Origin of the sequence: Brevibacillus sp. TJ4, assembly GCF_044627595.2 — a bacterium.
GTDB lineage: Bacteria > Bacillota > Bacilli > Brevibacillales > Brevibacillaceae > Brevibacillus.
Genome location: NZ_CP185865.1, coordinates 1,220,001 through 1,331,350 on the forward strand (window position 1 = coordinate 1,220,001; position 111,350 = coordinate 1,331,350).

General features: G+C 53.4%; 114 protein-coding genes, 17 tRNA genes, 1 rRNA gene and 5 pseudogenes (2 of these 137 cut by a window edge). 90 read left to right on the forward strand and 47 right to left on the reverse strand.

Annotation, left to right across the window (positions count from 1 at the left end):
- The 16 genes from ACAF76_RS05675 to ACAF76_RS05750 form a co-directional block, all read left to right on the forward strand.
- Positions 1–1,526 (forward strand): 23S ribosomal RNA (locus tag ACAF76_RS05675) (it extends 1,445 nt beyond the left edge of the window).
- Positions 1,527–1,592: 66 nt separating this feature from the next.
- Positions 1,593–1,668 (forward strand) — tRNA-Asn (locus tag ACAF76_RS05680).
- A 1-nt stretch (position 1,669) separates the two neighbouring features.
- Positions 1,670–1,745: transfer RNA gene (locus ACAF76_RS05685), tRNA-Thr, on the forward strand.
- Positions 1,746–1,769: 24 nt separating this feature from the next.
- Positions 1,770–1,846 (forward strand) — tRNA-Glu (locus tag ACAF76_RS05690).
- A gap of 83 nt (positions 1,847–1,929) precedes the next feature.
- Positions 1,930–2,005, forward strand: a tRNA-Val gene (locus tag ACAF76_RS05695).
- Positions 2,006–2,050: 45 nt separating this feature from the next.
- Positions 2,051–2,127, forward strand: a tRNA-Met gene (locus ACAF76_RS05700).
- A gap of 128 nt (positions 2,128–2,255) precedes the next feature.
- Positions 2,256–2,332: transfer RNA gene (locus ACAF76_RS05705), tRNA-Asp, on the forward strand.
- A gap of 97 nt (positions 2,333–2,429) precedes the next feature.
- Positions 2,430–2,505: transfer RNA gene (locus ACAF76_RS05710), tRNA-Thr, on the forward strand.
- A gap of 8 nt (positions 2,506–2,513) precedes the next feature.
- Positions 2,514–2,598, forward strand: a tRNA-Tyr gene (locus ACAF76_RS05715).
- Between the two features lie 7 nt (positions 2,599–2,605).
- Positions 2,606–2,681 (forward strand) — tRNA-Lys (locus ACAF76_RS05720).
- Between the two features lie 37 nt (positions 2,682–2,718).
- A tRNA-Leu gene (locus tag ACAF76_RS05725) sits at positions 2,719–2,805 on the forward strand.
- Positions 2,806–2,825: 20 nt separating this feature from the next.
- Positions 2,826–2,901, forward strand: a tRNA-Gly gene (locus ACAF76_RS05730).
- Positions 2,902–3,056: 155 nt separating this feature from the next.
- A tRNA-Arg gene (locus tag ACAF76_RS05735) sits at positions 3,057–3,133 on the forward strand.
- Positions 3,134–3,189: 56 nt separating this feature from the next.
- Positions 3,190–3,266: transfer RNA gene (locus tag ACAF76_RS05740), tRNA-Pro, on the forward strand.
- Between the two features lie 28 nt (positions 3,267–3,294).
- Positions 3,295–3,382, forward strand: a tRNA-Leu gene (locus ACAF76_RS05745).
- 13 nt (positions 3,383–3,395) lie between these two features.
- Positions 3,396–3,469 (forward strand) — tRNA-Gly (locus ACAF76_RS05750).
- 348 nt (positions 3,470–3,817) lie between these two features.
- Here ACAF76_RS05750 and ACAF76_RS05755 read toward each other — a convergent pair.
- Positions 3,818–4,954 carry a sensor histidine kinase gene (locus ACAF76_RS05755; protein WP_400164764.1) on the reverse strand — a complete coding sequence of 379 codons (1,137 nt, stop codon included), beginning with the start codon at positions 4,952–4,954 and terminating at the stop codon, positions 3,818–3,820.
- Between the two features lie 214 nt (positions 4,955–5,168).
- Between ACAF76_RS05755 and ACAF76_RS05760 the strand changes: the two genes are divergently transcribed.
- The 9 genes from ACAF76_RS05760 to ytfJ all read left to right on the forward strand — a co-directional run bounded on the left by ACAF76_RS05760 (position 5,169) and on the right by ytfJ (position 11,943).
- Positions 5,169–5,819, forward strand: coding sequence for a TerC family protein (locus ACAF76_RS05760; RefSeq protein ID WP_400164765.1), 651 nt, complete (start codon positions 5,169–5,171; stop codon positions 5,817–5,819).
- 57 nt (positions 5,820–5,876) lie between these two features.
- Positions 5,877–6,464: a YkoP family protein gene (locus tag ACAF76_RS05765; protein ID WP_400164766.1), complete on the forward strand. Its 588-nt coding sequence runs from the start codon at positions 5,877–5,879 to the stop codon at positions 6,462–6,464.
- Complete coding sequence (locus ACAF76_RS05770; protein ID WP_400164767.1) at positions 6,464–7,585, forward strand: MGDG synthase family glycosyltransferase; 1,122 nt, start codon at positions 6,464–6,466, stop codon at positions 7,583–7,585. The genes ACAF76_RS05765 and ACAF76_RS05770 overlap by 1 nt, the downstream gene beginning before the upstream one ends.
- A 97-nt stretch (positions 7,586–7,682) precedes the next feature.
- Positions 7,683–7,889 (forward strand): small, acid-soluble spore protein, alpha/beta type, encoded by a 207-nt coding sequence (locus ACAF76_RS05775; protein WP_400164768.1) that lies wholly within the window; start codon positions 7,683–7,685, stop codon positions 7,887–7,889.
- A gap of 168 nt (positions 7,890–8,057) precedes the next feature.
- Positions 8,058–8,708, forward strand: coding sequence for a spore cortex-lytic enzyme (sleB, locus tag ACAF76_RS05780; protein ID WP_400164769.1), 651 nt, complete (start codon positions 8,058–8,060; stop codon positions 8,706–8,708).
- A 153-nt stretch (positions 8,709–8,861) separates the two neighbouring features.
- Positions 8,862–9,839: an S-layer homology domain-containing protein gene (locus ACAF76_RS05785; protein WP_400164770.1), complete on the forward strand. Its 978-nt coding sequence runs from the start codon at positions 8,862–8,864 to the stop codon at positions 9,837–9,839.
- A 76-nt stretch (positions 9,840–9,915) separates the two neighbouring features.
- Positions 9,916–10,587: a DUF2953 domain-containing protein gene (locus ACAF76_RS05790; protein ID WP_400164771.1), complete on the forward strand. Its 672-nt coding sequence runs from the start codon at positions 9,916–9,918 to the stop codon at positions 10,585–10,587.
- Positions 10,588–10,712: 125 nt separating this feature from the next.
- Positions 10,713–11,345, forward strand: coding sequence for a nitroreductase family protein (locus ACAF76_RS05795; protein ID WP_400164772.1), 633 nt, complete (start codon positions 10,713–10,715; stop codon positions 11,343–11,345).
- A 145-nt stretch (positions 11,346–11,490) separates the two neighbouring features.
- On the forward strand, positions 11,491–11,943 hold the full coding sequence (gene ytfJ, locus ACAF76_RS05800; protein ID WP_400164773.1) for a GerW family sporulation protein: 453 nt from the start codon (positions 11,491–11,493) through the stop codon (positions 11,941–11,943).
- Positions 11,944–12,035: 92 nt separating this feature from the next.
- On the opposite strand, the gene ACAF76_RS05805 is transcribed toward ytfJ, so the two are convergent.
- On the reverse strand, positions 12,036–12,752 hold the full coding sequence (locus ACAF76_RS05805; RefSeq protein ID WP_400164774.1) for a hypothetical protein: 717 nt from the start codon (positions 12,750–12,752) through the stop codon (positions 12,036–12,038).
- A gap of 42 nt (positions 12,753–12,794) precedes the next feature.
- The gene (gene pyc / locus ACAF76_RS05810) at positions 12,795–16,241 is read right to left on the reverse strand and encodes a pyruvate carboxylase (protein ID WP_400164775.1); all 3,447 of its coding nucleotides are present in this window, start codon (positions 16,239–16,241) and stop codon (positions 12,795–12,797) included.
- Between the two features lie 112 nt (positions 16,242–16,353).
- Here pyc and ACAF76_RS05815 point away from each other — a divergent pair, with 112 nt between their 5' ends.
- From ACAF76_RS05815 to ACAF76_RS05865, 11 genes are all read left to right on the forward strand, one after another.
- On the forward strand, positions 16,354–16,782 hold the full coding sequence (locus tag ACAF76_RS05815) for a gamma-glutamylcyclotransferase family protein (protein ID WP_400164776.1): 429 nt from the start codon (positions 16,354–16,356) through the stop codon (positions 16,780–16,782).
- Between the two features lie 49 nt (positions 16,783–16,831).
- Positions 16,832–17,362 (forward strand): hypothetical protein, encoded by a 531-nt coding sequence (locus ACAF76_RS05820; RefSeq protein ID WP_400164777.1) that lies wholly within the window; start codon positions 16,832–16,834, stop codon positions 17,360–17,362.
- An 86-nt stretch (positions 17,363–17,448) separates the two neighbouring features.
- A complete protein-coding gene (gene tpx / locus ACAF76_RS05825; protein ID WP_400164778.1) occupies positions 17,449–17,970 on the forward strand; it encodes a thiol peroxidase in 522 nt (173 codons plus the stop codon).
- 173 nt (positions 17,971–18,143) lie between these two features.
- Positions 18,144–18,770: a TetR/AcrR family transcriptional regulator gene (locus tag ACAF76_RS05830; RefSeq protein ID WP_400164779.1), complete on the forward strand. Its 627-nt coding sequence runs from the start codon at positions 18,144–18,146 to the stop codon at positions 18,768–18,770.
- A 2-nt stretch (positions 18,771–18,772) separates the two neighbouring features.
- Positions 18,773–19,477 carry an MBL fold metallo-hydrolase gene (locus ACAF76_RS05835; RefSeq protein ID WP_400164780.1) on the forward strand — a complete coding sequence of 235 codons (705 nt, stop codon included), beginning with the start codon at positions 18,773–18,775 and terminating at the stop codon, positions 19,475–19,477.
- Positions 19,478–19,658: 181 nt separating this feature from the next.
- Complete coding sequence (locus ACAF76_RS05840; protein ID WP_400164781.1) at positions 19,659–20,051, forward strand: hypothetical protein; 393 nt, start codon at positions 19,659–19,661, stop codon at positions 20,049–20,051.
- A 67-nt stretch (positions 20,052–20,118) separates the two neighbouring features.
- Complete coding sequence (locus ACAF76_RS05845) at positions 20,119–21,018, forward strand: RluA family pseudouridine synthase (protein ID WP_400164782.1); 900 nt, start codon at positions 20,119–20,121, stop codon at positions 21,016–21,018.
- Positions 21,019–21,355: 337 nt separating this feature from the next.
- Positions 21,356–22,546, forward strand: a complete 1,191-nt coding sequence (locus ACAF76_RS05850) for a homogentisate 1,2-dioxygenase (protein ID WP_400164783.1) — start codon at positions 21,356–21,358, stop codon at positions 22,544–22,546.
- A complete protein-coding gene (locus tag ACAF76_RS05855) occupies positions 22,530–23,150 on the forward strand; it encodes a flavin reductase family protein (protein ID WP_400164784.1) in 621 nt (206 codons plus the stop codon). Before ACAF76_RS05850 ends, ACAF76_RS05855 begins: the two co-directional genes overlap by 17 nt.
- Before the next feature lie 123 nt (positions 23,151–23,273).
- Positions 23,274–23,624 carry a PspC domain-containing protein gene (locus ACAF76_RS05860; RefSeq protein WP_400164785.1) on the forward strand — a complete coding sequence of 117 codons (351 nt, stop codon included), beginning with the start codon at positions 23,274–23,276 and terminating at the stop codon, positions 23,622–23,624.
- Positions 23,625–23,761: 137 nt separating this feature from the next.
- Positions 23,762–23,932, forward strand: a complete 171-nt coding sequence (locus tag ACAF76_RS05865) for a hypothetical protein (RefSeq protein ID WP_400164786.1) — start codon at positions 23,762–23,764, stop codon at positions 23,930–23,932.
- Between the two features lie 64 nt (positions 23,933–23,996).
- On the opposite strand, the gene ACAF76_RS05870 is transcribed toward ACAF76_RS05865, so the two are convergent.
- Positions 23,997–25,037, reverse strand: a complete 1,041-nt coding sequence (locus ACAF76_RS05870; protein WP_400164787.1) for an LLM class flavin-dependent oxidoreductase — start codon at positions 25,035–25,037, stop codon at positions 23,997–23,999.
- A gap of 169 nt (positions 25,038–25,206) precedes the next feature.
- Complete coding sequence (gene map / locus ACAF76_RS05875) at positions 25,207–25,953, reverse strand: type I methionyl aminopeptidase (protein WP_400164788.1); 747 nt, start codon at positions 25,951–25,953, stop codon at positions 25,207–25,209.
- A gap of 128 nt (positions 25,954–26,081) precedes the next feature.
- Here map and nadE point away from each other — a divergent pair, with 128 nt between their 5' ends.
- Positions 26,082–26,834 (forward strand): NAD(+) synthase, encoded by a 753-nt coding sequence (nadE, locus tag ACAF76_RS05880; RefSeq protein ID WP_400164789.1) that lies wholly within the window; start codon positions 26,082–26,084, stop codon positions 26,832–26,834.
- A 94-nt stretch (positions 26,835–26,928) separates the two neighbouring features.
- Positions 26,929–27,150: a hypothetical protein gene (locus tag ACAF76_RS05885; protein ID WP_400164790.1), complete on the forward strand. Its 222-nt coding sequence runs from the start codon at positions 26,929–26,931 to the stop codon at positions 27,148–27,150.
- Positions 27,151–27,231: 81 nt separating this feature from the next.
- Here ACAF76_RS05885 and ACAF76_RS05890 read toward each other — a convergent pair whose 3' ends face one another.
- Entirely contained in the window at positions 27,232–27,714 is a 483-nt protein-coding gene (locus tag ACAF76_RS05890; RefSeq protein ID WP_400164791.1) for a DUF2062 domain-containing protein, read from the reverse strand.
- A gap of 246 nt (positions 27,715–27,960) precedes the next feature.
- Between ACAF76_RS05890 and ACAF76_RS05895 the strand changes: the two genes are divergently transcribed.
- The 5 genes from ACAF76_RS05895 to ACAF76_RS05915 all read left to right on the forward strand — a co-directional run bounded on the left by ACAF76_RS05895 (position 27,961) and on the right by ACAF76_RS05915 (position 33,081).
- Positions 27,961–28,491 (forward strand): YkvA family protein, encoded by a 531-nt coding sequence (locus ACAF76_RS05895; protein ID WP_400164792.1) that lies wholly within the window; start codon positions 27,961–27,963, stop codon positions 28,489–28,491.
- Between the two features lie 22 nt (positions 28,492–28,513).
- Entirely contained in the window at positions 28,514–29,458 is a 945-nt protein-coding gene (locus ACAF76_RS05900) for a 3'-5' exoribonuclease YhaM family protein (RefSeq protein WP_400164793.1), read from the forward strand.
- 243 nt (positions 29,459–29,701) lie between these two features.
- Positions 29,702–30,664, forward strand: coding sequence for a hypothetical protein (locus tag ACAF76_RS05905; protein ID WP_400164794.1), 963 nt, complete (start codon positions 29,702–29,704; stop codon positions 30,662–30,664).
- Positions 30,661–30,933, forward strand: a complete 273-nt coding sequence (locus tag ACAF76_RS05910; protein WP_400164795.1) for a hypothetical protein — start codon at positions 30,661–30,663, stop codon at positions 30,931–30,933. The genes ACAF76_RS05905 and ACAF76_RS05910 overlap by 4 nt, the downstream gene beginning before the upstream one ends.
- A gap of 81 nt (positions 30,934–31,014) precedes the next feature.
- A complete protein-coding gene (locus ACAF76_RS05915) occupies positions 31,015–33,081 on the forward strand; it encodes a YecA family protein (RefSeq protein WP_400164796.1) in 2,067 nt (688 codons plus the stop codon).
- A 78-nt stretch (positions 33,082–33,159) separates the two neighbouring features.
- Here ACAF76_RS05915 and ACAF76_RS05920 read toward each other — a convergent pair whose 3' ends face one another.
- The gene (locus ACAF76_RS05920) at positions 33,160–34,377 is read right to left on the reverse strand and encodes an MFS transporter (RefSeq protein WP_400164797.1); all 1,218 of its coding nucleotides are present in this window, start codon (positions 34,375–34,377) and stop codon (positions 33,160–33,162) included.
- Positions 34,378–34,679: 302 nt separating this feature from the next.
- Between ACAF76_RS05920 and ACAF76_RS05925 the strand changes: the two genes are divergently transcribed.
- The 7 genes from ACAF76_RS05925 (at position 34,680) to ACAF76_RS05955 (ending at position 42,049) form a co-directional block, all read left to right on the forward strand.
- Positions 34,680–36,200: an LCP family protein gene (locus ACAF76_RS05925; RefSeq protein ID WP_400164798.1), complete on the forward strand. Its 1,521-nt coding sequence runs from the start codon at positions 34,680–34,682 to the stop codon at positions 36,198–36,200.
- 168 nt (positions 36,201–36,368) lie between these two features.
- A complete protein-coding gene (locus tag ACAF76_RS05930) occupies positions 36,369–36,683 on the forward strand; it encodes a hypothetical protein (RefSeq protein ID WP_400164799.1) in 315 nt (104 codons plus the stop codon).
- A gap of 85 nt (positions 36,684–36,768) precedes the next feature.
- The gene (locus tag ACAF76_RS05935) at positions 36,769–37,248 is read left to right on the forward strand and encodes a hypothetical protein (protein ID WP_400164800.1); all 480 of its coding nucleotides are present in this window, start codon (positions 36,769–36,771) and stop codon (positions 37,246–37,248) included.
- An 87-nt stretch (positions 37,249–37,335) separates the two neighbouring features.
- Positions 37,336–39,339 (forward strand): FAD-dependent oxidoreductase, encoded by a 2,004-nt coding sequence (locus ACAF76_RS05940; protein ID WP_400164845.1) that lies wholly within the window; start codon positions 37,336–37,338, stop codon positions 39,337–39,339.
- Between the two features lie 110 nt (positions 39,340–39,449).
- On the forward strand, positions 39,450–39,746 hold the full coding sequence (locus ACAF76_RS05945) for a hypothetical protein (RefSeq protein WP_400164801.1): 297 nt from the start codon (positions 39,450–39,452) through the stop codon (positions 39,744–39,746).
- 118 nt (positions 39,747–39,864) lie between these two features.
- Positions 39,865–40,707, forward strand: a complete 843-nt coding sequence (locus ACAF76_RS05950) for a YtnP family quorum-quenching lactonase (RefSeq protein ID WP_400164802.1) — start codon at positions 39,865–39,867, stop codon at positions 40,705–40,707.
- A 118-nt stretch (positions 40,708–40,825) separates the two neighbouring features.
- Positions 40,826–42,049, forward strand: a complete 1,224-nt coding sequence (locus ACAF76_RS05955) for an MDR family MFS transporter (protein WP_400164803.1) — start codon at positions 40,826–40,828, stop codon at positions 42,047–42,049.
- Positions 42,050–42,052: 3 nt separating this feature from the next.
- Here ACAF76_RS05955 and ACAF76_RS05960 read toward each other — a convergent pair whose 3' ends face one another.
- The gene (locus ACAF76_RS05960) at positions 42,053–42,850 is read right to left on the reverse strand and encodes a GDSL-type esterase/lipase family protein (protein ID WP_400164804.1); all 798 of its coding nucleotides are present in this window, start codon (positions 42,848–42,850) and stop codon (positions 42,053–42,055) included.
- 133 nt (positions 42,851–42,983) lie between these two features.
- On the opposite strand from ACAF76_RS05960, the gene ACAF76_RS05965 reads away from it, so the two are divergent.
- The 3 genes from ACAF76_RS05965 (at position 42,984) to ACAF76_RS05975 (ending at position 45,167) form a co-directional block, all read left to right on the forward strand.
- Complete coding sequence (locus tag ACAF76_RS05965; protein ID WP_400164805.1) at positions 42,984–43,946, forward strand: ABC transporter ATP-binding protein; 963 nt, start codon at positions 42,984–42,986, stop codon at positions 43,944–43,946.
- The gene (locus ACAF76_RS05970; RefSeq protein ID WP_400164806.1) at positions 43,912–44,907 is read left to right on the forward strand and encodes an ABC transporter permease subunit; all 996 of its coding nucleotides are present in this window, start codon (positions 43,912–43,914) and stop codon (positions 44,905–44,907) included. Before ACAF76_RS05965 ends, ACAF76_RS05970 begins: the two co-directional genes overlap by 35 nt.
- A gap of 95 nt (positions 44,908–45,002) precedes the next feature.
- Positions 45,003–45,167, forward strand: coding sequence for a hypothetical protein (locus ACAF76_RS05975; protein WP_400164807.1), 165 nt, complete (start codon positions 45,003–45,005; stop codon positions 45,165–45,167).
- Between the two features lie 132 nt (positions 45,168–45,299).
- Here ACAF76_RS05975 and ACAF76_RS05980 read toward each other — a convergent pair whose 3' ends face one another.
- The 3 genes from ACAF76_RS05980 to ACAF76_RS05990 form a co-directional block, all read right to left on the reverse strand.
- Entirely contained in the window at positions 45,300–46,703 is a 1,404-nt protein-coding gene (locus ACAF76_RS05980) for a hypothetical protein (protein ID WP_400164808.1), read from the reverse strand.
- On the reverse strand, positions 46,684–47,253 hold the full coding sequence (locus ACAF76_RS05985) for an RNA polymerase sigma factor (protein ID WP_400164809.1): 570 nt from the start codon (positions 47,251–47,253) through the stop codon (positions 46,684–46,686). Before ACAF76_RS05985 ends, ACAF76_RS05980 begins: the two co-directional genes overlap by 20 nt.
- Positions 47,254–47,319: 66 nt before the next feature.
- Positions 47,320–48,987: a DNA repair helicase XPB gene (locus ACAF76_RS05990; RefSeq protein ID WP_400164810.1), complete on the reverse strand. Its 1,668-nt coding sequence runs from the start codon at positions 48,985–48,987 to the stop codon at positions 47,320–47,322.
- Positions 48,988–49,129: 142 nt separating this feature from the next.
- Between ACAF76_RS05990 and ACAF76_RS05995 the strand changes: the two genes are divergently transcribed.
- The 10 genes from ACAF76_RS05995 to ACAF76_RS06040 all read left to right on the forward strand — a co-directional run bounded on the left by ACAF76_RS05995 (position 49,130) and on the right by ACAF76_RS06040 (position 58,670).
- A complete protein-coding gene (locus ACAF76_RS05995) occupies positions 49,130–50,455 on the forward strand; it encodes a hemolysin family protein (protein ID WP_400164811.1) in 1,326 nt (441 codons plus the stop codon).
- 105 nt (positions 50,456–50,560) lie between these two features.
- Positions 50,561–51,583 carry an ABC transporter substrate binding protein gene (locus tag ACAF76_RS06000; RefSeq protein WP_400164812.1) on the forward strand — a complete coding sequence of 341 codons (1,023 nt, stop codon included), beginning with the start codon at positions 50,561–50,563 and terminating at the stop codon, positions 51,581–51,583.
- Between the two features lie 120 nt (positions 51,584–51,703).
- A complete protein-coding gene (locus ACAF76_RS06005) occupies positions 51,704–52,762 on the forward strand; it encodes an ABC transporter substrate-binding protein (protein WP_421617666.1) in 1,059 nt (352 codons plus the stop codon).
- Positions 52,763–52,786: 24 nt separating this feature from the next.
- On the forward strand, positions 52,787–53,710 hold the full coding sequence (locus ACAF76_RS06010) for an ABC transporter permease (RefSeq protein ID WP_400164813.1): 924 nt from the start codon (positions 52,787–52,789) through the stop codon (positions 53,708–53,710).
- A gap of 2 nt (positions 53,711–53,712) precedes the next feature.
- Positions 53,713–54,510, forward strand: coding sequence for an ABC transporter ATP-binding protein (locus tag ACAF76_RS06015; RefSeq protein ID WP_400164814.1), 798 nt, complete (start codon positions 53,713–53,715; stop codon positions 54,508–54,510).
- 298 nt (positions 54,511–54,808) lie between these two features.
- Positions 54,809–55,234 carry a DUF533 domain-containing protein gene (locus ACAF76_RS06020; protein ID WP_400164815.1) on the forward strand — a complete coding sequence of 142 codons (426 nt, stop codon included), beginning with the start codon at positions 54,809–54,811 and terminating at the stop codon, positions 55,232–55,234.
- 113 nt (positions 55,235–55,347) lie between these two features.
- Positions 55,348–56,151: a 5'/3'-nucleotidase SurE gene (surE, locus tag ACAF76_RS06025; RefSeq protein ID WP_400164816.1), complete on the forward strand. Its 804-nt coding sequence runs from the start codon at positions 55,348–55,350 to the stop codon at positions 56,149–56,151.
- Positions 56,148–57,197, forward strand: a complete 1,050-nt coding sequence (locus ACAF76_RS06030; protein ID WP_400164817.1) for a hypothetical protein — start codon at positions 56,148–56,150, stop codon at positions 57,195–57,197. Before surE ends, ACAF76_RS06030 begins: the two co-directional genes overlap by 4 nt.
- A gap of 153 nt (positions 57,198–57,350) precedes the next feature.
- Positions 57,351–57,947, forward strand: a complete 597-nt coding sequence (gene thpR, locus ACAF76_RS06035) for an RNA 2',3'-cyclic phosphodiesterase (protein ID WP_400164818.1) — start codon at positions 57,351–57,353, stop codon at positions 57,945–57,947.
- A 54-nt stretch (positions 57,948–58,001) separates the two neighbouring features.
- Positions 58,002–58,670 carry a hypothetical protein gene (locus ACAF76_RS06040; RefSeq protein ID WP_400164819.1) on the forward strand — a complete coding sequence of 223 codons (669 nt, stop codon included), beginning with the start codon at positions 58,002–58,004 and terminating at the stop codon, positions 58,668–58,670.
- A 70-nt stretch (positions 58,671–58,740) separates the two neighbouring features.
- Here the strand turns inward: ACAF76_RS06040 and ACAF76_RS06045 are convergent, their stop codons facing one another.
- From ACAF76_RS06045 to ACAF76_RS06070, 6 genes are all read right to left on the reverse strand, one after another.
- Positions 58,741–59,226, reverse strand: coding sequence for a chemotaxis protein CheW (locus tag ACAF76_RS06045; protein WP_400164820.1), 486 nt, complete (start codon positions 59,224–59,226; stop codon positions 58,741–58,743).
- Positions 59,227–59,316: 90 nt separating this feature from the next.
- Entirely contained in the window at positions 59,317–59,634 is a 318-nt protein-coding gene (locus tag ACAF76_RS06050) for an AzlD domain-containing protein (RefSeq protein WP_400164821.1), read from the reverse strand.
- Positions 59,631–60,368, reverse strand: coding sequence for an AzlC family ABC transporter permease (locus tag ACAF76_RS06055; RefSeq protein ID WP_400164822.1), 738 nt, complete (start codon positions 60,366–60,368; stop codon positions 59,631–59,633). Before ACAF76_RS06055 ends, ACAF76_RS06050 begins: the two co-directional genes overlap by 4 nt.
- Positions 60,365–61,792 carry a PLP-dependent aminotransferase family protein gene (locus ACAF76_RS06060; RefSeq protein WP_400164823.1) on the reverse strand — a complete coding sequence of 476 codons (1,428 nt, stop codon included), beginning with the start codon at positions 61,790–61,792 and terminating at the stop codon, positions 60,365–60,367. The genes ACAF76_RS06055 and ACAF76_RS06060 overlap by 4 nt, the downstream gene beginning before the upstream one ends.
- 156 nt (positions 61,793–61,948) lie before the next feature.
- On the reverse strand, positions 61,949–62,470 hold the full coding sequence (locus tag ACAF76_RS06065; protein ID WP_400164824.1) for an ADP-heptose synthase: 522 nt from the start codon (positions 62,468–62,470) through the stop codon (positions 61,949–61,951).
- 73 nt (positions 62,471–62,543) lie between these two features.
- Entirely contained in the window at positions 62,544–63,167 is a 624-nt protein-coding gene (locus tag ACAF76_RS06070; protein ID WP_400164825.1) for a MerR family transcriptional regulator, read from the reverse strand.
- Positions 63,168–63,430: 263 nt separating this feature from the next.
- Between ACAF76_RS06070 and ACAF76_RS06075 the strand changes: the two genes are divergently transcribed.
- The 3 genes from ACAF76_RS06075 to fabI all read left to right on the forward strand — a co-directional run bounded on the left by ACAF76_RS06075 (position 63,431) and on the right by fabI (position 65,247).
- Positions 63,431–64,156, forward strand: a complete 726-nt coding sequence (locus ACAF76_RS06075; RefSeq protein WP_400164826.1) for a ZIP family metal transporter — start codon at positions 63,431–63,433, stop codon at positions 64,154–64,156.
- 67 nt (positions 64,157–64,223) lie between these two features.
- Positions 64,224–64,373 (forward strand): hypothetical protein, encoded by a 150-nt coding sequence (locus ACAF76_RS06080; protein WP_400164827.1) that lies wholly within the window; start codon positions 64,224–64,226, stop codon positions 64,371–64,373.
- A gap of 100 nt (positions 64,374–64,473) precedes the next feature.
- Positions 64,474–65,247, forward strand: a complete 774-nt coding sequence (gene fabI / locus ACAF76_RS06085; protein ID WP_400164828.1) for an enoyl-ACP reductase FabI — start codon at positions 64,474–64,476, stop codon at positions 65,245–65,247.
- Positions 65,248–65,394: 147 nt separating this feature from the next.
- On the opposite strand, the gene ACAF76_RS06090 is transcribed toward fabI, so the two are convergent.
- Both ACAF76_RS06090 and ACAF76_RS06095 read right to left on the reverse strand, forming a co-directional pair.
- Positions 65,395–67,773 carry a UvrD-helicase domain-containing protein gene (locus tag ACAF76_RS06090; RefSeq protein WP_400164847.1) on the reverse strand — a complete coding sequence of 793 codons (2,379 nt, stop codon included), beginning with the start codon at positions 67,771–67,773 and terminating at the stop codon, positions 65,395–65,397.
- Between the two features lie 92 nt (positions 67,774–67,865).
- Complete coding sequence (locus tag ACAF76_RS06095) at positions 67,866–69,251, reverse strand: hemolysin family protein (RefSeq protein ID WP_400164829.1); 1,386 nt, start codon at positions 69,249–69,251, stop codon at positions 67,866–67,868.
- Positions 69,252–69,483: 232 nt separating this feature from the next.
- Between ACAF76_RS06095 and ACAF76_RS06100 the strand changes: the two genes are divergently transcribed.
- Both ACAF76_RS06100 and ACAF76_RS06105 read left to right on the forward strand, forming a co-directional pair.
- Positions 69,484–70,149, forward strand: a complete 666-nt coding sequence (locus ACAF76_RS06100) for a YitT family protein (protein ID WP_400164830.1) — start codon at positions 69,484–69,486, stop codon at positions 70,147–70,149.
- Between the two features lie 15 nt (positions 70,150–70,164).
- On the forward strand, positions 70,165–71,106 hold the full coding sequence (locus ACAF76_RS06105; RefSeq protein WP_400164831.1) for an MBL fold metallo-hydrolase: 942 nt from the start codon (positions 70,165–70,167) through the stop codon (positions 71,104–71,106).
- On the opposite strand, the gene ACAF76_RS06110 is transcribed toward ACAF76_RS06105, so the two are convergent.
- Positions 71,073–71,438, reverse strand: coding sequence for a hypothetical protein (locus tag ACAF76_RS06110; RefSeq protein ID WP_400164832.1), 366 nt, complete (start codon positions 71,436–71,438; stop codon positions 71,073–71,075). The two genes, ACAF76_RS06105 and ACAF76_RS06110, sit on opposite strands and share 34 nt — an antisense overlap.
- 110 nt (positions 71,439–71,548) lie before the next feature.
- Here ACAF76_RS06110 and ACAF76_RS06115 point away from each other — a divergent pair, with 110 nt between their 5' ends.
- On the forward strand, positions 71,549–72,394 hold the full coding sequence (locus ACAF76_RS06115; RefSeq protein WP_400164833.1) for a PHP domain-containing protein: 846 nt from the start codon (positions 71,549–71,551) through the stop codon (positions 72,392–72,394).
- Positions 72,395–72,499: 105 nt separating this feature from the next.
- Here ACAF76_RS06115 and ACAF76_RS06120 read toward each other — a convergent pair whose 3' ends face one another.
- Together ACAF76_RS06120 and ACAF76_RS06125 are read right to left on the reverse strand one after the other, a co-directional pair.
- On the reverse strand, positions 72,500–72,949 hold the full coding sequence (locus tag ACAF76_RS06120; RefSeq protein ID WP_400164834.1) for a GNAT family N-acetyltransferase: 450 nt from the start codon (positions 72,947–72,949) through the stop codon (positions 72,500–72,502).
- Between the two features lie 57 nt (positions 72,950–73,006).
- Positions 73,007–73,516, reverse strand: coding sequence for a YjcG family protein (locus ACAF76_RS06125; RefSeq protein ID WP_400164835.1), 510 nt, complete (start codon positions 73,514–73,516; stop codon positions 73,007–73,009).
- A gap of 134 nt (positions 73,517–73,650) precedes the next feature.
- Here ACAF76_RS06125 and ACAF76_RS06130 point away from each other — a divergent pair, with 134 nt between their 5' ends.
- Positions 73,651–73,824: a hypothetical protein gene (locus ACAF76_RS06130; RefSeq protein ID WP_400164836.1), complete on the forward strand. Its 174-nt coding sequence runs from the start codon at positions 73,651–73,653 to the stop codon at positions 73,822–73,824.
- Between the two features lie 2 nt (positions 73,825–73,826).
- Here ACAF76_RS06130 and ACAF76_RS06135 read toward each other — a convergent pair whose 3' ends face one another.
- Positions 73,827–74,531 (reverse strand): alpha/beta hydrolase, encoded by a 705-nt coding sequence (locus ACAF76_RS06135; protein WP_400164837.1) that lies wholly within the window; start codon positions 74,529–74,531, stop codon positions 73,827–73,829.
- 222 nt (positions 74,532–74,753) lie between these two features.
- On the opposite strand from ACAF76_RS06135, the gene ACAF76_RS06140 reads away from it, so the two are divergent.
- From ACAF76_RS06140 to ACAF76_RS06150, 3 genes are all read left to right on the forward strand, one after another.
- Entirely contained in the window at positions 74,754–75,329 is a 576-nt protein-coding gene (locus ACAF76_RS06140; protein WP_400164838.1) for a phosphatidylglycerophosphatase A, read from the forward strand.
- 325 nt (positions 75,330–75,654) lie between these two features.
- Positions 75,655–75,731: transfer RNA gene (locus ACAF76_RS06145), tRNA-Ile, on the forward strand.
- Between the two features lie 38 nt (positions 75,732–75,769).
- Positions 75,770–75,845: transfer RNA gene (locus ACAF76_RS06150), tRNA-Val, on the forward strand.
- A gap of 125 nt (positions 75,846–75,970) precedes the next feature.
- On the opposite strand, the pseudogene ACAF76_RS06155 reads toward ACAF76_RS06150, so the two are convergent.
- The 3 genes and pseudogenes from ACAF76_RS06155 to ACAF76_RS06165 form a co-directional block, all read right to left on the reverse strand.
- A pseudogene (locus tag ACAF76_RS06155) lies at positions 75,971–77,100 on the reverse strand (tyrosine-type recombinase/integrase).
- Positions 77,101–77,179: 79 nt separating this feature from the next.
- Positions 77,180–77,611: an ImmA/IrrE family metallo-endopeptidase gene (locus tag ACAF76_RS06160; protein WP_400164839.1), complete on the reverse strand. Its 432-nt coding sequence runs from the start codon at positions 77,609–77,611 to the stop codon at positions 77,180–77,182.
- Positions 77,612–77,631: 20 nt separating this feature from the next.
- A complete protein-coding gene (locus ACAF76_RS06165) occupies positions 77,632–78,075 on the reverse strand; it encodes a helix-turn-helix domain-containing protein (protein ID WP_400164840.1) in 444 nt (147 codons plus the stop codon).
- Between the two features lie 187 nt (positions 78,076–78,262).
- Here ACAF76_RS06165 and ACAF76_RS06170 point away from each other — a divergent pair, with 187 nt between their 5' ends.
- Positions 78,263–78,598: a hypothetical protein gene (locus ACAF76_RS06170; protein WP_400164841.1), complete on the forward strand. Its 336-nt coding sequence runs from the start codon at positions 78,263–78,265 to the stop codon at positions 78,596–78,598.
- A gap of 58 nt (positions 78,599–78,656) precedes the next feature.
- Here ACAF76_RS06170 and ACAF76_RS06175 read toward each other — a convergent pair whose 3' ends face one another.
- Together ACAF76_RS06175 and ACAF76_RS06180 are read right to left on the reverse strand one after the other, a co-directional pair.
- Positions 78,657–78,932 carry a hypothetical protein gene (locus ACAF76_RS06175; RefSeq protein WP_400164842.1) on the reverse strand — a complete coding sequence of 92 codons (276 nt, stop codon included), beginning with the start codon at positions 78,930–78,932 and terminating at the stop codon, positions 78,657–78,659.
- A 580-nt stretch (positions 78,933–79,512) separates the two neighbouring features.
- Positions 79,513–79,971 (reverse strand): hypothetical protein, encoded by a 459-nt coding sequence (locus ACAF76_RS06180; RefSeq protein WP_400164843.1) that lies wholly within the window; start codon positions 79,969–79,971, stop codon positions 79,513–79,515.
- A gap of 53 nt (positions 79,972–80,024) precedes the next feature.
- Between ACAF76_RS06180 and ACAF76_RS06185 the strand changes: the two genes are divergently transcribed.
- The 6 genes and pseudogenes from ACAF76_RS06185 to ACAF76_RS06210 all read left to right on the forward strand — a co-directional run.
- The gene (locus ACAF76_RS06185) at positions 80,025–81,008 is read left to right on the forward strand and encodes a hypothetical protein (RefSeq protein ID WP_400164844.1); all 984 of its coding nucleotides are present in this window, start codon (positions 80,025–80,027) and stop codon (positions 81,006–81,008) included.
- A 356-nt stretch (positions 81,009–81,364) separates the two neighbouring features.
- Positions 81,365–82,486: pseudogene (locus tag ACAF76_RS06190) on the forward strand (IS3 family transposase).
- Between the two features lie 624 nt (positions 82,487–83,110).
- Positions 83,111–83,236 (forward strand): annotated as a pseudogene (locus ACAF76_RS06195) (IS256 family transposase); the annotation flags it as partial.
- A gap of 87 nt (positions 83,237–83,323) precedes the next feature.
- Positions 83,324–84,565 (forward strand): IS21 family transposase, encoded by a 1,242-nt coding sequence (gene istA, locus ACAF76_RS06200; protein ID WP_400162873.1) that lies wholly within the window; start codon positions 83,324–83,326, stop codon positions 84,563–84,565.
- Complete coding sequence (istB, locus tag ACAF76_RS06205) at positions 84,562–85,341, forward strand: IS21-like element helper ATPase IstB (protein WP_421617667.1); 780 nt, start codon at positions 84,562–84,564, stop codon at positions 85,339–85,341. The genes istA (ACAF76_RS06200) and istB (ACAF76_RS06205) overlap by 4 nt, the downstream gene beginning before the upstream one ends.
- 58 nt (positions 85,342–85,399) lie before the next feature.
- A pseudogene (locus tag ACAF76_RS06210) lies at positions 85,400–86,500 on the forward strand (IS256 family transposase); the annotation flags it as partial.
- 28 nt (positions 86,501–86,528) lie between these two features.
- Here the strand turns inward: ACAF76_RS06210 and ACAF76_RS06215 are convergent.
- From ACAF76_RS06215 to istA (ACAF76_RS06230), 4 genes and pseudogenes are all read right to left on the reverse strand, one after another.
- Positions 86,529–86,850: pseudogene (locus tag ACAF76_RS06215) on the reverse strand (transposase); the annotation flags it as partial.
- A 76-nt stretch (positions 86,851–86,926) separates the two neighbouring features.
- A complete protein-coding gene (locus tag ACAF76_RS06220; RefSeq protein ID WP_421617668.1) occupies positions 86,927–87,151 on the reverse strand; it encodes a hypothetical protein in 225 nt (74 codons plus the stop codon).
- A 183-nt stretch (positions 87,152–87,334) separates the two neighbouring features.
- The gene (gene istB, locus ACAF76_RS06225; RefSeq protein WP_227278642.1) at positions 87,335–88,078 is read right to left on the reverse strand and encodes an IS21-like element helper ATPase IstB; all 744 of its coding nucleotides are present in this window, start codon (positions 88,076–88,078) and stop codon (positions 87,335–87,337) included.
- Positions 88,075–89,583: an IS21 family transposase gene (gene istA, locus ACAF76_RS06230; protein ID WP_024985261.1), complete on the reverse strand. Its 1,509-nt coding sequence runs from the start codon at positions 89,581–89,583 to the stop codon at positions 88,075–88,077. Before istA (ACAF76_RS06230) ends, istB (ACAF76_RS06225) begins: the two co-directional genes overlap by 4 nt.
- Positions 89,584–89,708: 125 nt before the next feature.
- Between istA (ACAF76_RS06230) and ACAF76_RS06235 the strand changes: the two genes are divergently transcribed.
- On the forward strand, positions 89,709–89,876 hold the full coding sequence (locus ACAF76_RS06235; protein ID WP_421617669.1) for a DUF7668 domain-containing protein: 168 nt from the start codon (positions 89,709–89,711) through the stop codon (positions 89,874–89,876).
- A 749-nt stretch (positions 89,877–90,625) separates the two neighbouring features.
- Here the strand turns inward: ACAF76_RS06235 and ACAF76_RS06240 are convergent.
- The 4 genes from ACAF76_RS06240 to ACAF76_RS06255 all read right to left on the reverse strand — a co-directional run bounded on the left by ACAF76_RS06240 (position 90,626) and on the right by ACAF76_RS06255 (position 94,115).
- A complete protein-coding gene (locus ACAF76_RS06240; protein ID WP_400163068.1) occupies positions 90,626–91,144 on the reverse strand; it encodes a DUF3231 family protein in 519 nt (172 codons plus the stop codon).
- Positions 91,145–91,507: 363 nt separating this feature from the next.
- The gene (locus ACAF76_RS06245; RefSeq protein ID WP_400163069.1) at positions 91,508–91,864 is read right to left on the reverse strand and encodes a VOC family protein; all 357 of its coding nucleotides are present in this window, start codon (positions 91,862–91,864) and stop codon (positions 91,508–91,510) included.
- Between the two features lie 230 nt (positions 91,865–92,094).
- Entirely contained in the window at positions 92,095–93,621 is a 1,527-nt protein-coding gene (locus ACAF76_RS06250; RefSeq protein WP_400163426.1) for a glycine betaine uptake BCCT transporter, read from the reverse strand.
- 98 nt (positions 93,622–93,719) lie between these two features.
- Positions 93,720–94,115 carry a GyrI-like domain-containing protein gene (locus tag ACAF76_RS06255; protein WP_400163070.1) on the reverse strand — a complete coding sequence of 132 codons (396 nt, stop codon included), beginning with the start codon at positions 94,113–94,115 and terminating at the stop codon, positions 93,720–93,722.
- A 212-nt stretch (positions 94,116–94,327) separates the two neighbouring features.
- Here ACAF76_RS06255 and ACAF76_RS06260 point away from each other — a divergent pair, with 212 nt between their 5' ends.
- Positions 94,328–95,185 (forward strand): DNA/RNA non-specific endonuclease, encoded by an 858-nt coding sequence (locus ACAF76_RS06260; RefSeq protein WP_400163071.1) that lies wholly within the window; start codon positions 94,328–94,330, stop codon positions 95,183–95,185.
- 65 nt (positions 95,186–95,250) lie between these two features.
- Here ACAF76_RS06260 and ACAF76_RS06265 read toward each other — a convergent pair whose 3' ends face one another.
- From ACAF76_RS06265 to ACAF76_RS06275, 3 genes are all read right to left on the reverse strand, one after another.
- Positions 95,251–95,598 (reverse strand): YkgJ family cysteine cluster protein, encoded by a 348-nt coding sequence (locus ACAF76_RS06265; protein ID WP_400163072.1) that lies wholly within the window; start codon positions 95,596–95,598, stop codon positions 95,251–95,253.
- 203 nt (positions 95,599–95,801) lie between these two features.
- Positions 95,802–96,608, reverse strand: a complete 807-nt coding sequence (locus ACAF76_RS06270) for a DUF2935 domain-containing protein (RefSeq protein WP_400163073.1) — start codon at positions 96,606–96,608, stop codon at positions 95,802–95,804.
- A 97-nt stretch (positions 96,609–96,705) separates the two neighbouring features.
- Complete coding sequence (locus ACAF76_RS06275; protein ID WP_400163074.1) at positions 96,706–97,014, reverse strand: hypothetical protein; 309 nt, start codon at positions 97,012–97,014, stop codon at positions 96,706–96,708.
- Between the two features lie 356 nt (positions 97,015–97,370).
- On the opposite strand from ACAF76_RS06275, the gene ACAF76_RS06280 reads away from it, so the two are divergent.
- Entirely contained in the window at positions 97,371–97,586 is a 216-nt protein-coding gene (locus ACAF76_RS06280) for a WYL domain-containing protein (protein ID WP_400163075.1), read from the forward strand.
- Between the two features lie 29 nt (positions 97,587–97,615).
- On the opposite strand, the gene ACAF76_RS06285 is transcribed toward ACAF76_RS06280, so the two are convergent.
- The 4 genes from ACAF76_RS06285 to ACAF76_RS06300 are packed head-to-tail and all read right to left on the reverse strand — an operon-like array spanning position 97,616 to position 100,647.
- A complete protein-coding gene (locus tag ACAF76_RS06285; RefSeq protein WP_400163076.1) occupies positions 97,616–98,242 on the reverse strand; it encodes a LysE family translocator in 627 nt (208 codons plus the stop codon).
- A gap of 19 nt (positions 98,243–98,261) precedes the next feature.
- Positions 98,262–99,035, reverse strand: a complete 774-nt coding sequence (locus ACAF76_RS06290; protein WP_400163077.1) for a class I SAM-dependent methyltransferase — start codon at positions 99,033–99,035, stop codon at positions 98,262–98,264.
- A gap of 43 nt (positions 99,036–99,078) precedes the next feature.
- The gene (locus tag ACAF76_RS06295; RefSeq protein ID WP_400163078.1) at positions 99,079–99,972 is read right to left on the reverse strand and encodes a hydroxymethylglutaryl-CoA lyase; all 894 of its coding nucleotides are present in this window, start codon (positions 99,970–99,972) and stop codon (positions 99,079–99,081) included.
- A gap of 12 nt (positions 99,973–99,984) precedes the next feature.
- On the reverse strand, positions 99,985–100,647 hold the full coding sequence (locus tag ACAF76_RS06300) for a GntR family transcriptional regulator (RefSeq protein WP_400163079.1): 663 nt from the start codon (positions 100,645–100,647) through the stop codon (positions 99,985–99,987).
- 174 nt (positions 100,648–100,821) lie between these two features.
- Between ACAF76_RS06300 and ACAF76_RS06305 the strand changes: the two genes are divergently transcribed.
- The 3 genes from ACAF76_RS06305 to ACAF76_RS06315 are packed head-to-tail and all read left to right on the forward strand — an operon-like array spanning position 100,822 to position 103,856.
- A complete protein-coding gene (locus tag ACAF76_RS06305) occupies positions 100,822–102,063 on the forward strand; it encodes a CaiB/BaiF CoA transferase family protein (protein ID WP_400163080.1) in 1,242 nt (413 codons plus the stop codon).
- Between the two features lie 24 nt (positions 102,064–102,087).
- Entirely contained in the window at positions 102,088–102,348 is a 261-nt protein-coding gene (locus ACAF76_RS06310) for a hypothetical protein (protein WP_400163081.1), read from the forward strand.
- A complete protein-coding gene (locus ACAF76_RS06315; protein ID WP_400163082.1) occupies positions 102,345–103,856 on the forward strand; it encodes a sodium:solute symporter in 1,512 nt (503 codons plus the stop codon). The genes ACAF76_RS06310 and ACAF76_RS06315 overlap by 4 nt, the downstream gene beginning before the upstream one ends.
- An 84-nt stretch (positions 103,857–103,940) precedes the next feature.
- Here the strand turns inward: ACAF76_RS06315 and ACAF76_RS06320 are convergent, their stop codons facing one another.
- From ACAF76_RS06320 to ACAF76_RS06335, 4 genes are all read right to left on the reverse strand, one after another.
- The gene (locus tag ACAF76_RS06320) at positions 103,941–105,146 is read right to left on the reverse strand and encodes an NAD(P)/FAD-dependent oxidoreductase (protein WP_400163083.1); all 1,206 of its coding nucleotides are present in this window, start codon (positions 105,144–105,146) and stop codon (positions 103,941–103,943) included.
- Positions 105,143–105,526, reverse strand: coding sequence for a (2Fe-2S)-binding protein (locus ACAF76_RS06325; RefSeq protein ID WP_400163084.1), 384 nt, complete (start codon positions 105,524–105,526; stop codon positions 105,143–105,145). The genes ACAF76_RS06320 and ACAF76_RS06325 overlap by 4 nt, the downstream gene beginning before the upstream one ends.
- A 5-nt stretch (positions 105,527–105,531) precedes the next feature.
- A complete protein-coding gene (locus ACAF76_RS06330) occupies positions 105,532–105,798 on the reverse strand; it encodes a (2Fe-2S)-binding protein (RefSeq protein ID WP_400163085.1) in 267 nt (88 codons plus the stop codon).
- Between the two features lie 219 nt (positions 105,799–106,017).
- Positions 106,018–107,736: a sigma-54 interaction domain-containing protein gene (locus ACAF76_RS06335; RefSeq protein ID WP_400163086.1), complete on the reverse strand. Its 1,719-nt coding sequence runs from the start codon at positions 107,734–107,736 to the stop codon at positions 106,018–106,020.
- Between the two features lie 187 nt (positions 107,737–107,923).
- Here ACAF76_RS06335 and ACAF76_RS06340 point away from each other — a divergent pair, with 187 nt between their 5' ends.
- The 4 genes in view from ACAF76_RS06340 to ACAF76_RS06355 are tightly spaced (at most 11 nt apart) and all read left to right on the forward strand, a layout consistent with a single transcriptional unit that may run on beyond the window.
- Positions 107,924–109,114: an NAD(P)/FAD-dependent oxidoreductase gene (locus ACAF76_RS06340; protein ID WP_400163427.1), complete on the forward strand. Its 1,191-nt coding sequence runs from the start codon at positions 107,924–107,926 to the stop codon at positions 109,112–109,114.
- Positions 109,111–110,160 carry a 4-hydroxyproline epimerase gene (locus ACAF76_RS06345; RefSeq protein WP_400163087.1) on the forward strand — a complete coding sequence of 350 codons (1,050 nt, stop codon included), beginning with the start codon at positions 109,111–109,113 and terminating at the stop codon, positions 110,158–110,160. The genes ACAF76_RS06340 and ACAF76_RS06345 overlap by 4 nt, the downstream gene beginning before the upstream one ends.
- A 6-nt stretch (positions 110,161–110,166) precedes the next feature.
- Positions 110,167–111,042 carry a dihydrodipicolinate synthase family protein gene (locus ACAF76_RS06350; protein ID WP_400163088.1) on the forward strand — a complete coding sequence of 292 codons (876 nt, stop codon included), beginning with the start codon at positions 110,167–110,169 and terminating at the stop codon, positions 111,040–111,042.
- A gap of 11 nt (positions 111,043–111,053) precedes the next feature.
- Positions 111,054–111,350, forward strand: partial view of an aldehyde dehydrogenase family protein gene (locus ACAF76_RS06355; RefSeq protein ID WP_400163089.1) — the start only. 1,140 nt of this gene lie beyond the right edge of the window; 297 of the gene's 1,437 nt are visible here — the first part of the coding sequence; the start codon lies at positions 111,054–111,056; its stop codon lies beyond the right edge, outside the window.

The following is a 111,350-nucleotide window of genomic DNA, read 5'->3' on the forward strand; positions in this document are numbered from 1 at the left end:
CCTCTGTACCGTTTGAGCAATGGCGTGACGCAGGAGGATAGGGTGAGCGGCCTACTGGATGGCCGTCCAAGCAGCAAGTGTGGTGTGTAGGCAAATCCGCACACTGTCAAGCACAAGCTGTGATGGCGAGGGAAATTCAAGTACCGAAGTCCCTGATTTCACACTGCCAAGAAAAGCGTCTAGCGAGGAACAAGGTGCCCGTACCGCAAACCGACACAGGTAGGCGAGGAGAGAATCCTAAGGTGCGCGGGATAACTCTTGCTAAGGAACTCGGCAAAATGGCCCCGTAACTTCGGGAGAAGGGGCGCCCCGGTAGGGTGAGGGTCCCCGCCCGACGCGAGCGTAAGCTGGTGTCGGGCGGGCTGAGCCCGAGGGGGCCGCAGTGAAAAGGCCCAAGCGACTGTTTAGCAAAAACACAGGTCTCTGCGAAGCCGCAAGGCGAAGTATAGGGGCTGACGCCTGCCCGGTGCTGGAAGGTTAAGGGGATGGGTTAGCGCAAGCGAAGCTTTGAACCGAAGCCCCAGTAAACGGCGGCCGTAACTATAACGGTCCTAAGGTAGCGAAATTCCTTGTCGGGTAAGTTCCGACCCGCACGAAAGGCGTAACGACTTGGGCGCTGTCTCGGCAAGAGACCCGGTGAAATCATAATACCTGTGAAGATGCAGGTTACCCGCGACAAGACGGAAAGACCCCATGGAGCTTTACTGTAGCCTGGTATTGGAACTTTGTGCATCATGTACAGGATAGGTGGGAAGCTTTGAAGCAGGGGCGCCAGCCTCTGTGGAGCTGTCGGTGGGATACCACCCTTGATGTACGGAGTTTCTAACTCGTCGCCCTTATCGGGCGAGAGGACCATGCCAGGTGGGCAGTTTGACTGGGGCGGTCGCCTCCCAAAAGGTAACGGAGGCGCCCAAAGGTTCCCTCAGAATGGTCGGAAATCATTCGTAGAGTGTAAAGGCAGAAGGGAGCTTGACTGCGAGACCTACAAGTCGAGCAGGGACGAAAGTCGGGCTTAGTGATCCGGTGGTTCCGCATGGAAGGGCCATCGCTCAACGGATAAAAGCTACCCTGGGGATAACAGGCTTATCTCCCCCAAGAGTCCACATCGACGGGGAGGTTTGGCACCTCGATGTCGGCTCATCGCATCCTGGGGCTGAAGTAGGTCCCAAGGGTTGGGCTGTTCGCCCATTAAAGCGGTACGCGAGCTGGGTTCAGAACGTCGTGAGACAGTTCGGTCCCTATCTGTCGCGGGCGCAGGAAGTTTGAGGAGAGCTGTCCTTAGTACGAGAGGACCGGGATGGACGCACCGCTGGTGCACCAGTTGTCACGCCAGTGGCACAGCTGGGTAGCTATGTGCGGAAGGGATAAGCGCTGAAAGCATCTAAGCGTGAAGCCCCCTCCAAGATGAGACTTCCCACAGCGCAAGCTGGTAAGACCCCTCAAAGACGATGAGGTTGATAGGTTCGGTGTGGAAGCGCGGCAACGCGTGGAGCTGACGAATACTAATCGGTCGAGGACTTATCCACTCACAATCCACAGCATGCATGCAGATCCAGTTTTGAAGGATACAATCCTACTACATATTGCAATGTTCCTCGGTAGCTCAGTTGGTAGAGCAATCGGCTGTTAACCGATCGGTCGGCGGTTCGAGTCCGTCCCGAGGAGCCACGCTCCTGTAGCTCAGTCGGTAGAGCGTTTCCATGGTAAGGAAGAGGTCGCAGGTTCGATTCCTGTCGGGAGCACCATTTTACCTCATAAAAGAAACATATGGCCCGTTGGTGAAGCGGTTTAACACAGCAGCCTTTCACGCTGTCATACAGGGGTTCGAATCCCCTACGGGTCACCATAAAATACCCCACAAAGTGAAATGGATGCGTTGTAGCAACATCGACTCCTTTGCGGGGGCCCCAACAATATTTTGGGGTGTCTGGAGGCTTAGCTCAGCTGGGAGAGCATCTGCCTTACAAGCAGAGGGTCGGCGGTTCGATCCCGTCAGCCTCCACCATATCCTTGTACATGAACGAGTGCGCTAGGAAGTGGATCATATCGTCGCGGGATGGAGCAGCTCGGTAGCTCGTCGGGCTCATAACCCGAAGGTCGCAGGTTCAAATCCTGCTCCCGCAACCAATAATCTTTCTGTACTGCGTCGAATTGGCATCTTGTTCAGAAAGGAAGGTAGTACCCGTAGGGTGCAACCAATAGTCTTTCTGTACTGCGTCGATTTGGCAACCCCATCGGGCGCAACCAAATGTTTTGGAGCTGTGGTGAAGTTGGAGTTCACGCCGGTCTGTCACACCGGAGGTCGCGGGTTCGAGTCCCGTCAGCTCCGCCATTTTCATGGGAGGACAGCAGTTTTCTCATCGATGAAGGTTTAGTACGAGTGAAAAACATTGATTTTTCACAAGTAACCTGCTAGTATAAATAAGTACGCCGGTGTAGCTCAATTGGTAGAGCACCTGACTTGTAATCAGGGGGTTGTGGGTTCGATTCCTATCGCCGGCACCACTCATCTTGGGGAGATAGCGAAGTGGCTAAACGCGGCAGACTGTAAATCTGCTCCCTCTGGGTTCGGCGGTTCGAATCCGTCTCTCCCCACCATGTATGAGAGCCATTAGCTCAGTTGGTAGAGCATCTGACTTTTAATCAGAGGGTCGAAGGTTCGAGTCCTTCATGGCTCACCAGTTTATCCCTCTGGGATGCTTGGAAACATACACATATGCGGTCGTGGCGGAATTGGCAGACGCGCTAGATTCAGGTTCTAGTGGTGGCAACACCGTGGAGGTTCAAGTCCTCTCGACCGCACCAAATCTTACAGTACATTATGTGCGGACGTAGCTCAATTGGTAGAGCGTCGCCTTGCCAAGGCGAAGGTCGCGGGTTCGAGACCCGTCGTCCGCTCCATATGTCATTTCAGGGTCTCTCACCCGTACCGGGTTTACCCTTGAAGTGAATACAGTGGGGAAGTTGCTCGGGTACTTCCGATCTGGCCATCCAAAGAGAAATTTCGTGGAAGCAGCGCCAGGGAAGCGAGACCCGTCGTCCGCTCCATTATATATGTGCCCTTAGCTCAGCTGGATAGAGCGTTTGACTACGAATCAAAAGGTCGGGAGTTCGAATCTCTCAGGGCACGCCATTTTCCCCCATTCTTGTTATCGGTACAAACCGGTCACAGAGGGTCAATACAATAGTCGGGAAGTAGCTCAGCTTGGTAGAGTACTTGGCTTGGGACCAAGGGGTCGCAGGTTCGAATCCTGTCTTCCCGACCATGATTTGCCCATCAGGAATGTCCAGATTGCCGGGGTGGCGGAATGGGCAGACGCAACAGACTTAAAATCTGTCGGGAGTTTCTCCCGTACCGGTTCAAGTCCGGTCCTCGGCACCAAACATTTGCACATGCGGGTGTAGTTCAATGGTAGAACCCCAGCCTTCCAAGCTGGTCGCGTGGGTTCGATTCCCATCACCCGCTCCATCGAAAAGAGATAGCAGCCACGTGCTTGCTATCTCTTTTTCTATGCCCAAAAACTGTGACGGATCAAGCAATGGTATCCCGTTTGCCCCCGCTCATGGGTCTCGCCATAACGAAAAGCTGCTGACACAAGCACGTTGATTATCAGCAAAAAAAGAAAACCACGGCCATCTCCGTACGAGCATACAGAGCGGACGCGGTTGTAGAAAAACGTCGAAAAAAAGAGATTGTTTTTGTTAGTAGAAACATATGTTTTCCTGTAAAGTAGAAACAGGATCATCTTACCCACAAGGGGAAACGATTCTCTTGCGTAGCCTCCTGAATTGCCAGGGGGCGTTTTTTCGTGTGTGTTTACGCTCCGTCGATCGGCAGCGAGACAAGAAAACGGGTACGTGACTCATTGGACTCGCAATGGATCGTACCGTTGTGTTTTTCGATAATGTTTTGGCAGATCGCCAGTCCGATGCCTGTCCCATTTTGTTTGGTCGTAAAAAAGGGTTGAAACAGGTTTTCGACGATCTCCGGGGGAATCATCTCGCCGTTGTTTTCCACGCTGATCGTAAGGGAATTGCCTGACATGGTGGAAGAGACCCGAATGAACTTGTCGGAGCGGTTCTGGACCGCGTCCATCGCATTGCTGAGCAGGTTGACCAGGACTTGTTTCAAGCCCTCTTCGTAGCAGGAAAGGGTACAGGGGTGAATCTGTTTTTCGAATCGTATATTTTCCCCCAGGATGCGGGGTGTGATGAGCAATTCCACTTCTTCCAGCAGCTTTTCCATTTGCACCTGCTTGAAAACTTCATCGAGAATCGGTTTCTTGGAAAAGCTGAGGAAACCTGTCAACTGACGATGCAGGTTTTCAAACTCGTGCATGACCACCTGGATGTAGGATTGCAGTTTTTCCTGCTCACGGGTGGATTCACCGATCAACTTGAGGAATCCTTCGATCGCACAAAGCGGATTTCGCAGTTCATGTGCCATGTTGGCAGCGATTTTGCCCAGCATGGTCAGCTTGTCGTTGTGCAGATAGGTGATGGTTTCTTCTTTTTGTACCAGTTCGCGGTTCATCATTTGCTCAAAATGGTAAACGGCCCAAAAAATGCTTTCATCCATGGCCTTCCCCAGCTTCGATTCGATGTAGTGCAGCTCGCCGCGGGTAAGCGAAAAAGCCTGCAACTCAGGCTGAAGGACACGCCAAAACACATTCCGGTGCAATTGATAGGTACGCAGAATGGAGGAGAAGGGAAACTCTTGTGAACGCAGCCATTCCCCGAGATCAATCGCCCATGCCTGCATATCCAAGGTGATGTCCTCCACAAGGCAGCGAGCCAGAAGGACGGTTCGTTTTTCCGCAAAGTCACGGGGGATCGGTACCGCGATCTCCATGCTATGCTCAATTTCTTCCAGCCACAACTTGGTTATCGTTGATACCAGGTTTAAAATTTTTTGCGAAATAGTTGGAAAGGTCAGTTTCACAGACTCCACCATTTGTCATCCACCCCAACTAAAATCGTAATGGATAGAGGGCAGGAAAAACAAGGTAATTTTCTCCTAAATTCGCAATAAAATGTTTTTTATGGTACTTTTTATCGGCAAATTTCGTCGAAAATCGCCTTTTTTCGGAAAAAAATATGGGAATGAGTCCGAATCAAGTCACATAAAGTAGAATGGACCACAATTGTTTGGGACAAGGGAGGCGGCGATGGAGGGGCATTTCTGGTGGGGAATTATTCATATTTTTCTCATCGATCTGGTGCTGAGCAGTGACAACGCCGTCGTCATTGGCATGGCGTGCCGCAATCTGCCATTGCGAGAGCGGCGTCGGGCCGTTTTCTACGGAACGATGGGAGCAATCGGATTGCGCGTGCTGCTAACAGGTTTGACAACCTGGATTTTGGACATTCCGCTGGTAAAGGCACTGGGCGGTTTGCTCCTGCTTTGGATCGCAGGCAAGCTGCTGTTTGGCCATGACGATGTCGAGGATGTTGCGAGCAGCCAAAACGCCGCGCAGGCAGTAAAGACGATTATCATCGCTGATTTTGTGATGAGCCTCGATAATGTTCTCGCCGTCGGGGGAGCGGCACATGGCGATATGTGGCTGGTCATGCTTGGCCTGATGATGAGCATTCCGTTGTTGATGTGGGGCAGCGCCTGGATTGCGCGGCTGATGAACCGCTATCCGGTGTTCGTCCTGCTCGGTGGCGGCATCCTCACCTTTACAGCGGTGGAAATGTGTTTGGAAGACCCGTACGTCTGGAACATGATCAATCCGCTTATGCTGAACCACAACTGGCTGCCAGTCATGGCCGCCTTGCTGATGATGCTTTGGGGCCGTTTGCGCAGAGAGACGTAATGAGTGCTTTCCTTTTTGGGACATACTAACAAAAAAGGAAGGAAAGGAAGCGTCAGGATGAATGCGAGCCTGTTAACGCTGTGGAGATATTGGGACTGGTTGTATCAGCATTGCACCCGTCTCCAATACGTGGAAAAAGGGAACAACATTTTTCGTATCGTACTGCTGCGCTATCGCGGCGAAACACTCGTTACGACAGATCAACGCACCATCCAAAACGGAGACCTTATCTTGAAAATTCATATCCACAACTACTATTTTGCCACCTTGTGCAAAGGAATTACAAATGAACTGAGGATCGCCCTGCTGCTGCGCCGTCACATCATGCTCTCCCTGCCAAAGCTGGCGGCCTTCCTGGAAAAGCTGGAGAACAAGGAGCACATCAAAGGTATTGTGGGCACGACCATGCTGTACAAGGCTGTCGAGCCGATCGGTTTTACGGTGTCGGATGTGCCGATGAACTGGTTTTTCCGCTACAAGCGCTGGTACCTGCGGCTAATGCTGCGGATCATCCACCCGGACGGCAAGCGCAAAGCCAGAAGCATGGACCTGGAGCAGCCGCTCAAACGCGTCTTCATGTCCAAGGAAGCGCTGCTGGAACGCTACGGCTCCAAGCAGTATCGCCCGACAGGAGACGGTCTGTAATGGCGAGGCGGTTTTTATTGGTGACGGAGGAATGGGCAGGCAGCGGGCATCGAATGGCAGCCATTGCGATCCAGGAAGCGCTGCGTGAAAAACAGGAGGTGGAGTCTGCCAGGCTGGTGGGAGGGTTACAGACAGCGAGCCCTGCCTTACGGGAAGTTTCCCGTATTTTTTATGCAAACATGCTTCGCTACGGCCAGCCAATCTGGCAGCGCATCTACCAACAAGACAAGATATGGAGCACGACCTTGAAGAAGCCGGTTGGGAAGTGGCTATCCAGCCGGCTGGTGGACACGCTGCTGGAGGAGAAGCCCGAGGTGGTCGTGGCGACGCATGCCTATTGCCTGTCAGCTCTGGCCGAAGCGAAGCGGCAGATTGGACAAACCTTTCATCTGGTCAGCGTGCCGACCGATTTTTACGTCAATCATTTTTGGGTCCATCCAGCGGTCGATACGTATATCGTCGCCCATCAACAGGTCGCCGATCAGCTTCATTCCGCCTATCGCATCCACCCCGAGCGAATTCGCGTACACGGCATTCCGGTTCGCCGTCCGTTCTCCATGGCGTCACACGCTGCCAAAGCACACTGGAAGCAGACGCTTGGGCTCTCCCCCGACCTGTTCACGGTTCTGATTGCGGGCGGAGAAGGCGGATACGGAAATATGGAGAGCGTCGTCACGGAATTGATGAAAAGTACGGAAGCGATGCAGATCGTGGTCGTCACGGGGAAAAATGAAGCGCTGCTGCAGCGGCTTCGCGCGGTGTGGGAGCAGAACATGACACCGCACCGGTTGTATATACGAGGCTATGAACCCGAGCTGTGGAGGTGGCTTGGCGCTGCCGACGTCTACGTCACCAAGCCGGGAGGAATCTCCTGTGCCGAAGCCTTGTCGATGCGCACACCGATGATCTTGTACCAGCCGTTGCCGGGACAGGAACAGCATAATACGGCCTTTTTGCTCCGGCACGGGGTCGCTGCTTTGGCTGAACAGCCGCAGATGATTCTCGGCGCAGTGCAGCAGATGAGCAGGCACGAGGAGTGGGAGAAAGCAATCAAGCGGATGGAGATGCTCCGCAAGCCCGCCTCATCAGAGCAGACAGCAGAATATCTGCTCAGACTGTAAAACTATAAATTGGAAGTGAAATCGAATGCGCGAATATGAATGAATCGGCTGCGGTTCACACATATTAAAGCTACCAACAGCGAGGGGGTGAAAAAAGATGGCTAACAACGGCGGTGGAAACAGAAACAACCTTCTGGTGCCTCAAGCTAACCAAGCTCTCGACCAACTGAAGTATGAAATCGCTGCTGAATTCGGTGTGCAGCTTGGTGCTGACACCACTTCCCGTCAAAATGGTTCGGTTGGGGGAGAAATTACGAAACGTCTTGTCTCCTTTGCAGAACAACAACTGGCTGGTCGCGCATAACCAAATAATTGGCTGTTGGAAAGGCACCCTCGGGTGTCTTTCCTTGTTTTTTTATCCTACTTATTCCTTTTTTTCAGTGCCAGAACGATCTGGCAAGACTGCCAAAAAGATTGAATTGAACCTGCTTTCCCCAAACAAGTACAATGGGTACTCGAAGGGGGGAAAACCATGCTGCTTCAACGAAATCGCATTACAGCATTGCTAATCCTGATCCTTGCCGCTGCCGTTCTCTTGTTTCCTGCCAATACGCTGGCTGCTCCCAGCCTGAAGGTCGGAAGCCAGAACGGTGACGTATGGGATTTGCAATATCGCCTGCAAGTTCTCGGATATTACCCGGACCGACTGGACGGCGTTTACGGCAGCAAGACCGCTCAGGCCGTGAGATCGTTTCAGCGGGACTACGGGCTTAAAGTAGATGGCATCACCGGACCGCAAACGTGGCAGGTACTGAAAAAAGTATCCGTCAACCGAAATGAAATGCAGATGCTCGCACAGGTTGTCTACGGGGAGGCCCGTGGGGAATCGTATGAGGGGCAAGTAGCTGTCGCAGCAGTTGTTATGAACAGACTGCAATCGAATCTTTTCCCGAACACGATCCGAGACGTGATTTTTCAGCCGTTTGCCTTCACGGCGATCGATGACGGCCAGTACTGGCTGACACCGAACCAAACGGCCTACAAGGCAGCCTGGGACGCTGTACGCGGTTGGGACCCGACAGGAAATGCCCTGTTCTACTTCAACCCGGATACAGCCACCTCGGCCTGGATCTGGTCACGTCCGCAAATCAAAAAAATCGGAAAACACATTTTTGCCAAATAAACCCAATCAACCAAAGCCTCTGGACAACAGCTTGAGCGAGCTGTGTCCAGAGGCTTTTTCACTAGAGAAAACTGGGAGGAACTGTACATTGTTTTTCCCGATCATTCCGCTACAATTGTAAGATATGTTCAACGACTATACAGGAGGTTGATGATGAAAAAGTGGATGATTCTGGCCTCGCTGGCCGTTTCCTTGCTCGCAGGGACGTGGACAGCCCAGGCGGATGCGAACGAATTCGAAAAGCAAGCAATCCCGTACACTGACATTTCCGGACATTGGGCAGAAAAAGAAATTCGCGAATTATACATACACGGGGCATTGGGTCAGTCCGATTCCTTTCGGCCAAACGACCCGGTGACACGTCAGGAATTGATTACCATGTTTTTGCGGGCAAAGGGGATACAACCGACAGCCTCAGGCACATCTTCCTTCGCCGATGTCGAAGCCGGAAGCTGGCTCGCTCCCTACGCAGAAACGGCATACAGACTCGGCTTGATTCACGGGCAAAAGAACGGCGGCAAGGTCTGGTTCCGTCCTGACGATCCGATCAAGAGAGAGGAGCTCGTCTCCATTCTCATTCGCGCCCGCGGAGAAAGCGGCGCGGTGAACAATCTGAAATGGTCGGCAACCGTACAAGCTCTGGCTGGATACGGCGATGGCGACGAGGTAGGGCAGCCTTACCAGCGCCCGTTTGTCTACGCTTTGCAACACAAGCTAGTGCAGCCTTATTCCGACCAAACCTTAAAGCCGCAGCAGAACATGACCCGAGCCGAAGCAGCCACCTACGCGGCGCTGCACCTGCTCCAGAAGCAGAGCGGAGGACCGCAGCTCGCCGATCTGGGAGTCCCGTACCGGCAAGCACTGACCGTGCAGACGACGGCATACAGCTATCCTGCGGACCAACCGATTCTCTCCTACCTGGAGTATCCGCTTCGTGTAGGGGTGGTGGCTGTTGATCCCACCGTCATTCCGCTGGGGAGCCATTTGTATATCGAAGGCTATGGATACGCAGTTGCCGCAGATATCGGGGGAGCTGTAAAGCAAAATAAAGTCGATCTCTACCTGCCGACGAAGGCTGCAGCGGTGCAGCACGGCATTCAGCAAGGGGTACAGGTATACGTCCTCGAGTAATGCCAGTTTTTGCTGTTTGCAGACATATTTCCCACGCTTGCCACTCATACTAGGGGGTGGAAAGGGTGGGATTTTTTTGTTGGCATGGATCTGGGTTATGCTTATTCTCGTAGTGATCGGACTGATCGTGATTACCCCTGTGCAGATTACGCTGCACTACAGACGCGCTGGCGAGGAGGACCACCTGTTAGTCGAGCTGTCAGCCTGGTTTCGCCTGATCCGGCGTACGTATGAAATCCCGGCCATGAATGTCGAGAGAGCGGGGCGTATGCCGGAGCTGGTAGCGAAAATGCGTACGTTCCAGCAAGGGAAAGTAAAAAAAGAATCGGTCAACGACATCACCGGCAGGCAGGTCAAAAAATGGTCGGATCTTTATCAGGAACTGCTGAAGAGGGTGCATGACCTCCGCCCGTTGGCCAAGGCGCTGTGCAAGCGTGTCCGCTGTACGAGACTGGAATGGCATACGCAGATGGGCACGGGGCACGCGGATGAAACAGGAGCGCTGACGGGGATCGTCTGGGGGGTCAAAAGCGTGATTGTCGGCACTTTTTCGCATATGGTCACGCTGCGTGCAATCCCGAGATTGAGCGTGCAGCCCGTGTGGAACGAGAGCGTCCTGCATACCGAAGTGAACGTGCACCTGCGCATCTATCTGGGGCATTTGCTGCACAGCGGCCTGAAGCTGCTATTTCGCATGCGCCGCGGCAAATGGCTGCCCAAGTGGCAGACGACACCTTCACAAGCGTAAGCTACACATTGGCACAGCGTTTTGCGGTGCCATTTTTTTTTGCAAGATGATATGATAAGGAGAGGTTTTGCTAGTATATAAAAAAAGGATATTTACTTACGCTTATGGATTGGAGGAAAGGAAACATGCAAAACACCGATTTTTTCACAGTCGTTCGGGAAAGGCGGTCAGTGCGTCATTACGACCCAACGTACAAAATTCCTCGGGAAGAGCTGGAAGACCTGCTGGCCCAGGCTATTTTGGCTCCTTCCAGTTCGAATCTGCAGCCGTGGCGCTTTCTCGTCATCGATGATCCAGCCTTGAAGCAAAAACTGCTGCCCATCTCCTGGAACCAGCAGCAGGTAGTCGATGCCTCCGCGGTAATCGCCGTCCTGGGTGATCTGGAGGCGTACAAAAAGGGCGAGGAGATTTACAATAGAGCTGTAGCGGCGGGCTATATGAGCGAAGAGATCAAGCAGACGCTGGTAGCCAACATCAACCGCGTGTACGGCAATGCTGACGTCGATACGCTGAAAAAAATTGCCTATATCGACGGCGGACTTGTATCCATGCAGCTCATGCTTGCAGCCAAGGCAAAAGGATACGATACCGTTCCGATGGGCGGCTACGACGCGGAGCAGTTCAAGACTCTCTTTGAAGTACCTGAAAACTACGTTCCGATCATGCTGATCGCCGTAGGAAAAGCAGCTCAGCCAGGACATCCGACTGTGCGTTTGGCAGTAGAGGAAGTTGCGTTCTGGAACCAGTTTGACAAATGATCCGGTAAGCAAAAAAAGGTCGCCATGAAAGTTCTGTCGACGGCAACACTGGTTTTGCGCGTTTCCCGTCGGGCATACATTAGCGAGAGACTTTGGGGAACAATAAGCAAAGCATGTGATGCTACTTTCGAGGAGGGGACTTACCATGGCAGACCATCCCATTCAGGGTTTAATGCGTACGGCAATGGAAAACATCAAGCAGATGGTGGATGTGAACACGATCATCGGCGAGCCGGTGGAGACGCCGGACGGCAGCGTGATCTTGCCCATTTCCAAGGTTGGCTTTGGCTTTGCCGCAGGGGGCAGCGAGTTTCAATACGACCACAGTCAGTCGGGAGCGATCGGCTACCCGTTTGGCGGAGGTAGCGGTGGTGGGGTGTCGATTACCCCTGTTGCCTTTTTGGTAGTCGGCAAGCAGGGAATTCGCTCCATTCCGCTGGAAAACTCAACCCACCTCTACGACCGGATTCTCGATTCCGTCCCGCATTTTGTGGAAAAAATGCAAGGCATATTCAAAAAAGATGAGCATGAGACCCATTCCTCGACCGTTTTGGCTGCAGACGAGCAGGATCTCGAAGATCTGATCGAGCGCAGCTAAGGGAATAGGGGACAGGAAAAAACGAACAGGCAAGCCTTTGCGCATCCGCGTACAAGGCTTGCCTGTTTTTCATTGGGGCAATCGGCGCAAGTCTAAAAGCGCATATCGAGATAGACCCCGGCCGCTGCCGCGTACTGATACTGCAGGCTGGGCACGGAAAGGTGGACGTACGGGTTGGCGCTTCGCGCGTCGGCATAGGGGCGGGTAAAGCTCCCGAGTGGGCTTGTTTGCAGCCGCAGCAGTTCTTCGCGAAAATGGCGCCCGACCCCCTGCATCAATGTGACGAACCCGGCGTAATCGGTTTGCACCGCATACCGCCACTGCGCTTCATCCACCTGCAACCGTCCATCCTGCTCCCGTTTCAAGCCGAATTGCTGCAGCGGGCCATCGACGGCACGCGTAATCCGTTCAAACGTGTCCAGCTTCTCTGTCGAGAGAATGTCGTCGTGCTCGTTGAGAAACGCGTGCAGACGGTTGTAGCGGAAGACGAGAAGACTCGTCATCTCGAACAGTTCCTCTGTCTTGTCCACGCCTTCGCCTGTCTGCACGCCGGCTTCGTTTTCCCGGGCATGGACGTCCAATGTGGCAAACTGTCTGGCCGCCTGATTCAGTTCGGCCGTAAAGCGGTACAGGCGGGACAGGGAATGGGACAGCTCCGTCAGCCATTCCTGCTGCCGCGCGTAAAACGGTTGCAAGCTGTAGGTGAAGACAGGCTCTACCGGTGTATTCAGTCTGGCCTGGGCCATCTGGAAGTGATAGCGGCCCACGCGATGGGCAAATGGAGTATGGTCGATCCGATTCAGTTTCATGGATAGTCACCCCTCATGTGAAACGAACGGCTTTCCTTTATTTTATTCCATTTCGATCAAAAGATCTCCTGTTTCGATCGCGTCTCCGGCCTTGACATGTACAGCCTTGATTTTTCCGTCGAGCGGCGCCTGTATGGTCGTTTCCATTTTCATCGCTTCGCTGACGAGCAGATGCTCTCCTTTGCGGACTTTGTCTCCGACCTCGGCCAGCACCTTCAATACCTTTCCTGGCATGGATGCCCCGAGATGCCCCGGGTTTTGCGGATCGGCCTTGCGCCGCACCTGCTCGGATACCTGGGCAGACTGGTCGCGGATGAAAATTTCCCGCGGCTGTCCATTCAACTCAAAGTAAATGATCCGTCTGCCGTCCGGATGGAGCTCGCCTACAGCCACGAGCTTGATGATCAACGTCTTGCCGCGCTCGATCGTGATCGCGGTCTCCTCGCCCGGACGCAATCCGTAGAAAAAGGTCGGCGTATTGAGCACGGACAGGTCGCCGTACTCTTTTGTGCGCTGCTCGAATTGCAGGAAGACTTGCGGATACATGATGTAGGAAAGCACATCGAGCTCGCTTGGGGCACGACCGATTTTCTCTTCCAGTTCACCCGCGACCCGGACGAAATCGACAGGGGCGAGCAGTTCGCCGGGACGGGCTGTGAAAGATTCTCTCCCTTTCAAAATCAGCTCCTGCAACTGCGCAGGGAAGCCTCCAGGCGGCTGACCGAGATAGCCCTGGAAGAACTGGATGACCGAGTCGGGAAAGTCGAGGCGCGCTCCCTTGTCCCAGATGTTTTCTTCGGTCAGGTTGTTCTGCACCATGAACAGCGCCATGTCTCCGACCACTTTGGAAGAAGGAGTGACTTTGACGATGTCGCCAAACATCCTGTTGACGGTGGCGTACATCTGCTTCACTTCCTCCCAGCGGCCATCCAGGCCTACAGCTTTGGCCTGCTGCTCCAGGTTGGTGTATTGTCCTCCCGGCATTTCGTGTACGTACACCTCAGTGTTGCTCGTCTTCAACCCGCTTTCGAAGCCCTGGTAGTACGGACGGACATCCTCCCAGTAGTCAGACAGCTTGTTGAAAGCGTCGAGCGAAAGGCCACTGTCTCGTTCCGTATGGGTGAGACTGGCGATCAGCCCGTTTAAGCTCGGCTGCGACGTCAGCCCGGACATCGAGCTGACGCAGGCGTCGACGATGTCTACTCCTGCCTCGATCGCTTTTAGCAGCATGGCTCCGCCATTGCCGGACGTGTCGTGCGTGTGCAGGTGGATCGGGATGCCGATTTCCTGCTTCAACGCTGTGACCAGCTCGTAGGCGGCGTACGGCTTCAGCAAGCCCGCCATGTCCTTGATCGCGAGGATGTGGGCACCTGCCTTCTCCAGCTCCTTCGCCAGGTCGACGTAGTAGCGCAGTGTGTACTTGGTCTTCGTCGGGTCGAGGATGTCGCCGGTGTAGCAGATGGCCGCTTCCGCCACTTTTCCGGTATTGCGCACCGCTTCAATCGCGGTCTGCATGCCGGGCAGCCAGTTGAGGCTGTCGAAGATGCGGAAGACGTCAATGCCTTGCTCGGCGGACGCTTTGACGAAGGCCTGAATGACGTTGTCAGGGTAATTGGTATAGCCGACCGCGTTCGCCCCGCGCAACAGCATCTGGAACAAAATGTTGGGTATGCGCTCGCGCAGGATGTGCAGCCGCTCCCAGGGGGATTCCTGCAAGAAGCGCATGGATGTGTCAAAGGTCGCTCCGCCCCACATTTCCAGCGAGAACAGCCCTGCTCCCAGCTTGCCTGTCGCCTCCGCGATCGTGGCCAGATCGTAGGTCCGAACGCGAGTGGCAAACAGCGACTGGTGGGCGTCGCGGAAGGTCGTATCGGTCAGAAGCACCTTTTTCTGTTCCGAAATCCAGCGGACCAGCCCCTCGGCGCCCTGCTGCTCGAGGATTTGCTTTGTACCCTCCGGATACGGCTGGGCAAAAGGTGTGCGCGGGATGCGCGGCGTTTCGAAATGCGGCTTTTTCTCCGGTTTGCCCAGTCCGGGATGGCCGTTGACGATCGTCTCGCCGATGTAGGCCAACAGCTTCGTGCCGCGGTCCTGGCGTCCGGGGAAGATAAACAGCTCCGGCTTGGTGTCGATAAACGACGTGTCGTAGGAGCCGCTGAGAAAATCGGGATGCGTGACCACATTTTCCAGAAACGGCAGGTTGGTCTTGACGCCGCGAATCCGGAATTCGCGCAAGGTGCGCAGCATTTTCCGCGCAGCCTGGTCGAAGCTGGTTCCGTAGGTGGAAATTTTCACGAGAAGCGAGTCGTAGTACGGCGTGATGATCGCTCCGGGATAGCCATTGCCGCCGTCCAGGCGTACGCCGAATCCGCCGCCGGAGCGCCATGCCAAAAGCCGTCCGGCGTCCGGCATGAAGTTGTTTTCCGGATCTTCCGTCGTGACGCGGCACTGGATCGCATAGCCGCTCATCGCGATTTCGTCCTGTGCCCCGATCCCGATTTCCGGGTCCGACAGCCGATGCCCTTCGGCGATGCGGATTTGTGTCTGGACGATGTCGATTCCCGTGATCAGCTCGGTAATCGTATGCTCGACCTGGATTCGCGGATTGACCTCGATAAAGTAAAACTGCTTGTCTGGCGTGAGCAAAAATTCCACTGTCCCTGCATTGGAATAGCCGGCCTTGCGCATCAGTGTCAGCGCAGCCTGGCAAATCCGTTCGCGAAGGTCGTCGTCGAGCGAAAGGCTGGGAGCGACTTCGACCACCTTTTGATGACGGCGCTGCACGGAGCAGTCACGTTCGAACAAATGGACGATATTGCCGTGGTTGTCACCGAGAATTTGCACCTCGATATGCTTCGGCTTCTCCAGGTACCTCTCCAGATATACTTTGGCATTGCCAAACGAGGAGCGTGCTTCGGAGCGTGCGCGATCCAGCGCGTCCTGCAGCTCGTCCTGGCTGCGGACGATCCGCATCCCGCGGCCGCCCCCGCCCGATACACCCTTGATGATGATCGGGTAGCCGTATTCCTTGGCGAACAAAAGCGCATCCTGCAATGTATCAATTGGCTCCGGCGTGCCCGGGATGACGGGAATATTTGCCTCGATCGCCAGGCGACGCGCTTCCACCTTGTCGCCAAAGGTATCGATCAGTTCAGGGGAGGGACCGATAAAAATAATGCCTTCCTCCTGGCAGCGCTTGGCGAATTCGGCATTCTCGGACAAAAAGCCGTAGCCAGGGTGAATGGCGTCGATGTCATTGCGCTTGGCGATCTCGATGATGCTCTCGATGTCCAGATAGGCTTCGATCGGGCCTTTGCCGGCGCCGACCAGATAGGATTCATCCGCCTTGAAGCGGTGAATCGAGACGTTGTCCTGCTCGGAGTAAATCGCGACAGTGCGGATGCCGAGTTCGGTAGCAGCACGGAAAATGCGGATGGCGATCTCGCCTCGGTTGGCTACCAGCAGTCGTTTGATTTTTGTAGGTTGCACGGAATTCTCTCCTTTCCACTCTCCACTAATGTTTGAATTTTTTATATAGTGTAAATATACAAAATGGGAGTTACAAAAAACAATATATTTACAGTTAGGATGGGATGTTTGGATGGAAAAGAAACTGCCAATTTTTGTATACGGGACTTTGCTCGGCGGATGGGGCAATTATGCGCAGTACGTGCAACCCTACAAGCATGAAGTCGTGCCGGCAGAAATCAGCGGTGTGGTCTATCACCTGCCGATGGGGTATCCCGGCTTGCTCCCCGGGTCGGGGCAGGTCAGGGGGAACCTGCTCTTCTTTGCTCCTGACGATTACGACCGCGCCCTGTCGGGACTGGATGAGCTGGAGACGTACTACGGTCCGAAAGATCGCCGCAACGAGTACGAGCGTGTCGCGGCAACCGCTCGGACAGCCAGCGGGGAAGAGGTTGAGGCATACGTGTATGTGTATGTGGACGAGCACTATGTCAAAGCAGAAGGGACATTGGTCGCAGACGGTGACTGGCAGCGTTTTATGCGCGAGCGGCAGCCTGAATAGCAGCGGAAGATTTCGCCCAGAATGGTAGGGGAAAGGAGTGGTCCCCTCCATGGATATGCTGGAAAAAAAGCCTGCGCAGATTTGGCGGATGCTGATTCCCGCCTCGGCGTGGATGTTTCCCGATGAAGTGCCGGAAAGCGAACTGATTTTTTCCTACCGCACGCATATTTACTTCGTCAATGACGACGGCTCCGTACTCGCATTGCCGAAACCCCCCGGCTGGGAGATGCTCGATCTGGGTATGCTGCTGGAGCATTTGGCTACCTCGGAGCAGACGATCGACTTCGATGACAACGGAGAGTTTGATTTCGGCTTTGTGCTCAAGCAGATGGGCTATGTCGTCCCCACAAAGAAAAAGCGCGAGAAGGCGAACTACCAGATCGAGATTATCAACACGGCTCTGCCGCATGCCGGTCACCGCTACGAGCTCAGGCACGTCCAGTTTGTGTTCGCTCTCTACCACGCCTTGATGCGCTGCCATGAGCTGAACGCCAAGACCGACTGGGAATACGAGCATGAAGTGAAGCGCATCGTCAAGGTCGAGCCGCAACAATCGGACAAAGTGCAGGTTAATCTGTAAATTCTGTGTTCGACATAGTGAAAATTGACGGCTGATAGGTTATGATAAGGGACGTACATATGAAAATTGGCAAGGAGGAAGAAATCATGGCAAACGCTGTTGAGCGCCAAGGTGCATTTACATTCAAAGGTGGCCCGGTCACGCTGCTGGGTCCAGAAATCAAAGTCGGTGACACGGCTCCGAGCTTCACGGTTGTTGGCGGTGACCTGTCCGCTGTATCCTCGGACGAATTCAAAGGTTCTGTCCGCATCATCTCCGTCGTTCCTTCCCTGGATACAGGCGTCTGCGATGCACAAACCCGCCGCTTCAACGAAGAAGCTGCAAAACTGGATGGCGTAACGATCCTGACCGTTTCCGTTGACCTGCCGTTCGCGCAAAACCGCTGGTGCGGCGCTGCCGGAATCGACAAGGTAAAAACGCTCTCCGACCACAAAGACCTCTCCTTCGGTACTGCCTTTGGCGTAGCGATCAAGGAATTCCGTCTGCTGTCCCGCGCCGTATTCGTCGTGGATGCAAACGACAAAGTGGTCTATGCGGAGTATGTACCTGCTGCTGGCGAACATCCAAGCTACGAAGCAGCGATCGAAGCGGCAAAAGCAGCGAAATAAGCTGCCTGCGATCTTGCCTGAAATACGAGACCCTCAACGGCTTTTGCGTCGTTGAGGGTTTTTTTGTGCGAAGAACCGGTTGACACTGCAAGTAACCAGTGGTTATATTATAACCATCGGTTACTTACAACGATTGGAAGGTGCGTACCTTTCAAACTGGAGGACAGCGATTGATGGCACGCTTACAGGAAGCTCGCTCAGAAGAGACCAAGCAGGCGATTTTGCAGGCAGCCGGACGCTTGTTTTCGGCGAAAGGGTTTGATGCGGTATCCATTCGCGAAATCGCCAAGGCGGCAGGCTGCTCCCATACGACTCTCTACATCTACTTTAAAGACAAGGAAGCGCTGTTGCACGAACTCTCCGTAGGACCGCTGGAAGAGCTGTACCGGCAGTTGGCAGCCATCCAGTCTGCCGAAGCGCTCACGCCCGAGCAAAAAGTAAAACAGGTCAGCAGCAGCTTCATTCACTTTTGCCTCACGCATCGCAATATGTACACGCTGTTTTTTATGACCAAATCGGAGCGGGTCGACAGTCAGGAACCGAGTTCGGCCCTGAACAGGCTGCGCAATCAGATGTTTGCTTTGCTGCAGCGAGTCTTGCTGGGGTGCTTGCCGGATGTCGGAGAAGAAACAGCGCTCGCCTGTGCCCGGATTTATTTTTATGCGTTGCACGGCATCGTCGGCACGTACAGCCAGTCCGAGGAATCGGCAGAAGCGCTGCTGGAGCGGCTTCGCCCTACATTCGAGCTGGCGATTGAGGTGCTGCTTGCCGGATTTCACAAACAGGAGGAGCGTGAGTAGAGATGAAGGTAGAGCAGATTTCGGAGCATGTGTGGTCACTGCGATCCTGGCTTTTGCTGCAATGCCGGGTGTGGGTAGTGGAGGAGCCGGACGGGATCACCTTGATTGATGCGGGGATGCCGTTTATGGCAAAAGGGATCGTCGATTTTCTCGAACGGTTTCCGGCCAAACCGGTAAAGCAGGTACTGCTGACACACGGTCATTCGGACCATGTCGGCTCGCTGCGCCAGGTGCTGGCGAAAAGGCAAGTTCCCGTCTACGCCCACAGGGAAGAAATCCCGTACATGGAAGGCAGGCTTATGTATCCGCGCCGCAAGAAGGCGGAGAAAAACGTGGAGCCGGGTCTGGCGCAGCCGCTGCCGGAAAATGAGCAGGGCGGGCTGGACAAAATCGGCAGCTTGCAGCCGTACTTCACACCGGGTCACTCGCCTGGACACGTCGTCTACTATCACGAGCAGGATCGGGTGCTGTTGGCTGGCGACCTGTTCACCTCCAAGCGCGGCAAACTCCATCATCCGATGCCCCTGTTTACGGCAGATATGGCAGAGGCAGTGCGCAGCGCTTGGATTGTCACACAGCTCCAACCGGATCATCTCGAGGTGTGCCATGGAAATCCGGTGAAGCAGCCTGCGGCATCCATGGAGGAGTACATGCGTACGACGGCGGAAAAGTACGGGATTGCGTTGGACATTTCCCTCCTGCCGTAACGATTGCTTGCGGAATATTCCAAAAAGCGGATGAAACGATTCTCCGCTTTTTTTCGTCCTCATCTATGAGGTGATGAGGATGAAAGCTCGGTTTGTTGCATGCATATGCCTGACGTCCCTTTTGCTTTTCGGCGGATGCCAGGCTTCATCGATAGATCCGTCTGCTGCGGGAGAACTTTCCGTGCCCCCAAAACCGAAAATTGCCTGGAACGAGAACAGGGCAGTGACCGTGCCGACCTCTTTCTGCTGGAGCTACGATAACCAGGCGACCTGCACCGACACCGCCGCTCCACCGGAAATTGTCGGCGAACACAAGCCTGCCCCGCTGCAAGTCCAGCCAGGTGCGATCGTGACGATTTCCTACGAACAGCCGCCTGTGGAAAAATCGCTCGTCCTCACGCAATGGGTCGGAAACAATCAGATCGAGCATGAATTGCAGCAGGGCAACATGTGGCAGGCGCCAGAAGAGCCGGGCTGGTATTTGTTCGACGTGCGCGCGCAGTGGGAACAGGGCAGTGCGGGCCACGTATTTGTCATCGAGGTGAGGAACAACTCGCGCAGCGAATACCTCTGATTCACGGATGCGCCTTTCTTTTTGGTATACTGGAGTACGAGACGCACAGTCCAAAAGGAGAGACAGCATGCTGGAAGAATTGATTCGCTTCACCGCGGACGAGGAGGATGCGGGACAGACGGTTCGCGAAGTGTTGCAGAAGCGATACGGCGTTTCCCGCCGCCTGCTGGTCCGCGCCAAGTTTAAAGGCTTGATTACCCGCAATGGAGAGCATGTCTTCGTCAATGAGAGACTGCGGGCCGACGATGAGATCGTGGTCATGGTGGAACAGGAAGAGACAGAGGCGGTACCGCCGGAAGAGATGCCGCTTGCCATTCGCTACGAGGATGACGACTTCATGGTGATCGCCAAGCCGGCCGGTCTGGTCGTGCATCCGACGGGCAACCATCCCGGGGGAACCTTGGCCAACGGTGTGATCGCTTACTGGCAAAAGCGCGGCGAGCAGCGCAAGTTTCGCGCCGTAAACCGCCTGGACAAAGATACTTCCGGTCTGCTGATCGTAGCCAAAAACCAGTGGGCGCATGAGCAGTTCAGCAGGATGCAGCAGGAGCGCAGTCTGCATCGCATCTACCGGGCGATTGCAGAAGGCAACGTGGAGCCAGACGCGGGGACGATCGACGCTCCGATCGGTTTGGCAGAACATTCGTTTATTACCCGTCAGATTCGCGCGGACGGACAGCCTGCCGTGACGCATTTTCGCGTACTCGCGCGCGGCAACGGGCTGAGCTTTGTGGAATTGCGTCTGGAGACGGGTCGGACCCATCAGATTCGCGTGCATATGAGCAGCCAGGGCTACCCGCTCGCAGGCGATGATTTGTACGGCGGACAGCGCACCTGGATCGGCAGACAAGCCTTGCATGCTTCTCGGCTGTCGTTTGCCCATCCCCGGAGCGGGACGCAGATGGAATGGGAGGAGCCGTTGCCCGAAGACATGCAGCAGCTTCTCGAGCGCATCGGCCAGTCGTAAGAGAGCAGTATTTTTTGCTGGAAAAGCGAAAGCGTATTCGCTATGATGGAAATAGAATCCAGTTTGGATGATGACAGTTGCAAACGCTGGTTGTTTGCGGGGGAGAATCGCGATCAACGGTTTTCTTCGCGTAGCAGACAAAGCCCAGCTTACACCTGAAGATGTTTTGGACGTGATCGTTGCGCAGGGGATGCCCCTTTGCTTTGTCATGCAACCGGAACAGAAGCGGGGAGTGAGCTGGGCTTTTTGGCGTCCTGTCTGCCGTTCTGCGAAGGGCAGTACGCTGGCAACTGCGCTTTGGCGCTTCGCTTTTCCATAACGGAAGGAGGTCACGGGCATGGCATTTTATCATCGCATGGGGGAAATTCCAAGAAAGCGGCACACGATGTTTTTCAAGCCAAACGGAGAGTTGTACCGGGAGCAGGTGATGGGGACGAAGGGCTTTTCCGGAATTCAGTCGATCCTGTACCATCACCATCCGCCGACACAGGTGCGAGAAACGCGCAAATACGCCGATCTCAATCTGGAATTTGTAGGACAAGGTGAACTGAAGCATCAGCATTTCAAAACCTTCGACTTGCCGGCGGGAGGCGACCCGATTTTTGGACGCCGCTACTTGCTCGGGAACCGCGATGTGCTGCTCGGGGTATGCGCGCCGACAGAAGAAATGAATTACTTTTACCGCAATGCCGACGGGGACGAGGTGCTGTTTGTGCACGAGGGGAGAGGCGAGCTGCAAAGTGTCTTCGGGACGCTTGCGTATCAGCCGGGCGATTACCTGGTGATTCCGATCGGCACGACGTACCGCATCGTTGCACGCGAGCAGAGCCGCTTTCTCGTCATCGAATCGCAGGATGAGATCAGCTTCCCCAAACGCTACTGCAACGAGCGCGGGCAACTGCTGGAGCATGCCCCGTTTTGCGAGCGGGACATCCGGCTGCCGGAATCGCTGGAAACGCATGTGCAGCCAGGAGAATATGAAGTGCGCGTGAAAAAGCAAAACGCGGTCTACAGCTTCTTCTTTGATTTCCATCCCTTTGATGTTGTCGGCTGGGACGGCTACCTGTACCCGTACGCGCTCAGCATCCACGACTTTGAGCCGATTACAGGACGGATTCACCAGCCGCCGCCGGTCCACCAGACGTTTGCCGGACAGCATTTTGTCATCTGTTCATTCGTCCCGCGGATGTACGATTACCACCCGCTGTCGATCCCGGCCCCCTATTTTCACAGCAATGTGGAAAGCGACGAGGTACTCTACTACGTGGACGGAAATTTTATGAGCCGAAAAGGCGTGTACGAAGGCTCGATCACCTTGCATCCGATGGGCATCCCGCACGGCCCGCACCCGGGCAAGATCGAGGCCAGCATCGGAAAAAAACAGACGAAGGAGCTGGCCGTCATGCTGGACACCTTCCGCCCGCTGCAAGTCACGCGCCACGCCCTTTTGATCGAGGACAAATCGTATATGGCAAGCTGGCTGCCGGAGGAGGAAAAAAAGGAGGGGCAGGATGGAACTGCAGATTGACAAACTGGAGCGGCAGGAAAAATACAAGCTGCTGATCGGCTGCGTCATCCCGAGACCGATCGCCTGGATTACCTCGCTTGGAGCAGACGGGCTGCTCAACGCGGCTCCGTTTAGCTACTTCAATGTCGCCAGTATCGAGCCGATGATGGTCTCCATCGCGATCATGCGAAAACCGGGCGGCCAGCCCAAGGACACGGCGCGCAATATCGCGGCGACAAACGAGTTCGTGGTCAACATGGTAGACATACACAACGTAGATGCAGTGAACCAGACGTCTGCCGACTACCCTCCCGACGTCAGCGAAGTGGAAGCGCTCGACTTGTCAACCGCGCCGTCCACACTCGTCCGCGTGCCGCGGTTGCAGGCATCCCGTATTCACTTCGAGTGCAGGCTGCATCAGATCGTCGAGCTGGGAACGCCGACGACCTCTGACCTGGTCATCGGCGAAGTCGTTCACGTCCACGTCGCCGACGAACTGTACGAGCGCGGACGCATCGACGCCAGGGGCTTTGCGCCGGTAAGCCGGCTTGCCGGCAGTACGTACGCCACTCTGGGCGATCTGTTTGACCGCACCCGTCCGGTCTACGAGCCAAAGATGAAGTAGGCGCATCCCTCACTTCCGTCCCGAGACGGAGGACAAATCCCTCTGTGGGCCATTTTGCCGATTGCCTTTTTTGCGTAAGCTAGTGGTACAAAGGAAATCGGGAACACAGAGAGGAAGGTATGCATGAACGGACGACGTTTATACAAATCACAAAATGACCGCAAACTGTTTGGGGTATGTGGCGGGGTAGCGCAGTTTTTGCGCATTGATGCCACACTCGTGCGCATCGGTGTCGTCATTCTGACGATATTTACAGGGATTCCGGCGTTGATTTACGTGCTGATGGCGATGATCATGCCAACCGAGCCGCGCTGGGGCGAGCTGGACGACCCATATGACATGTATGCGTCCGGCAAGCGCGTCTACCGCGAGCCTCACGATCTGGACGCCCAACTGGAACATCTGGAAAAGCGTGCGCTGGTGCAGGAGGTACAGCGCCTGCGCGAAGAGCTGTTAAAGTACAAAGGAGTATAACGATCAAGATGCTGATGCTCCCCCGCTAGGTAAGGGGACATCAGCATTTTGTTTTTCCTGCCGCAGATCGTGAGGAAACAATGACGCCTATTTGCATAACATGTAAGGTGGAGAACCTACATAGGGAGGGAAAGAATGTGTCCGTTGGCCTTTTCGACATGAACAAGCGCTTGGAGCAGACGCGCAAAGTACTGCGGGAAAAACAGCATCTGAAGAAGCTGATCGAGGAAGATATAGAGGAGCTGGAAAAAGACGTGAAGGAGCTGGAGGCGATCATTCACAAGCATACGCCCCAACTTCAGCGGTAAACAAAAAGTGGCAGGCTGGCCAATTGGCAGCGCTTGCCACTTTTTCTCTTCCGAGCAGGCGTGTTTACTGCTCTTCTTTCCAGATTTGCCGGACGATCTCAAAGGAGCGCAGGCGGTCTTCGTGACGGAACATTTGCGTCGTAATCATCAGCTCATCCGCCTGTGTGGCGTCCAAAAGCTGCTGCATTTTGTCCTTCACAGTTTGCGGACTGCCGATGATCGAGGAGCGGAGCTGAGACTGCACCGAGTATTTTTCGAAGTCAGACCACAATTCATCCATGCTTTTCACTGGCGGCTGAATCGGTTTTCGCTCCCCTCTGACAATTTGCAGGAACGCCTGGTAGTGCGAGGTAGCCAGGTATTCTGCCTGTTCATCGGTATCGGCTGCCATGACATTTACGCCGACCATCGCATACGGCTCTTCCAGCACCTCCGAAGGGCGGAAGCTGTTGCGGTACACCTGCAGTGCGGGCAGCGTATAGTCAGGCGAGAAGTGGCCGGCAAAGGCAAAGGGCAGACCGAGCAATCCGGCCAACTGCGCGCTGAAGTCGCTGGAGCCGAGCAGCCAGATCGGAATGGACAAGCCTTCTCCGGGAACGGCGCGTATCCCGGTGGATGTCTCCGGTGAGTATGGCTCGAAGTAATTGCGCAGCTCTGTCAGCAGCTCGGGAAAATCGGCGCCGCCTATGCGCTGGTTGCGGCGAAGCGCACGAGCTGTCTGCTGGTCTGTTCCAGGTGCGCGTCCCAGTCCGAGGTCGATGCGGCCCGGATAGAGCGATTCCAATGTGCCGAATTGCTCTGCGATCACCAATGGCGCGTGATTGGGCAGCATGATTCCGCCGGAGCCGACGCGAATCGTAGAGGTGCCTGCCGCGATGTAGCCGATCAGGACCGAGGTGGCCGAACTGGCGACGCTGGCCATGCCGTGATGCTCCGCCAGCCAATAGCGGTGAAATCCCCACTTTTCCACATGCTGGGCGAGATCGAGGCTGTTGTGGAACGACTCCGCAGGCGTGCTTCCCTCCGTGATCGGGGACAGGTCCAGGACGGAGAGGGGAATATCAGAAAGCCGCTTTTTCGGCTCGTTGCTGTCAGTCGATGACATGAATGGATTCCTCCTTGCCATTTTGCTGTAACGAATGTGGGCGAAACTGGTACATACGTACTTGCATCGTACGTATCACCCGGTTTGGGTGTCAAGGCTCCGATGTTCTGGGAAGTGCAGCGATAAGCGCCAGCGCAAAAGAAAAAGCCCTGATGATAGGGCTTTTTCTTTATTGTTTGGTTAAAATGACTGGACCATCCGCAGTAATTGCGATCGTATGCTCGTATTGGGCGGAGAGCTTGCCGTCGCGGGTCCGCGCTGTCCAACCGTCATCGTCGATGGTCAGGTGATACGTGCCTACGTTGAGCATCGGCTCAATCGTGATGACCATGCCTTCCTTCAGGCGCTGCCCGCGATTGGGCGGTCCGTAGTGCGGGACGTACGGTTCTTCGTGCATGGCCTGCCCGATGCCGTGCCCGGTGAAATCGCGAACTACCGAATAGCCCTGTTCCTGGGCGTAGGTCTGGATGGCGTGCGAGATGTCTCCGATGCGATTGCCGACAACCGCCTGATCAATCCCCAGGTACAAGGATTTTTCTGTCACTTCCAGCAGTTTTTGCGCTTCAGCGGAAATATTTCCGACTGCGTACGACCAGGCAGAATCGGCCAGCCAGCCGTTTTTGCGCACGACCATGTCGATCGTGACGATATCGCCGTCGCGCAACGGTTCCTTGGTCGGAAATCCGTGGCAGATGACGTCGTTAATGGAAGCGCAGGTGGCGTACGGATAGCCGTTGTAGCCTTTTTGCTCGGGTGTGGCGTCATGCTCCGCCAAAAACTGCTCGACAAATTGGTCAATCTCCCAGGGAGTGATGCCCGGGCGAATCATTTTGGCAATCTCGCGGTGGCAAGCGGCCAATACCGCTCCCGCTTCCTGCATCAGTCTGATTTCTTCAGGTGTCTTGAGGATGATCATCGTCTCTCTCCTTGTCCTCGGATTGCAATGCCTCATAGTAGTATACACCTAAGAGCGCTCCGGAGTTAATTGCCACGTTGCAGGCGAAGTGGTAGGATGAGGATAAAACATTTACGGGGGTAGGTAGCGTGGACAAGTTCCAGGAGCACCTGGCCAACTACCAGGCACATGTACAGGAAGACATTGAAAAACGGCTTGCATTTATACGGGAACAGATCGACGGTCCCGGCCTGGGCGGAGCAGTCGTCGGCATTTCTGGCGGCATTGACAGTGCCGTGACGGCAGCGCTGTGCGTCAAGGCGCTGGGGCGCGAGCGCGTCATCGGCGTGTGGATGCCGGCTTATTCCCAGCCCGTCCACGAAGCGGACGCCAAACGGCTTGCGGAAGCGATCGGTCTCAATCTCGTCACTGTGGACGTCGGACCGGCATTCGATGCGCTCGTGCCGCAAATCGAAGGCGTCCTCGCGCTTGGCGACAAGACCAAAGGCAACACCAAGGCGCGCCTGCGGATGACGACCTTGTACGCCATCGCCAACCAGAAGGGCTACCTCGTCGTCGACACCTGCAATCGCAGTGAAGTGTACGTCGGCTACATGACCAAGGGCGGTGACGGACTGGCTGACATCAATCCGGTGGAAAGCCTGACCAAGCATGAAATCCGCATTTTGGCGAAGGAGCTCGGGGTTCCTGATTCGATTCTGACGAAAGCTCCGTCTGCCGACCTGTGGGAAGGACAGACTGACGAGCAGGAGATGGGCTTCACCTACGAGGACCTCGATCGCTATCTGATCACCGGCGAGACGAGGCCGGAAGCGAAAGAGAAAATCGAGCATCTGCACCGCATCTCGGAGCACAAGCGCAATCTGATGCCAGGCATATAAGCCCGAAGTGATTTTTTGCAACAGTTGATTCTTGTTAGATTTTGTACGATAATAGAGGGTACTGCAAGGAACTTTGAAGGTAGAGGTGGAGCATATGTCGACGACTGAATTGATGCTCAAAACAAGTCTGGAAGGACGTGTGAAGCGCACGCTGCAAACATTCTTCCGCCGCCCCAACTACGTGTTGGTTGAAGAGAGCTTGGGTGCGAACGGCCTGTCCCCAGAGCAAGTGGCTGTAACGATGGATTTGCTGAAACAAGACCTGACTGTTGCTGAAATCATGGAGCAACTGCGAGATAAAGGCTATTTTTCGTAATCTGGCGACAGCATTCAGCCCAGAATGAAGGAAGGATCGGTCTGACTACCCAAGTCACGGACCGATCCTTTTTCTTTGCCTTCACGAAGCCGAACCGTTGCTGATTCTCCTCGCTTTTGCATGGCGAAACCAGCGCAGCATGGACAAGACAGCGAGGTAGCTCAGGCACGCCAGACACAGGCCGATGACCGTGCTGCCGATCAGGTAGGCGATGCCGTTGTCCCTGATCCAGGCCAGCCATTGACCGTGAAAAAGCGACGGCGCAGCAGTCTGCTTGTACGTCCGGTAGCCGGCGAGCGCGTAGCCGATTTGCAGGATGGGAATGAAAAAGACAGGCAGTACCAGCTTGCCCGTGACGAATCCGGTAAGCGCCGATGACTTGCTGCAGCGAAACAGTCTGGTCAGCGGGAAAAGCAGCAAAAAAGCGATGCCGAATGTCGGCAGCGTCAAAAACTCGAGGAAGATTCCCAAAGCAAAGCCAAGGGCGATAAACGACGGTGCCCCTTTGGAACGGAGCAGCTTGTAGTACGCGTATTTGAACGAACGGAAAAGACGGGTAAGCATGGACATTCCTCGTTTCGCGGGATGAGATCATTGTACACCTTTTTCGAACGTGTTTTCCATTGGATGCCTTTGTAGTATGGGGGTATATGTGGAAAAATCATACGAAAGGCCGATTTCCGTCTGGAGACGGATTGGTAGTCATTCCTTCCTTTTGGCATAATGGATGGAAGAACCAAACGCATTGGAGATCGTTTTCGACAAGAAGAGCAGATCCGACATTTTTGCACGACCGAAGGAGGAGCATAGATGGAAGAGGTAGAAGACAAGCGGGAACCGGCAAAAACGGAAACCTTGCCGGCAGTAAGGCCGACCACAGAGCTGGTAGCAATCGAATTGCCGGAGAAGCACCAGCGCTTCTACGACAAACTGCGGGAAAAAATCCAAATGTTCATCCGCGAAAAAGGCATTAACGAAAGGGTGGCCAGCTTTATTTTGCTCGCTCCCGACTTGTTCGTCCTGCTGGCCCGTCTCATGCTGGACAAGCGGGTAGGCGTACAGTCCAAAGCAATTGCAGGAGTGACAGTGGCGTATTTCATTTCGCCCGTCGACTTTATTCCGGAGGCGATCGTCGGTGGCTTCGGCTTGCTCGACGACGTGATTTTGGCTGTCTACGCCCTGCGCCGTATTCTCGTCGATGTGGATGAGTCCATCGTCCGCGAGCATTGGAATGGAGAAGAGGACTTGCTCGGCGTCATCACCCGGGTGATTCGGGAAGCGGACGATCTGGTCGGGCAAAAAATCGTAAACAAGCTGAAAGGATTGCTTCTTCGCAAATAGAAGGCAGGTTGGGGAAATAGACATGAGATATTTGTTGGAGTACCAAGAGGGAGAGCGGGTCATCACCTTTTGTCTGGTCAAAAACAAAGAAACAGGTGTGGCGAGCAACCAAAGCGAGTATTTGAACCTGGAGCTGGGCGACCGCTCCGGGACGATGATGGCGAAGCTGTGGGATGTGAGTCCCGAGATCAAAGACGGCATCCAGGTAAAGGACGTCGTCAAGATCGATGCAGTGGTCCAGGTGTACCGCGGGAAGAAGCAGTTGGTGATTCAGCGGATCAGGCCGGTTACGGCATCCGACGAAGTAGAGATGGAGTCTCTGATTCCCGTCTCTGCTGTACCGCCGGACGAGCTGTGGGAAAAGCTGGAGCAGACAATTGACCAGATGCAGAGCAAGACACTGCAGGCGATTTTGCGGGAGGCGCTGGCCGACCCGGAGATCGCCGAGAGACTGCGTCAGTATCCCGCCGGGGTGCGGATGCATCACAACTACTACCACGGCTTGCTGGAGCACATCGTCTCGCTGCTGCGTGCGGCGGAAAAACTGCTGCCGCTCTATCCGCAGGTGGACCGCGACGTACTGTTCGCCACCTGTATTCTGCACGACATCGGCAAACTGTACGAGCTGTCCGATCCGATTGCCCCCGATTACACGACGCCCGGCCAACTGATCGGCCATCTGGTCATGGGCGTGGAAATCGTCAGCGGCATTTGCAGAAGACTGGACATTGCCCCGGGCGACACCGAGGTGCTGCATCTGAAGCACTGCATCTTGAGCCATCACGGCGAGGTCGAGAACGGCTGGGGCAGCGCTGTCTCGGGCAAGACGCCGACAGCGGTGCTGTTTCACTACCTCGACCAGATCGACAGCAAGATGAATGCCTTGCAGCAAACATTGGCGGACATGGGCGAGGAAGAATGGGCGTATTCGGGTGCGCTGCGGCGCAAGGTGTGGCGCGGCTACTAAGCGGTTTGCAGATCGTCACGGGAGGAGCCTGGCTTGCGCATAGCCAGGCTTTTCCCTTTGTGCGGATGCTTTTTTATTGTCGGAATTGCCGAATACTTTTGCGCAGGTAGGATTTTTCTGCATTTTTGTAGAATATGTTTCTGACTGCAGCGGTAGGGTTCAGATTATGCGTCACTGAACTACGTACAGCTTGCGCCAATCTGGGCCGAAACAGCAGCAAACTGATCACACGAAGGAGAAGTTATGAAACGGCCAACCTATACCCGACCAAGCATTGTCAAAAAGGTTTTTCGGTCTGGCGAGCGCTCTCTTCCACGTGAGGAGGTTTCCTCGCGAATCGAAGCCAGCGGGCTGGTTTCTCACGCGGAATTGGACGGATCGTCGCTGCTTGATATAGTTCTGAAAATGGAACAATCACCAGTGCGGGTAGGGAGCTCGGACGCGATTGTGGAGCTGACCTTTTCGCCCCATCAACTGTTCGATCTGGCGTACCGCTATGTACGCGATACGCAAACGCCCAAGCTGCTGGAGCAAATCATCGGGGAACTGCGCCGCCAAACCCAGTTTGGCTGGAACCAGATCAACCGCTTGCTGCAATTGCAGCGCGACCCGCGATTCGTACAGTTCGAGGGTGATACCCGGTGGTTTCTCGCCGAGTGGACGATCGCCAACGATCAAGTGTTCGACTTTTGCCAAAAAAACGGAATTTCCAAAGTAGCCTCGCGCTCTCTGGTCTACTTTTTGGATCAGGAGGTAGGAATCGGTGAGGAAGCTGCCTTCCTGCCAGCCCTTGACGACCGCTTTCGCATGGATGGCGACACCTTGTACATTACAGCTGCTGGCGAACAGGCAGCGGAAGTCGAGGCGCAGCAGGAAGTAGCCGCTGCGCTGGCATCGGATGCGGCAGCGGCGGAAGAAGCCGGCCCAGTCACACAGCCAGAACACACACCACAAGAACAAGAAGATCCAAAGGAGGAGCATGCGATGAATACCGTACAAAGCCAACACGTTCTCCAGGAAGTGCAACAGCTCCTGGAACAGGCGATCAGCCGTCTGGATGCGAGGAATCAGGAAATGTCGCAGGAGGTTGTCGCTCATTTTCAGCAAAATAACATGCAAGCTATAGAAGTCCTGATGAAAGAGAAAAATAAACACGAGCAAATTGCAAACGGATTAAAACAGCTGCTGGCCGCAAGCGAGCAATGAGCAGGCGAGAGGCTATGATCCGGTTTGAGCAGAGGTTTGCCTTGCTGCGCGAAGTGATCGCCGGCTATCGGATACAGCTTCAAAAGATGGAGCAGGAAGTAGTGGAGTTGTTCGCTACCAACCAGCTCTCTGCCATATCTGCCTGCATGAGCGAGAGGCAGCGGATCGTGTCGTTGATGAACCGCCTGGAGCAGTTTGTCCGGAAGTGGGAGTCAGGGGCCGATACGGGAATTACACACGAACCAAAACGGGAACACTTGAATACATGAACGAAAATGCGGTAAGATAGGGGGATTGTGCAGGATTCCCCGCGCATGCCGCGTGGGCTGGAAAGGAGATCCAAATCCCTTATGTCTGTTGGAAGAAACGAACTGTGCCCCTGCGGGAGCGGGAAAAAATACAAAAAGTGCTGTGGCGTGGTGACGCCGATTACCGAGTTGCGCAGCCGACATGAGCAAAAGCTGCAAAAGCAGTACGCGAGTTGGGTGGAGCGACTGAATCATTTCGTCGGCGGCAATGTGACCAACGATGCAATTACGGAAGCACGCAACCGCTTTGCCGCGGAGATTGGACTAAACGAAGAAAGCGTCACACGGCCTGAATGGGCTGCGCACTTTTTCAACTGGTTTGTACTGGATGTAAAACGCGATGGAGACACCTTGCTGGAGAACTATCTCAAGCAGAACGGCAGACGAATGGAGCATGACCTGCGCCGCTCCTTCTACAAACTCCACCTGGACCTGTACGAAATCGTCGATGCCGATCGGGATGTTCTCACCGTCATGCAGCCGATTACCCGTGAAAAACGGTATGTGCTGCGCACCAACAATTTGAGAGTACAAGTGGGACAAATCATCGTCGGGCGTTTGTTGAACCTGGGACTGCGCGATGCGCTCTTCTCGGGCAGCATCGTCTTGCAGCCGCACATCAAGGAATCGCTGCTGGACTGGCTGCGCGAGCACCCCGAGGTAAGCGAGGCGGCCGAAGACAGCAGCAAGCGTACCTATACGACGCAGTTGTACCGTTTCATCGTGCAGTTTGGAACGGAAGGCAGCAATCAGCAAAAGCCGAAAGAAGCGATGCTTCGCCGCAGCTTCGCCGTGTCCGATGCGGATGAGTTCCGCAAACAGATGGAAGCACAGCGCAGCTTCGAGCTGAAAAAGCGGGAAGGAGCACGCGAAATCTGGGTGTACGCCCCGCGCAAGGAAGAGTATTTGTTCTCCGCGTTGAGGGACGCGCTGCTGGAATTGTACGAGGTTCAGGCGGAACTGTTGATCGCGGACGGACGTGTCTACCTGGAAGGGTATGCGGAGCAGCTCGACGAGATGGCGAGCCTGTTGCAACTCATCGATCTTGAAGCAGAAGAAGAGATTCGCGCCTTGACCTCGACAGGTTCCAGACTGTCGCGCGGGACACTGTTTATCACCAGCCAGCCGACACTGCCGCCGAAGGTGCTGCAATGGGCAGCGCAGACGTACTTTGCGGAAAAGTGGCTGGTCAATCCGCATGAGGCGCTGGATGATCTCGCCCCGATTCTGGTGGCGGCATCCGACAATAAAGAGCTGCACGGCAAGCTGATCAGCCTGCTGGAGCAGATGGAGCAGGACAGCAAGCTCGGTCAAGGATTGGCCCGGTATATCCGGATGGACATCCTTCGTCCGCGCCTGTCGCTGCCCAATGACGCCCTGCATATCAACAACCTGTTGCGTCGTCCTTTGATCGAGGGTTTGCCGGAGAGCGTCTACACGGTTCATCCGGACAGACTGGCGGACATCAATCGCTTCGTCCAGGAGATGACCGAGGGCAAATCCGAAGCGACGATGAAAAAATACGATGAAGTGATGAACAGCTTCCGTTCCTTCGTCCGAAGCGCATTCGGTCCTTCCTTTGTGTGGGAGCATGTGCGGCCGGAAGAGATGTCCTTCTTCCTGCTGCATTACATGTACAGCCGAACCGATACGGTGAAAAAGACGCTGGCCACCAATCTTTTGTCAGTGCTGTCCGCTTTCTTCAAATGGCTGGACAAGCAGAGAGGCACTTCGCTGTCGACCGCCATGCAGCCGCTGTTCAGCGAGCTGAAGGAGACACTGCCAGAGGCGTACCGTCTGCGCAACAGTTTGGAAAAGGAAGCGTACCAAAATCTGTACGGATCGGAACATACGCTGGGCGAGCTGGCGGAAGAAGCCGTCATCCTGGTCGGACAGGAGAAGGGCTATTGGATCGCCAAACGCGCCAACGGTCAGGAAGTGAAAGTGGCTATCGAGCAAACGGCTGGCGAAGGGTTGGCTGAAGACTGGTTAGTCGCCGGACTGTTTGCCCAGACAGAGGACGGTTTCTGGCGCTTGTACGGCGCACCGGAACTGTATCCCCCTGCCGTAGCCCAGATGCTGGGAGCGCCAGTCGGCGTTTTGGTATAAAGCAAAAAAACCGTCGGGATTGTGACCTGGAAGTCACCTTTCCCGACGGTTTTTTGGTTGTTGCCGTTTTCTCCGCGATTACGAAGTACGAACCCATTGGCGAATCGTCTGGTCTTTTGGCAGCAAAAAGCCGATGATACCGATCAAGGGGAGCAGCGAGCAGAGGGTGATCACCGTCTCCAGACTGTAAACGTCAGCCAGCTTGCCGAGGATCAGCGCTCCCATACCGCCCATGCCAAACGCAAGTCCGGTAATCAGTCCGGACACCATTCCGATTCGGCCAGGCAACAGCTCCTGGGCGTAGACGACCGTGACGGAAAAGCTGGAAAGCATGATCAGTCCGCTCAAAAAGAGCAGCGGGTACGTCCAGAATCCGGTCACATAAGGCGTGAAGATCGTCAGCGGCAGCGAGCCGATCAGTGAGAAAATCAGCACGTTTCGCTTGCCAAAGCGGTCAGAGAGCGGACCGCCCAAGAAGGTGCCGATCGCGCCCGCCAGCAGAAAGCCGAAAATGACGATCTGTGCTTGCGCGTACCCCATGTGCTTGAAGTTCATCAGGTAGAACTGATAGTAGCTCTGGAAGCCGGTGTGCATCCAGGAGCGGAAGCTGACCAGCAGGATGAGCAGCAGCAAGGCAATTTTGCGCTTTTGACCATGCGTGTACGTGACCAGAGCGGCTGTCGCTTTCTTCTTGCGCTCTTGACCGACGTACCAGCGGGCGACCATAAACAGGACGGCACTCGCTGCCGCAGCGGGCAGCAGGAACCAGGTCGCACCGGGCTGACCGAGATTGGCGAAAATCAGAATCGTCATCAATGGTGCCAGCGCTTGCCCGGCATTGCCGCCGACCTGGAAGATCGACTGGCCCAATCCGCGTCGCGTACCGGAGGCCGCGTGGGTAAAGCGGGAGCCTTCCGGATGAAAAACCGCAGAGCCGAACCCCACGCATGCGACGGCGAGCAAGACGAACAGGTAGTTTCCGGCGAGTGCGAGCCCGAGCATACCGACTCCTGAGACTAGCAGTGCGATGGGAGCCAGCAGCGGGTGAGACTTGCGGTCCGTAAAGTAGCCGACAGCAGGCTGCAAGACAGAGGCGGTCAGGTTCATCACGAGCAAAATCATTCCCACCTGGGTGTACGTCAAGGCCAGGTTTTTTTCCAGAATCGGGAGCATGGCGGGAATGACCGCCTGCAAGGCATCGTTGAGCAGATGCACGAGGCTGATCGCGAACAGGACGCGGTATACGGTCGGCGCCGTACTCGGCACGGGTGAGGCTTGTGCAGGTGTGGCACTCATTTTGGTTCATCTCCGTTATCTTCTCATTGGTTACCTCCTTACTGTAGCACTCCAAATAATGATCGTCATCCATGTTTTGTCTGCATATGTCTTCCAAATATATGCGACTGTTTCCTGTTTTCTGGGCCCGCTTTCAGTCGGGAGGAACATTTTTCTACAAATGAAGACAAAGATATGGTACAATGTTTTAGAGTTTTCCCAACAAAAGTGAATATTTGTTTTTCCTGTCGAATGGCACTAGTTTGAAATGTGCCTTCTTCATTTCTATTGACAAAAGCGTGCGCGAACAAGGAGAAGATCATATGCCGGAAATTGCTAGAAGACAACGCGCTTCCGCTCCCCGAAAAAAACAAACGGGACGAGGTCGAAAACTTCGTAAATGGTTGTTCTTTTTTAGCATATTTGCACTGTTTTTGGTCTGCGGTGTCGCTGGTGCCGTTTACTGGAAAATTGACAATACCTTAGACGAGGTAACAAGACCAAAAGACCCGCTATCACCGACTGCGTCCCAGAGCCAAGATGCGAAGTACAACGAAAGTGAGCCGATCTCACTGGTGATCCTCGGTTCGGATAACCGTCCCGAAACAGGTTCATTGAATACGGATGTGATGATCGTGTCGGTCATCAATCCGGATACGAAAAAAGTAACGATGGTATCCCTGCCCCGCGATACGAGGGTCAAGATCCCCGGTTACAGCGACTACCACAAAATCAATTCGGTATACGCCTACGGGGAAGCGGAACGGCGCAAAGCGGAACGCAACAACAAAACGCCCGATGAAGACGGTGTCTCGCTGACGAAAAAGACATTGAGCGAAATTCTGGGAATTCCCATTGATCACTACGTAGCGCTTGATTTCAACGGCTTCAAGGCAGTCATCGACGAACTGGGCGGCATCGAGATCGATGTCGATCGCAGGCTGGTCTACGACGATCCGACCGACAATACGCACATCAATCTGCAGCCGGGTCTGCAGGTGCTAAATGGTGAACAGGCACTGGGCTATGTCCGCCATCGCCATGACAACCGCGGAACCAAGTATTACTCCAGTGACTTTGACCGCAACCGCCGTCAGCAGGAAGTCATCCGCGCAGTGATCGACAAGGCTGCATCGCTGGAAGGGCTGACGAAAATTTTTGCGATTATGGAAGTCGGCGCCAAGCATATACATACCGATCTGTCCAAGGACCAGATCAAAGGATTGGCGTATGACTTCAAAGGCTTTAACTCTTCCATGATCACGACGCTGGAAAACGGCGCGTACTGGCAGGGTGGCTACACGTATCTGGAGAAAGACAAGCTGGAAGTAATCCGCAACTCCCTGCAAGCCGAGATGGGGCTGGAACGAAGCGTCGTAGCCAAGATGAACAACTCTCCGGTGCTTGGGACCGGGGGATCGAGCGTAGCGTCGTCTTCCAGGTCTTCCACTCCAAAAACGACCCAACAAACTGTGGAGTCAGCCGCTCCTCCTGTCGACAATACGCAAAAGCAGAAGGAGACGAAGCAGGAAGAAGTGGAGCAGCCAGCTGAGCCACCGACGTCCGATATGGCAGAGGGAACACTTCCTCCGCCGGACATCGTCTCTCCCGAAGAGATGCTTCCTCCATCCGACGGAACAGGTGCGCCGCAGTACACGGAGAATCCGAATTACGGAACACCGGACCCGAACGTACCCGGTTCGACCGTAACGCCTCCCCCGGGAACTGTCGTAACGCCTCCTCCGGGGACTGTCACGCCTCCGCCTGTGGAGCAAGCTCCGCCACCTGACATCACGTACCCTGTGGGCCAACAGGACCCGAGCCAGGTGCCGCCAGTCAACTAAAAAAGCGCATGCAAACGTCCGTTTTTCCGAAAACGGGCGTTTTTTTGTTATGTGCCTGTAAATATTTTGTGAAAGGGAGGTTTAGAAAACACCAAGAAAGTGTTACAATAATAATATACTGACAAGAAACACATTTCAGATAATTATCATTCGACTGGAGGGATTTGGATGATGATCTTTTTGGTGAATTTGTTTCTGGTGATCGCGTTTATGTACATTATCAGTCGCCAACACAATGAAGAAACGGTCTATGACGAAGACTTTTTTCTCCAGAATCCCTCAGCCCTGGAAGAGTACCAGCAAATGCCGCTCGATTTCCAAAACGCTTTCTTTCGCAAACACAAGGAATGGATCAAGGAGAAGTACATGCGCGGAGAAAGCTACGTTCTCGGTTATTGTCCGAACAAGGAAGTGCGCCGTGCCTGGCTGGCTGAATTTATGAATCAAAAAAACGTGAACAACAACCCCACCCCTTCTTCGTGAAGGGGTTTGCTTTTGTACCTTGCCGCTGCATGGTATACTGCAAGTGACGAAAGTTTTACGGCTGTGAGAGGAGATAAAAGCACCGATGTTGTCATACTTGACGGAACAACTGAATGAGTCCTTGTCCCACCATGGAGTAGTGACCGATGTAATCTTGCGCTCTGAACATTCCCTGGTCGAGGAAGAAGAGACGCGCGAAGTGGAAATTCGCTTCATGGAGCGGGAAGAGGAAGGCAAGCCAGAGGCAAAGATCTATCTCAGCCTGCTCCCCGATCAGGAAAGCTGCGAAGTGGAGGCAGAAATCGCATACGCATCCGAAGGGGTGTCGGATGACGCGGCGGCACGTTTGTGGGAAAAGGCGCGAGCAGTCATCCCGGAGATTTCCCTGACGGAGAAGAAGCGCTACCTGGAGCCTGGCAAATGTGTCGAATCGTCCATCGTTCTCGATACTCACTTTATCGTGCAGATGCCGGCAAACGAGGAGGAAGCGGGCGCGCTCGACCAACTGCTAGAGCGTTTTTCCGCTGATTTGGGCGAGATTTTGCGGATCGGTACAATACGCTAAAACAAACACGGCGGACGAGGCAGGATTTTTCTCTTGCAAGCAGAAATGAAATGAATGAGTATTCATTCGCAAGGGAGGAAAATCGCGATGGTGCTGTCCAAGGTGTTGGAGCCGATCCAGGTAGGATCGCTACGGCTTCCTAATCGGATTATCATGGGTTCGATGCATGTCGGCCTGGAAAATCAGGAGAGAGGCGTCGAGCGGCTGGCCGCTTTTTATGCGGAGCGGGCAAAAGGCGGCGTAGGGCTGATCGTGACAGGCGGGGCAGGTGTTTGTCCGGAAGGGGGAATGGGCGATGCGTACTGCAACGTCTACCTGGATGAGCACATTCCGGCACTTCGCACGATCACGCAGGCTGTTCACCAGGCGAATGGCCGGATCGCCTTGCAGCTCTTTCACGCAGGCCGCTACGCCGCCAAGGAGCAGACAGGACTTGATCCGGTAGCGCCGTCTCCGCTGCAGGCGCCGATCAATCGTTCAAAACCGCGCGAATTGTCAGCCGACGAGGTCGAGATGACGATTCAGGCATTTGCCGACGGTGCGCTGCGGGCCAGGCAAGCCGGTTTTGACGCTGTGGAAATCATGGGCTCGGAAGGGTATCTGATCAATCAGTTTTTGTCCCCTGTCACCAACAAGCGGGATGACGAATGGGGAGGCGATTTTGCCCGACGCGCCCGCTTTGGCGTGGAAGTGGCAAAGCGCGTGCGCCAGGCTGTGGGACAGGAGTTTCCGGTCATTTTCCGCATGTCGGGGCTTGATCTGATGCCGGACAGCACGACGATGGAGGAGACGCTGCAATTTGCCCGGATGCTGCAGGAGGCAGGCGTGGATGCGCTCAACGTCGGGATCGGCTGGCATGAATCGCAGGTGCCGACGATCGCGATGATGGTGCCCAGAGGGGCGTACGTATGGGTGGCCCAGCAGGTCAAGCAGGCAGTCTCCATTCCGGTCATCGCGAGCAACCGGATTAACGATATGCGTCAGGCAGAAGACATTGTCCAGGCGGGACGAAGCGACATCGTCTCGATGGCTCGCCCCTTTCTCGCTGACCCGATGATCGTGCGAAAAAGCATCGAGGGACGCTTTGACGAAGTAAACACCTGTATCGCCTGCAACCAGGCTTGCCTCGACCATATTTTCAACGGAAACATGGCCTCTTGCCTGGTCAATCCCGAGGCAGGCCGGGAGCAGGAGTGGCAGCTACGCCCGGCAGCGGTGAAAAAACGGGTCGCCGTCGTCGGAGCAGGTCCGGCCGGTTTGGAAGCGGCTCGCGTGCTTGCCGAACGGGGCCATCAGGTGGTCGTCCTGGAAAGGCAGGAGCAGATCGGCGGACAGTTGCTCTACGCCCGTCAAGTGCCGGGCAAGCAGGAGTTTGACGAGACGCTGCGCTATTACCGGACACAACTGGCGAGGCTCGGAGTAGAGGTCCGCCTCGGTATCACGGCGACAGCAGAGGCTCTGGAGGCGGAGAGGTTCGATGAAGTCGTGATCGCCACCGGTGTGACGCCGCGCCAGCCGGACATTCCCGGGATTGAGCAGCCCCACGTCGTCAGCTACGTGCAGGTGTTTGAAAAACAGGCGAAGCTCGGACAGCGGGTCGCGATCATCGGAGCGGGCGGAATCGCCTGCGACCTCGCCCATCTGCTCGTCCAGGACCAGGGCATTTCACCGCAGGCAGCCCAGTATCTGCTGGAATATCGTATCCTCGATCCGAAGTCGCTGCATCGCTTGCAGCAAAGCGACAGGAAGGTATACATGCTGCGGCGCGGCAAACACATCGGCACGGGGCTTGGCAAAACGACGCGTTGGGCTGTGCTGGCCAACCTGAAGCGGCACGGTGTGGAGGCACTGACGCAGATCGCCTACAAGGAAATTACGGCTGAAGGGGTCGTCATTGCGAGCGGCGGCGAAGAGAGACTCGTCGCTGCGGACACAGTCGTCGTCGCTGCTGGCGCTACCTCCAATGACAGCCTGTACCACGCGCTTCGGGGACGCCTTCCCGTCCACGTGATCGGCGGGGCAAAGGAGGCGGGCGAGCTGGATGCCAAACGGGCTATTTATGAAGGGGCAGAGGTAGGTAGATTGATCTAAATGTCGGCTTTTGAAATCTTTTGTCGAAAGTCTTTTCTTCATCCCGAACTTCTTGCACAATAGGAATATCTTACTCATCAACTTATTAAGTGACTGGGGGCCATCACGTGATGCACCATAACGGAATTTTATTGGGAAAACGCCACTTTCTGCACGCAACCTCCCCCGTTGTCGAGGTGGAAGGATGGACGTTTGCGATTGCTCCAGGCTGCAAGCTGATCGCTGGCGGCAGTGCCAATCCGTTGCAGACGCTGATCAGCATATATCGCGAGGGAGAAAAGGTAGCCCAGCTAAACCTTCATCATAGAAGATGTGACTCGGATATAACGGTTCAGGCGGTATCGAGCGATATGGCTTTGGAAATTACGCCAGCGACAAAACGGGTTTGTGTCGAAATGAAAATGTAATGCACCCTCCACTGGGGTGCTTTTTTCTGCTCTCAGCAGATTGTAGCGAAACTATCAAGGCAGGCACCAGCAAAGAGGGTGGCGAGCCTGTGCCGCGATACAGAAAGGGGAGTTTCATATGAATTTGACGCGCTGGAAAGTGGGAGAATTGCAGTTCACCTGGTTGTTGGGAGGGATTTCGCAATTGGATGGCGGGGCGATGTTTGGCGTCGTTCCAAAGCCGCTGTGGAGCAAGCGTTATCCGCCGAACGAGCTGAACCAGATCCCGCTGCGTGCGGACCCGATCCTCGTGGAAGCGCACGGAAAACGCATCTTGATTGAAACAGGATTGGGCAATGGCAGACTGAGCGAGAAGCAAAAGCGCAACTTCGGGCTGCTCGAGGAATCGCGGGTGAAGGAGTCGCTGGCAAGCATCGGACTTACCCCGTCTGACATCGACATCGTGGTGATGACGCATATGCACTACGACCATGTAAACGGTTTGGTCTCCTGGGAGCAGGACAAGCTGGTACCGACTTTCCCGAACGCGGTCATTTACGTGCAAGAGCAGGAATGGGCAGAGATGAGGGAACCGAATATCCGCTCGCGCAACACGTATTGGGAGGAAAACTGGAAGCCGATCCAGCACCTCGTGCAAACGTACGGGGAAAGCCATGCGCTGTTGCCAGGAATCTCGCTGCACCATACAGGCGGGCACAGCCAGGGACATGCCATCGTGCGTATGGAAACGCAGGGACAACTGCTTCTCCACCTCGCCGACATCATGCCGACGCACGCCCATCAAAACCCGCTGTGGGTAATGGCCTATGACGATTATCCGATGACGTCCATTTTCGCCAAGGAAAAGTGGATCAAAGAAGGAGTCGCAGCAGGCGCATGGTTTCTGTTTTACCACGATAATGTCTACCGCGCCGTGAAGTGGAACGAGCAGGGAGAAATCATCGATTCAATAAAAGTTTAATAATCAAAAAATTTTGTGGAAAAAGATTGACGAAAGACGCTCTCCTCACTACAATTGGTAAAATACAGAACGACTGTTCTGGTTTGACGAGTATGCAGAACAGTCGGGGGAGAACGCAATGAACAAAATCAGAGCAATGCTGCAGGAGTTTCACCCGATCGTCTGGTCTTTGGTGATTGGGACTGTATTTGTCCGGGCTGCCAGTTCCATGAGCATGCCTTTTTTGTTTATATACCTTTCCAACAACACCGATATGGACTTGGCCACGATCGGACTGATGATCGGAGCTGGCGCACTGGCCGGGACGGTCGGGGGATTTGTCGCCGGGAACCTGTCCGATCGGATCGGCCGAAGACGCGTCATGCTCGGAGCACTCTACGTATGGACGATCGTCTTCGTCGGCTTTGCCTTGAGCAAAAACCCGCTGCTGCTGCTCGTCCTCAACATGGCCGGGGGACTGTGCCGGTCGTTTTACGAGCCGGTATCGCAGGCGCTGATGGCCGACGTGACCCCGCCGGAGAAGCGCTATCGCGTCTTCGGCTTGCGCTATACGGCGATCAATGTCGGTGTGGCGGTCGGGCCGATCTGTGGCGCGCTTTTGGCCGAGACTTCTGTGGCGCTGCCGTTTCTCATCACGGCTGCGATCTACCTGGTCTACGTGATCGCGCTGCAAGGGCTGCTCAATCGCTTCGGCATCAAAAAGATCGAAGGACAGAAAAAGGAATATGTCACCTTCGGCAGAGCCTTTCAGGTTGTCATCCGCGACAAGGCATTTCGCTTTTTCGTGGTCGGGGGTGCACTCGGAGCGATCGGCTACTCGCAGATGTCCACGACCTTGGCCAAATTCGTCGAGATGAGCATGGTCAACGGCACAATGCTGTTTGCGGCGTTGATGAGCATCAACGCAATCGTCGTCATTTTGTTCCAGATGCCGCTCACCTCCTGGGCAGAAAAAAGGACGCCCCTCACCGCCATTATGGTGGGAAACGTCATGTATGCGATCGGGGATATTGGCTTTGCCTTCGCCGATTCCTGGACGATCTTTGCCATTGCCATGGTCCTGTTTACATTCGGCGAGATTCTCACCTTTACCTCGAGTGATGTGCTGATCGACCGGATGGCGCCGGAAGCGATGCGGGGCAGCTATTACGGAGCCAAAGGCTTTAGCAATGTGGGGCAGTTCATCGGTCCGTGGATGGGCGGAATCCTGCTCGCCTCGTACAGCGGCACCACGCTCTTCCTCGTCGTTGCCATGATCTCGCTGGTCAGTTGCTATTTTTACTGGGCCGGGCAGCGCGCCTTTCTGCTCAGCCAGGCTGGTGCAAAAAGCGAGAGTGCATAAGGATCACTCGAGCGCTTGCAGTACGCGCTCGGCCATCCGGCTGTAGCCGTCGGCGTTGGGGTGAAAATGATCGCTGTACAAATACTGCTGTTCTTTTTGCACAAACAGATCGTACGTCGGGACGACGATGACGCCTGGATGGCGTGCGGCGATTTGCCCAGCCGCATTGTTCCAGTCCAGCACCGGCTTCACCGTGTCCGCTGCGGCTTCCGTGTTTCCGAACGGGTTGTACAAGGACGTATAGATGATCCGCGCGTCTTTGTTGATGGCGCGAATTCGACGAATGATCTCTTCAAAGTTGGCCGCAAGCTGCTCTGCAGTTTCGACCAATTTTTCTTCGTCGAGCAAGTACAGCCCGCCAGTTTGCTGAAACAGGTCGTTGCCGCCGATCGTAAACAGAATCAGGTTTGCTTCGGCAATCAACTGCTTCACCTGGACCTGATCGAGCTGCTCCAGCAGTTCCGGCGATTCCAGTCCGTTGACGGCGAGATTGGTAAAGCGGATCGTCCGGCCGCTCTGCTCCTCCAGTTTTTCGCGTACCCGACCTGCGTAGCCTTGTCCATTGGCATCGCCGGAACCGCGGGTAAGCGAGTCGCCCAATGCCACGATGGTTTCGATTTCTCCTGTGGCAGGCGGAGTAGCTGACGGGGAGGAGCCGCTATCTGCTGCCGGCGGACTTGGGGACGCTGGTGCGAGCTGTTGCGGATTCGTCGCCAGGACAAACCCGACGGCAAGCAGCAGAAAAGAGAGTAGTGCCGAGATGCTTGTGACGAGCCAGAGAAGGCGTCCGGATGTGCTCATCAGGTATCCTCCTGTTCGAAATGATAGTGCTGTGCATGCTATAATAAACGGTAACGATAGTTGTTCTCAGTGTACCATAAAGAGGCTGCTTGCGTCAGGTGAGGAAGGCAGTCGGTGGATAGGAGGAACACGTTTGGCTGAAACGGTTTTGTCTGTAAAGGGACTGCGAAAATCAATCGGCAACAAGCCGATCATTCACGACATTACCTTCGATGTGTACGCAGGTGAGGTATTTGGCTTTCTTGGACCCAACGGCGCCGGAAAGACGACAACGATTCGCATGCTGGTTGGCCTGGCAGCGGCAGACGGCGGGGAAATTCACATCGGCGGCATTTCCATACGCGACCAGTTTCCGCAGGCGATCTCCCAGGTCGGCTGTATCGTCGAAAACCCCGAGCTGTACAAGTTTTTGACGGGACGGGAAAACCTCGAGCAATTCGCCCGCATGAGCGGCGGCATTTCGCCGGAGCGGATCGACGAGATCGTGCGCTTCGTCGATTTGGAGCGGGCGATCGACGACAAGGTCAAAACGTATTCACTCGGAATGAGACAACGGCTGGGGATCGCCCAGGCGCTTTTGCATAAACCCAAAATCCTCATATTGGACGAGCCTACCAACGGACTCGACCCTGCCGGTATCCGCGAGCTTCGCCAATTTATTCGCAAGCTGGCCGAGGAAGAAGGGCTGGCCGTTTTTATCTCCAGCCATTTGCTCAGCGAGATCGAAATGATGTGCGACCGGGTGGCCATCGTCAGCAAGGGCCGGGTCATATCCGTCGGCCTGGTCGAAGAGCTGATGAAGCAATTTGCCGATCAGGTAGACTGGACCGTGCATCCCGACCACGTCGAGCAGGCAATCGGGGTGCTGCGCAGTCTGCCGCTCGTATCCGAGGTCTGGCAAGTCGGAGAAGAGCGGATCAAATGCCAGATGGACACGGAGCGTGTGCACGAGGTGAATCAGGCACTGGTTGCCGCAGGCATCGCCGTAAGCGGAATTGCGACCAAAACAGTGACCTTGGAGGATTTGTTCCTGACGGTGACAGAGGAAGGAGGCGAGGCGAATGGGGCAAAGCATGCTCAGGCTGGTGCAAAATGAGACGATCAAACTGCTTCGCCGCCGGCGTTTTCTCGTCGTCGTCCTGATTCTGGCGATACTCATTCCGATTTTCACCTATGCGCAGTATCATTCCGTCGTGACCACGCAGGAACGGATGGGGACGACAGACTGGCGGCCGATGCTGACGCAGCAGATCGTCGACATGCAAAACCGGCTTGCGTCCAGCAGGCTGCCGGATGAGTGGCGCGATTTGCTCAAGGTACGGATTCAGCAGCAGCAGTATTACCTCGACCATGACATCAACCCGATGGCACCGGGCGGCCCGACGTTTGCCCGGGGCTTTATGGATCAGGCGATTACGATGTTTTTGCCGATGATTATCGTCGTCCTCGCGGTGGACATTGTCTCGTCTGAATTCAGCGAAGGGACGGTCAAGCTGCTGTTGACCCGCCCGGTGCGGCGCTGGAAAATATTGACCAGCAAATACCTCACCTTGCTGCTGTTTACCTCGCTCACGGTCATCACGACGCTGGCCATGGCCTATCTCATATCTGGCGTCGTCTTTGGCTATTCCGGCTGGACGCTGCCGATTTTGACCGGCTTTCAGATCGTCGGCAGCGAATTGGACACCTCGGGCGTATTCATGCTGCCGCAGTGGCAGTTTTTGCTCATGCAGTACGGATTGGGATGGTTCGTCTGTGTCGTCGTGGGCACGATTACGTTCATGGTATCCGTACTCGTGCGTAGCGCTGCGGCAGGGATGGGGATTATGATGGCGGCTTTGATCAGCGGCATGATTTTGACGCAGATGGCTTCTTCGTGGGAGGCGTCGAAGTACCTGTTCAACGTCAACCTGGAACTGACCGACTACCTCAACGGGACGCTTCCGCCGATCGCCGGCATGACGCTGCCGTTTTCGCTCGCGGTGCTCAGTATCTGGGCTATCGCCTCACTCGTCGTCGCCTATACAGTCTTTATCCGCAGGGACGTGACCGCCTGACGTCGATATGCTGCGACGGGCAAGGATACAGCGAGAAAGCTGCCGAATAATCCGCAGCCCTCGATGTCACTCTATAGGAAAAGGAGTGACTGGCGATGAGCACTGATAGAACGAACGAGAAGCCGGTACAGGAACCGGTCGTCGCACCGGGGATGAACATGCACGACGAACTGGAAGAAAAGGCGACAGAAGAGGAGATTGCCAGCGGGGAGTCCACTTCTGTCACCCGTCTGTTTGTCGATCGTACGCCGGGCAGCTAGAGTGCCCGGTTGCGATGAAAAGTCAAAAGGTGTCGCCGCGTAGCAAAAGCTACGGCAGCGACACCTTTTTGTATCTGGGGATTCTATCTGGTTGTGGCTCATGACCATGTATTATACGCTATCGGTGGTGCGCTATGGCTTCCAGGAAATCTGCTTCGATGTCTCGATCAGTTCCTCCAGAGATACGCCGTATGCAGTGATGACCACGTACAGCGAATGGCCGTTCGACTGTGCGTTGAAGTGTACGGCGTGCTGGGCCGCATGCTGCTCGCTGGCATTCGGCTTTTGTTCATAAGTGACGCCGATTGCCTGTTCATTGTTGATCGAAAAAAGCTGTGTGGCGGTAAACGTACCGGGAATCGACAGGCTGCGGTTGCCGTTTTTGTTTCGTTCCACATCGATCCGAATCCAATCCTGGCCGCGCACGTAATGGGAAAACAAGGCTTCTACGTTCTGGCTCGTTTCCGATTCGTAGCGTACCGATATGCTGCTCAGTACAAAGCTGTCCGGAAGCTGGTTCAGGACGGGAACAGGCATATTGGAAGACTGGACGGCTGTGTCCACATCCTGGAACGTAGACACGGTAATTGCCGGTTTGCCGTTTGGAGCGGGAGGACCGACGATTGCGCTGTCCCCTTCGGCAGCGGATGCTGCCGCATTCATTTCACCCTCAGGTGCGGTTAAGGCAAACACGGATTGTTCCGAGACAACGGCGGCAGCGATGCTGGCCTCGCCCGTGCTGTCCGGTGACTCATCAGGCTGGGTTGCTGCAACCGCCGCTTCCTCTGGCGGTTTTTCCTGCGTTGCCGGTTTATCTGCATTGCGCGAGACGATCATCGGGCGTTCTTCTTTGACAGCAGGCTCTGCGTCTTCCGCAGCAGACGTTTCCGGTTGTTGCTCGCCGTTTCCTTCATGCGCAGCGACACTGGCATCGGCTTGTTCCGGCAGAGCGGATGCATCGGTCATCGCAGCCGCCTCATTTCCGGCTGCAGCCAGCTCGCCAGTCTGTTCGGTGGCTGCATTATCAGCAGATTGGGTTGGCGCTTTCTTTGATTGGGCCGTTGGCGGCTCGCCTGCTTCTGCGGCAGTTGATTCGTCGAACGTAAGCAAATGGTTCGCCGCTTCTGGCTGGTTCATGCCGGATGCAGTACCTGATTCCTGTGCAGTCTGCACTCCCGGTCCTTGCAACTGCTGGTAGCCAAAAATTCCGGTGACGAGCAAGACAGCGGCGGCGCTCACCCAAGCATACGGCATGCTTCTGAAGCGTCGCTTTTCTACCGTGCCAGTCGCGGGCGGAAGGGTAGCGGTTGCAGCGTGAGGGGGAGTGACTTGTCCGGCAGTCTGATAAATCGCTTCCATGATGCGATCCTCCAGATGGGCGGGCGGCGACGGAATTTCCTTCAAAAACTGCACCTCCTCATCGCCTAGCGACTGGGATTCCAGCCAGGCAATACAGGCCTCGCATGTTTCCATATGTGAAAGCTGATCACTGTCCGTTTCATCCAGCCATCCGCTTCTAAATTCCTGGCAGTTCATGTACGAGCCCCCCTTCTTTGCGGGATAACAGTTTTGCTAGTTCTTGGCGAGCGCGCAAATAGCGAACACGAGCGGTAGACTCGGCGATCCCGAGCAAGGATGCAATCTTTTCGAACGGATACTCATGGGTACAACGAAGCACGATGACCTCACGATAGGAATCTGACAACAGAGCGAATGCCTCTTCGATCTCACGACGCTGCTCCTTGCTGAGCAAAGACTCCTGCGGGGATCCATCTCTGGCGTTGGAAGGAACGTAGGCCAATTGATCGTCAGAGTCGTGAAATTTCCGGCGGCGCAAAAAGTCGATGCTCTTGTTGCGCGCCAACGTATGCAGCCAGGAAGAAAACTGGCTGTCACCGCGGAAGGTGGACAGCTTTTCATACGCTTTGACAAACACTTCCTGAGTCAGGTCCTCGGCATCAGTACGGTTGTTTACCATTTTATAGATAAACACGTAAATCATATGCTGGTACCGCTGGATCAGTTCGCGATACCGTTCGATGTCGCCTTGCAGAATCCGTTGAATGATTTCGGCGTCGGATTGCATGGAATCTTTGGCCTCCCTTCCCATTTATGAGACGCTGCCGCATCTCGAACGTTTCAATCTTTGTTTTTACATCTCTATAATTTCGTACGGGTATCCCTGTTCTGCGAGAAAAAGCTGGCGGTGCAGGGAAAATTCCTGCTCGCGCGTATCGCGGGTAACGAGTGTGTAGAAATGCGCCTGGTTGCCGCCTTTTTTCGGGCGCAAAATCCGTCCCAGCCGCTGCGCCTCCTCCTGTCGGGAGCCAAACGTGCCGGAGATTTGGATCGCTACATTGGCGTCGGGCAAATCCACGGCAAAATTGGCTACTTTGGAGACGATCAAACGGGTCAGCTTCCCGGTCTTGAATTGCTCGTACAGCAGGGCGCGTTCACTTTCCGGCACCTTGCCCGTGACCAGGGGAATCTGCAGCTGTCGGGCGATCTGTGTCAGCTGGTCGATGTACTGGCCGATGATCAGCACGCGATCGTCCGCGTGTTTTTCCAGCAAACTCCGGACGACTTCCAGCTTGCGCGGATTTTCCGCAGCAATGCGAAACTTTTGTCTGGCAGAAGCATGGGCGTACGATTCTCTCCACGTCGTTTCAAAAGGCAGGCGAATTTCACGGCAGTGCGCGGTCGCAATCCAGCCTGCTGACTCCATACTTTTCCACGATGCTTCATATTTTTTCGGGCCGATCAAGGTAAAGACGTCTTCTTCGCGTCCGTCTTCACGCACCAGCGTCGCCGTCAATCCGAGGCGGCGCGTCGCCTGAATCCCCGATGTGACGCGAAAAACGGGGGCAGGCAGCAGGTGGACTTCGTCGTAGATGACCAAGCCCCATTCGCGCTGCGAGAACAGCTTGATATGAGGGAAGTCTTCATCTGCGCGGGATCGGTATGTCAAAATTTGGTAAGTAGCGACGGTAATCGGCTTTACTTCCTTGCGTTCACCAGTGTATTCCCCAATCAAGGAAGGATCAAGACCTGTTTTGTCACGTATTTCCGAAATCCATTGGCGAACCGAAGTCGTATTGGTAGTCAGAATCAATGTAGCCTGCTGCAAGCGGCAGATTGCACCGACTCCGATCACGGTTTTGCCCGCCCCGCAAGGAAGGACCAGCACGCCGCTGCCTCCTGTCGCAGAGCCGTTGGCGTAAAAAGCCTCTACCGCCTCCTGCTGATACGGCCGCAGGGAAAAGGGAACGCCTGCTGTCGTCGTCTCGCGCAGATGGACCGGACAAGCCTCTCCCTCCGTATAGCCGGCCACATCTTGCACCGGATAGCCGAGCCGGATCAGCTCCTGCTTGATCAAACCGCGATGCAGCGGCAGGATCGCAAACTGCCCGGGAGCGATGCGGCGGGCGAGCAAGGGAGCGAGCGATTTGTAGCTGTACAGGTCGTCCAGCAAGACGGAATCGTCACTGCTCAGCAGCAGCTCCTCACCATCCCGTTCCAGGCGAATCAGGCCGTAACGGCGGACTGTTTCTTCGATTTCCTTGTGCAACGTCGGCGGTACACCGTATTTGCTGTATTGGCTAAGTATCCCGCTGATCTGCTCTGCGTTCATGCCGCTTGCTGCGGCGTTCCACAGGGAGAGAGGGGTAATTCGATAGGTATGAATGTATTCAGGACTTTTGATCAGTTCGGCAAAGCCGCTGATAGCTTGTCTTGCCTCCTCATAAGAGGGGTGTTGCGCCTCCAGTAAAATCGTTCGATCGCTTTGCACGATCAGGGGAAGCTCAGGTTGGTAAGACAAGGGATTCACCTCGACACAATGGCATTGTGAGTTCAGGATTTATGGTAACACATCCGGGAAAAGAAAGAAAAACGAAGCGGTAACATTTGACCCCTGGATGGCAACAATAAGCCAAAAGTGCAGGGAAAGGAGTGTGGCGTCTATGGAGTGGTTATGGGGCCCCCTGCTGAATCTGTTCTTCGTGATGATCCTCGTCTTTCTCAACGGCTTTTTCGTCGCAACTGAATTTGCCATCGTGAAAATTCGCGAGTCGAGGATTACCCAGCTTGTGGCAGAAGGAAATCGCCGTGCCCAGAGTGTCGAGCAAGTGATTCACAACCTCGATGCCTATCTGTCGGCGTGCCAGCTGGGGATCACACTGGCGTCGCTGGGGCTGGGCTGGCTTGGTGAACCCGCCGTCGCCCATTTGCTGCATCCCGTCTTCCAATACTACGGGGTACCCGATAAGTGGGTGGGAAGCATTTCCATTATCATCGGGTTTGCAGTGATTACGTTTTTACATATTGTATTAGGGGAACTGGCTCCCAAAACCTTCGCCATCCAGAAAACCGAGTGGGTGGCGATGAATGTTTCCGGTCCTATCCAACTGTTCCACAAAATCATGTATCCCTTTATTACGTTTTTGAACTGGTCTGCGTTTCGTTTTTTGAAGCTGTTTCGCCTGACCATGGAGCCGCATCAGGAGGCGCATACCGAAGAAGAAATCCGTATTCTCGTAAACGAGAGCCACAAGAGCGGACTGATCGACCAGACGGAAATGATGCTCGTCGGCAACATTTTCGACTTCACCGAGACGATGGCCCGGGAAATTATGGTTCCGCGCACAGACATGGTGGTGCTCGACCTGCACGATTCGTTCGAGGAGAATCTGAAGCTGGTGCAGACCGGCAGATATACGCGCTACCCGGTCGTGGAGGGGGACAAGGATCACGTCGTAGGGAGTTTGCACATCAAGGATATGCTGACCGGACTACTCGAGGACGAGCAGCGGGATATACAAAGCCTGATGCGTCCCGTCCTGACTGTCCCGGAGACGATGTCGATCAGCCGTCTGCTGACGATGCTGCAAAAGCAGCGGGGGCAAATGGCGATCATCATCGACGAGTACGGCGGCACAGCCGGGCTGGTGACGCTGGAGGACATCGTCGAGGAAATCGTCGGGGACATTCAGGACGAGTTTGACGACGAAAGACCCGCAGTCGAGCGCAGAGGCGATACGCTCTCCCTGGACGGGCGCATGCTGCTCGAGGAGGCGAGCGACTTTTTGGACATCGAACTGAGTTCCAGCGATGTCGATACGTTGGCAGGATGGGTCTACATGCAACTCGACCATCCTCCCGTCGTCGGGGATGCGGTCACCTTGGAAAACTACCAGTTTGTCGTAGCCGAGGTCGATCACTACCGGATCACGCGCGTCGTGATCAAGCGGCTGAAAGAATCTCCGCCTGCGGAAGGGGAGGAACAATGAAATTTTACAAAAAAACATTTTCAAGGTTTTTTTCTATGGTATAATGGGACATAGTTTTTCGCTTTTACTGAGCTGAGAAGAGAGAGTTTAGAGGAGGAAGAAGAGATGAGAAGAGCAGTTTCATTCGTATTGACAGGTGTACTTTCCCTTGCCCTGGCGGCATGCGGAACAGGAAATGAACAGGTTGCGAGCACAGGGAACGTACCGACCCCCGCCGCCGAGCCAGAACAGCAGCAAGCAATCAAGCTGGGCTTGACGCAGTTCGTCGAGCATCCGGCACTCGATTCCATCAGTCAGGGAATTTTGGATGGATTGAAGGAAGCGGGATTTGAAGATGGCAAGAATCTGAGCGTCGATTTGCAAAACGCTCATGGAGATATGAACAATACGGTTACGATCGCCCAGAAGTACGCAGGCGATCAAGTGGACATGGTCATTGCGATCGCGACTCCGTCGGCACAGGCGGCAGCCAAAGCGATCACTGACAGACCGGTCATTTTCAGCGCTGTTACTGATCCGTTGTCTGCCCAGTTGGTGAGCAGTCTGGAAGCACCGGACAAAAATGTCACCGGAACGTCTGACAAGGTCTCGATGGAGCAGCAGTTGGAACTGGTCAAATCATTTTTGCCCGATCTGAAAAAACTGGGCGTCATCTACACGACTTCCGAAGTCAACTCCGAGGTCCAGGTCAAGGATCTGGAGGCGGCAGCGGAAAAAGCGGGTGTGGAGATCGTCAAAGCGGGAATTTCGCAATTGAACGAGGTACAGTTGGCGACACAAGGACTGGTCGGCAAGGCAGATGCGATTTTCATTCCGATCGACAACACGATCGTGTCCTCGTTTGAAGCGGTGCTGGGAGTAGCGGAGCAGCACAATCTTCCGGTTTTTGCCTCCGATACAGATACCGTCAAACGCGGCGCAATCGCCACGTACGGAATCGACTACTACCAGGTTGGCGTACAGACCGGAGAGATGGCGGCGCGCGTGCTGAACGGAAAAGCGGTGGCCGAGACACCAGTGGAAGTATCCAAGGTAGCTGAGCTGTACATCAACGAAACAGCGGCTGCACAGTTCGGGCTCGAAATTCCGGAAGAACTGAAGAAGCAGGCAAAAGAATTGATCCAATAAGAGAGAGGGCTTCGGCCCTCTTTTTGTTGTTCTTTCTTTGTCCATCATCTTTTTCCTTTTAAAAATCTTTTAAAAGTGGTACGATAGTGAAAAAATTTCGAAGTTTGGGGGAATCATGTTATGCAGAAAAAGAGAAGAAATCCACTACAAATGGCGGGGCGTTTTTTATTTCCTTTATTGCTTTTGTCCGTTGCAGCGTGTGGACAGCAAAGCAATACTCCGGCAAACAGCCCGTCTGAGCCGGCAGCGTCCACTGAGGCTCCGCAAGGCGATGATGCAGCGCAAGTGAAGATCGGCATCGCGCAATTCGTCGAGCATCCGGCGCTGGATGCGGCACGCGAAGGATTTATCGCGCAAATGGCGAAAAATGGTTATGAGCAGGACAAACAGGTCGTGTACGATCACCAGTCCGCACAGGCGAGCATGGATACTGCGATCTCCATCGCCCAAAAATTTGAGGCCGATCAGGTGGATCTGATCTTGGCGATAGCGACTCCGACTGCACAGGCAGCAGCGCAAACGAGCAAACAGATTCCGATCGTCTTCACAGCCGTCACGGACCCGGTCGAGGCTGGTCTGGTCAGTTCCATGGAAAAGCCGGAAGGAAACGTGACAGGTACATCGGATATGAACCCGGTAGAAGAGCAGTTGAAGCTGATCAAGGAAATCAATCCTGACGCAGCGACAGTCGGCATCATCTACAGCTCCGGCGAAGTTAACTCGAAAGTACAGGTGGACGCAGCGAAAGCCGTGGCCGGCAATCTGGGTCTGACGATCAGCGAGGCAGCGATCACGAGCGCTACCGAAGTCAAACAGGCAGCTGAGTCGATGGTCGGCAAAGTTGACGCATACTATATCCCGACGGACAACCTCGTCGTATCGTCAATCGCCGCAGTATTGAGCGTTGCCGAGGATCAAAAAATCCCGGTCATCGCAGCGGAAGAAAACTCCGTGAAAAGCGGTGCGATCGCAACATACGGGATCGATTACACCAAACTCGGCGAGCAGACGGCTGATATGGCTGTGAAAATTCTGAAAGGCGAAGCCCAACCTGGCGATATGCCAGTCGAAGTACAGGCAGACATGAAACTGGTGATCAACACCAAAGCAGCGGAAAAAATGGGTGTGGAGATTCCGCAAGGCATGCTTGACCGCGCAGGAGAAGTGGTGGAGCAATAAAGCAGCAACAGGAGGACTTCTTTTATGAACTTGGCAATAATGGGAGCGATCGAGCAAGGGCTGATCTTTGGCCTGTTGGCACTCGGCGTATATCTGACCTTCCGCATCCTGAACGTGCCGGACTTGACTGTCGACGGAAGTTTCGCCTTGGGCGGGGCCGTATCTGCCGTCTTGATCATCGACGGAATGTCTCCCATTCTCGCGACCTTGATTGCTTTTGTAATCGGCGGTCTGGCCGGTGCCTTTACCGGGATTTTGCATACAAAAGGAAAAATTAATGCGCTCTTGGCCGGTATTTTGACGATGATCGCATTGTATTCGGTCAATCTGCGCATCATGGGCAAGTCCAACCTGCCGCTGTTGCGCGAAGAGACACTCGTAACGCAGATCAAGAGCCTGGGAATTCCCGATTTGGCAGTTGGCGGCATCACGCTTTTGACCGGCACGGCGATGATGTTTATCGTCATCGTCCTGATTATCAAGCTGCTGATCGACTGGTTCCTGCACACCGATGTAGGTCAGGACCTGCGTGCAACTGGTGACAATCCGAAAATGATTCGCAGCTTCGGTGTCAACACCGATACGACAACGATCATCGGCTTGACGCTGTCAAATGGACTGGTTGCCGTGTCCGGTGCCTGGTTAGCCCAGTACCAGGGCTTTGCAGATGTAGGGATGGGGATCGGGATGATCGTCATCGGTCTCGCTTCTGTTATCGTCGGGGAAGTCCTGTTTGGCAGCTCGTCCATCTTCCGCGTGACACTCGCTGTCATCTGCGGCTCAATCGTCTACCGCCTGGTCATCGCGCTGGCGCTGCGGGCAGGTCTGGACCCGTCTGACATGAAGCTGATCACCGCGCTGATCGTTATTGTCGCCCTTACCGTACCGACGTTTGCCCAAGGCATCTGGAGAAAACAAGCGGTCCGTTCGGCAAAAGGAGGTCAGTGAGGGTGCTTACTATCACGAATGTAAACAAAGTATTCAACGCAGGTACAGTCAATGAAAAAATCGCGCTGCGCGATGTCAATCTGCAGGTCAAGCAGGGCGAGTTCATCACCGTAATCGGCAGCAACGGCGCGGGCAAATCGACACTGATGAACGTCATTTCCGGCGGCTTGATTCCCGACATGGGCAGTGTCGTGATCGACGGCAAGGATGTCACGCGCCTGGGCGAGCACCAGCGAGCCGGATTGATCGGCCGCGTCTTCCAGGACCCGATGGCTGGGACGGCACCTCATATGACGATTGAGGAAAACCTGTCGATCGCGTTAGGCCGTGGAAAGAGACGCACGCTTTCCTTCGGGGTGAACAACCAGAAGCGGGAGCTGTTTCGGGAGCAGTTGAAACAGTTGGACCAAGGGCTGGAAGACCGTCTGAAAACGAAGGTCGGCTTCCTCTCCGGCGGTCAGCGGCAGGCGCTCAGCCTGTTGATGGCGACGTTTACCGAGCCGAAAATCCTGCTTCTCGATGAGCATACAGCGGCGCTGGACCCGAAGCGGGCGCAACTGATCGTGGAGCTGACCGAAAAAGTCGTCAACCAGTACAAGCTGACGACAATCATGGTCACTCACAACATGGAACAGGCGCTCAACATGGGGAACCGTCTGCTCATGCTGCATGATGGCGGGATTATTCTCGACATTCCGGACGAGAAAAAGCGGGAGATGAAGCCGCAGGACCTGCTCAAAGCCTTCGAGATGGCGCGCGGCGGGGAGAGCTTTAGCGAAGACCGCTACTTGTTGTCGTAGGATTTGTCGGTGCAGGGGCTGTCCACTCAGTCAAGTGACTGTGGGATAGCCTCTTTTTTCATACCGAAAAAGGTGGAATTTCGTCAGCAGACAGCCGATAAGAAGAAGGAAGGCGGCAAACGGCAAAACAGCAGCAGGATGCCGTTACACGGCAGAGGCGTCGAATCTAGTAAAAATTTGTCACAATATTAGCGTGAAACCGCTTTCTTCGTTGCGCGTATACTATAGTAAGGAGGTTTTCGTTGATGGAAAACGAACTTCCATTAAAGAAGCGGCTGTCCGGGGGAGGAAGAGCGCCTTGTTACCAAAAGCAGAAAAAGAAAAGCAAATTCTGTTTGCTTCGATACGCTTGATGATTTGTGTAGGCCATGCAGATGGCTACATTGGCAATAAAGAAGTGAGCCGTATTCACGACATGGTGAATGGGGAACACTTCACCTTGAAAGAACGGCAAATTTTGATGGACGATCTGGACTATCCCAAGCGTCCCGAGGTGATCATTGAGGATTTGGTCGACCTCAACCTGGAAGAAAAACTGATTATGATGCGCAAGCTCTACTACATGGCCTTGATTGACCGGAAGCTGTCAGCATTGGAGTCCAACGAAATTCGCCGGATCGCCAGCCTGCTCGGCATTTCGCCGGAGAAACAGCATCAGGTAGAAGAGTGGATCAAGGAAGGCATCAGATGGAAAGAGAGCTGGAACGACATCGTCGCTGAGTAGGCTCGTCCCGTTTCTCCCTTGTCCGAACTTTTTGAGGAGACCATCCCTTCCTTTTGGTACAATAAGGGGGAAAGTGAAGCTGACGGTTGGCTCAAAGGCTGAGGAGGAATCTGATGTTTAAAATATTGATTACAAACGACGACGGAATTGACGCATTGGGAATCAGGCGTTTGGCCGAGGCGGCGCTCACGCTGGATGGGGCTGAAGTATACGTGGTCGCTCCGGCAGAAGAAAAAAGCGGAGTCGGGCACGGACTGACATACAGAAGTGCGCTTTCACCGGAACAACGCGATTTTTACGGCTTGCCGGTCAAAGCATGGGCGGTAAACGGTAACCCGGCTGACTGTGTGAAGGCGGCTTACCACTTGCTGTTTGCCGGTGACGAAAAGCCGGACATCGTCTTTTCCGGTATCAATGTCGGGACGAACCTGGGACGGGATATTTACTATTCGGGCACGTGCAGCGGAGCGCGAGAAGCCGTACTGCTCGGCGTCCCAGGGGTCGCCTTTTCGTATGACAACTGGGAAGACCAGGACAATTACGGAGAGGTCGTAGAGCTGATCGCTCCCTTGACCCGTGATTTTTGCGAGCGGGCTGCTAAGAAAAAGCTGCCTGCCGAAGTGTTCTGGAATGTCAACATTCCGCATCTGCCAAAAAGCGAGGTAAAGGGCGTACTGCCTGCCGCATTATCGCTCAACCACTACGAGGATCGCTACCAGCAGGTGGACGAAGGGTATTTTTTGACCCGTACATATCCAGATGGAATCCCGCTGGCCGAACCGCAGGATTACCATTTGCTCAAGCATGGCTACATCGCGGTCACGCCTGTCCATATCGATGCGACAGACAAGAAGCTGCTGCAGGAAATGGAGGATTGGCCGCTGATCAAATCGTGGGGAAAGCGTGACGGCGTATGAGTGAGGAGTTTGTGCCGAAAATCACGCCCGACCCTACGCTTTCTTCCCCGAGTCGCGACACCTTGGGCGAGGTGTTAGACCGGGAAACCTTTTTCGACCTGTACGAGCTGGCTGACGCGCAGGGACTGCCCTATTTTGCCCGGCTGAACGCTGCGGGAGAAGTGGAGTTGTTTCTCGTCTTCGAAAGCGTCGATGCGTTCAGCGAGCAGACACGCGATGCGGTGTCGCTGGAGTTCAAGACGTACCGGCAAAACTTGCTGGCCGTGATCTGGACGCTGTCCGATCCGCTGCAGCCGCTCGGATTTCCGCTCGCGTTTGACATCGCCAAGGAAGAAGACCGCTACATGGCGCTGACTATGCTTGATCAGCCGCATATCCGTTTGCACTATATGGCGTACGAGCAAGGCTCGCTGACGCATATTTACACGGAGCCGATCTATTTGTCGGTCGGGGAGGTAAATGCTGCTCGGGAGATGGTTCGCGCGCTGTACGAAGGCAAGGATACGGAAGCGCCCGGTGACGAGCAGGTGCAGGAGGAAGAAGCGAAGACGATCCCGGCGATCTGTCTGCCTGTCGAGGTGTTGCAGGAGACAGGGATGGCCTACGTGTTTGACTACGCAACGCTGCTGCGGGAACACGGCGAGGAGGCCGCGCATCACCAGTTGATGGGCACGGTGCAGCAGGCGATGCTGGTCATGCGCCGCCACTCCCACAGCGAGGTGCGGGATTCCTCCTTTACGATCTGGGTCGGCGAGCAGGCGTCAAGCCTGTACCTAGTTGTGACACCCGCCTTGCAGTATCTGTTTGAGGAGCTTTCCCAGCCAGAGGATGAAGCCAATCCGTTTTCCCGCTTTTTTGCCATGCTGGCCGCGTATCGGGAAAAAGCGGAAGCGTCACCGCTGCGGCTCGGGGCATTTCCGATCCTGCGCTACGAGGCAGGAAAGCTGTACCACTTGGAAATCGATGCGCACACCCAGGAGCTGCTCGCCCGTCTCCATCAGCAGGTGTACCCGCAGGCGGGCAATCCGTACCAGGAAGGCTCGTGATCCTCGACAGTGCAACAGAATAGGCAGCAGGCATTCCGGGAATCGTAAATCGGAAAGCTGGTGGCTGCTGCTGCCGTATGCGGCAACATTGAGACAGCTCTCCATCGCGGGGAGCTTTTATCTTTTCCAGGCAAGAGAAGGAGGAACCATACCATGCGCTTGTTTGTGGCATTGGACATACCAGAACACGCTGTACAGTACCTGGCCGATGTCCAGGAGCAGCTTCGCCGCCAGACGACTGCGGACAGGTGGCAATCCCTTCACAATCTGCATTTGACACTCCACTTCCTCGGGGAGGTGGACGAAGCGTTGATCCCGGCTATTTGCGAGGATATGGACATCGTCAGCGCGATTATCAAGCCGTTTCGCCTGAGCACGAACGAGTTCGGCGCATTCCCTACGATCTTTCATCCGCGCGTGCTCTGGATCGGGCTTGGCGGCCAAATCCGCGTACTGCAGCAGCTTCACCTGCTGCTGGCCAAACGCTTCGAGCTGCGGCCTGGGCTTTCGTACGACAAGCGAAAGTACCAACCGCATATCACGTTGGCCAGAGGCTTGCGGGCATCGGATCAGGGTCTGCCCCTGACGCAGTGGAACGAGCAGTTTTTGGCGCTGCAGCCGCCGCAGTGGCAGGTCAGCCAGGTGCACCTGTATCAGTCGGAGCTGTTGCCGCGAGGGGCGGTACATACAATTTTGCACAGCAGTACGTTTGACAAAGATCACGGAAAAAAACAAGCGATTCCTGAATAGAGTATGAAGGAGTGATTTTTGCAGAGCCTTCAATGCAAAGGCGGTGGAAAACGGATGGGTGAACTCACAACCGGCATTCTGTATCCGCGCAAATACGAACCAAAAGTGTTGCTCGCCTTGTCCAAGGTGGAGCAGCCGCATTTTCACCGGAACGTCAACCAGGAATGGAACGCTTTTTTCTTGCAGGACGAGTGGCTGGAGACGCCTGTGACACTTTGCTTTTTGCTGAGGCTGTCGAAACAGTGTGTGCCGCTTCTCTGGTTTCACGACGCGGAGGACAACGGCTGGGGCTTTCGGCTTTTCGATGGCGGCTACGAAGTCTCGTCCGGAACGATCAGCTACTCGCTGGATGTGGAAATGGCGGAAGCGGAATTCAGCCGGCTGTACCCGGAGATCGATTTGCAGGAAGGGGTCATCGAGAGCGAGGAGATTCGCCTGGCGTACGAGGAAATTTTGGAGCGGGTCGTGCGTTCTGAGGCATACCGACACGAGGTCGGGAAAGGAATCAATCGGCTCAAGCCGCAATCGTTCAACCGGATTGTCGGGCCCAAGCAGGTTCAGCAGCTTCGGTCACTGTTTGACCTGCGGCTGTTGACGGATGTGGACGAGGAGACTGGAGCGTCTCTCCTCTACGATTCTGTCGATTTGTTCAAGGAAATTTTGGGCATCGAGGAAATGGTCTGGGTCAACTACGCCTATCTGGCCAGCGGTGGCAGGGAGTAAGGGAAAAAATGCGAGACGGGCTGCATTTGCTTCGCCCGTCTGCTTGTTTCCTCGTGGTCGTGGAAGAATGCTATTGCTCGTCTTTTTTCAGCCACTGGGCAAAAATCTGATCGACGTCAAGCAGCATGATCAGCTTTTCGTTCAGTCTGGCGATCCCTTGCAGGTACTTGCCTTCTACGCCGGCGACGATCGCAGGAGCGGGTTCGATCAAGCTCGCGGGAATGTGTACCACTTCCGAGACAGCATCCACGATAATGCCCAGCTCGAGCCCGTCCAACTGCAAATCGACAAAGCGCGTCTCTTCGGTGATCTCCACGGAATTCAATCCGAACATTTTGCGCAGGTTGACAATTGGCAAAATTCGCCCGCGCAGGTCAATAACGCCTTCTACGTACTCTGGCGATTTTGGAAACCGGGTAATAGGCAATGGCTTGATAATTTCACGCACCAGTGAAATGGACAGCCCGTAATACTCATTCCCCATGTGGAACAGAATCGACTGAACGGATTCTTCCGTCTCCCAGTCCAAACCATCCCTCTGACTTGTTACTTCCATGACAAATTACCTCCCCGAAAAGGACTATCCATTCTTTACCCACATTGTACCATGGACCAAACGTCTTCGGGCAGCTTTCTTTTTGCCGGTCTACTGCCATGGAAGGAAACCGAGCGAATCCAGAACGACCAGTCCGAGGCTAACCCCGAAGCTGAGAAACACATTTTTGCTGAGCGCCATGACGGCGAGACAGACCAGGCTGGCCACAAACGGCACCGGCTGGAAGACGATGTGCTCGCCTTGGACGAACAGGGAAGGAAAGATCAGTCCGGCAAAAATGCCTACAGGAATGAACATCAGCCCGTTTTTCAGCCGGGGTGAGAGCAAATGGTCAGGCAGCCGCAGGAAGAGGCGGCGGGAAAGGTACGTGGCGATGCTCATCAAAACATATGTCCAAAACAGGTTCATGCTGACTCCTCCTTCGGGTGAGAGGGCGATGCGTCGTCCGGCTTGGCTTCCCCGGACAGCATGTAGCCGATCAAAAAGGCGACAATGCCGGCAATGAGCAGGTGCAGGCCGTTGGGCAGCAGGATAGAAAAGACGATAGCGGCTGCGCCGCACAGCAAAAAGGTGACCACTCGCGCGACCGAGAATAGCTGGTAGTAGGCCAGGGCCAAAAACATCGCGATAAAGCTGAATCCGAGGCCGAGTGAGGCCGGGTCGGGTATCCACTGTCCGGCGACGGTTCCCAGCGAAGTGCCGACCAGCCAGCAGACGTACAGCGAGACGCCTACCCCTACGATGTAGGGAGCGCTGCTTTGTTCGTGGCGAAAGCGGTTCAACGCGATCGCGTATTGTTCGTCAGTCAGGAAAAAGGCCAGCCCGTTGACCTGTCTGCGGGAAAACTGCTGGTAGTAAGGCGAGATCGAGACGCCCATTAACAGGTGGCGCGTGTTCAACAGGCAGGTGGTGATCAGGATCGCCCACATGCTCGCTTGCTCGGCAATCATCGAGACAGCGCTGAATTGCGCGGCACCGCTGTAGACGAACAGCGACATGGCGATGCTTTCCCAGCTCGTCAGTCCGGCTTGCAACGCCATCATTCCGTAAATCGTGCCGGACAGGATGTAGCTGGCCATCATCGGGAGCGCATCCCACAGGCCGTTTTTGAAGGATGCAAGTGCTTGTGACGAGATTTTCATCGGGTTTCCTCCATCAGTTCACGTAGCGTTTTTGACAAGATTGACATTCCGGCATGAATCGCCTCTTCGCCTTCATGGGTGTAGCAGAGGCGGATGTATGGCTGCTCTACCTCACGCAGCAAAAACATGTCGCCGCTGGCAAAGGAGACACCAGCCGCACGGCACCGTTGCGCCAGCTTGCGCGCCTCGATCCCTTCTGGCAGCGCGATCCAGAAGTAGAAGCCGCCCGCAGGAATCTCGTAGCGAATACCCAGGTGGCGCAGCGAATCGAGATGGGATTCCATCAGCTTCGCCTGCAAAACGTAGTGTTGTCGCGCGTTGGCGAGGTGCGGGCGCAGAGCCCCGTCTGCGAGCATCGCAGCGAGGGCGATTTGTCCGAGTGCATTGGTGGAAATGGACAGTTCCTTCAGGCGGCTCACCAGATCGATGATTTGCCTGCTGCCGGCGATCCAGCCGATGCGCAGGCCGGGAAACAGCAGCTTGGAAAACGTATTCAAATAAATCACATTGCCGTAAGCGTCCCATTGTTTCAGGGGAGGAGGTGCTTCAGTGTGCAGGTGAAGATGCCGGTACGCGTCATCCTCGACGATCGGCACGCCGTATCGTTCGCTCAGCGCCAGCAGCTTCCTGCGCCGGGACAGGCTTAGCGTTCGCCCGGTCGGGTTGTGAAAAGTCGGGACGGTGTAGATAAAGCGCGGTTGGGTGCGGGCGAGTATGCCCTCCAGCACGTCGACCCGCATGCCTTCATCATCGAGGGGGACGGGAATGATGCGTATGCCCAGCGATGTAAACAATTGCAACGAGCCAAAATAGGTCGGCATTTCCGTGACGATGGCATCTCCAGGGCGGGCCAACAGTGTCGTCAGCATGTACAAGCCTTCCTGGGAACCGCTCGTGACACATACCTGCTCCGGGCTGGAAATTTGCTCCATTCCCATCCATTCGACGAGCTGCTCGCGAAGCTGCGGCAGCCCCTTCACCGAAGTGAAATAATACGATTCCGCGCGTTCTGCTGCCGCTTTTACGTATTCCCCCAGGCGAGAAGTTGCGAGCGTGCGTTTCCCGCCGTCTCCGTGGGCGAAGTTAATGATGTGCGGATCGTCGTCAGCGATCGCCAACAGCTCCGCCATGTGCGAGGGAGAGGACTCCAGCGAGCGGTGGGCGTGGCGGTCATTCCAATCGACACGACTGATCGCGGGAACAGGAGGAAGCGCTTCGACGTAGCGGCCGCTGCCCATTTTCCCCGTGATCAGCCCCTCTGCCTCCAGTTCCCCCAATGCCCGGACGATCGTATTGCGGCTGACGTTCAACTCGGCAGCGAGTTTTCTTTCTGGCGGCAATGGGGAGCCAATTGGCAGCTCGCCGCTGAAAATTTTATACTTCATTTGGTTGTAGACGCTTGTGTAGATTGGCTTTCTACCCATAATGATGCTCCTTGCAGCCGATTCGTTTTTCGCTTTACTATACCGATAAATGGCAGGAAAAAAAAGAGCCAATTTCCTGGCGATAAAAAGCCACAAACGTAAAAACAGACTGGCGGCGTCGGCCAGTCTGCTGTCTGGAAAAGCAGGTCTATGCTGTTACGGCTCCTGCAGTTCGCGAATCGAGATGCCTTCTTCCATGGCAAACTCGAAGTCTTCCACATCGTAAAACTGGATCGGCACGACGTACTCCAGAATGCGATCCTGAAAGTCCGGCTGATCGGTCAGCAGCGGAACTTCGAAGCGCATGGCGGCGAGCAGAAGCTGGGTTTCGACCGGGTCGAACAGTTCTCCCCACATCGCGTTGTCCTCGCTGTTTACGATGGTGAGCGTCACACCGTTGGGAAAGGCAAAGGGAACTTTTGCCCAGGGAGCAATCAAGCCTTTTTCCATCCGCTTGCGGTTGAATGGGTCAGAAAAAAAATCGCTCATCTCCCGCATGATCTGGCGCACGTGCTTTTCATCGCTGGACAGGGGCATGATCGGTTCAGGGCTTGCGAGAAACTCGTCCAGCTCGTAAATTGTGGTAACGGGTATCAAATATTCCACCGGCTGGGAAGGGGCCATCAGCTCTCCATATATAGCCAGCATGATCGCTTCGATAACGAATTGTTTGGGCATTACGACAACCCTCCTCGTTATCATCATACTGAAATCGAGCCATCCCAACAACCCCGCAGGGGCAATTCAGACGCTACTGCTCGACTGTCTGGTCCGAGCGGGTAAACCAGCGGAAGGGATTGAGCGACCAGCGGGACTGGTATCGGGCGTAGCGCTCTTTGCGCTTGGTCAGCCGCTGCTGCATCAAATCCATTTCAAACGTCACCCTGCGCAATTCCAGGCGCAAGGTTTCTTGCCGCTCTTCAATATCGGTAATCTTTTGCAGAATCGTCGTCTGCGTCTGGTTGAGCGATGAAAGCTGCGTCAGTTGGTGCTGGAACTGAACGAGAGCTTCCTGGACGGACTGCTCGACCTCGTAGACGCCGTTTTGCACGGCGATCGCCTGCTCGGGCTTGGAGACAGTCACGGCAACTTCGTCAAACAACAGCTCGTCAGGAACAAGCATGTCTGCGGGCAGGTAGCCTTCCTCGCATAGCTGGCGCTGGATCTCGCGCAGCGAACCTCTGCCGCTTTCTTTTCGTTCTTTCACTTCTTTCAACAAGGAAAAGCCTTTCTCGCTAATCAAATAGTGACCCTGTGGATTTTTTTGGCGTTCCTGTGCCGGCACAAACATTTCGAGCCAGTTGCGCAAGGTGCGTACGTGAACGTCAAGGCGATCAGCTACTTCTTTTGAAGCCATCCAAACTTGTACATCCATCTGGAATCACTCCTTTTTCCCACTTCTTTTCCCGGTGAGGCCATTATAGCACCATTTTTTTCCGGGAAAAGGGGAATCGACAAAGGTTCTAAAAACTAGTGTCGATTCGTCTGTTTCGGACAAGAGGGCCATTTTTTGTCACTTTGAGCGGGAAGAATGACGCAAGCGCGGCGAAAACGATGCCGTCCAATCATATCAGCGGGGACAGGCGCGTAAGATGAGATGAAAGGAAGACGTGGACCAGGGAAGGAATAGAGTGGACGATGCAACCGGTTATGTGGATTCTTTTGCTTTCTGCCGCCGCTTCCAGCAGCGTCGGCGGGCTCGTCTTGTGCTTGCGGTCATGGTCGAAAGAGGCTTTGCTGTTCATGCTGGCGACAGGAGCCGGCCTGCTTCTGGCGATTACCTTTCTCGATCTGATGCCGCATGTCATGTCGCTTGGCGCGCAACCGATGATGCCATTTGTGCTGATTGGCTTTGCCCTGTTTTTCGTGGTCGATTCGTTTTCTGTCTCCGGTGCGAAGGGACAGATCGGCTCGCCGGGCATCGTCGGCATCATGGCAGGCTTTATGCTGCACGCCTTTATCGAAGGCGCTTCCCTGATCAACGGCTTCCAGCTAGACGCAGATGTCGGCATGTCGCTATTGGTCGCGCTGCTTTTGCACAAAATTCCCGACGGGGTCACCGCCGCAGCCCTGGTGTTGGCGGCTACCGGCTCACGACTCCGCGCGTTTTGGGCAGCGACCGCGCTTGGTATCGCCACGCTGGCCGGAGGGGCAGGCATGGGAGCGATGGAGGCGGTCTTTCCCAAGGATTGGTCGCCCGTGCTGCTCGCACTCACCACAGGGATCTTTCTCTACCTGTCTGCGAGCCACCTCATTCCCCACCTTTTGCGGGAGCGAAATCCGCGACTGGGCTACTATTTGCTTGGCTCGATGCTCGCCTACCTGCTTGTTTTCGTCTACTTGCACGGAGGACATCATGCATAAAGCATCCGTTTGTCCGCCAGTCTAGGAGAAGGTAGGAAAACCAGCGGGAAGGGAGTACAAGCAATCGATGACACAGCGTGAAGCGAGCGGTCCGCTCGAGGAAACAAAGCAGATACAGGCGGAATTTCCCGCATCGGGGACACCGGCAAACCCATTGGATGGAGAGTGGCTGCCGCTCTCTCCGGGGGAAGACCCTCTCTTTCGGGAAGCGGATTAGGCAGACACAGGCTTTTTTCCGATTCTCTGATTGACTATCGAATCGATGGACAAGATCAGGTATAATGTCAGGAGAATGCTGGAAAGGAGCAGATACATAGATGACTGCATTGCTGCAAGGAAAAAATATCGTAATCATGGGAGTGGCAAACCACCGCAGTATCGCCTGGGGAATCGCCCAGTCGCTGCACAGCGCGGGAGCCAACCTGATTTTTACCTATCAAGGGGAGCGTCTGCGTGAAAACGTGGAGAAGCTGACCGAAACTTTGGGCGGAGAGTCGCTTTTGGTCAACTGCGATGTGACCAAGGACGAGGACGTGGAAGCGGCTTTTGCCACGATCAAGGAAAAAGTCGGCGTCATCCACGGCATCGCGCACTGCATCGCCTTCGCCAAGACAGAGGAGCTGGATGGCGAATACGTGAACACGTCGCGCGAAGGGTATGCCCTGGCGCAAGACATCAGCGCCTACTCGCTGGTAGCTGTCTCGCGTGCTGCTCGTCCATTGATGACAGAAGGCGGAAGCATCGTGACGATGACGTATCTGGGCGGAGAGCGCGTGATCCAGAACTACAATGTGATGGGTGTCGCCAAAGCCGCACTGGACGCTTCCGTACGCTACCTGGCAAACGACCTGGGCAAGGACAATATTCGCGTTAACGCGATTTCCGCAGGTCCGATCCGTACGCTTGCTGCCAAGGGTATCCGCAATTTCAACGCAGTGCTCAAGGAGATCGAAGAAAAGGCTCCGCTGCGCCGCACGATCGACCAATCAGACGTCGGCGACACTGCATTGTTCCTGTTCAGCCACCTGTCCCGCGGCATCACCGGGGAAATTTTGCACGTGGATGCAGGCTACAGCATTCGCGGGTACTAGGAAAATCGCATAGAGAGTGAATAGAAAACTCCCTCGCCGCGCATGTTAGGACTATCTAGCATGTGAAGGAGGGAGTTTTTTATGAGTTTGCCGATTATTTCCAATATGGAAGAGATGATGCTGTATCTGGGATACGGCTTGCCATATTTACCGCCCCATTTCGCTGATGAAGCGGGAAGCCCGGGTCTTGCGCCCGAAGCGCTCGCGGGGGATGCCGATGCTCACGCTGAGCCGGGCACGGGTAATGGCTACGTATAACAGCCTGCGTTCTTCCTCGAGAGCGGCGTGGTCCCCTTTGCGCAGCTCGTCCAGGGTGTATTCGTGAGGAAGAGCGCCCTCTACCAGATCGGGTAAAAAGACGTGGTCGTACTCAAGCCCTTTTGCCCGGTGAATACTGAGAACATGGACTGCCTCATCAGGGAGTGGACGATTGCTGCGCCACTCTTTTTCCTGTTGGCTCATCTGTTCGACGTAGCGCAGGAAGGCTGGAATCGTAGCGTGTCGTTTGGCCATGCTGACGATTTGCTGCAGCTCGTCGCTCCAGCGTTCCCGGCCATTTTCCCGGTCCTTTGCCCGTTTTTTCAGGTACTCGCGTAGCCTGCCGTCCTCGTACACCAGTTCGAGTGCCTGGGCGGGGGAGGCGTCTTTTGCGTCCGCCAGAATCTCGACGAGCTTTTCCAGATGCTTGCGCTGAAACGGCTTCAACTGCGGCAGCCGCGGGAGGATGTGCAAAATCGGCGTATCCTCCAGAATCGCCTGGCTCCTGATCGTGTTCCACAGCTCTTGCGACAGGTACAAGGTGGGCAATACATCCCGCAGCGCATCGGTATCGTCCGGGTTGATGGCGAGGCGCAGGTAGGCGAGTGTCCAGCGCACCGTCTGCCGCTGGTAAAAGGAGTCCTCCTCCTGTGTGTAGTGAAACGGGATGCCAGCCTCACTCAAGCGCTCCAAAATCGGGCGGGCCGATTCGCTCGTGCGAAACAAAATGGCGCAGCTGCCGTAAGCGACACCCTGGCTTTTGCGGTAGACAATCTCGTCGGCGATGCGAGAAGCCTGTTCTTCTTCGTCGTCTGTCTCGAACAGGTAGGCTTCCCCTTCCTCGTGGTGGAAGCTGCGGCACTCTTTTTCCCAGCGCGCGCGATTGTTCCCGATCAGTGAATAGCTGAGTCCGATGATCGAGGTGTGGGAGCGGTAATTCACTTCCAGCGTGATCGATTTGGCCTCGGGGTAATCGCGGGTAAAGCCGAGAATAAAATGCGGATTGCTGCCGCGGAAGCCGTAGATGGACTGGTCGTCGTCGCCGATCACACAGAGGTTGTCCTGCGGTGCGGCCAACAGTTTGACTGTCTCGTACTGGATGCGGTTAATATCCTGAAACTCGTCGATCATAATGTGCGTGATCCGCTCCTGGTACCGGCGCAGCAGTTGCGGATCGTTGCGGAGCATTTCGTAGCAGCCGATCAGCATGTCGTCAAAGTCGAAGCAGCCTTGCTTTTGCTTGGCTTGCTCGTACAGCGGGTAGATTTCCTGGGCGAGCTTCTCGGCCGCATTGGCCGGATGCATGCGCGCTGCTTCACCAGGCAGTATGTACTCGTTTTTCCAGCGGCTGACGATAGCCAGCGCTTCGAGGATTTCGCTCTCCTTTTTGCCGAGCAGCTCGTCATGTCCGGACAGCACGCCCGTCTCGCGCAGCAAGCGCCATTTTTGCCATTCCTTTTTCAACAGGCTGTTCTGGTCCCAGCGCTCCGGCTGATGGTGCAACAGCATGCGGAAAAAGATGCTGTGAAAAGTTCCGGCGACCAGCTCTCCGGCCTGGCGGGGAGGAAGTTCCCGGGCGATGCGCTGCTTCATTTCCTCGGCGGCCTTGGTCGTAAAGGTGACGACCATGATCTGGCGTGGCTGTACGCCGGCGTGCCGGATGAGATGGACGGTTCGCGCCGTCATCACGCGGGTCTTGCCGCTGCCGGCTCCAGCGAGAATCAGCAGCGGACCGTCTGTCGTCAGCACGGCCTTTTTTTGATTCGGATGGAGAGGCTCGTCCTGCCGGGTTGGCTCAGCCGATTGAATCGGTTTGCGAGGGGTCAGCCGTTTGCGAAAAACAGGCGGCTTGGGTACGGCGGCGGGCGCAATTGCCGTCCCTGTACCGATCGCTCTGTTTTTGGGCAGGCGAAAGGAACCGCTCTGTACATCGGCAGGCTCGTTATCCTCCGCGATGCTACTGGCTGCGCCGCTGTCGCCATCATCGTCTGTCTCGCCTGCAGCAGCCGGGGCAGGCAAGACGGCTGTGGCGGCTGCGATTTCCGCCTGTACGTCCGCCGGGATTTCCTCAGTCGGCGCCGGGCACATGCTGTCTGCAGGATGGAGAAAATGCGGCTCAAAGCTGACTCCTGCCATCAGGCGAAGCGGTGCTGCACAGGCCGGACAGGTGATTTTGCCTTGCAGTGCGGCAAGTCGCCAGGCAGGCAAGCGGTGGTATGTATCGGGCTGCAACAGGATGGGCTGATTCTCGTATAAGGCGTATTTCATCATTTCAGTTGGAATCGCTCCTCCCATGTATGTAAGAAGTATGCAAGAAGAAAAGCCCCCTGGCTGCAGGGGACAGACGTATGGATGTCGCATCAGGAACGTGCCGGAAGAAGCGGAGATTGCTCAGTGACAGCGGGCAACGAGACGTCAGCAGGCTGTTCGCCATGGCGGACGACACTGATCGTTACGCGGGTGATGCGATGCTGCTCCCACTCGCTGACCGTAAAGCGGTAGCCCTCATAGGTCACGGAGCTGTTTTCTTCCACAACGCCGCTCAATTGATTGTATAGCCATCCGGCAACGGTGTCTACTTCAGCGGAGGAAACGTCAATGTCAATGTACCGGCTTAGTTGGGACAGCAAGGTTTTGCCGGAGACGGAAAGCGAGGTGGTGGAGGTCCACTCGATCTCTGGCCGCACATCCACGTCGAATTCATCCTGGATGTCGCCGACGATTTCCTCCAAAATGTCTTCCATCGTCAGCAGACCGGCAGTCCCGCCGTACTCGTCGATGACGATTGCCAACTGGCAGCGCTCCTTTTGCATCAGGTGCAGGACATGGCTGATCTCCATCGTCTCCGGTACGGTCAATAGCGGCCGCAGCAGATTTTTCAGATTGGCCTGGCCGTTCGTCAAGGCAGCCAGGTAAAAATCGGAAGCGTGGACAAAGCCGATCAGATTGTCCTTGTCATCTTGTGCGACGGGAAAGCGGGAGTGGCGGGATTCGCGAATCACTTCCAGACATTTTTCAAAGCTGTAGTCGTCGTACAGGCATGTCATGTCGATGCGCGGTATCATGATTTCCCGGGCAAGGCGTTCGGAAAACATAAAGATCTTGTCGACGAGAGCAAGCTCGGTCTGGTCAATGTGGCCACTCTGGTGGCTTAGGCTGACCAACTGGCGCAATTCTTCTTCCGTATGGGCCGGCGTTGGTTCCATGGCGGCATCGATGCCCATTTTACGCAGCACAAACGTACTGCTGCGATGCACCATCCAGACAAGCGGACGGAAGAATTTCGTAAAGATCAGCAATGGACCGGCTACCCATAGCGATGTCGCTTCTGCTTTTTGCATCGCAACCGACTTCGGCGTCAATTCTGCAAAGACGACGTGTACACACACAATGGCTACAAAGGCGAGGACCACCGAAAGCGGTCCGTTCAGATCGGCGGGAAGATGCAGATAGGCCAACAAGGGCTGAAGAAACCGGGCGACTGTCTGGCCGCCAATCCAGCCGAGGGCCAGTGTTGCCGCCGTAATCCCGAGTTGGCAAGCAGACAGGCAGAGATCCAGTTGGCGCGTCACGTTTTGCGCATATCTGGCCCTGACCGCATTTCCTTCATTGGCGAGTTGAGTGAGACGTGTTTGGCGAACCTTGACCAGCGCGAATTCTGCTGCGACGAAGAAAGCATTCCCCACGATCAAACAAGCAATCAGCAGCAGATTCAGGGCAAATTCCCCGTTCGGACTCTCCTCCAAGCACCTCTCCAATACCCATGATAGGGACTATTGGAGAACTCACCTCCCTGCACGTAAATGTACTTCAATGTACGCGAAGGGGCGCCGAAACATTCATATGTCCTGCTAGAGGCTAGTATACCAACTTCCTGAAGAAGCCGTCAAAACGCAGACAGCCGCTTCCCTGGACATACCCGTATCCTCGCTGTCATACACATATACGGGCATATGTTTGCTGGGGGAGGGGGACGGAATGTACTGGCTGCACAAAACGGTTGCCGTACTGGCGGGGAGTCTGCTGGTCGCTGTCGGTGTCAATCTGTTTCTCGTTCCGCACCGGCTGATGGATGGGGGCATGATCGGGATCGGCCTGTTGGCAGCGTACTACGTCCAGCTTCCGCCAGGTCTGGTGATGATCGCTGTCAGCATCCCGGTGTTTCTGCTCGTCTTTTTCTATGATCGCTCGCTTTTCTACCACAGTTTTCACGGAATGTTGATTTCTTCTTTTTTTATCGATATATGCTCGTTTTTGCGCAGCTACAATGTATGGAGCCTGCCCAATTCGGCGGTGATAGGGGGAATTTTGATCGGCATCGGCATCGGTCTGATGCTTGCCTATGACAGCAATACAGGGGGAACGGACCTGCTCGCGCAATTTCTCGCTCGCCGCTTTGCCGTGCCCGTCGCCTTGCTGATTTTGGCGATCGACGGCCTGATTGTCGGGCTGTCGCTGCAGGCGATTGGCGTGGAGCAGACGGTGTTTTCGCTGTTTACGATCGTCGCTGTCGCTGCGACGACACACATGTTCAGCGGACTGAACCGCCCGCGTCCGCCTTATCGCGTAATCGGTCCGCTGGGCAAGGCGCTTGCAGGGAGGGAACGGGGAAAAAATGGAGAAAAGGTAGTAGGAAATAGATGAAATGAGGGCTGCAATGTGTCTACCCATACCCCTGTTATGGTCACGGAGCGTGTCGGCTATTTTCCCGGTCACGTCAATATTGGCCTCGTCGTCGGCAACACCGGCGCGATCCTGATTGACTCCGGACTCGATACGCAAACCGCCAAGAAAATCAAAAAAGGGCTGGATGCGATCACCCAGCCACTGACTGCAATTGTGCAAACACATGCTCATGCCGACCATTTTGGCGGCAATGCTTACTTGTTGGACTGCTGGCCTGAGGCGAAGGTATACGCACCTCCTTTGGAAGAAGCGGTGATCCGCAATCCGATCCTGGAGCCGATCTACCTGAACCTGGGGGCAGAACCGCTCGACGATCTGCGCAACAAATTTTTGCTGGCCCAGCCTTCCCGGGTGGACGACCTCCTCCCGCTGGAAGGGGATGTAGAAATCGACGGGATCACGCTGACCATTCTCTCCCTGCCTGGGCACAGCTGGCAGCAGGCGGGAATCGTATGCGATGACATCTGTTTTGCCGCGGACAGTTATTTGGGAGAGGAACTTCTGGCAAAGCACAAGCTCCCGTATCTCGTCGACGCCGGAAAAACATTGGATAGTCTGGATAGACTGCTTGCGAGCAGCTACAGCGGGTACCTGCCGGGACATGGCGTATTTGCCACCGCCGTCCATGATGTGCTGGAGAAAAACAAGGAATGGCATCTGCGGATCTATGATACGATTGAGGAGATTTTGCAGGTGGAGCATACACTCGAAGAAGCGCTGGCGCAGCTTTGCGAACGCGTCGGGATTGCGGTGGAGACCGTGTCCAGCTACGTGCTGTTTCGCTCGGCGTTCATGGGGTATCTAATCGGTCTGCATCGGGAAGGGCGCATCGGCTACCGTTTGTCGCAAAACCGCTGGCTGTGGCATGCCAGCGTCCGCGATCAGGTCGCGCCGCCGCTGGATGAGGAAAGGTAGTCTGCCACCTCTGCCAGTTTGTGCTCGGCAGCTTCACGGACAGCTTTGGGGATAAAAAACAACTCGTCGGACGGCGTGCCGAGGCAAAACTTTGCCTCCAGATAGGGATGCCCGAGTTTCACGGTCAGCTCTCCTTTTCCTGTGCTTTCGTTGGAGAGGCTGGTGGGAATGCGCAAAAAATAACTGCTGCTGCTGGCCGAGTCGTAGATGACGACATCGTATGTGGGCATGCCGACGCCCCCGGATCGTTGAAAGCCCTGTTGCCTCAACATTTTGTCGACATAGGAGAGGGACTGCACAAGACCGGTCAGGGTTTTGTTTTTTAACCGCATGGACATCCTCCTTGGCTTCCACCTTTTGGGAAAATGGGGTTGCTATCATCCTATGTGCGGCCTTATCAATTCAGACATGAGAAAACAAAAAGTACAGGAGGATCAAAAACATGAGCATACGTGCCGATTTGCACACCCATACGACTGCTTCAGACGGCACCTGCGAACCGTCTGAAAATGTGCGTATGGCCAAAGAGCAGGGGCTGGATGCGATCGCAATCACCGACCACGATACGGTAGCAGGCATTGCCGAGGCGATCGAAGCGGCTGCGAGGCTGGGGATCGAAGTCATTCCCGGCATAGAGGTGAGCTCGGTCGCCCGCGGGCAGGACATTCACGTCCTGGGTTACTTCGTCCCGTATGCGGATGCGGCCTTTCAGGAAAAGCTGGTCGGTCTGCGCGAGACGCGGCATGAGCGAAACAAGCTGCTGATCGCCCGTCTGCAGGAGCTCGGTATCGACATCAGCCTGGAAAATGTCTATTGCCGCAAGCAGGGCACGGACAAAAACATCGGACGTCCGCATATCGCCGAAGAACTGATCGAGCTGGGCGTCGTCAGCTCGATCGAGGAAGCATTTGCCAACTATTTGGGGAAGGAAGGGGCTGCGTACGTCAACCCTCCGCGCATTACACCGCAGCAGGCAATCAGCCTGATCAAGGAGGCAGGAGGCGTGGCTGTACTCGCTCATCCAGGGCTGTACGACGATGACGAGCTGGTGCAGGAGCTGATCGCCTACGGCCTGGACGGAATCGAGGTGTACCACCCGGACAACAGCCCCGATCAGCGGAAGAACTACCAGATGTGGGCAGAGCAGCACGGCCTGGTCGTCACAGGCGGCTCGGACTTTCACGGCTGGCGCGGCGAGGAGCCATTCCATGCGATGCTCGCAAGCCATGTCGCACCTGCGGACGCCGTAGCGAGATTGCAGGAGATTGCCCGGCAACGGAAATCGTAGAAGCTGAAGACGTCGCAGGAAAGGAAAAAGCTCCCCGTTTCGCCTAGCGAGCATGCAAAGCGAAATGGAGAGCTTTTTGTATGCGTCAAAACGGATGTGTGTCGATCACGCCAGCGTTTTCACCATGGCGATATGCTCAATGCCAGCGTCTTCAAACAGATCTCCGTACGGTTCGTACCCGAGCTTTTCGTAGAAGCGCTGGGCGTGCGTCTGGGCATTCAGCTTCAGGCTTTGAAAGCCTTCCTCACGGGCGACGTTTTCCATCTCCAGCATGATTTGCTTGCCCAATCCTGTGCCGCGCTCGCTTTCGAGGACAGCGACACGTTCCAATTTGCCGACTCCTGGCGCATACGGACGCAGACGGCTTGCCGCTACCGGCTGCTCACCCAGGTAGGCGACGAAGTGAATCGTCCCGCTGTCCAGTGTATCGTGCTCGTCAATTTCCAGATCGGCAGGAACGCCCTGTTCCTCGATAAAAACGGTCTTGCGCACGCTCATGGCGTCCCCCAACTGTTGCGAAGAAGCCACTTTGTGGATGTGGTACGGTTTGTTCATCAATGAGGCACGTCCTTTGGTATCGCTGTCTCCCGGTTTCGGTCGGTGGGGAAGCGTTTATTTGGATAGCAAAAACGTCTGGTAGACGCTCCAGATACCGTCTTCCAACTGGTAGACGAGGTGGAAGCGGTCCACTTCGGAAGTCAGGTCGAATTTCACCATGCTCAACTGGCTCGTTACGTCACGCAGCTCGTCGTCAGACAGATCGCGGCCAATCGTCAGGTGAGGCACGAAGGCGTACGTTTCCTTTTCGGATACACACCGTTCGGCGATTTTCTGGTGCAGCGCGGTAAACGGCTCCTTGTTTTGCACAGCCAAATAAATCACGTTGTTGGTCGGGTGAAAAGAGGAAACCCGGTGAAACTGGGCGGTAAAACTCTCGGTGGAGGAGGCTACCTGTTCCAAGTGCTCGACGAGGGCGGGCAGCTTGGACTCATCCAGTTCGAATGCTTCTTTCAGCCGAATGTAGGGCGGAATCAGTGCATACGCAGGATCATACCGTTTCCGATATGAATTCGCTACTTCTTGTACCTTGCTGGAAGGAAAAACTACGATACTGTACAACATCGAAAACCACTCCTCCTTTTCCTTCTCGAAAGCCTTATCAACCATGTATTTTATCAGAAAATTGGTCATTTGTGTAATTTTGGTGCGCAGCTCCGTATAGAATGGTTACCTCGGGAGAGACTGTATGTAAGGAGGTGGCATACAGTCTGTATACGGCCATGTTAATCACGTTTATTTTTCTCGTCCTGCTCTTATTGTCCGTGCTAACCTTCACCATCCTGACCGTCATCCGCAAAAGCGAGTTTGAAGATGGCGTGCTCGTAACTCCGCTCAAGGAAGAAGGTTCGCAAGAGGAACAGCCACGGTAAGTTTACCCGTATACTGCCTTCAGCATACGGGGCAGATTGGCTTGCCAGTGGCTCATCGCATGGTCACCCGCAAAGGTCTCATAGACCAGGGTGACCATTTTTTGTTGCAAAATGTCGCGCAGGGCTTCGTTGGCGCTGTACAGATCGAGCAAGCCTCGTTTCGTCTCTACGGCTCTCTCCTCTGTACCGACCTCCATATAGAGGAAAAGCGGTACTGAGATGTCGGTATCGGATACCCGCCGATTCAGCTCCGCGTCCATCGCCATCGATTGGCTCGCCACCTGTCCAAAGGTATGGGGATAGGCAAGCGCGGTGAACAGCGATACGACCGCACCGAGAGAGGCACCGACAAGCGTTCGGGCGCTGCCCAGAGGATGGGTGGCATAATGGGCATCCATGTAGTGCACGACTTCTTCTGCGAGAAAGCGGCGGTAGGCGAGATGCTCCGCTCCGTCCGGGTGGTAGCGGGCCATGCGCCGTTCCGTCTCGATCGGCAAAAAGACGCAGAGCAGTTCGGGTACCTCCTTTTGCCGGATCAACTCGTCGAGCAACGCTCCATGACGAAACATGGCCAGGTATCCTTCCCCGTCCTGCACGTAAAGAACCGAGTAGGAGTAGAGCGGTGAATACTGCTCAGGCGTGTACACGATCAGCTTTTCTGTCGTCCCCAGGTGGCGGCTGTCCAAGGCGATTTCGTTCAGTGGCAAGCGCGAGTCCTCCTTTTTGGCATTGTTTTGCAAATAGTATACAGGAAAGGCGGGAACATCATACTCGGTGTCGGTTGTCGGTGACACGGTCTGTTGCCGGACATACCTGCCTGAGGCAGTTTTCCAGCCGAGATTCCCAGCAAAATTGTCGCAAAATTACTACTGTATGATACTATGGAATAGATTCACTTCACAAGAATGGTGGAAGGGGATGTCACATCCATGAAGAATCAAGTACACAGCATTGAAGTCCGAAATGCTGCCCTCGCACGATTGGAAGAACGCGGAGTAACCATACACGATATTGCTGAGATCGTCTACGAAATGCAGGCGCCGTACCATCCCAACCTGACCCTGGAGCCATGCATCGAAAGCGTCAAGGCGGTACTGGAAAAACGGGAAATGCAGCATGCCATCCTCGTAGGTGTGGAATTGGACACGCTGGCGGAAAAAGGCTTGCTGTCCGAGCCACTGCAAACACTCATCGCCCAGGACGAAGGGCTGTTCGGCTGTGACGAAACCTTGGCCATCGGGTCCGTCTTCGCCTACGGAAGCATCGCCGTGACGACCTTTGGGCATCTGGACAAATATAAAATTGGCGTAATCAAGCGACTGGACACGAAGCTCGCGTCGGGACGTGTCCACACGTTTTTGGATGACCTCGTAGCCAGCGTGGCCGCCAACGCATCCAGCCGCATGGCGCACCGTCTGCGGGATGAGCAGGAAGCCGAAGCTGCGCGCCTGGAAGCGCTCAATGAGCTGCAAGTGAAAAAGGATGAGGAAGAACAGGCCGGGTAAGCGGGTAAGGGAGCAATCTGGACTGTTTGGTAGCCCGCTTGGGCGAGACTGGCTGTTCGTTTGAAGAGTTTTTTGCATACGAGTCTGTGTGAGTTGGAATGGTGCGGTACTGCTTGCAAACCGGAATGCGGCGGTACAGCACTTTTCCGAGCGGATTTTTGCAGAGGGGAGATGGATGGAACAGCGCTGTAAAGGCTTGAGGCTGCTTGTTTTTGGGGGGCTTTTTTATGTGGGTGAAAAAATTTACAAAAAATCGTTGTTTCCTCTTGAAATCATTTGAACGATCATGTATAGTATTATTTGTGATCGACGTCCGGTACGATTCGGGCCCTTAGCTCAGTTGGTCAGAGCGGTCGGCTCATAACCGATTGGTCGTAGGTTCGAGTCCTACAGGGCCCACCATTTAGCGCTGCGCTGGTGGTGACGATTTCATATGACATGATCCGGTAGCTCAGTTGGGAGAGCACCATCTTGACAGGGTGGGGGTCGCTGGTTCGAACCCAGTCCGGATCACCATAATACGAATGCTGAAACCCTTGAGAAATCAGGGTTTTTTCTTATTTTATCTTTTCCCACCCTGACAACATAGTGCCTCCATGTTGTCGCTTGACAACATTTTGACAACCTTTATTCGACTAAAGTCATTTGGAGCGCTTTTGTTTCATCATTTTCTCGAAGTTGTCAGCAGCATCTTTTTGCATATCTGGCATGACGTGGCTATATACGTCCATCGTAATTCCTACCCTACTATGACCAAGGCGTTCTGAAACAACTTTAGGATGTTCGCCTAGCTGTAGCAACATTGTGGCATGGGTATGGCGTAGATCATGGAAGCGAATATATGGCAGTCCGCTCCTTTTAATGATGCGTTCATAGTGGCGCAATAGGTTACGAGGATCTTGAGGCTTACCGTCATCATAGCAAACCACCAGATCGTGATCTTGGTATCCAGTACCGTATTGAATCCGAAGAGCGTTTTGTTTTGCTCTGTGAGATTTTAACTCTTTGACAACGAAGTGAGGTATTGCAATACGCCTCTTTGCACTTTTCGTCTTTGGTTCTTGAAAGATAATCCCCGAATTCGCGGGACGATAAAGAGTTTGTTGCACGCTGATTCGGGCCTGCTCGAAGTCGATGTCCTTCCAACGTAGTCCAAGAATTTCCCCACGGCGCATACCCGTATAAATTGCCAGGACGAATGCAATATAATACTTATCCTCCTTGGCATATGATAGGAACTCATTTGCTTGCTCAGCAGTCCAGGTGATAATTTCTTTCTGGGTAAGGCGTGGTGGTTCGACGTGATCCATGATGTTTTTGGGTATCAACTGCCATTTTACCGCCTGGTTTAACGCCTTGCTCAATACAGCATGTAGATACTTAATGTAATCCGCGGAAAGGCCCTCTTTTTGGAGATCAGTTAGGTATTTCGTTACATGTAACGGGGTAAGCTTGTCCAGTTCGTGATGGCCGAGCGCTGGACTGATCCGACTCCTTACAGCAATCTCGTGATTTGTATATGTGGATTGCCGTAGTCTCGTATTGGCGTAATTCTCCAGCCAAAACTCTAAGTAGCTGCCTAAAGTTTGTTTTTTAGAAATTACCAACTCGCCGCGTTCATACTGCGCAATCATCTCAGCACATGCAATTTCCGCTTCTTTTTTGTCTTAAAGCCAGAGCGGGTTATTTGACGTCGTTTACCAGTTTCATCAGTCCCCAAGGATACTGCGAATGACCAGGTACTTCCACGTTTTCTGAAATGTCCTTTCAATACAAACCATCCTTTCTACGAATAACAAGAATATATGTTTGATTTCAAGGTTACAAAGAACCTCGAAACGGAAAACCTATCAGATCTTCTTCAAGTGTGCCACGCCTTCCGGTACACCATAAATGGCAGCCACTTCGCGAATTGTGAAGTCAGTGTGCTGGTACTCGTATAGAATGCTGTCTGGCATTAAAAGTTCAACTGCAAATTCGTTTGCTTCCCTTTCAATCCGATCGATTGACTGGAAAGTATTAGCTCGCAAGAACGGTACATTAATCTTGGGGTGCAGAATGCGATGCCCGAGTTCGTGGGCAATGACAAATCTCTGCAGGTGCTCGTCTAGGTTACGATTAACGTGAATCATTGGGATGCGCTTACTCATGTTAAAGTAGCCCCAAATGTTTTTGAAATCTTCATATAGGATAAGAATGCCTTTCTGACTCGCAATGTACGCGGGTTCGTTGGTGCCATGTTGCTTGACGAGTCGTTGCACGATTTGCTTAATAAGCTGCATGTGTGCTTCTCCCCACCAAGTTATTTTCTGTATTTTTTTGGAGTGAATTTCTTCTTTGCAACCATTTTGGCAATCCTCAAGGAATTCTCCAGAGAAGAACGTAGAAGCTCGATTTCTTCTTCATCGATTGGATCACCGTGGAAGGCAAGCGCATGGTTGCTTTCAAGATCAGCCATGATGCGTTCCAGGTCTTTTACGATATCGCGTTCTTCTTTGGAGGTTAAGGCTGAGACATGAGTTTCAGAAGATCCTGGGATGGTTGGATCATCTGTACGACCAAGTAGATAGTCAGTTGTTGTGTGCAAAATATCTGCGATCTTCTGTAAATCATCGGACGAAGGAATAACACGATCGTTTTCAATGTGTCCAAAATTAGACCGACCCATCTCTAGTTCAGATGCTATTTCCTTTTGGGTCAAATTGCGGAGTTTACGAATTTCTCTAATACGACTACCAAGGGACATATTTAAACCCTCCAAATTTTTAAAAAAGGGTATTTAAAATACTTGACGGTATTTCAATATCCTCCCTTAGTACCAATACTTTCCTTAAAGTAAAACAAGCTTCCAATTAATTACAACCCCTTTTGCTTGCTTTTATTGGAATCGACAAGTAAAATACAAACAAATGTTCTTGTATCGGGTGGTAACTATGGAACCAGAGGATTTATTGCGTGAGTGGTTGCTGTGGCATCAAACGGTTGAGTATATCAAAGATGACTTAGCTCGAGTGGAATCATTGCCTACACTCAGACTCCCATTTGTCGCTGGTGCTATCGTTCGAAAGATTGGGAGTAGGGTATACGCTAAAGAGCAAGATGCGGTAAAGAAACTACGCGACAATCGTATCTGGATTAAGAAAGTGAAAACTGACAAGGGCGATGTTTTGGTCGCTTGGTCGTATCGTGGAAGCACAGATATTTTCCGCATACGTGAGTATGATCTGCGTCAACAGGTGCAGAAGAGGATAGTGAGTTACAGGCACTAATAATAGAAGAAAAAGAACATTACTTGCCTCCGCAATAAGTAGCGAGGCAGGATTTTCTTTAATACCGATCTAAGTAGTCCGATGTGTAAATAAACTGCCGCCCACCCGCGATCATGTACCGCTTTAACCGCTCCCTGAACCCCCTGTCCGCTAGTGCCAACTCCACGACAAACGCCTGGGCACTTCCAAGTGATCGATTCCGCTTTGCCCTCCCGTAAAAGATCGGATTGCGAAAGTCGAGATTATCCGCCAACTGTATCAAGTTCCCGTAAGTGACTCGCGAGTGCGTCGATGTCACCCGCGGCAGTTCCACGAAAGTCTCCCCATGATCCATTGCTCTTCTCCCTCTCGTTTATAATTCAAAAATATATGTTAATTAAAACAACATTCAGCACACTGCACACAAACTAATAAGGTTACAGCACATAGCTCTTGTGTTGTAGAAATTATCTATATTTCATTTTGTTAGTTTTACATGGTATATACTACCTACAAAGCTAAATACATCTGGGGAAATCTACAAACGACAATGTTGTCTGTGCTTTTTTGACTGAATGACCCGTTGATCGGGTCATTTGGTATTTCATATGGTGCTGACGATCTAAATTTATGAAAAAAGCAATGCATCTTCTTCAACTAAAAAAGAGGCCTTTGCTTCTATCACAAAGACCCATTCATAGTTACACATCTTGAGTTAAAGGAGATTTCGCTACCAGATAAAGGTGGCGTTCCGACAAGAAAAAATTTAATCTTCGTTGGCCTTTTCTTGTTCTAACCAAAAGCAAGAATCCGTTAGCATCATTAATTTTCAAAAAATGTCATAACATATCATATATTTACACATTTTACAAATTTATGGTAAAAGATTAATGTAATACCATTTTTTGTTAATTAGCGAGGTGAGATCATATGAACTAATTAAGAAGAGAAATCAATTTATTGGCAGCTTCAAGATCAGTTGGATTAGTAGAGAGTATTTCTAAACATTTAATAAACTCTTCTAATTCCTGTGGATTTTCATCAATTGTGGCGTATTTAGAGTTATTAAAGTAGCTTTCTAGCATGTACCCATAGCTACGTACAGTTCTGGCCTCTTTCGTAGATCCTGAAGCAAATGATGTTTTATCCACTAAAGCTTGGACTTTACTAGCATGGGACAATGCATACTCAAATTTACTATTCCAATCTATATTGCGCTTTAATGAGTCACCAACTTCTTTTAAATTATCCTTAAAATCAAAATCGATTTGATTTTGAAGTTGCTCATGAAGTTTTTTTGTATGTTCCATTTCCACCAGACTTGCAATATTGCAAACTATCAAAATCACCACTATAAACGCAAAGACAAGATTTGATCTTTTAAAAATGCTCACAGTTTTCAGCCTCACTTTTTTTATTATGATTATACAATAAATCGGAGGTAAATATGAATAAGTTTTCAAAAATTTTCCTTTTGCCAACTTTATTTGCGTCGTTACTTTTCATTGATAACGGATCAGCTTTTGCAAAATCAACAAATAGTTTAAATGCTTCTGAGATGGACAGATTAAAAAATGTATTTAAATTCTCTGACGAACATATTGCAGATTTAATAGAAGATGGTGAAATTGACGAGTATTTGTCAATGGAGAAACCAGTAGTGAGCAAAAATACGGATTACTTCGAATTGACAGAGGATAAAAGTGGTAAAATAAGCGCTAAAAAGCTCACTAAAAGTGAATTTAAAGAGAAAGTAGAAAAAATGCAGCAAAAAAACAAAAAAAAGGAAAAAAAATCGAAATCAACAGATGGTTTGGTTTCAACAATGGATTACGATATAAACGATGATCATGACTATATTACCTTAGAAACTTGGTTTATTTATGATGAAGAGGACTGGGACGCACAAGCATCTGCACGTTTTGAATTTGCGGATAATAGTTCTTCACTTGGTTTTACCAAAAAACTTTATGACGATTTTCTTGGTATCGGTGTGAGTTCCAATGCGCGACTAAACCGAGGTACGGAAGAATATTATCTGAAGTACAAACTATATGGATTCGATGGCGAATATGATAAGTACGGTAATCCCATTTATGAATGGTATTCTGTTACAAAACGTGATGATTCTGCAGATGTAAGAGATGCAAATGGTTACGGTTTTAATGTAAACTTCCCTAGTTTGGATGATAACAGAAAACAGTACATAAAAAATATTAGGGGGTATATGAAAGTAGAAGTTGAACCTGAGGGAAGATATTGGGACGGCAAAAGATACGATATTTTTAGTCACTATTTACATTTAACGAAAAAAATTAAATTATCATCGCTTGATATCTCATTCGAGGGTGGTGGTGGTATATCCTTTGATTATGAAGATAAAGTAGAAAAAATCACAGGGCATGTCTATGAAAGAATAGATGATCGGTAATCTTTTCTCTGTCAAAGTCCGCAAGTATTTTTTTGAAGTCTTGAACAATACGGGTTCGAGATAAAATATTTCAGGCATTAGAATAAAAATGGAAAGATTCTATTAGGGGATTATCAGCAGGTGTACCTTTAGGGTACATACACATGATAATGCCCTTTTCTTTTTTGATTACAAAATTCGTTTTGTGGAGAAAAGAGAATGATCTGAGAAGCATTTTGAGGCAGGAGGGAATGTAGAGTTAGATAGTTTTCGAAACTTAGGATATATGAAAATTGGATCGGCTACACTGAATTGGACAATTCTCTTAAGGTCTAGTAGATTGAAACCAAATTGATAGGGAACGGAGAGAATATTTCATGGCGAAACGTGAGCGTCGGTCATTTACAGACGAGTTCAAACAGCAGATGGCTCAACTTTATGAGAATGGGAAACCTCACACAGATATTTTGAGAGAATACGATCTGAGTGCTTCTGCGTTTGACCGTTGAGTCAAACAGAGTAGAACTACAGGTTCTTTCAAAGAAAAAGATAACCGAACTGAGGAACAGAATGAACTCCTTGAGCTTCGCAAGGAAATTCAACGATTAAAAATGGAGAACGATATTTTAAAGCAAGCAGCGCTGATCTTCGGACGAAAATAACAGTGATCCGGCAAAATGCACATAAGTACTCTGTGTCTGCCATGTGTACCATCCTCCAGGTGAATCGGAGTACCTACTATTATGAAAATAGTCAGCAGTCATCTAGCGATGATGAGGTGGAACTGGCGATCATCCGTATTTTCGAAGAGAATCAGCGCGTCTATGGAACAAGAAAGATCAAGGCAGTTTTGCAAAAAGAAGGACAGACTGTTTCCAGACGACGCATTGGACGTTGAATGAGGAAGAACGGTCTTGTATCGGCGTATACATTCGCACAGTATAAGCCGAAAAAGTCGCCTTGCAACGAATCGGCTATCCAGAATGAACTAAATCGCGAGTTTACAAAAGATGAACCACTAGAAGCAGCTGTGAGCGATTTGACGTATGTTCGAGTCGCAAACAAATGGCACTATATCTGTCTGCTTGTGGACTTATTCAATCGAGAGATTATTGAGTATAGCTGTGGAACCAATAAAGATGCCGCGTTCGTCTACCGGGCTTTGCAAGTGAAAAGGAGATTTGCGTCAGATTCAGCTTTTTCACACGGATCGTGGTAGCGAGTTCGCCAATCGTACGATTGGTGATGTCATTCGTACATTCAACATCAAGCGCTCTTTGAGCATGAAAGGCTGCCCATATGATAATGTTGTAGCAGAGGCAACTTTCAAACTGATCAAAACGGAGTTTGTTAAGAATCGACAGTTTGAATCACTCACCCAGTTGAAGCAAGAATTAGGGGCATATGCAAAATGGTTTAACGAAACAAGGAATCATTCAACATTGGGCTATTTAAGTCCACTTGTTTACAAACAGGAGGCACTTAAGGAATCTGTCTAGTTTGGTGTTGACAGTCCAAATAGAGATAGACGATGAAAAGATCAAGGAGTCTTGCAGAGTAAGGATTCGGGAGTTAGTTAGCCAAGTAGAAAATGAGATGATATATTGGGACAGAAAGGAATTGTTAAGAAGGAGAAGAATGTGCTGGAACATGATTCAAACTCAATTTTTTCACGACCCGCGTTTTCCAAAGTACAAAGTGGGGAGCAAATGGTATTTTCCCGCGAAAGATACTAGCGCATTTTTGGAACATTGGATAAAGGAACAATCTCGTAATTGAACCTCTGACAACGCCTTTGACAACCAATTTGACAACGCACTAAAGTAAATTATGTAAATGTATTTCATCTCAAATCAAGAAAAACCGCAGTATAATGCGGTTTATGCAGTCTGATGAACCAGCAGAAATCTTATCGATCAAATTGACAGGGTGGGGGTCGCTGGTTCGAACCCAGTCCGGATCACCATACGTAAGAAGCTGAAACCCCTTGGTAGACAAGGGGTTTTTGATTTTTATTTTCCTTATATCACCGTTGAGACCGGTGGAATTCTATAAACTATTTTGTGTAAACTCCTAACCTTCAAATAGAGTACAATGAATTCAAAGAAAGGTTGGGAGAGCCCATGAGCCTGATGTCCAAAGAGCAACTCAAGCAGTGGATCAAGGAAAAGAACATGCAATCGGTGGACGACGTGCAATTGGCCCTGAAGGAGTTGTTTGCCGAGACTCTTCAGGAGATGCTGGAAGCGGTGTCAAAATCGGTTGTAAAATCCCCAATATCAGCGGTTTAAAATTCCCCAGAAAAAGCCGACATACTCTCCGGGAGGAGAGTAAATATGGTGAAGAATGGGGAGTTTTTTGTGATCAAAGAAATGCGTCTGAAAGGTATGAGTATTACCCAAATTGCTGAAGAAATGGGACGGGATCGAAAAACGATTCGAAAATGGCTCCTGAAAGAAACGCCAGAGAGCTATCCTTCTCGCAAACCACGTCCCAGCAAGTTGGATCCCTTCAAGGATTTCATCCGTACTCGAATGTCTGAGGGCTGTCAAAATGCCCGCATCATCTTCGAAGAAATAAAAGCCCGCGGCTATACCGGAAAGGACACCATCTTACGAGACTTCATGAAGCCGCTGCGCCCCCACTTTCGTTCAAAAGCAACTGTGCGTTACGAAACGAAGCCTGGACAACAAGCGCAAGTAGATTGGGGACATTTTCGAGCAAATGTCAACGGAAAACAAAAGCGTCTTTACGCTTTCGTCATGGTGCTGGGTTATTCACGCATGATGTATGTAGAATTTACCGAGGACGAAAAACTGGAAACACTCATCGGTTGTCATCTTCGGGCTTGGCAGTACTTTGGGGGTGTGCCTCAAAGTTGTTTGTACGACAACATGAAAACAGTTGTTTTTGGTCGAGATGACAATGGTAGGGTGATCTGGAACGAGCGTTTCGCCCGCTTTGCCAGCCACTATGGGTGCAAACTGCTGAGCTGCAAGCCCTATCGGGCTCGAACGAAGGGAAAAGTGGAGAGTGGGGTGGGTTATCTCAGAAAGAACTTTTGGCCTCGCATCGGCACTTTTACCGGGCTGCAAGATCTCAATCAACAAGTACGCTTTTGGCTGGACACCGTTGCAAATTGTCGCCTTCACGGAACCACCCATCAAATGCCGAATGAACGATGGAAAGAGGAAGACCTCCAACCTTTGAACCTCGTGCCTTTTGCTGTTGTGGACCGGCATTACCGGAAGGTGATGAGTGACGCTTATGTTTCTTTTGAAGCCAATCGTTACTCTGTTCCATGGGAGCACATCGGTCGAGTAGTAGAAATTCAAGATGAGAAAAATGGAGTCTTGCGATTTTATTGCAATGGCCATCTTATCGCGGAACACCCCAAACAGTGGGGGCGTCATCAGACCGTAAGCATAAAAAAACACTTCGAAGGAATTCGCACATCTACGAGCAAACCGGTTCCCCAACCTACACCCCGTTATATGGCGAATTCAACACCCGAAGTGTTGGAACGCTCTCTCACGGCGTATGAAGAACTGGCGGAAGAAGAGGTGACGCTGCAATGATCTTGCAAGAACGCCTGTTGGAAGCGTCCCGACATTTTGGATGGGTACGCATCCCCGAGATCCTCCACGATCACGCCGAAGAAGCATCCAAACACAACATATCGTATTTGGAGTTTTTGGACAAGCTTTTACAGGAGGAATTAGCCGCTAAATACGAACGATTTTTGCATACAAGAACGCGATTAGCACGGCTTCCGTTCAAAAAAACACTAGATGAATTTGATTTCTCTTTCCAACCCTCCATCGATGAAAGACGTATCCGTGACTTGGCGACTCTGGGTTTTATCGAGCATCAGGAAAACCTCATCTTCTTGGGCCCACCCGGTGTTGGTAAAACTCATTTGGCCGTTGCGCTTGGATTGGAAGCAATCAAGCAACGCTATACGGTTTATTTTATCACCGCCCACGATCTGGTGCAGTCGCTTCAGACGGCCCATGGCAATCGCACGATTGCCCAAAAAATCCGCGCGTTCACCAAACCAGATTTGTTGATTATCGATGAGATTGGTTACCGCAAAATGGATGAAACCGCTGCTCACTTCTTTTTTCAGATTGTATCCGAACGATATGAAAAAGGTTCATTGATCTTGACTTCAAACAAATCGTACGGAGCCTGGGGAGAGATTTTCGGAGATACCATTTTGGCCACTGCGATTCTGGACCGACTTCTTCACCATTCCAGTACGATCAATATCAAAGGGGAGAGTTATCGCATTAAGGAAAAGAAAAAAGCAGGTTTCTTCCGACCAGAGCCTGCTGAAGTAAACAACCAGTAGCGACAAAAATGGGGGATTTTCAACCGATAGTTTTGGGGAAAATTAAATCGATATTGACAAAGCGGAACTGGAGACGTCTCTTGGCTACGCCAAGCACGACACGAAAAACAAGAAAACCACCAATAGCCGGAACGGCTACAGCAAGAAAAAGGTGCGTTCCGAGTACGGCGATGTGGACATTCAGGTACCGCGTGACCGGGCCAGTGAGTTTGAGCAGACCATCGTCAAAAAGAACCAAACGAACGTGACGGGTATCGAAGACCAAATCATTGCCATGTATGCCAAGGGTGTTTCTACCCGCGACATTCAGGATCACCTGCAGCAGCTCTACGGCATCGAGGTTTCTCCTACCCTCATCTCCAACGTGACCAACAAGATCGTCCCGCTGATCAAAGAATGGCAAAACCGTCCCTTGCAGGCGGTATACGCAGTCGTGTTCCTGGATGCCATTCACTTCAAGGTGAAACAAGACGGTGCCATCGTCAACAAAGCCGCCTACATGGCCATTGGCATTGACTTGGAAGGCCACAAAGATGTACTTGGCATCTGGATCGGGGAAAATGAATCGGCAAAGTTCTGGCTTCATGTCTTAAACGAGTTGAAAAACCGGGGCGTGCAAGACATCCTCATCACCTGCGTGGACAATCTTCGCGGCTTCTCCGAAGCCATTTCCGCTTGCTATCCCATCACGGAAATCCAGAAGTGTATCATCCACCAGATTCGCAACTCGATCAAATACGTTTCCTATAAAGACATCAAGAAAATCACATCGGCCCTGCAGCCGATTTATAAAGCGGCCACGGAAGAGGCCGCCTTGGAAGAACTGAATCAATTCGAGCAAACGTGGGGACAAAAGTACCCCCTTATTGTCCGTTCCTGGCGTACGAACTGGGCGGAAATCTCCACCTTTTTCAAGTACTCACCCGAGATTCGCAAACTGATCTACACAACCAATGTCATTGAGAGCTACCATCGCCAACTGAGAAAGGTCACCAAAGGAAAAGCCATTTTTCCTACAGACAAAGCCCTGCTCAAAATGCTCTACCTGGCAACCATGGATGTGTTACGAAAGTGGACGGGGAGAGTTCAGAACTGGGGCCAAATTCTGTTACAACTGTCCGTTCAGTTTCCGGAGCGAGTTCAACCATATCTCCTCTGAGCCTAACGGCTATTGGAGTTTACACAAAATCATTGACAGACCCGACCGGTGCATTTTTTCGTGTTGGGGACAGGCTTTGATTTTCGCCCCCTGCTACATTGGACGGGTGTTTCTTTACGATAGCAGGCTCAAATTCTTCCTCACGATCACGTGGGACTTGAATGTCCACCTCGCCATACTCGGAGGAACGGACAGTCTACTTTATCCGTTACGGTCATTGGTTACCCGCTTGTTTTTCATGTCATGCTTTGCGTATCCAAGAGAGGACTCCACCTCAGCTTCGAGCATTTCTTGGATCGTTTCAGCAAACAATCTTTCAGGGTTGACTGTACGTCGTGAACAGACATCATATTTTTCTCTTTGATTCATTGCTTGTTTCTGCTCTGTAGAACATGATAATAAACTCCCAACCTTACTACATTATCTTTACTTACTGGCTAATCGTTTCTGTCTCACCCAGCTATTCCAATATTGTACTTCCTCTACACCTTCTCCAATTGACTGAATTTTGCCAGTACAATATTCGCATACTAAATAATGATCTTCTTGACTAATAATAGAGCATTCTTTCTTGGTTAATTTAACCAATTCCCATAAATAAAAAAAATTTCCACAATGATCGCATGTTACTATATCATTATCGCCTGCCATTTAATAGTCCCCCTTATCTTTTAGAGAAGCAATCATCTATACGGTACAACAGATCATTGCTAGCACTCAGCAAAATGTCAAATGATGTGAATGTCAACCAAAATGTTGACCACAGTGCTCATCAAAAAATTGACCACCATGGCAAAAATCAATCCACCCGTCGGGTGGGTAACTTTTTCATGATCACGATCTTTGAATGCTCTGTTTAAAGCGATAACTGTCCCCATTCATTGCAAAGATGTGGGCACGATGGGTAAGCCGATCAACCAGGGCTGACGTCATTTGCTCATCTTTGAAAATCTGTGTCCATTCCGTAAATTCCAGATTACTGGTAATGATCATGCTTCCTTTCTCATAGCGGGCCGCACAAAATTGGAATAATAACTCCGCCCCGGTCCGACTGAGAGGGACAAACCCGACTTCATCCAAAATAATCAAATCTGTTTTCAACCATTGCCTCTCTAGCTGGAGAATTCGCTTTTGGGACTGAGCTTCCATAAGCTCATTGCATATTTTAGCGGCAGTCCAAAACTGGACGGAATAGCCATGATGGCAAGCTTCCTTCCCGAGTGCAATGGAGAGATGAGTTTTGCCAGTGCCAGAGTTTCCGATAAACATGATGTTCTCTGTCTTTTCGATGTACTCACAGCGAGCCAGTTGAAGCAATTTGGGCTTGTTGAGAGACGGAATGGCTGAGAATTCAAATTGATCGATCGTTTTCATAGAAGGGAATTTGGCATGCTTGATGCGACTGGCGATTTGGTTAGCATCCCTTTGCTGAACTTCTTGCTCTAGTAGGGCTAAGAGGAACTCCTCGTAGGGAATTTGCCGTTCAGCAGCATCATGGGCAATTTCCTTATAGACACGTTTAATCGCAGGTAAGCGAAGGCGTTTCGCATAGGTTTCAAGCAAGAAACTCGTACTCAATGAACCACACTCCTTTTCTGTAACAAACGATTGTACTGGCTAAGATCTGGGGCCTTTACCTGAATACGTGGAACAGAGCTATCCTCCACCAACGAGAGTTGGGGTAGACGGTGTTCCGGCAATGTTCGCTGAAACAATAATTGCCTTACGGCATCATATTGGAACATCCCTTTTTGGCAGGCCTCCTCCAGTGCTTCTTCGACAAGAGAAGTATCGAATTCACGGTGCAAAAGCAAGAGTCGAACGAACTCCTTCATCCCTCCTGGTCGGTTGCGGCACTTGTCCAAGAACTTTTGGTAAATGGCGGGTAATCCTGCCTGATGCAATGGTCTAGCATAAAGAACTGCTCCTGGACGAATAAGAAGTAAATCCAGATAATGATCGTATTGCAAAATCTCCTTTCCCTTTTCCAAACACCGCTCATGCGTCGCAATCAGGCTTTTTCCGTGATACACCTCAACTTTTTCAGCAAACACTCGGCAAGTAAGCTGGGTCGATGCATAGGAAACGGGGACGGAATAGGCATTTTTCTCAATGTGGATCATGGATAGCGTATTGCTTTTCACGGGTACAACACGGAAACAATCCAATGGCCGTGGAGGCAATGGAAGCATGATAGGCAACTCTTGAGCAAATGCTTCTCCAACCGTTAGTGAAGACCTTGGAACGGTTGTATTCTCGTAAGAGATACATTTTTCGAGGAGGATTTGATTGAGCTCCTCCAGAGAAGAAACACTGGGTACAGGGGTAAAAAATTGCCTCTGAGCAAACTGTACGAGGTTTTCCACCTGGCCTTTTTGATGCCCTTTTCCGGGATCACAGAAATAGCTTTCAAACAGGTAGTGGGCACGTAGCTGAGTAAATCGCTCTTGTTCCTCGCGATTTTTACCCTCCAATACCTTCTTAACGGCTGTTGTCAGGTTGTCGTATGTGATGACTTGGGGAACAGCACCGAAAAATTCAAAAGCATCTACATGACCTTGGAGAAGAGCCTCTTGCTTCTGATGAGCAAATGTTTTGATAAAAATCTTTCTGCTGTATGTGCAACGCATACAAAAGACTTGAACCTTTACTTGTTTCCCTTGTAAATGAACCGTAACCTCACCCCAGTCAAATTGAGCAAAGCGCCCTGGCGGGAAATCGAGAGGGACAAATGCTTTAGGGGGAGAAACCCGCAACTCTCTGACGTAGCGTCGTACAGTAGATTCACCGCCGGTGAATCCATGTTCGTCAACGAGTCTCTGGTAAATGCGTTTGGCAGTATGACGCTGCTTCGGGGGAGCTTGTTCATCTTGATGCAGCCACTCCAAGATGATGGGCTTGACAGAATCAATGACTGGCTTTGGCTTCGGTTTTGAAAGCTGATACACAGGAATCTCAGAGGATTTCAAAGCCTTTCGTATCACTTGACGGGAATAGCCGGTCTCTCGAGAAATTTGGCGAATCGACTTTCCTAGCAGAATGTGTTGTTTCCTGATAAACTCGTAATTAGCCATCTGAAGCATTTCCTTTCCTCCTATATCTTGTGGTCCGACAACTTCAAGATACAGGAAAGAGGTGCTCAGGTGGTCAACTTTTTTATGAGCAATGTACCACTAGGTGGTCAATTATTAGATTAGCATTCACAAGTGTGTATAGCCAAGAATCTTTTTACCACTTTACAGATGGAAGCGGAATTTGCTACGAATATGCCTTGACGACAGATGGCGAACCCAATGACCTAACCCTCAGTATCGAGTTTCGTTATGAAGGAGAATACATGAAAGTCATATTTGAAAGTGGGCTAACTGTACTTTGATGGCATACGAGTTTTCCGTGTACATCGCCATCATGGGTGTGTAGGCCCGTGCGTCGGCCGGACATCGCGGAATGGTGCGGCCTCGGCCGGAACAGCAAAGAGGAGTATTGCGAGCTACATTATGGAGATAACAACCTTTTTCATGCATGACCTCCAGAATTCTATATAGTAGGCTGAATCGTCTGATCAACCGAAATACAATTTCCGCTCCTTCGCAGAAAGCGGCTGCCCTTCCTGGGCAATTCGCGGATCTGCCGTCATCATTTCCCATACCCGCTTGGAAGCATCAATCAACCTTTCTTGCACTGATAAAAGGTTTCAGCCCCGTCAGCCAGGTTCGTGTTGCATCGATCAGACTGAGTAGAGGAACAGTGAACCTTTTGTTAGTATAAAAGGAAAACAGTTTTCATGGAAAGGTGTTGTTGGGGTGAACGAGATGATACTTGTATCCATATTGGCGTTCCTGTTTGTGACCTACAAACTCATCAAGGTATGTAAAACCCCGGGAGTGCCCAAAAGCAATAAAATAGTTGCTTGGTCTTTATACGGGGTTTGCATCGCCGCATTGGTTTTTGCAAATAGTATTGCTATATAGTTTCGCGCGCACATCTTACCATAAACCCCATGTGATGTGAGATACATGAGTCACCATGGGAACGTGCTACGCTCTAGACAAATCGGAGGGAAGTTTCCACTTTCGGCAGAAAAAAAGCAAGCACCGCCCAAATGAGCAGTGCTTGCGGATGTTGTCAGGCATGCACGGGTTCGCGAACTTCCAGGTGAAGCGGTGGAGGGACGAGCCATCCTTTTTCTTTGTTGATACGGAGAAGGCGTCCGGCAGCCTGGGCTTTGGACGTGTGGAACTGACCAAACATCATGGCGATGTCTTCGCGAATGGATTGCCCCATGATCTGACTACATGCCACCAATCCGGCAGCGAGGTCTTTTGACACACCGGCAGCGATCTCAGGGTCGTTAAAACGTGCCCCGACCGGAATGCTCTCCAAAGGCGCTACCGGACGTTCTGGTGCGGTAGGCGGAGGAGCGATTCCATTTGCCTTCAATACGTTTTCGACTTGCTGAATTTCTTGCTTCATTCCTTGCGTAAGGTCTTCGAGAAAATTCTTCAGGTCCTGGTCGCCGGTATGGTTGATAAATGTTTGATACCCCACCAGTTGGCCTTTTGCGGTTGCGAGATAGCTCCATGCGCCAAACACTTCACCATAGTGCATCGGTTCATTTTGGGGATTGCCGCTTAAAATTCCCATTAATATCCTCCCAGTACTCATAAAAGTTTTTATATCCATGCGGGTTCTCCTATTGGTTTGATGTAACCCACTGATATGGTTTGCCGGGGAGGGGATTGTTATACGTGTAAGAAGGAGGAGCAGGCGAGACCCCCTTTTTGCAGAGACGTTGTTCAGGAAAGGGTTGGAGCGTCCAGTCCGGTTTGCCTGTGCTGATCTCGGGGCTTTGTGTACAGCGTTGCACAGAGGGGCTGGAACTGGACGAAAGGGGGCGTAAACACGCAGCCTGAACGCTCATAGGGGCCCAGGATGAAGTGGACAAGAGGTTCACGTTGTCGCGTTCCCGTGGAGCTAAACAGAAGGTTATCGAGGCTTGTGGATCATCTAGCACTTGCATACCATCAATACATTTCCGTCCGGATCTTGAAAAGTAAACCAGTGACCATGCTCGATGTCTGTGAGGATGGTCACATCTTTTTCCTTCAAATCCGCATACGCGGCGTCTATATCATCGGTATTGAAGTGAAACAGCGGTGTCTCGCGGCGGGACTCTTCCCGGTATATTTTACTGTCCAGCACCAATTGGGTACCGCTTTCCATCGGTATGCAATACAGGTGACCGAACTGGATGTCCCCTTCGATTGGCAGGTCAAGGATGGCGCTATACCAATCCCGTGCTCGTTCAATGTCGCGTACCGGAACGAAGACAGCCCCGATCTGATTGCTGATGGTCCGTTTCATACAATCTTCCTTCCCAGAATAGAGTAGTATCCCTTTCGATTCGATGTTTCCGTTATCCTTTTTTTATACGGATTGTTTTTGGAAATATCTGAATACATCGTCCGCGAAGGAACGAAAAAAGTGTGAACCGAGTCCGCTGAATAGGGAAATGGCTCATCACATAAACATGTCGAGGCCCACAGGAACGACACGGGAGCATGTCTTTCTTGTGGGCCATCTGTGCTCTGCAACTACTTTTCCTGCTCCAGCAGCTTGTCCAGTTTCTTCTGACGCTCTTTGGCGGCTTTGCGAAACACCCGTTCTTCTGCGGCCAAAGCCTTCCGCAGCGAGACGCACATCAAAATCATAATAACGGTAAATGGCAGTGCCGCAACAATCGAGGCGGTCTGGAGCCCTTGCAAACCACCGCTTAACAACAAAACGACGGCAATGAGCGCCTGCAAAATCCCCCATGTCAGCTTCACTTTTGTGGATGGATCGAGATTGCCTTTCGTCGAGAACATCCCCAGCACGAACGTGGCGGAGTCCGCAGAGGTGATAAAGAACGTAATGATCAGCAGTGTCGCCAGAGCGGAGATGATCGTCCCCAGCGGCAAATGCTCAAGCGTGATAAACAGCGCCGAAGTGATATCTTCCTGTACCGCTGTGCCGATCGGGATCTTGTCGAAAATTTCAAAGTACAGTCCCGTCCCTCCAAATACCGTAAACCATACACAGCTTAGCAAACTGGGAACAAGCAACACACCGATGACGAACTCCTTGATCGTTCTGCCACGGGAGACCCGGGCGATAAAGGTGCCGACGAACGGCGCCCAGGCAATCCACCATGCCCAGTAAAACAGCGTCCAGTTGGTCACCCACGGATTTTGCGAAAAGGGAGTCAGCTGCAGGCTCATCTGAATCAGATTTTGCAGATAGCTTCCCAAGGTGGTCGTGAAGTTTTCAAAGAGAAAAGCAGTAGGACCAAACAATAGCGTAAGCACCAGCAATCCTGAGGCTACGAGCAGGTTGGAGTTGCTAAGCACTTTGATTCCCCGATCCAGTCCTGTCGTGGCAGAGACCAGGTACAAAACGGTCGTCACGGCGATAATAATGATTTGCACAGTGGTATTGTGGGGGATGTTAAAAAGGTGCGTCAAGCCACCATTGATCTGCAAGGTTCCCAAGCCGAGGGAAGTCGCAACGCCGAACGCTGTAGCGATAATCGCCAAAATATCGATCAGATTTCCAATCGGTCCGTTGACTTTTTCCCCGATGAGCGGGCTGAACGTAGCCGAAACGAGTCCGGGAGCTCCTTTGCGGTATTGAAAATAGGCCAGGACCAAAGCGATGACGGAGTAGATCGCCCACGGATGCAAGCCCCAGTGAAAAAACGAGTACCGCAGGGCAGCACGAGCTGCATCTGCTGTTCCGGCTGGAATACCCAGTGGCGGGCTGTAGTAATGGGACAACGGTTCGGCGACGCCCCAAAACACCAGACCGATTCCCATCCCGGCGCTAAACAGCATGGCAAACCACGTAAAGCTGGAGTATTCCGGCTCATCATCATCGGAGCCGAGACGGATATGTCCGTACTTGCTAAAAGCGAGATAAATACAAAAGATCAAAAAACCGAAAGTAACGAGTAAATAAAACCAGCCAAAAGTGCTTGTGGTGAAACCAAGTGCTGCTGTCGCGGTGTCCGACAAATGGGCAGGAGCAACAATTCCCCACAGTACGAACAAAATCACAATGATGATGGACACATAAAAAGTAATCATGCTGGCCTCCTGTATCATCAAACCAAATCGTTAGAGCTAGTTTGTGAACAGGGAGGGAATACCATTCATTTGTTTTTGGCCGGCGGAAAGGAGCATCACTTGATGGCAATGTGGATCTCGACGTCTCCGTTCGGGTAGTATTTTTCGAAGTCATAGGAGTACGCCCGCTGCAAGGAGCCGTTCCTTTCCAACTCCCAGACTTTGCTCCACGCCTTGATCATTCCCTGCTCGTCAGAGGTGTCTACCTGAAATACCGTATAGGATTCTGCCGGGATGACGAGAGAGTCTTCTGCGATCGGCTCTTCGACGGCGACACGCAAGGAATAGTCCCCGGTATAGTCGCTTTCATAGTCGGAATAGACGCCATACACGATGCCTTGCCAGTTTTCCAGCTTGCGTGATGCCTCTGTCCACAGCGTCTGAATCTTTTGCACCATGTTCTCGTCTTGAAAATTGTTCGTGCGAATGTCGTTGAGTACATACAGTTTCATTGTCCATCATTCCTTTGCTGTATATCGATAAAAACAGCTACATGTCAATAATAGAACATTTGTTCGAATTTGGCAAATCGTTACAGTGGTACGTTTCAGCCAGCGGTTTATGACCAACGACCCACAGGATTCGCAGAAGGGCATGCAGAAAAGGAAAGGCAATACGTGCCACAACCGCTTCACATTCCATCTGACAGGGGGATGATCTGGCTATGGCGTACGATCCTTTTTTCCTGGGCGACACGCACGAGGTACCTTTGCCGGGGCTAGTCGGCAAAACGGCGGAAGAAGCGCTGGAAAGTGGACGGGTATACGATTTCACGCATTTTTCCATCGCGATGAACAAACGGCGGCGATTCGCCATCTTTTCTGCTGCCTGTGTGGACGAAAGCCGTTTTCTCCAGGTCCCGCGGGACAACAAATCGTGGCATTTCGATGACCGTATCGGCAAGGAAAACCAGGTAGGAGCGGAGTTTTATGCGAACAATGAGTATGATCGCGGGCATTTGACCCGCAGGAAGGACGTCTGCTGGGGCGAGCGGCAGGAAGCGGAAAAAGCCAATTACGACTCCTTCTGCTACGCCAACATCGCCTTGCAGCATCATCGTTTTAATACAGGGATCTGGAACTGCCTGGAAGACTGGATTCTCGACAGTCTGGACAACGACAAAAAAATGATCGTCATCACCGGTCCGATTCATAAAGAGAGCGACGAAGAGTATTGCGGCGCAAACGGCAAGCCAGGCTGCGGCATTACGATTCCGTTTGGGTTTTGGAAAATGGTCTGTTACGCCGATCGGCAGCAGGCGCTCACCTGCCTGTCTTTCCTCATCCGCCAGGGCCCGGATCATCCAGCAGAAACGTGTGCGTACCAGCGATGGGAGACGTATCAGGTGCCGCTTGCGACGATTGCCGAAGAGGCGGGTCTTGCGTTTGTCGAGCAGTTGCACGCTGCCAATCCGCTGTCGTTTCAACCAGGTGATCCGCGCTTTGTTCACCATGAGCTGGCGGTGGAAAAGCAGCTTATTGCACAGCCGTCCGATATTGTGATGAGCCGCGATTCGAAATAGACCCTAATTGACGCAACCCGTCTCTTTATGCACAGAAGGCGGGTTGTTGCTTTTGTCCTTCCAGTCTACGAAAAGTCTTTCCACGTAAAATCAATGCTGAGATAGCCGACCGGCTTTTCTCTAAGCGGGACGTTTTCCTTGGTAGCCAGCTGTGGCTTGCGGAAGCAGACGAGCTCCTTGTAATAGCCAAAAGCCCGGCAGATACCCGGTCGTACGGCGTGGATGCCGCAGCGGTCATTGTCCTGGTCGTAAAAGATGCACGTTCCAAACAGTCTGTGCTGCTTTTGCAACGCGGCTCGCATGTTGCGCGGCATGGCTTTTACTTTTTTTCGTATTTGTTTGAACTCTTTCTCTGTGATCGGGACGGGGCCGCAGCACAACCCTTTGCAGCCTTGGCAAGGCAAACTTTCCATGCAAAACACCCTCCTCGCTATGTCGCAGACAAATTGAAAAAACAAAAAAGCTACCATGCATGGCAGCTCTTCGCGACATTGATTCATTCGATTTTTTTGCATCAGGCAGTTTTTGCGTGTATCCTGCATCGACGTGCCAAAAGACGGATTTTTCATCTTCTACCATTATTATAGCACGTTTTCAGGGCGCGTGTCCGCTCTGTTTATTCCACCCTTGGTCTGGTCGGGTAGCAGTCCGGCACGGTGACGTCGGAGACCTCGGATAATTTCATCAGGTAGTAGCATTCTTCGCGTGACATGTGATCGGCCATCAAGGGGGTGAGTACGCCCAACAGTTCGTTGCTCATCCGCATTTCTTCCAATTCGTGCAGGAATCCCTGGAACAGCTTGATCTCCATTTCGGTCTGGTGATGGAAGCGCGACAGAGCGGGGAAATGCTGCAGGTTCGTACGCAGGTAGCCAGCCAGTTCGACTGCCTTGATGAAGAAATGTTCGAATTGAGTCGTGAACCGTTTGCTCTTTTGCTGCGTGTCGTGTTCAACCATGTCGAGCAGAGCGGTGATCGTAGCAGCATGACCGGCTGCATCGGGGAGCCACAGGAGATGTATGTCGATCGGATGCTCGGGGGCAAGCGGTTTGCCTGACTGGAAGGCTTCGAGAATCCGCTGGTATTCCTCTAGCTCATTGACCATGTGGTTGAGAAACGTCGGAGAGAGGCTGAGCGAGATTTTTCCTACGAGATGTCTTTCCAGAAGATGCAGCTTGAATTCCCGCAGGTTTTCGACCTGCACGCACGCCCGATGGTGGAGATCGTACACTTCCTCAGGGGACAGTTGTTTACGCGCGTACTCCAGCAGGTCATCGAAAGCATTGATAAAGTAGTGCGCCCGTTCCACTTCGGCCTGTTCGTGGGGGCCGAGCGACTCAAAAATAAAGCGGCCGTGATCGCCGAGCACTTGCAACCAGAAACGGTGTTCAAACAGGATGTTTTCGCGTATGTCGTTATTCACCTTGTTCCCTCCTTGCTAACACTTCAGCATATGTCACGATGCCCAGAGAGGTGTGAGTGCTTTCCAAAAATTCACTTCACAGGGAGGTACTTTCTCATTAAAAAGGAAAAGCGAGTTCAATATTGCGTTCGCGATACAATTGTTCAGCGCGGCGCTTGATCCTGCTGCTCTCAAGAAAGCAAGTTGAGCAATCGCTGATTTGCGTCTCGCATTCATCGATAATAATCCAATGATACGACGGCTTGCCGCCATCCTCGTTTCGTTGCAGACGCAAGTAGTGGTCAACAATTTCCTGAAAAATGATGTCGTGGTGTCGCTTGGAATGAATGATATAACCGTTTTCTTTTTGGTAGTCCCATTGTTTTTGCTTGACGTTCATTTCGTACCCACATTCGGGACATTTCATGCTCGATCCCTCCATGAAGACAGACCCCGGTACTGTGCCTTATCGCGTGGTTAATGCCCAATGTAATGGTTCTCGTCGTCGGAAAACAAAATCTCAGAGCCCAACCAAATCACGGCGGCTATGATACATACGTATACCCATCTGGCGAACAGGGACTTCGAGTGAATGATACAGATCCACCCGGTCAATAGGGTCAAAAGGATAAACGCCATATGGAAGATCACTCCTTTTCTTCGAATACGCACCACAATGCTTTGCGGTTACAAATCCAAAAAATGGGGGAGTGATCCGACTTGAATTGCGAACGAATGTTTGGTTATAATACAAACAAATGTTCTTGTTCGGAGGCGAACATCATGGTAAAAGAGCTTCAGCGCGCAGTAAGCCGTCATCAGGATATACAAATCATCTACATGGGCAGCGCAGGCCAGACGACCCAGCGCACGATCCGGCCGCTTGCGATCAGCGGCGGCAAGCTGAAGGCGTACTGTCTTACGCGAAGGGCACCACGCGTTTTTCTCATCGACAACATTCTCGCCGTCCAGCTCGTCATCAATCAGCAAGTCGTCTGATGGCAATACGAGGCGCATCAGGACACAGGCTACCGGCTTTGCAGAGCTACCTTTACGCCCAGACCGATATAAATCGCACCTGCCATTTTGCCGCTCCAACGGCCGAGCCAGTTCAATCGCTTCGTGACTTTCCCAAGCAGAGTCATACTCAAGGCGATGCCGGTCGTATAGGTAATGCTCATCAGCACAAAAATCATGCCCAGCACCATGAACTGCACCAGCGCCGATCCTTGTTCGGGATGGACAAATTGCGGCAAAAACGCCAGGAAGAACAGTGCTGTTTTCGGATTGAGCACCTCGACGAGGATGGCTTGTCTGTACGTTTGCAATGGCGTGGCCGAGGCAGCTTTCGGAAGGGTCGGGTCAGCAGGTTTCTCCAGAATCGCCCGGATGCCAAGGTACACCAGGTAGGCTGCACCAGCATACTTGACGATGTTAAAGGCAGTCGCGGAGGTCACAAGAATTGCGGAAAGCCCGGCTGCGGCAAACAGGGTGTGGATAAAATCGCCCGTTGCAATCCCCAAGCCGGTCAGCATCCCTGCTTTTTTCCCGCCTTGCATTGTGCGGGTCGCGGTGAGCAGCACAGCAGGACCCGGTATCAAAAAAAGCCCCAGTACAATCACGACAAATGTAGTTAAGGTAGCAGCGGAGAACATGGAATATGCTCCTTCCCATTCATTCCTTTTCTGCGAGGACCATCCAACCGTCGATTTGCACGGAGCGGATCTCGCCGTTTTCAGTCTGGACCGAGAAGTAGTCCACGACAGGAGGCTCAGCGCTCAATACGTGGTCAATGACCGCTTGTACCTGTTCGTCGGACTCTGTCGTGCGGCGCACCCAGACGGGAAAATCGTATGTCTTTTTGCTGCTTTCTTCTTTCACGACGGCCAATCGGTTGTCCGCAAACCAGCCTTTCCATTCCGCGAGTGTATAGCAGCGGCCGTGGCTGTGATCGCGCAGCTTTTCCATCGTATTGACAAATTGGTCCAGCACCGGGTCCTGCGGCGCGACGTTGTCGATCAGCACGAATTTGCCGCCCGGCTTCAAGACCCGGCGGACTTCCTTGACAAAGCGGTCGGGATGCGGAAAATGATGGGCTGCGATCCGGCAGGTAACGAGATCGAAGACGCTATCGAGAAAGGGAAGCTCCTCGGCATCGGCTACCACGTAAGCGATGTTGTCGCAGCTTGGGGCCAAATGGTTGCGTGCCGTTGCGAGCATTTCCCGTGTCAGGTCTGTTGAGAAAACCTGCTGCACGTACGGGGACAAGGTTTTGGCGACATGTCCGCCGCCTGTCGCCACATCGAGCGCAGTCCAGTCGCTTTGCGGCTGCAGCCACTCCACCATTGTCTGCAAGTCACTGCCTTTTGCATGAGAGACGCTGGTTACGTACTTTTCCGCATTTTTGGCAAATTGCTGCTTCACTTTGTCCTTGATCTGTTCTTCCATTATACATCTCTCCTTTTGTTTGTTTCCCGTATCTGCAAGATCGTCAGCGATTTTTCTGAATCCCCGCTTTGAGCATCATTCCGTCGAGCGGGCGACCGATTATGCGTTCCATCCAGGCTGCTGTTTCCAGCAGTTTCGGCAGATTCGTGCCCGTATCGAGGTTCATTCCGCAGAACATGTTCACCATGTCTTCGGTGCATACATTGCCTACTGCTTTCGGTGCAAACGGGCATCCCCCCAGCCCGCCGAGGGAGGCGTCAAAGCGCCGTACCCCTGCCTGGTAGCCGGCGAGCACATTGGCAAGACCAAGACCGCGAGTGTTGTGAAAATGCAGTCCCAATGACAAGGAGCTGCCAAATGCAGTAGAAAAGGCTCCCACGATCTGTTGAACCTGCAGCGGATTGGCCATTCCCGTCGTGTCCGCGAGTGTGAGCGCGGTGCATCCGGCTTGCAAAAATCTCTCCGCCACTCTTGTCACTGTCGCCAGCGGCACGTCTCCTTCAAAGGGACAGCCAAATGCAGTGCCGAGGACACCCACGACGTCCTTGCCGGATTGCCTGCCTTCCTGGATCACCGGCGTCAGTTCAGCGACAGCCTGCTCGACCGTCCGTTTCACGTTGCGCTGATTAAACGTGTCACTCGTCGTCGTCACGACATGCAGCACATCTACGTCCGTTTGCAGCGCGCGCTCCAGACCGGAACGGCTCAAGACAAGCCCCGCGTAGCGTACGTCTTTTCGCTTTGGCAAGAGCGAAAGCACAACTTCGGCATCCGCCATTTGCGGGACAACCCTTGGATTGACAAAGGATACGGCTTCGATGTAGCGAATCCCGGAGTCGATCAAGCGTGCGATCATGTCTGCCTTGGTCTGGGCTGACAGGAGAGTGGCTTCGTTTTGCAAGCCGTCTCTTGGCCCCACTTCACAAACCTCAATCATCTGCCTGCCTCCCTATTCTGGGGATTCCTTTTCGTCACAAACTTTCCTTAACCTTCTCATCACACTGTCTCTGCCCTGAAAAATATGTTCGTGCATGGCGATTCGCGCACGTTCGGGGTCTTGGTTTTGAATGGCCGCAAAGATCGTTTTGTGCGCTTGCAGCGATTGTCGGAGCTGAAACGCATCGTATGAAAAAAAAGAGCGGTAAATGATCGGGACGACGACGACTTTGGAGATGTGGAAGTGGATGTGGGCATTGTGGGAGGCAGTTACGACGGCATCGTGAAACAAGTGGTTGACCGCGGCAATTTTTTGTATGCGGTCGGGATCAGCCTCGATCGGCTGCGCGATCAGTTCATCGAACAAGGCCTGGGCATGCTCCATTTTCGCCAGGTCGTCCGTGGTGCGGTGGATCGCTGCCTGGCTGGCGGCATAGCTCTCCAGCAAGGTTCGCAGGTCGTAAATTTGCCGAATGTCTTCTTGTGTGAAGGTTTTGACGCTGACGCCCCGTTTCAAGGGAGTAACCAGTCCCTCAGCCTCCAGTTGCTTGATTGCTTCGCGGATCGGAGTACGGCTTACATTCAGCTCCTTGGCAAGCGATTCTTCGGCGAGTCTCGTTCCCGGTTCGTACTTTCCCTGGATGATGGCGTTCTTGATAAATGTGTATGCATCCATGGCAACACCTCGATCTAATTGTATACAAACATAAAAGTAACTTCAATGAATATTCTGAAATCAAAGGGTGAAAGCGATTAAATCAGCTTATCGATCCAGGTCATATCCGAGAATGACAGGTGGTGGCGCCTTTTTGTATACAATGCTTTTTGTTTGTACACAAAATCGTGCCGGATGGGCACGAGCGCCCTACGGGAAGGAGGAATCGTTTTGACGAAGCAGCGACGGTTGCCCTTGGAAGATGTGCGTGTACTTGAACTGGGAACATTGCTTGCTGGCCCTTTTTCCGGCAGATTGCTGGGCGATTTTGGCGCGGAGGTGATCAAGGTGGAGCCCCCGGGCAAGCCCGATCCTATGAGACAGTGGGGGCAGAGCGTGGAGGGCGTAGGACTTTGGTGGCCGATTCAGTCCAGGAATAAAAAGTCGATTACCTTAAATCTGCGGGAAAAAGAAGGGCAAGAGATTGCCAAGGAGCTGATTGCCAAGGTAGATGTCGTGATCGAAAATTTCCGTCCCGGAACGATGGAGAAGTGGAATTTGTCGTATGAAACGCTCGCGGAAATCAACCCGAAATTGATCATGGTGCGCACCTCCGGATTCGGCCAGACCGGTCCGTATAAACAGCGCGCAGGATTCGGCAGCGTCGGTGAGGCGATGGGAGGATTGCGCCATGTGACAGGCTTCCCGGACCGGGCCCCATCGCGAATCGGCATTTCAATCGGCGATTCTTTGGCGGCCCTGTATGCGACGATTGGCTGCCTCGTCGCCCTGCATGAACGCGAATATTCGGGTCAGGGGCAGGTGGTTGATACGGCTCTCTACGAATCCGTCTTTTCCGTCATGGAGAGCATCGTTCCCGATTACCTGTTGGCTGGCTATGTACGCGAGCGAATGGGCAACATTCTGCCTGGTGTGGCTCCATCCAATATTTACGTGACCAAGGATCGCACGTATATCGTCATCGGCGCCAATGCCGACGGCGTATTTCGCAGGCTGTGCGAGGCGATGCAAAAGCCCGAGCTGGCTGATGACCCGCGCTTTGCCACGCATCATGCCAGAGGCCAAAACGCGGAACTACTCGACTCGCTGATCGAGGCGTGGACGTCGACTGTTCCAGCCAAGGAAGCGCTGGAGATTCTCGCGGAAAAGGGCGTTCCATCCGGGCTGATCTACACAGCGAAGGACATTGTGGAAGACCCGCATTACCAGGCAAGGGAGATGATCGTCACGGTAGATCACCCCAAACTGGGGGAGTTCCCGATGCCGGGCATCGTCCCCAAGCTGAGCCGGACGCCAGGAGCGGTCAAGCATGTGGGAGCAGAAGAGATGGGAGAGCATAACGACGAGGTGTACAAAGGGCTGCTCGGGTTTGACGAGGCACGGTTGGAGACATTGCGCAAGCGCAAGATCATATAGTCCATGGCATAAGGGGGGAGAAGCATGAAACACGGGCGCATAAAAGAGCCGATTCGCAAAACGTGGATATGGGTCGTACTGGGGTTGATCGTTTTGGGGAATGTTCCGTGGTATATCCCGGAGAGTGCCGTTGAACCGTTTATTCTCGGATTTCCTTTTTGGGCGTTTGTCATTGTGGTGTTCTCGTTTGTTTTGTGCGCCTATCTGAGCTGGATATGCACGACCCAATGGCATATGGTCGAGGACGAAGAGGAAGGTCGTCAGGGAGGAGGGGATGAACGGTGAACAACCTGGCATTTGCCGGTACCGACGGAATCATCATTTTGTCCGTATATGCGATCGTCATGCTGGCCATCGGCTATTTGTCCGGACGCGGCGACAAACAGCTTCACGACAGTCTGTCCGGGTACTATTTGGCCGGCAAAAATTTGGGGTTTGTCGCGCTGTTTTTTACCTTGTACGCGACCCAATACAGCGGAAATACGATTGTCGGCTATGCGCCCTCCGCCTACCGCATCGGATTTTCCTGGCTGCAGTCGGTTTCCTTTATGACCATCATTATCGGGGGGTACCTGCTGTTTGCTCCCCGGCTGTACGTCGTGTCCAAGAAGCGGAATTTTGTGACGCCTACCGACTGGATCTCGTACCGCTTTCAATCGAAACCGGTGACCTTGCTCAGTATTTTTCTCATGCTGTGGGGACTGGGCAACTATTTGCTGGAACAGCTCGTGGCGATTGGCCATGCCGTCGCCGGGATGACAGGGGGAACGATTCCGTACCAGATTGCGGTGATCGCGTTTGTCCTGGTCATGCTGACGTACGAGTGGATGGGCGGGATGAAAGCGGTCGCCTTTACCGATGTGATGCAGGGCGGCGTGATGATGGTCGGGATTGTCGTCTTTTTGATCGGCGGCCTGTATTTGGCCGGGGGCGATTTCAGCGATGTGACACGCCAGATTGCCGAGGCAGAGCCGATCAAGACAGCGGTTCCGGCATGGGATGTCAGCGTCAACTGGCTGAGCATGCTGCTGCTCGTCGGGTTGGGAGCAAGCATTTATCCCCATGCAGTACAGCGGGTATACTCCGCGAAAAGCGAAAGGACGCTGAAAAAATCATTCGCCCGCATGGCATGGATGCCGCCGATCACGACCGGACTCGTTTTTTTGGTGGGCATCATCGGAATCGTGCTGTTTCCCGGGCTGGAAAAGGGTGCATCCGAACAGCTCGTCGGGATGATGGCAAATGAAATTGCCGCGATCAATTCGTTTTACTACTGGATTATGATCATGTTTTTCGGAGGCATCGTGGCAGCGATTGTGTCGACAGCCGACTCTGTTTTGCTGAGTTTTTCATCGATGCTCTCCAACGACGTGTACGGAAAATTTATCAATCCGTCAGCGACAGAACACAGAAAGGTCGTCGTCGGAAAGATCGGCGGGATACTGGTCATCATGCTGCTGCTGTGGATTGCCTGGAATCCGCCGGGGACGCTGTACGAGATATTCGTACTGAAGTTTGAACTGCTCGTCCAAGTATTTCCGGCCTTTGTGCTCGGGCTGTATTGGAAGCGCTTAAATGCGAAAGCGGTATTTTGGGGAATGTTTGCAGGAGCATTGCTGGCGGGAATTCTTACGATTGCAGGCTACAAGACGGTGTACGGTGTACACGGCGGAGTCATTGGCCTGGCCTTGAACTTTGTCATCTGCATCACCGGTTCGTTCCTGACTTCTTCGACCGTGCCAAACCATGAGAAGCTGGAGGAAGACATGAACGAACTAGAAGCGAAGGCGTAACCGAAAACAGGCTGTCTCACGAGGCGTCACGGTACTCGATTGAGATAGCCTGTTTCGTTTGCGTATGTGGAACAGGAATGAGCGTCAAACGGGATTGGTTTGCGAAAACAACTGGTCAATCGTCGCACGGCCTTCCGCGATTCCCGGATGAAACTGAATCGTCGCCTGCTGCCGGACTTTTTGGACGGCTGCTACCGCGTGCTGGAGCACGACTGCGTCATGCAGGGTCCCGCGATCGAGGGCGATGGACAGCCCGGCGACAGTCCCTTGGGCGATCGCGACTTTGGCGCTTTCGATTCCGGTGATGTTTCCGGCTACATAGAGGCCCGCCAGAGAGGTTTGCATCCGCTCATTGTGCAGCGGGACATGACCGCCCAGCGATGGAACGTGGGCAAAGGCGCATCCGGCGACGGCGGCCAGCTCTACCAGCGGGCTCAACCCGCCAGCTATACAGACAAAATCGGCGGAGACGACCTGCTCCGTACCCGGCACAGGCGTACCGTCGGGCGTAATCCGGGCGACGCGTACACCCTCGACCTGCTTTTCGCCGATGATCTCGAGTGCGGCGGTGCGTAGCTGGATCGGGATGCCCCACATCTTGATCCCGCCTGGCGGATAGAAGCGCAGGGCAAGATTTCGCATCCCGGCGGAGCCAAGCCATTTTCCGCCCCAGCGAATCAGCGGAGAAGGAGCGAGGTGCGCCACGCGCAGCATCGACTCCAGTACGGTTGCGGGCTTTCCGGCGCCTCCCGTGACAGCGCTAGTTGCGGGGAGTACCACTCTGTCAATATGGATGCCAGCCAATTGCAGCTCGCGGACGATCGCCACTGCCAACACATTGACTCCGATGACAACGCCGGATTTTCCTGCGCGAACGCGCTGGACGTTGGTCATCACCTGCGCGGCACCGATTGACATCACCCCTGGCAACGTCCAGCCGGGTACCGGGACTGCCGTCTCGGAAGCGCCTGTCGCAAGCAGCAGGGAGTCTGCCTCCATGATTCCCTCGGTGGTAGCGACACACCAGCCTGACTCGCTGCGGCTCACATCGTAGACAGATACCCCACAGCGGATGTCGACCCCGGCCTGAACAGCCTTCTCGCAGAGGCGCGCTGCTTCTTCGATGCCGTTCCACCAGCTTCCGTCCGGTTCCTGATGGAGCTGTCCGAGCAGCCTGCCGCCGGGCCGGTAATACTCATCCACGATCCTGACTGCAAGCCCTCGTTCGGCACAGGCGACCGCTGCTGACAGACCGGCTGGACCGGACCCTACGATCAGTACGTCCGTCATTGCGGCACCGCTCCTTCCTGTCTGGACTCACGCTGCTGCTTTTCTTCCGTTTGGCGCGCCTGCTCGGCCAGCGGGTTTGCGAGCTGGACACCGGAGCGGACCTCCATTCCTTCTTCCACGAGCGTCAGACAGGCGCGGATGCCTGGACTTTCATTGACCGTGACGCGGCATTCAAAGCAATGACCGATGTTGCAGTAGATGCCGCGGGGCGTCCCCGAATCCTCGTGGACGCGAAGCTGGCGGATTCCGTATGAGAGAAGGGCGGCTGCGATCGTTTCCCCTTCAAAAGCCTGATAGGGTGCGCCGTCAAACCAAAAGGTGAGCGTGGCGCGCGACGGGCAATCGCCCAGAACGGGATGATGAAAAATTCGTCTGTCCATATCGCTTATGACCTCCCGAGCATCTGGAATGAAACAGGCCGGACCGGAGGCTGGTAGCGCAGCGCTACGGCATGGTCGAAAGGTTGCCCGTTTGCCTCCAGTACGATCGCATCAATCAGGCTGCGGCACGTCCTTCCGCCACAGCATCCCATCCCCGCCCGCGTCCTCAGCTTCAACTCGCGCGCCGTCGATGGATGGGCGGCGGCTGTTTGCATCAGCTTGCCGAGCGTGACTTCCTCGCAGCGGCACACAATCAGATTCAGGTCGTTCATGGCGAGTATCCTCCTTCCATTCTCACTTCTGACCGTTTGCAAGGATAATGCCGCTCGCTTTTGTCGGTTGCCTTTCGTGTGGAGTGCGATGTGGAAAGTCCAGTTCATCTGGGCTCGCATCTGGCGAGTGTCCAGTATCTTGTGCAGATGGCAACATGATGTGTACAGATTTTTGGACGGTCATCGTGATGCGATCAGATCGCGATGTAAAGACGCAACTCAAGGCTGGGGAATACCGAGCCTGCTCAGCTTGTTGTACAGGGTAGCCCGGGAGATGCCCAGCCGTCTGGCAGCAGCCTGCTTGTTTCCGTTCTCCTGTTCGAGCGCTCCGAGGATGACGCGCTTCTCGTACTCCTCCAGCTCCTGTTGCAAGGGAGATCGCTCGTCTGTTGTCCGGGAGAGGGGGCAGTGAGACGGTCGGGATACGGAAAATGGCATCTCGTCCTCTGCCATCTGGTCATCACTGGAAAAGACAACCAGCCTTTCCATCGCATTGCGCAGCTCCCGCACATTTCCCGGCCAGTCATGCTGGAGCAAATGTTGCATGACGCTTTGTGAAATCGTCTGGAGCGGTCGATTGTAGCGAAGCGAAAATTCGTACAGGAAGGCGTGGGCGAGCTCCAGCGTATCTTCCATCCGCTCACGCAGCGGGGGAATTTCCAGGCTGACGACGTTGAGCCGATAGTAAAGGTCTTCGCGGAACCTGCCTTCGCGCACCATTTTCTCCAGGTCTTTGTTCGTCGCGGCGATGACGCGAAAATCAACCTCGATCTGTCGCGTTCCCCCGACGGCGTAATACGTTCGTTCCTGCAGCACGCGAAGCAGTTTGACTTGCATATCAAACGGCATATCGCCCACTTCGTCGAGGAACAAAGTCCCGCCTCTGGCCAGCTCGACCATGCCTTTCTTTCCTTTTTGATCGGCTCCGGAAAACGCCCCTTTTTCGTAGCCGAACAGCTCGCTTTCAAACAGGGTAGGGGAGATCGCACCGCAGTTGATCGCTACAAAAGGCGCATCCGCTCCTTCGCGCACCTCGTGGATCGCTTTGGCGAACAGTTCCTTGCCGACCCCGCTTTCGCCCAGAATCAATACGGTTGCTTCTGTCGCGCGCAGCTTTTGAATCATGCTTTTGATCCGTCTGATCGACAGGCTCGTTCCCTTGATGTGCCGGAACGGGTCGGCGGACGGGGTGAGTTTGGCCATCTCCTGCTGGAGATCGTGGACTTTGCGGTTGGCGTTGAACAGCTCCTGGTTAAGCCGCACCTGGCTGGTGATGTCCGTCTCTGCGGCGACCGCACCGATGATCTTGTCCCCGAGACGGATCGGGTTGGTGTTGATCAGTACGAACAGGTCTTCGCGCGGCTGATGCTGGTGACGGTAGACAGCTTCGCCGGTCTGGAGCGTTTGCAATACCTGCAGCATGTCGGGCGGAAAAAAGTCGGTAATCGGCTTGCCGATCACCTCGTCGGGCTTGAGGGAGAAAATGTGTTGCGCGCCTTCTGTCCAGACGATGACGTTGGCCTGGTCGTCGATGACGGAAATGGAGGCGTCCATCGTGCGGATCATCGTCTCGAAGTAGGCGGCAAGATGTAGGTAGGCCTGGTAGATTGCTTGCAGCAGCGCAGCCCGGCTGACGTATCCGAGCGGCTGTGCACCTTCGACGACAATCCATTCATGGTCACGCAGAAGCGGGATGACAGTAGCGAGATCGTGTTCGGGAGTGACAGCAACTGTTCGTTTCCAGGGGATGTGCCGGTCGCTGTACGTGTGACTGGAAGCAAGCATGGCTGCCTGGGTGACGTGCCATTCGCCGTGGAGGCGGGTGAAGACAGGGGTATCGGCACGGGGAGGGGGAGATGGCATGGTGACATGGCCGTTTTCCCCGTACACAAAGTCGTGGTCGATCAGGTCATGCAGCGAGGGGAGCTGATGTTTCAAGGGACTTCCTCACTTCCTGAATAATGTGTAAATATTTGTACAATTTACTCTCTAGTATAGCGGAGTTCTGTAAAAGAATGTAGACATCTCCCGGAGAAAACCGCTTTGTTTTTTTGGCACGTGGCTTGCAATGACAGCAAGACAGATTACAAAAAGGATGAAAAAGGGAGGTGGTGGCATGGCAGGCATCGCACGTGCCGAGGCAGTTGTCATTGGCGGCGGCATTGTCGGGGGAGCGATCGCCTACTACGCGGCCAAAGCCGGACTGGATGTGACGGTGCTGGAGCGAGGCGAACTGGCCAGCGGTACGTCCTCTCGCTGTGACGGCAACATTTTGGCAATAGACAAGGACCCCGGCTTTGACAGTCAAATGTCGCTGAAAAGCCAGGAGCTGGTACACGAGCTGAGCGCGGAACTGGAGCATCCGTTTGAATACCGCGCACCGGGCAGCATCCTCGTCTGCGAGTCGGAAGAAGAGATGGCAGCGGCTGAGGAATGGGTGCGGCGGCAGCGGGAGGCAGGGCTGCCCTTTCGCATGCTGGATCGCTCCGACATTCGGCAGGAGTCCGCTTTTTTTGCCGACGACCTGCTGGGGGGGCTGGAGTGCGCGACTGATTCTACCGTCAACCCCTACTTGCTCACCTACGCGCTGTTTGCGGGAGCGAAACGGCACGGGGCGAAGGTTGTGACGCGAACGGAGGTGACGGCCATCAAGCGCGATGAGGTGAGCGGGCAGTTTCTCATCCGCACGACGCGCGGCGAGTGGACTGCCAAACAGGTGGTCAACGCGGCAGGCGTCTGGGCACCGCTGGTCGGCCGGATGCTCGGGGTCGACATCCCGATCGTCCCGAGAAAAGGGCATCTGATCGTCGCCTCGCGCCAGGTGCCGGTCGGAGAGCGCAAGGTGATGGAATTCGGGTATCTGATCTCCAAATTCGGAGGACAGCGAAAAGTCGACGCCAAAACAGAGCAGTACGGTGTGGCACTGGTTTTCGAACCGACGCAGAGCCAGAATTTTTTGATCGGCAGCAGCAGGCAGTTTGTCGGCTTTGACAGCAAAGTCGATCTTTCCGTCGTACGCTGCATGGCGCGGCGAGCGATTCGTTTTTATCCGAAGATCGCCGATTTTCTGTTAATCCGCACCTACTGCGGACTGCGTCCGTGGACGGCTGACCACTTGCCGATCATTTCGCGTGTGGAAGAGGTCCCGGGATTTATCATCGCCGCCGGACACGAGGGCGATGGCATCAGCCTGGCTGCTGTTACCGGAAAAGTCGTCAGCGAGCTGTTGAGCGAGCAGTCGACCACGACGATTCCGCTTGCGCCGCTGCGCCATGATCGTTTTGAACAGGCAAAGGAAAAGGAGGTGCACAGATGAAAGCGAGCCAGGTATTTTCCACTGTCGACACCCACACCGGAGGCAATCCGACACGGACTGTGATCAGCGGGCTGCCAAGGCTGAGAGGGCGGACGATGGCAGAAAAGATGCTGGAGATGAAGCGGGAACATGACTGGATTCGCAGGCTGTTGATGTTTGAGCCGCGCGGGCACGACGTGATGTCAGGGGCGCTGCTCGTGGAGCCATGCCATCCGGAAGCCGACGTGGGTGTGATTTACATCGAGACGGGGGGGTATTTGCCAATGTGCGGGCACGATACGATCGGCTTTTGCACGGCGCTCGTCGAGACGGGCATGATCGAGGTGAGTGAGCCGGTGACTTCCTTGAAGCTGGATACCCCGGCAGGACTGGTGGAAGTCCGCATCGATGTGGAAAACGGAAAAGCCAGGCAGGTGACGTTTCGCAACATTCCCGCCTTCCTCTACAAACAGGACGTGACGGCAGAGGTGGAAGGACTGGGAGAGGTACGGTGTGACATCGCGTACGGCGGCAACTTCTACGCGATCATGGATGCGCGCGTGCTGGGGCTTGCGCTCGTCCCGTCCAATGCGGCAGCGATCGTCGATACCGCCTTGCGCATCCGCGAGGCGATCAACCGGACGCTCGAAGTGATTCACCCTGAATCGCCCTTTATCCGTGGGTTGACCCATGTGGAGTTTTTCACCGACCCGACCGATCCGGGGGCACATCTGAAAAATACGGTAGTCGTTCCGCCCGGCGGGATTGACCGTTCCCCCTGCGGCACGGGTACCTCGGCCAAGCTGGCCACCATGTTTGCCAAAGGAGAGATTGGAATCGGCGAACATTTTGTCCATGAGAGCATCGTCGGTTCGCTCTTTCATGGGCAGGTACTGGAGGTGACCCGGGTGGGCGACATGCGGGCCGTCGTCACCAGTATCAGCGGCTCGGCCTGGCTGACGGGCATGCACAAGTATTTTTACAATCCCGAGGATGAATTGGCGGAAGGTTTTTTGCTGATCCCTCATGCTGAGGATCACGATTTGGAAAAACGAGAGGAGATGTGAGCTTGCATGACAAGATTCGCAGGTGTGTACGTAGCTGTGGTCACGCCGTTTACGAATGATTTTGCAGTCGATTACAAGCGTTTGCACGAGTTGTGCGACTGGCTGGTTTCCCAGGGCGTGCACGGACTGGTGCCGTCCGGCTCGCTGGGCGAATACGCGACGCTGACCAATGAAGAGAGGGCCAAGGTGATTGACACCGTCATCCAGGCGGCAGCCGGACGAGTCCCGGTCGTAGTCGGTTCTGCTGCGCCATCGACCCAGCAGGCGACAGCCTGGGTCCGCTACGCCAAGGAAGCGGGAGCTGCCGGAGTGATGGCACTTCCGCCGATTAACTACAAGCCGCTGGAGCACGAGGTGATCGCGCACTACGAAGCGTTGAACAGCGTCGGCTTGCCGATCATCGCCTACAACAACCCGCATGACTACAAGACGGATCTGACCCCTGACTTTCTCGCCAAGCTCTCCCGTCTGGAACATGTGGTGGCGGTAAAGGAATTTTCCGGCGACGTCCGCCGCATGCATGAGATTTTGGAAAAAACCGATCTGGAAGTCATGGTCGGGGTGGACAATCTGGCGATGGAAGGTCCGCTGATCGGGGCGACTGGCTGGATCGCCGGGGTGCCCAATGCCCTGCCCAAACAAGGTGTCGAGCTGTTTGAGCTCGCGCGTGCAGGCAAGCTGGAGGAAGCGCTGCCGCTGTACCGCCGCCTGTTGCCGCTTTTTCACTACGATGCCAGTCCGCAATTGGTCCAGTCGATCAAATACATGATGGAACTCACCGGGTTCCCGGTAGGTCCGACCCGTGCGCCGCGGCTTCCGCTGCCCGAAGCTGAGTATGCAGCGATTCGCGAGGCGTATCAGTACGCTGTAGGCGGAAAGTGAGGGCGGAGCCGATGGAGAGCAGAAACTGGATCGGGGGAGAGTGGATTATCCCGTCTGGCAGTACGATGGTTGTAAAAAACCCGTCTTGCCTGAGCGAGGAAGTCGGTGTTGTCCAATTCTCCGATGCTTCGCAGGTGCGGCAGGCGGAACAGGCGGCACGACAGGCCTTGGCGCACTGGGCGGGGATGGCGGCTCCGACGAGAGGAGAAGTACTGTACCGGATGGCAGCGGCGCTGGAGACGGAAGCGACAGAACTCGCAGAGCTGGCCAGCCGGGAAATGGGCAAGCCGCTCGGGGAGATGCGCGGA

What these genes read in the sequence shown, in the direction of transcription:
- ACAF76_RS05755 (WP_400164764.1), bottom strand. Translation starts at nt 4,954, where the DNA reads ATGGTGGAGTCTGTGAAACTGACCTTTCCAACTATTTCGCAAAAAATT.
- ACAF76_RS05760 (WP_400164765.1), top strand. Translation starts at nt 5,169, where the DNA reads ATGGAGGGGCATTTCTGGTGGGGAATTATTCATATTTTTCTCATCGAT.
- ACAF76_RS05765 (WP_400164766.1), top strand. Translation starts at nt 5,877, where the DNA reads ATGAATGCGAGCCTGTTAACGCTGTGGAGATATTGGGACTGGTTGTAT.
- ACAF76_RS05770 (WP_400164767.1), top strand. Translation starts at nt 6,464, where the DNA reads ATGGCGAGGCGGTTTTTATTGGTGACGGAGGAATGGGCAGGCAGCGGG.
- ACAF76_RS05775 (WP_400164768.1), top strand. Translation starts at nt 7,683, where the DNA reads ATGGCTAACAACGGCGGTGGAAACAGAAACAACCTTCTGGTGCCTCAA.
- sleB (WP_400164769.1), top strand. Translation starts at nt 8,058, where the DNA reads ATGCTGCTTCAACGAAATCGCATTACAGCATTGCTAATCCTGATCCTT.
- ACAF76_RS05785 (WP_400164770.1), top strand. Translation starts at nt 8,862, where the DNA reads ATGAAAAAGTGGATGATTCTGGCCTCGCTGGCCGTTTCCTTGCTCGCA.
- ACAF76_RS05795 (WP_400164772.1), top strand. Translation starts at nt 10,713, where the DNA reads ATGCAAAACACCGATTTTTTCACAGTCGTTCGGGAAAGGCGGTCAGTG.
- ytfJ (WP_400164773.1), top strand. Translation starts at nt 11,491, where the DNA reads ATGGCAGACCATCCCATTCAGGGTTTAATGCGTACGGCAATGGAAAAC.
- ACAF76_RS05805 (WP_400164774.1), bottom strand. Translation starts at nt 12,752, where the DNA reads ATGAAACTGAATCGGATCGACCATACTCCATTTGCCCATCGCGTGGGC.
- ACAF76_RS05815 (WP_400164776.1), top strand. Translation starts at nt 16,354, where the DNA reads ATGGAAAAGAAACTGCCAATTTTTGTATACGGGACTTTGCTCGGCGGA.
- ACAF76_RS05820 (WP_400164777.1), top strand. Translation starts at nt 16,832, where the DNA reads ATGGATATGCTGGAAAAAAAGCCTGCGCAGATTTGGCGGATGCTGATT.
- tpx (WP_400164778.1), top strand. Translation starts at nt 17,449, where the DNA reads ATGGCAAACGCTGTTGAGCGCCAAGGTGCATTTACATTCAAAGGTGGC.
- ACAF76_RS05830 (WP_400164779.1), top strand. Translation starts at nt 18,144, where the DNA reads ATGGCACGCTTACAGGAAGCTCGCTCAGAAGAGACCAAGCAGGCGATT.
- ACAF76_RS05835 (WP_400164780.1), top strand. Translation starts at nt 18,773, where the DNA reads ATGAAGGTAGAGCAGATTTCGGAGCATGTGTGGTCACTGCGATCCTGG.
- ACAF76_RS05845 (WP_400164782.1), top strand. Translation starts at nt 20,119, where the DNA reads ATGCTGGAAGAATTGATTCGCTTCACCGCGGACGAGGAGGATGCGGGA.
- ACAF76_RS05850 (WP_400164783.1), top strand. Translation starts at nt 21,356, where the DNA reads ATGGCATTTTATCATCGCATGGGGGAAATTCCAAGAAAGCGGCACACG.
- ACAF76_RS05855 (WP_400164784.1), top strand. Translation starts at nt 22,530, where the DNA reads ATGGAACTGCAGATTGACAAACTGGAGCGGCAGGAAAAATACAAGCTG.
- ACAF76_RS05860 (WP_400164785.1), top strand. Translation starts at nt 23,274, where the DNA reads ATGAACGGACGACGTTTATACAAATCACAAAATGACCGCAAACTGTTT.
- ACAF76_RS05870 (WP_400164787.1), bottom strand. Translation starts at nt 25,037, where the DNA reads ATGTCATCGACTGACAGCAACGAGCCGAAAAAGCGGCTTTCTGATATT.
- map (WP_400164788.1), bottom strand. Translation starts at nt 25,953, where the DNA reads ATGATCATCCTCAAGACACCTGAAGAAATCAGACTGATGCAGGAAGCG.
- ACAF76_RS05885 (WP_400164790.1), top strand. Translation starts at nt 26,929, where the DNA reads ATGTCGACGACTGAATTGATGCTCAAAACAAGTCTGGAAGGACGTGTG.
- ACAF76_RS05890 (WP_400164791.1), bottom strand. Translation starts at nt 27,714, where the DNA reads ATGCTTACCCGTCTTTTCCGTTCGTTCAAATACGCGTACTACAAGCTG.
- ACAF76_RS05895 (WP_400164792.1), top strand. Translation starts at nt 27,961, where the DNA reads ATGGAAGAGGTAGAAGACAAGCGGGAACCGGCAAAAACGGAAACCTTG.
- ACAF76_RS05900 (WP_400164793.1), top strand. Translation starts at nt 28,514, where the DNA reads ATGAGATATTTGTTGGAGTACCAAGAGGGAGAGCGGGTCATCACCTTT.
- ACAF76_RS05905 (WP_400164794.1), top strand. Translation starts at nt 29,702, where the DNA reads ATGAAACGGCCAACCTATACCCGACCAAGCATTGTCAAAAAGGTTTTT.
- ACAF76_RS05910 (WP_400164795.1), top strand. Translation starts at nt 30,661, where the DNA reads ATGAGCAGGCGAGAGGCTATGATCCGGTTTGAGCAGAGGTTTGCCTTG.
- ACAF76_RS05915 (WP_400164796.1), top strand. Translation starts at nt 31,015, where the DNA reads ATGTCTGTTGGAAGAAACGAACTGTGCCCCTGCGGGAGCGGGAAAAAA.
- ACAF76_RS05920 (WP_400164797.1), bottom strand. Translation starts at nt 34,377, where the DNA reads ATGAGTGCCACACCTGCACAAGCCTCACCCGTGCCGAGTACGGCGCCG.
- ACAF76_RS05925 (WP_400164798.1), top strand. Translation starts at nt 34,680, where the DNA reads ATGCCGGAAATTGCTAGAAGACAACGCGCTTCCGCTCCCCGAAAAAAA.
- ACAF76_RS05930 (WP_400164799.1), top strand. Translation starts at nt 36,369, where the DNA reads ATGATGATCTTTTTGGTGAATTTGTTTCTGGTGATCGCGTTTATGTAC.
- ACAF76_RS05935 (WP_400164800.1), top strand. Translation starts at nt 36,769, where the DNA reads ATGTTGTCATACTTGACGGAACAACTGAATGAGTCCTTGTCCCACCAT.
- ACAF76_RS05940 (WP_400164845.1), top strand. Translation starts at nt 37,336, where the DNA reads ATGGTGCTGTCCAAGGTGTTGGAGCCGATCCAGGTAGGATCGCTACGG.
- ACAF76_RS05945 (WP_400164801.1), top strand. Translation starts at nt 39,450, where the DNA reads ATGCACCATAACGGAATTTTATTGGGAAAACGCCACTTTCTGCACGCA.
- ACAF76_RS05950 (WP_400164802.1), top strand. Translation starts at nt 39,865, where the DNA reads ATGAATTTGACGCGCTGGAAAGTGGGAGAATTGCAGTTCACCTGGTTG.
- ACAF76_RS05955 (WP_400164803.1), top strand. Translation starts at nt 40,826, where the DNA reads ATGAACAAAATCAGAGCAATGCTGCAGGAGTTTCACCCGATCGTCTGG.
- ACAF76_RS05960 (WP_400164804.1), bottom strand. Translation starts at nt 42,850, where the DNA reads ATGAGCACATCCGGACGCCTTCTCTGGCTCGTCACAAGCATCTCGGCA.
- ACAF76_RS05970 (WP_400164806.1), top strand. Translation starts at nt 43,912, where the DNA reads ATGGGGCAAAGCATGCTCAGGCTGGTGCAAAATGAGACGATCAAACTG.
- ACAF76_RS05975 (WP_400164807.1), top strand. Translation starts at nt 45,003, where the DNA reads ATGAGCACTGATAGAACGAACGAGAAGCCGGTACAGGAACCGGTCGTC.
- ACAF76_RS05980 (WP_400164808.1), bottom strand. Translation starts at nt 46,703, where the DNA reads ATGAACTGCCAGGAATTTAGAAGCGGATGGCTGGATGAAACGGACAGT.
- ACAF76_RS05985 (WP_400164809.1), bottom strand. Translation starts at nt 47,253, where the DNA reads ATGCAATCCGACGCCGAAATCATTCAACGGATTCTGCAAGGCGACATC.
- ACAF76_RS05995 (WP_400164811.1), top strand. Translation starts at nt 49,130, where the DNA reads ATGGAGTGGTTATGGGGCCCCCTGCTGAATCTGTTCTTCGTGATGATC.
- ACAF76_RS06000 (WP_400164812.1), top strand. Translation starts at nt 50,561, where the DNA reads ATGAGAAGAGCAGTTTCATTCGTATTGACAGGTGTACTTTCCCTTGCC.
- ACAF76_RS06005 (WP_421617666.1), top strand. Translation starts at nt 51,704, where the DNA reads ATGCAGAAAAAGAGAAGAAATCCACTACAAATGGCGGGGCGTTTTTTA.
- ACAF76_RS06010 (WP_400164813.1), top strand. Translation starts at nt 52,787, where the DNA reads ATGAACTTGGCAATAATGGGAGCGATCGAGCAAGGGCTGATCTTTGGC.
- surE (WP_400164816.1), top strand. Translation starts at nt 55,348, where the DNA reads ATGTTTAAAATATTGATTACAAACGACGACGGAATTGACGCATTGGGA.
- ACAF76_RS06030 (WP_400164817.1), top strand. Translation starts at nt 56,148, where the DNA reads ATGAGTGAGGAGTTTGTGCCGAAAATCACGCCCGACCCTACGCTTTCT.
- thpR (WP_400164818.1), top strand. Translation starts at nt 57,351, where the DNA reads ATGCGCTTGTTTGTGGCATTGGACATACCAGAACACGCTGTACAGTAC.
- ACAF76_RS06040 (WP_400164819.1), top strand. Translation starts at nt 58,002, where the DNA reads ATGGGTGAACTCACAACCGGCATTCTGTATCCGCGCAAATACGAACCA.
- ACAF76_RS06045 (WP_400164820.1), bottom strand. Translation starts at nt 59,226, where the DNA reads ATGGAAGTAACAAGTCAGAGGGATGGTTTGGACTGGGAGACGGAAGAA.
- ACAF76_RS06050 (WP_400164821.1), bottom strand. Translation starts at nt 59,634, where the DNA reads ATGAACCTGTTTTGGACATATGTTTTGATGAGCATCGCCACGTACCTT.
- ACAF76_RS06055 (WP_400164822.1), bottom strand. Translation starts at nt 60,368, where the DNA reads ATGAAAATCTCGTCACAAGCACTTGCATCCTTCAAAAACGGCCTGTGG.
- ACAF76_RS06060 (WP_400164823.1), bottom strand. Translation starts at nt 61,792, where the DNA reads ATGGGTAGAAAGCCAATCTACACAAGCGTCTACAACCAAATGAAGTAT.
- ACAF76_RS06065 (WP_400164824.1), bottom strand. Translation starts at nt 62,470, where the DNA reads ATGCCCAAACAATTCGTTATCGAAGCGATCATGCTGGCTATATATGGA.
- ACAF76_RS06070 (WP_400164825.1), bottom strand. Translation starts at nt 63,167, where the DNA reads ATGGATGTACAAGTTTGGATGGCTTCAAAAGAAGTAGCTGATCGCCTT.
- ACAF76_RS06075 (WP_400164826.1), top strand. Translation starts at nt 63,431, where the DNA reads ATGCAACCGGTTATGTGGATTCTTTTGCTTTCTGCCGCCGCTTCCAGC.
- ACAF76_RS06080 (WP_400164827.1), top strand. Translation starts at nt 64,224, where the DNA reads ATGACACAGCGTGAAGCGAGCGGTCCGCTCGAGGAAACAAAGCAGATA.
- fabI (WP_400164828.1), top strand. Translation starts at nt 64,474, where the DNA reads ATGACTGCATTGCTGCAAGGAAAAAATATCGTAATCATGGGAGTGGCA.
- ACAF76_RS06090 (WP_400164847.1), bottom strand. Translation starts at nt 67,773, where the DNA reads ATGAAATACGCCTTATACGAGAATCAGCCCATCCTGTTGCAGCCCGAT.
- ACAF76_RS06100 (WP_400164830.1), top strand. Translation starts at nt 69,484, where the DNA reads ATGTACTGGCTGCACAAAACGGTTGCCGTACTGGCGGGGAGTCTGCTG.
- ACAF76_RS06110 (WP_400164832.1), bottom strand. Translation starts at nt 71,438, where the DNA reads ATGCGGTTAAAAAACAAAACCCTGACCGGTCTTGTGCAGTCCCTCTCC.
- ACAF76_RS06115 (WP_400164833.1), top strand. Translation starts at nt 71,549, where the DNA reads ATGAGCATACGTGCCGATTTGCACACCCATACGACTGCTTCAGACGGC.
- ACAF76_RS06120 (WP_400164834.1), bottom strand. Translation starts at nt 72,949, where the DNA reads ATGAACAAACCGTACCACATCCACAAAGTGGCTTCTTCGCAACAGTTG.
- ACAF76_RS06125 (WP_400164835.1), bottom strand. Translation starts at nt 73,516, where the DNA reads ATGTTGTACAGTATCGTAGTTTTTCCTTCCAGCAAGGTACAAGAAGTA.
- ACAF76_RS06140 (WP_400164838.1), top strand. Translation starts at nt 74,754, where the DNA reads ATGAAGAATCAAGTACACAGCATTGAAGTCCGAAATGCTGCCCTCGCA.
- ACAF76_RS06160 (WP_400164839.1), bottom strand. Translation starts at nt 77,611, where the DNA reads ATGCAGCTTATTAAGCAAATCGTGCAACGACTCGTCAAGCAACATGGC.
- ACAF76_RS06165 (WP_400164840.1), bottom strand. Translation starts at nt 78,075, where the DNA reads ATGTCCCTTGGTAGTCGTATTAGAGAAATTCGTAAACTCCGCAATTTG.
- ACAF76_RS06170 (WP_400164841.1), top strand. Translation starts at nt 78,263, where the DNA reads ATGGAACCAGAGGATTTATTGCGTGAGTGGTTGCTGTGGCATCAAACG.
- ACAF76_RS06175 (WP_400164842.1), bottom strand. Translation starts at nt 78,932, where the DNA reads ATGGATCATGGGGAGACTTTCGTGGAACTGCCGCGGGTGACATCGACG.
- ACAF76_RS06185 (WP_400164844.1), top strand. Translation starts at nt 80,025, where the DNA reads ATGAATAAGTTTTCAAAAATTTTCCTTTTGCCAACTTTATTTGCGTCG.
- istA (WP_400162873.1), top strand. Translation starts at nt 83,324, where the DNA reads ATGGTGAAGAATGGGGAGTTTTTTGTGATCAAAGAAATGCGTCTGAAA.
- istB (WP_421617667.1), top strand. Translation starts at nt 84,562, where the DNA reads ATGATCTTGCAAGAACGCCTGTTGGAAGCGTCCCGACATTTTGGATGG.
- ACAF76_RS06220 (WP_421617668.1), bottom strand. Translation starts at nt 87,151, where the DNA reads ATGGCAGGCGATAATGATATAGTAACATGCGATCATTGTGGAAATTTT.
- istA (WP_024985261.1), bottom strand. Translation starts at nt 89,583, where the DNA reads ATGCTTCAGATGGCTAATTACGAGTTTATCAGGAAACAACACATTCTG.
- ACAF76_RS06240 (WP_400163068.1), bottom strand. Translation starts at nt 91,144, where the DNA reads ATGGGAATTTTAAGCGGCAATCCCCAAAATGAACCGATGCACTATGGT.
- ACAF76_RS06245 (WP_400163069.1), bottom strand. Translation starts at nt 91,864, where the DNA reads ATGAAACGGACCATCAGCAATCAGATCGGGGCTGTCTTCGTTCCGGTA.
- ACAF76_RS06255 (WP_400163070.1), bottom strand. Translation starts at nt 94,115, where the DNA reads ATGAAACTGTATGTACTCAACGACATTCGCACGAACAATTTTCAAGAC.
- ACAF76_RS06260 (WP_400163071.1), top strand. Translation starts at nt 94,328, where the DNA reads ATGGCGTACGATCCTTTTTTCCTGGGCGACACGCACGAGGTACCTTTG.
- ACAF76_RS06265 (WP_400163072.1), bottom strand. Translation starts at nt 95,598, where the DNA reads ATGGAAAGTTTGCCTTGCCAAGGCTGCAAAGGGTTGTGCTGCGGCCCC.
- ACAF76_RS06275 (WP_400163074.1), bottom strand. Translation starts at nt 97,014, where the DNA reads ATGAAATGTCCCGAATGTGGGTACGAAATGAACGTCAAGCAAAAACAA.
- ACAF76_RS06280 (WP_400163075.1), top strand. Translation starts at nt 97,371, where the DNA reads ATGGTAAAAGAGCTTCAGCGCGCAGTAAGCCGTCATCAGGATATACAA.
- ACAF76_RS06285 (WP_400163076.1), bottom strand. Translation starts at nt 98,242, where the DNA reads ATGTTCTCCGCTGCTACCTTAACTACATTTGTCGTGATTGTACTGGGG.
- ACAF76_RS06290 (WP_400163077.1), bottom strand. Translation starts at nt 99,035, where the DNA reads ATGGAAGAACAGATCAAGGACAAAGTGAAGCAGCAATTTGCCAAAAAT.
- ACAF76_RS06295 (WP_400163078.1), bottom strand. Translation starts at nt 99,972, where the DNA reads ATGATTGAGGTTTGTGAAGTGGGGCCAAGAGACGGCTTGCAAAACGAA.
- ACAF76_RS06300 (WP_400163079.1), bottom strand. Translation starts at nt 100,647, where the DNA reads ATGGATGCATACACATTTATCAAGAACGCCATCATCCAGGGAAAGTAC.
- ACAF76_RS06305 (WP_400163080.1), top strand. Translation starts at nt 100,822, where the DNA reads ATGGGCACGAGCGCCCTACGGGAAGGAGGAATCGTTTTGACGAAGCAG.
- ACAF76_RS06310 (WP_400163081.1), top strand. Translation starts at nt 102,088, where the DNA reads ATGAAACACGGGCGCATAAAAGAGCCGATTCGCAAAACGTGGATATGG.
- ACAF76_RS06320 (WP_400163083.1), bottom strand. Translation starts at nt 105,146, where the DNA reads ATGACGGACGTACTGATCGTAGGGTCCGGTCCAGCCGGTCTGTCAGCA.
- ACAF76_RS06325 (WP_400163084.1), bottom strand. Translation starts at nt 105,526, where the DNA reads ATGGACAGACGAATTTTTCATCATCCCGTTCTGGGCGATTGCCCGTCG.
- ACAF76_RS06330 (WP_400163085.1), bottom strand. Translation starts at nt 105,798, where the DNA reads ATGAACGACCTGAATCTGATTGTGTGCCGCTGCGAGGAAGTCACGCTC.
- ACAF76_RS06345 (WP_400163087.1), top strand. Translation starts at nt 109,111, where the DNA reads ATGAAAGCGAGCCAGGTATTTTCCACTGTCGACACCCACACCGGAGGC.
- ACAF76_RS06350 (WP_400163088.1), top strand. Translation starts at nt 110,167, where the DNA reads ATGACAAGATTCGCAGGTGTGTACGTAGCTGTGGTCACGCCGTTTACG.